The sequence below is a fragment of the Lysinibacillus sp. F12 genome (genome assembly GCF_057773605.1).
On the sequence record NZ_JBYMLP010000003.1, the window covers coordinates 57,672 to 173,014 of the forward strand.

Annotated in this window: 113 protein-coding genes and 1 riboswitch (2 of these 114 cut by a window edge); of the genes, 82 read left to right on the forward strand and 31 right to left on the reverse strand. The window is 38.9% G+C overall.

Features of this window, described 5'->3' with window-relative positions; translation table 11 throughout:
* From AC3CH7_RS14075 to AC3CH7_RS14160, 18 genes are all read left to right on the forward strand, one after another.
* Positions 1 to 904, forward strand: partial view of a hydantoinase/oxoprolinase family protein gene (locus AC3CH7_RS14075; protein WP_036167864.1) — the end only. 1,133 nt of this gene lie to the left of the window's left edge; 904 of the gene's 2,037 nt are visible here — the last part of the coding sequence; its start codon lies beyond the left edge, outside the window; the stop codon is at positions 902 to 904.
* Between the two features lie 3 nt (positions 905 to 907).
* Entirely contained in the window at positions 908 to 2,587 is a 1,680-nt protein-coding gene (locus tag AC3CH7_RS14080; protein WP_012293860.1) for a hydantoinase B/oxoprolinase family protein, read from the forward strand.
* Between the two features lie 12 nt (positions 2,588 to 2,599).
* On the forward strand, positions 2,600 to 3,352 hold the full coding sequence (locus AC3CH7_RS14085) for an IclR family transcriptional regulator (RefSeq protein WP_036167870.1): 753 nt from the start codon (positions 2,600 to 2,602) through the stop codon (positions 3,350 to 3,352).
* A gap of 22 nt (positions 3,353 to 3,374) precedes the next feature.
* Positions 3,375 to 4,949, forward strand: a complete 1,575-nt coding sequence (locus tag AC3CH7_RS14090; protein ID WP_036167873.1) for an OPT/YSL family transporter — start codon at positions 3,375 to 3,377, stop codon at positions 4,947 to 4,949.
* A gap of 15 nt (positions 4,950 to 4,964) precedes the next feature.
* Positions 4,965 to 6,008 carry an S-methyl thiohydantoin desulfurase domain-containing protein gene (locus AC3CH7_RS14095; protein WP_031419545.1) on the forward strand — a complete coding sequence of 348 codons (1,044 nt, stop codon included), beginning with the start codon at positions 4,965 to 4,967 and terminating at the stop codon, positions 6,006 to 6,008.
* A gap of 688 nt (positions 6,009 to 6,696) precedes the next feature.
* Entirely contained in the window at positions 6,697 to 7,311 is a 615-nt protein-coding gene (locus AC3CH7_RS14100) for an HD domain-containing protein (protein WP_031419547.1), read from the forward strand.
* Positions 7,312 to 8,030: 719 nt separating this feature from the next.
* Positions 8,031 to 9,917, forward strand: coding sequence for an ABC-F family ATP-binding cassette domain-containing protein (locus tag AC3CH7_RS14105; protein WP_488381537.1), 1,887 nt, complete (start codon positions 8,031 to 8,033; stop codon positions 9,915 to 9,917).
* A gap of 12 nt (positions 9,918 to 9,929) precedes the next feature.
* A complete protein-coding gene (locus tag AC3CH7_RS14110) occupies positions 9,930 to 11,057 on the forward strand; it encodes a conserved virulence factor C family protein (protein WP_012293866.1) in 1,128 nt (375 codons plus the stop codon).
* A gap of 286 nt (positions 11,058 to 11,343) precedes the next feature.
* On the forward strand, positions 11,344 to 12,576 hold the full coding sequence (locus tag AC3CH7_RS14115; RefSeq protein ID WP_332292667.1) for a M20 family metallopeptidase: 1,233 nt from the start codon (positions 11,344 to 11,346) through the stop codon (positions 12,574 to 12,576).
* The gene (locus tag AC3CH7_RS14120; protein ID WP_036215517.1) at positions 12,573 to 13,661 is read left to right on the forward strand and encodes a tartrate dehydrogenase; all 1,089 of its coding nucleotides are present in this window, start codon (positions 12,573 to 12,575) and stop codon (positions 13,659 to 13,661) included. Before AC3CH7_RS14115 ends, AC3CH7_RS14120 begins: the two co-directional genes overlap by 4 nt.
* Position 13,662: 1 nt before the next feature.
* Positions 13,663 to 14,409, forward strand: coding sequence for an SDR family NAD(P)-dependent oxidoreductase (locus AC3CH7_RS14125; RefSeq protein WP_332292666.1), 747 nt, complete (start codon positions 13,663 to 13,665; stop codon positions 14,407 to 14,409).
* A 10-nt stretch (positions 14,410 to 14,419) separates the two neighbouring features.
* A complete protein-coding gene (locus AC3CH7_RS14130) occupies positions 14,420 to 15,874 on the forward strand; it encodes an aldehyde dehydrogenase family protein (protein WP_036215521.1) in 1,455 nt (484 codons plus the stop codon).
* A gap of 15 nt (positions 15,875 to 15,889) precedes the next feature.
* On the forward strand, positions 15,890 to 16,924 hold the full coding sequence (locus AC3CH7_RS14135) for an ABC transporter ATP-binding protein (protein WP_012293871.1): 1,035 nt from the start codon (positions 15,890 to 15,892) through the stop codon (positions 16,922 to 16,924).
* The gene (locus AC3CH7_RS14140; protein WP_099805978.1) at positions 16,893 to 17,870 is read left to right on the forward strand and encodes an ABC transporter ATP-binding protein; all 978 of its coding nucleotides are present in this window, start codon (positions 16,893 to 16,895) and stop codon (positions 17,868 to 17,870) included. Before AC3CH7_RS14135 ends, AC3CH7_RS14140 begins: the two co-directional genes overlap by 32 nt.
* 37 nt (positions 17,871 to 17,907) lie before the next feature.
* Positions 17,908 to 18,879: a P1 family peptidase gene (locus tag AC3CH7_RS14145; RefSeq protein WP_012293873.1), complete on the forward strand. Its 972-nt coding sequence runs from the start codon at positions 17,908 to 17,910 to the stop codon at positions 18,877 to 18,879.
* A 17-nt stretch (positions 18,880 to 18,896) separates the two neighbouring features.
* Positions 18,897 to 20,453, forward strand: a complete 1,557-nt coding sequence (locus tag AC3CH7_RS14150) for an ABC transporter substrate-binding protein (RefSeq protein ID WP_036161273.1) — start codon at positions 18,897 to 18,899, stop codon at positions 20,451 to 20,453.
* A 16-nt stretch (positions 20,454 to 20,469) separates the two neighbouring features.
* A complete protein-coding gene (locus tag AC3CH7_RS14155; RefSeq protein WP_012293875.1) occupies positions 20,470 to 21,411 on the forward strand; it encodes an ABC transporter permease in 942 nt (313 codons plus the stop codon).
* 12 nt (positions 21,412 to 21,423) lie between these two features.
* Positions 21,424 to 22,251: an ABC transporter permease gene (locus AC3CH7_RS14160; RefSeq protein ID WP_036167890.1), complete on the forward strand. Its 828-nt coding sequence runs from the start codon at positions 21,424 to 21,426 to the stop codon at positions 22,249 to 22,251.
* On the opposite strand, the gene AC3CH7_RS14165 is transcribed toward AC3CH7_RS14160, so the two are convergent.
* Positions 22,240 to 23,877, reverse strand: coding sequence for a PucR family transcriptional regulator (locus AC3CH7_RS14165; protein WP_099805976.1), 1,638 nt, complete (start codon positions 23,875 to 23,877; stop codon positions 22,240 to 22,242). The two genes, AC3CH7_RS14160 and AC3CH7_RS14165, sit on opposite strands and share 12 nt — an antisense overlap.
* A 145-nt stretch (positions 23,878 to 24,022) precedes the next feature.
* Between AC3CH7_RS14165 and AC3CH7_RS14170 the strand changes: the two genes are divergently transcribed.
* Positions 24,023 to 25,384, forward strand: coding sequence for an aspartate aminotransferase family protein (locus tag AC3CH7_RS14170; protein ID WP_200991113.1), 1,362 nt, complete (start codon positions 24,023 to 24,025; stop codon positions 25,382 to 25,384).
* Between the two features lie 40 nt (positions 25,385 to 25,424).
* Here the strand turns inward: AC3CH7_RS14170 and AC3CH7_RS14175 are convergent, their stop codons facing one another.
* Positions 25,425 to 25,877, reverse strand: coding sequence for a MarR family winged helix-turn-helix transcriptional regulator (locus AC3CH7_RS14175; protein WP_012293879.1), 453 nt, complete (start codon positions 25,875 to 25,877; stop codon positions 25,425 to 25,427).
* Between the two features lie 125 nt (positions 25,878 to 26,002).
* On the opposite strand from AC3CH7_RS14175, the gene AC3CH7_RS14180 reads away from it, so the two are divergent.
* The gene (locus AC3CH7_RS14180; RefSeq protein WP_031419559.1) at positions 26,003 to 26,434 is read left to right on the forward strand and encodes a GNAT family N-acetyltransferase; all 432 of its coding nucleotides are present in this window, start codon (positions 26,003 to 26,005) and stop codon (positions 26,432 to 26,434) included.
* Positions 26,435 to 26,678: 244 nt separating this feature from the next.
* Here the strand turns inward: AC3CH7_RS14180 and AC3CH7_RS14185 are convergent, their stop codons facing one another.
* The 6 genes from AC3CH7_RS14185 to AC3CH7_RS14210 all read right to left on the reverse strand — a co-directional run bounded on the left by AC3CH7_RS14185 (position 26,679) and on the right by AC3CH7_RS14210 (position 32,191).
* A complete protein-coding gene (locus AC3CH7_RS14185) occupies positions 26,679 to 27,068 on the reverse strand; it encodes an RDD family protein (protein WP_012293881.1) in 390 nt (129 codons plus the stop codon).
* Positions 27,069 to 27,143: 75 nt separating this feature from the next.
* A complete protein-coding gene (locus tag AC3CH7_RS14190) occupies positions 27,144 to 28,094 on the reverse strand; it encodes a carbohydrate kinase family protein (protein WP_289449207.1) in 951 nt (316 codons plus the stop codon).
* On the reverse strand, positions 28,094 to 28,978 hold the full coding sequence (locus AC3CH7_RS14195) for a DMT family transporter (RefSeq protein WP_012293883.1): 885 nt from the start codon (positions 28,976 to 28,978) through the stop codon (positions 28,094 to 28,096). The genes AC3CH7_RS14190 and AC3CH7_RS14195 overlap by 1 nt, the downstream gene beginning before the upstream one ends.
* Before the next feature lie 84 nt (positions 28,979 to 29,062).
* Positions 29,063 to 30,313: a glutamate-5-semialdehyde dehydrogenase gene (locus AC3CH7_RS14200; protein ID WP_031419562.1), complete on the reverse strand. Its 1,251-nt coding sequence runs from the start codon at positions 30,311 to 30,313 to the stop codon at positions 29,063 to 29,065.
* 12 nt (positions 30,314 to 30,325) lie between these two features.
* Positions 30,326 to 31,420 carry a glutamate 5-kinase gene (proB, locus tag AC3CH7_RS14205; RefSeq protein WP_031419564.1) on the reverse strand — a complete coding sequence of 365 codons (1,095 nt, stop codon included), beginning with the start codon at positions 31,418 to 31,420 and terminating at the stop codon, positions 30,326 to 30,328.
* Positions 31,421 to 31,807: 387 nt separating this feature from the next.
* Complete coding sequence (locus AC3CH7_RS14210) at positions 31,808 to 32,191, reverse strand: hypothetical protein (RefSeq protein WP_012293886.1); 384 nt, start codon at positions 32,189 to 32,191, stop codon at positions 31,808 to 31,810.
* Between the two features lie 558 nt (positions 32,192 to 32,749).
* Between AC3CH7_RS14210 and AC3CH7_RS14215 the strand changes: the two genes are divergently transcribed.
* A complete protein-coding gene (locus tag AC3CH7_RS14215) occupies positions 32,750 to 33,547 on the forward strand; it encodes a DUF1835 domain-containing protein (protein ID WP_197224951.1) in 798 nt (265 codons plus the stop codon).
* 36 nt (positions 33,548 to 33,583) lie between these two features.
* On the opposite strand, the gene AC3CH7_RS14220 is transcribed toward AC3CH7_RS14215, so the two are convergent.
* On the reverse strand, positions 33,584 to 34,489 hold the full coding sequence (locus AC3CH7_RS14220; protein ID WP_031419566.1) for a LysR family transcriptional regulator: 906 nt from the start codon (positions 34,487 to 34,489) through the stop codon (positions 33,584 to 33,586).
* A 284-nt stretch (positions 34,490 to 34,773) separates the two neighbouring features.
* Between AC3CH7_RS14220 and AC3CH7_RS14225 the strand changes: the two genes are divergently transcribed.
* Complete coding sequence (locus AC3CH7_RS14225; RefSeq protein WP_031419567.1) at positions 34,774 to 35,526, forward strand: alpha/beta hydrolase; 753 nt, start codon at positions 34,774 to 34,776, stop codon at positions 35,524 to 35,526.
* Between the two features lie 166 nt (positions 35,527 to 35,692).
* The gene (brnQ, locus tag AC3CH7_RS14230) at positions 35,693 to 37,033 is read left to right on the forward strand and encodes a branched-chain amino acid transport system II carrier protein (RefSeq protein ID WP_488381536.1); all 1,341 of its coding nucleotides are present in this window, start codon (positions 35,693 to 35,695) and stop codon (positions 37,031 to 37,033) included.
* Between the two features lie 52 nt (positions 37,034 to 37,085).
* On the opposite strand, the gene AC3CH7_RS14235 is transcribed toward brnQ, so the two are convergent.
* Positions 37,086 to 37,844, reverse strand: a complete 759-nt coding sequence (locus tag AC3CH7_RS14235) for an SDR family oxidoreductase (RefSeq protein ID WP_031419571.1) — start codon at positions 37,842 to 37,844, stop codon at positions 37,086 to 37,088.
* Positions 37,845 to 37,998: 154 nt separating this feature from the next.
* Between AC3CH7_RS14235 and AC3CH7_RS14240 the strand changes: the two genes are divergently transcribed.
* On the forward strand, positions 37,999 to 38,580 hold the full coding sequence (locus tag AC3CH7_RS14240) for a TetR/AcrR family transcriptional regulator (protein WP_012293893.1): 582 nt from the start codon (positions 37,999 to 38,001) through the stop codon (positions 38,578 to 38,580).
* Positions 38,581 to 38,712: 132 nt separating this feature from the next.
* Here the strand turns inward: AC3CH7_RS14240 and AC3CH7_RS14245 are convergent, their stop codons facing one another.
* Together AC3CH7_RS14245 and AC3CH7_RS14250 are read right to left on the reverse strand one after the other, a co-directional pair.
* Complete coding sequence (locus AC3CH7_RS14245; RefSeq protein WP_099805969.1) at positions 38,713 to 39,894, reverse strand: YhgE/Pip domain-containing protein; 1,182 nt, start codon at positions 39,892 to 39,894, stop codon at positions 38,713 to 38,715.
* Between the two features lie 58 nt (positions 39,895 to 39,952).
* Positions 39,953 to 40,552 carry a TetR/AcrR family transcriptional regulator gene (locus AC3CH7_RS14250; protein WP_012293895.1) on the reverse strand — a complete coding sequence of 200 codons (600 nt, stop codon included), beginning with the start codon at positions 40,550 to 40,552 and terminating at the stop codon, positions 39,953 to 39,955.
* Between the two features lie 166 nt (positions 40,553 to 40,718).
* On the opposite strand from AC3CH7_RS14250, the gene AC3CH7_RS14255 reads away from it, so the two are divergent.
* The 9 genes from AC3CH7_RS14255 (at position 40,719) to AC3CH7_RS14295 (ending at position 49,423) form a co-directional block, all read left to right on the forward strand.
* Positions 40,719 to 41,033 carry a PadR family transcriptional regulator gene (locus AC3CH7_RS14255; RefSeq protein ID WP_031419577.1) on the forward strand — a complete coding sequence of 105 codons (315 nt, stop codon included), beginning with the start codon at positions 40,719 to 40,721 and terminating at the stop codon, positions 41,031 to 41,033.
* 1 nt (position 41,034) lies between these two features.
* Positions 41,035 to 41,157, forward strand: coding sequence for a hypothetical protein (locus AC3CH7_RS14260; protein ID WP_012293897.1), 123 nt, complete (start codon positions 41,035 to 41,037; stop codon positions 41,155 to 41,157).
* A gap of 65 nt (positions 41,158 to 41,222) precedes the next feature.
* Positions 41,223 to 41,753 carry a DUF2812 domain-containing protein gene (locus AC3CH7_RS14265; RefSeq protein WP_099805968.1) on the forward strand — a complete coding sequence of 177 codons (531 nt, stop codon included), beginning with the start codon at positions 41,223 to 41,225 and terminating at the stop codon, positions 41,751 to 41,753.
* Between the two features lie 13 nt (positions 41,754 to 41,766).
* The gene (locus AC3CH7_RS14270) at positions 41,767 to 42,672 is read left to right on the forward strand and encodes an ABC transporter ATP-binding protein (protein WP_036161280.1); all 906 of its coding nucleotides are present in this window, start codon (positions 41,767 to 41,769) and stop codon (positions 42,670 to 42,672) included.
* Positions 42,656 to 43,900, forward strand: coding sequence for an ABC transporter permease (locus AC3CH7_RS14275; RefSeq protein WP_031419581.1), 1,245 nt, complete (start codon positions 42,656 to 42,658; stop codon positions 43,898 to 43,900). Before AC3CH7_RS14270 ends, AC3CH7_RS14275 begins: the two co-directional genes overlap by 17 nt.
* Positions 43,901 to 44,120: 220 nt before the next feature.
* A complete protein-coding gene (locus tag AC3CH7_RS14280) occupies positions 44,121 to 45,290 on the forward strand; it encodes a toxic anion resistance protein (RefSeq protein ID WP_036161284.1) in 1,170 nt (389 codons plus the stop codon).
* Between the two features lie 188 nt (positions 45,291 to 45,478).
* Entirely contained in the window at positions 45,479 to 46,024 is a 546-nt protein-coding gene (locus AC3CH7_RS14285; protein ID WP_012293903.1) for a hypothetical protein, read from the forward strand.
* A 128-nt stretch (positions 46,025 to 46,152) separates the two neighbouring features.
* Entirely contained in the window at positions 46,153 to 47,064 is a 912-nt protein-coding gene (gene rarD / locus AC3CH7_RS14290) for an EamA family transporter RarD (RefSeq protein ID WP_036161285.1), read from the forward strand.
* A gap of 454 nt (positions 47,065 to 47,518) precedes the next feature.
* On the forward strand, positions 47,519 to 49,423 hold the full coding sequence (locus tag AC3CH7_RS14295) for an endonuclease MutS2 (protein WP_036167905.1): 1,905 nt from the start codon (positions 47,519 to 47,521) through the stop codon (positions 49,421 to 49,423).
* Between the two features lie 36 nt (positions 49,424 to 49,459).
* Here the strand turns inward: AC3CH7_RS14295 and AC3CH7_RS14300 are convergent, their stop codons facing one another.
* A complete protein-coding gene (locus AC3CH7_RS14300; RefSeq protein WP_488381535.1) occupies positions 49,460 to 50,713 on the reverse strand; it encodes a helix-turn-helix domain-containing protein in 1,254 nt (417 codons plus the stop codon).
* Positions 50,714 to 50,837: 124 nt separating this feature from the next.
* Between AC3CH7_RS14300 and AC3CH7_RS14305 the strand changes: the two genes are divergently transcribed.
* Complete coding sequence (locus AC3CH7_RS14305) at positions 50,838 to 52,133, forward strand: MFS transporter (protein WP_197224957.1); 1,296 nt, start codon at positions 50,838 to 50,840, stop codon at positions 52,131 to 52,133.
* Positions 52,134 to 52,262: 129 nt separating this feature from the next.
* On the opposite strand, the gene AC3CH7_RS14310 is transcribed toward AC3CH7_RS14305, so the two are convergent.
* The 4 genes from AC3CH7_RS14310 to AC3CH7_RS14325 all read right to left on the reverse strand — a co-directional run bounded on the left by AC3CH7_RS14310 (position 52,263) and on the right by AC3CH7_RS14325 (position 56,011).
* On the reverse strand, positions 52,263 to 52,979 hold the full coding sequence (locus AC3CH7_RS14310) for a LutC/YkgG family protein (RefSeq protein WP_488381534.1): 717 nt from the start codon (positions 52,977 to 52,979) through the stop codon (positions 52,263 to 52,265).
* The gene (locus AC3CH7_RS14315; RefSeq protein ID WP_488381533.1) at positions 52,976 to 54,406 is read right to left on the reverse strand and encodes a LutB/LldF family L-lactate oxidation iron-sulfur protein; all 1,431 of its coding nucleotides are present in this window, start codon (positions 54,404 to 54,406) and stop codon (positions 52,976 to 52,978) included. The genes AC3CH7_RS14310 and AC3CH7_RS14315 overlap by 4 nt, the downstream gene beginning before the upstream one ends.
* Before the next feature lie 14 nt (positions 54,407 to 54,420).
* Positions 54,421 to 55,137, reverse strand: coding sequence for a (Fe-S)-binding protein (locus AC3CH7_RS14320; protein ID WP_031419591.1), 717 nt, complete (start codon positions 55,135 to 55,137; stop codon positions 54,421 to 54,423).
* A gap of 142 nt (positions 55,138 to 55,279) precedes the next feature.
* Positions 55,280 to 56,011, reverse strand: coding sequence for a FadR/GntR family transcriptional regulator (locus tag AC3CH7_RS14325; RefSeq protein ID WP_269816523.1), 732 nt, complete (start codon positions 56,009 to 56,011; stop codon positions 55,280 to 55,282).
* 340 nt (positions 56,012 to 56,351) lie between these two features.
* On the opposite strand from AC3CH7_RS14325, the gene AC3CH7_RS14330 reads away from it, so the two are divergent.
* From AC3CH7_RS14330 to AC3CH7_RS14345, 4 genes are all read left to right on the forward strand, one after another.
* On the forward strand, positions 56,352 to 57,062 hold the full coding sequence (locus AC3CH7_RS14330) for a cytochrome c biogenesis CcdA family protein (RefSeq protein ID WP_031419593.1): 711 nt from the start codon (positions 56,352 to 56,354) through the stop codon (positions 57,060 to 57,062).
* 52 nt (positions 57,063 to 57,114) lie between these two features.
* Entirely contained in the window at positions 57,115 to 57,483 is a 369-nt protein-coding gene (locus tag AC3CH7_RS14335; RefSeq protein WP_257216252.1) for a response regulator, read from the forward strand.
* Positions 57,484 to 57,507: 24 nt separating this feature from the next.
* Positions 57,508 to 58,002, forward strand: a complete 495-nt coding sequence (locus AC3CH7_RS14340; RefSeq protein WP_031419595.1) for a CcdC family protein — start codon at positions 57,508 to 57,510, stop codon at positions 58,000 to 58,002.
* Positions 58,003 to 58,191: 189 nt separating this feature from the next.
* Positions 58,192 to 58,404, forward strand: a complete 213-nt coding sequence (locus AC3CH7_RS14345; RefSeq protein ID WP_488381532.1) for a hypothetical protein — start codon at positions 58,192 to 58,194, stop codon at positions 58,402 to 58,404.
* An 86-nt stretch (positions 58,405 to 58,490) separates the two neighbouring features.
* On the opposite strand, the gene AC3CH7_RS14350 is transcribed toward AC3CH7_RS14345, so the two are convergent.
* Positions 58,491 to 58,919 (reverse strand): DUF2621 domain-containing protein, encoded by a 429-nt coding sequence (locus AC3CH7_RS14350; RefSeq protein ID WP_008175629.1) that lies wholly within the window; start codon positions 58,917 to 58,919, stop codon positions 58,491 to 58,493.
* 121 nt (positions 58,920 to 59,040) lie between these two features.
* Between AC3CH7_RS14350 and AC3CH7_RS14355 the strand changes: the two genes are divergently transcribed.
* From AC3CH7_RS14355 to AC3CH7_RS14385, 7 genes are all read left to right on the forward strand, one after another.
* Complete coding sequence (locus AC3CH7_RS14355; RefSeq protein WP_031419598.1) at positions 59,041 to 59,256, forward strand: DUF1659 domain-containing protein; 216 nt, start codon at positions 59,041 to 59,043, stop codon at positions 59,254 to 59,256.
* 14 nt (positions 59,257 to 59,270) lie between these two features.
* On the forward strand, positions 59,271 to 59,495 hold the full coding sequence (locus AC3CH7_RS14360; protein ID WP_012293919.1) for a DUF2922 domain-containing protein: 225 nt from the start codon (positions 59,271 to 59,273) through the stop codon (positions 59,493 to 59,495).
* A gap of 66 nt (positions 59,496 to 59,561) precedes the next feature.
* A complete protein-coding gene (locus AC3CH7_RS14365; protein WP_012293920.1) occupies positions 59,562 to 59,684 on the forward strand; it encodes a YvrJ family protein in 123 nt (40 codons plus the stop codon).
* Positions 59,685 to 59,788: 104 nt separating this feature from the next.
* Positions 59,789 to 60,397, forward strand: a complete 609-nt coding sequence (locus AC3CH7_RS14370) for an SCO family protein (protein WP_012293921.1) — start codon at positions 59,789 to 59,791, stop codon at positions 60,395 to 60,397.
* Positions 60,398 to 60,508: 111 nt separating this feature from the next.
* Positions 60,509 to 61,021, forward strand: a complete 513-nt coding sequence (locus AC3CH7_RS14375; RefSeq protein ID WP_198694821.1) for an RNA polymerase sigma factor — start codon at positions 60,509 to 60,511, stop codon at positions 61,019 to 61,021.
* Complete coding sequence (locus AC3CH7_RS14380) at positions 61,014 to 61,901, forward strand: hypothetical protein (protein WP_031419603.1); 888 nt, start codon at positions 61,014 to 61,016, stop codon at positions 61,899 to 61,901. Before AC3CH7_RS14375 ends, AC3CH7_RS14380 begins: the two co-directional genes overlap by 8 nt.
* A 59-nt stretch (positions 61,902 to 61,960) precedes the next feature.
* Entirely contained in the window at positions 61,961 to 62,500 is a 540-nt protein-coding gene (locus AC3CH7_RS14385) for a DUF1572 family protein (protein WP_012293922.1), read from the forward strand.
* Positions 62,501 to 62,539: 39 nt separating this feature from the next.
* Here AC3CH7_RS14385 and AC3CH7_RS14390 read toward each other — a convergent pair whose 3' ends face one another.
* Entirely contained in the window at positions 62,540 to 63,094 is a 555-nt protein-coding gene (locus tag AC3CH7_RS14390; protein WP_031419605.1) for a hypothetical protein, read from the reverse strand.
* Between the two features lie 104 nt (positions 63,095 to 63,198).
* On the opposite strand from AC3CH7_RS14390, the gene AC3CH7_RS14395 reads away from it, so the two are divergent.
* From AC3CH7_RS14395 to AC3CH7_RS14405, 3 genes are all read left to right on the forward strand, one after another.
* Positions 63,199 to 64,020 carry a hypothetical protein gene (locus AC3CH7_RS14395; RefSeq protein ID WP_207889821.1) on the forward strand — a complete coding sequence of 274 codons (822 nt, stop codon included), beginning with the start codon at positions 63,199 to 63,201 and terminating at the stop codon, positions 64,018 to 64,020.
* Between the two features lie 156 nt (positions 64,021 to 64,176).
* Entirely contained in the window at positions 64,177 to 65,856 is a 1,680-nt protein-coding gene (locus AC3CH7_RS14400; protein ID WP_332290642.1) for a methyl-accepting chemotaxis protein, read from the forward strand.
* Between the two features lie 363 nt (positions 65,857 to 66,219).
* Entirely contained in the window at positions 66,220 to 68,181 is a 1,962-nt protein-coding gene (locus tag AC3CH7_RS14405) for a methyl-accepting chemotaxis protein (protein WP_012293927.1), read from the forward strand.
* Between the two features lie 43 nt (positions 68,182 to 68,224).
* Here AC3CH7_RS14405 and AC3CH7_RS14410 read toward each other — a convergent pair whose 3' ends face one another.
* Positions 68,225 to 69,619 carry an alanine/glycine:cation symporter family protein gene (locus AC3CH7_RS14410; protein ID WP_012293928.1) on the reverse strand — a complete coding sequence of 465 codons (1,395 nt, stop codon included), beginning with the start codon at positions 69,617 to 69,619 and terminating at the stop codon, positions 68,225 to 68,227.
* A gap of 187 nt (positions 69,620 to 69,806) precedes the next feature.
* On the opposite strand from AC3CH7_RS14410, the gene AC3CH7_RS14415 reads away from it, so the two are divergent.
* From AC3CH7_RS14415 to AC3CH7_RS14470, 12 genes are all read left to right on the forward strand, one after another.
* Positions 69,807 to 70,505, forward strand: a complete 699-nt coding sequence (locus tag AC3CH7_RS14415) for an aspartate/glutamate racemase family protein (protein ID WP_036162679.1) — start codon at positions 69,807 to 69,809, stop codon at positions 70,503 to 70,505.
* Position 70,506: 1 nt separating this feature from the next.
* Positions 70,507 to 71,565 (forward strand): DmpA family aminopeptidase, encoded by a 1,059-nt coding sequence (locus AC3CH7_RS14420; RefSeq protein WP_488381531.1) that lies wholly within the window; start codon positions 70,507 to 70,509, stop codon positions 71,563 to 71,565.
* Positions 71,566 to 72,033: 468 nt separating this feature from the next.
* Positions 72,034 to 72,594: a M15 family metallopeptidase gene (locus AC3CH7_RS14425; protein ID WP_207889824.1), complete on the forward strand. Its 561-nt coding sequence runs from the start codon at positions 72,034 to 72,036 to the stop codon at positions 72,592 to 72,594.
* Positions 72,578 to 73,372, forward strand: coding sequence for a M55 family metallopeptidase (locus tag AC3CH7_RS14430; RefSeq protein ID WP_012293932.1), 795 nt, complete (start codon positions 72,578 to 72,580; stop codon positions 73,370 to 73,372). The genes AC3CH7_RS14425 and AC3CH7_RS14430 overlap by 17 nt, the downstream gene beginning before the upstream one ends.
* 198 nt (positions 73,373 to 73,570) lie before the next feature.
* Positions 73,571 to 75,400 (forward strand): peptide ABC transporter substrate-binding protein, encoded by a 1,830-nt coding sequence (locus tag AC3CH7_RS14435; protein WP_036161304.1) that lies wholly within the window; start codon positions 73,571 to 73,573, stop codon positions 75,398 to 75,400.
* Positions 75,401 to 75,483: 83 nt separating this feature from the next.
* Positions 75,484 to 76,428, forward strand: coding sequence for an ABC transporter permease (locus tag AC3CH7_RS14440; RefSeq protein ID WP_036161306.1), 945 nt, complete (start codon positions 75,484 to 75,486; stop codon positions 76,426 to 76,428).
* A complete protein-coding gene (locus AC3CH7_RS14445; RefSeq protein ID WP_012293935.1) occupies positions 76,428 to 77,402 on the forward strand; it encodes an ABC transporter permease in 975 nt (324 codons plus the stop codon). The genes AC3CH7_RS14440 and AC3CH7_RS14445 overlap by 1 nt, the downstream gene beginning before the upstream one ends.
* Positions 77,395 to 78,468, forward strand: a complete 1,074-nt coding sequence (locus AC3CH7_RS14450; protein ID WP_031419618.1) for an ABC transporter ATP-binding protein — start codon at positions 77,395 to 77,397, stop codon at positions 78,466 to 78,468. The genes AC3CH7_RS14445 and AC3CH7_RS14450 overlap by 8 nt, the downstream gene beginning before the upstream one ends.
* Positions 78,455 to 79,408 carry an ATP-binding cassette domain-containing protein gene (locus tag AC3CH7_RS14455; RefSeq protein ID WP_012293937.1) on the forward strand — a complete coding sequence of 318 codons (954 nt, stop codon included), beginning with the start codon at positions 78,455 to 78,457 and terminating at the stop codon, positions 79,406 to 79,408. Before AC3CH7_RS14450 ends, AC3CH7_RS14455 begins: the two co-directional genes overlap by 14 nt.
* The gene (locus AC3CH7_RS14460; protein ID WP_031419619.1) at positions 79,405 to 80,337 is read left to right on the forward strand and encodes a S66 peptidase family protein; all 933 of its coding nucleotides are present in this window, start codon (positions 79,405 to 79,407) and stop codon (positions 80,335 to 80,337) included. Before AC3CH7_RS14455 ends, AC3CH7_RS14460 begins: the two co-directional genes overlap by 4 nt.
* Before the next feature lie 7 nt (positions 80,338 to 80,344).
* Positions 80,345 to 81,130, forward strand: a complete 786-nt coding sequence (locus AC3CH7_RS14465; RefSeq protein ID WP_031419620.1) for a serine hydrolase — start codon at positions 80,345 to 80,347, stop codon at positions 81,128 to 81,130.
* A complete protein-coding gene (locus AC3CH7_RS14470) occupies positions 81,127 to 81,957 on the forward strand; it encodes a C40 family peptidase (protein ID WP_207889825.1) in 831 nt (276 codons plus the stop codon). Before AC3CH7_RS14465 ends, AC3CH7_RS14470 begins: the two co-directional genes overlap by 4 nt.
* Before the next feature lie 393 nt (positions 81,958 to 82,350).
* On the opposite strand, the gene AC3CH7_RS14475 is transcribed toward AC3CH7_RS14470, so the two are convergent.
* The 3 genes from AC3CH7_RS14475 to AC3CH7_RS14485 all read right to left on the reverse strand — a co-directional run bounded on the left by AC3CH7_RS14475 (position 82,351) and on the right by AC3CH7_RS14485 (position 85,211).
* The gene (locus AC3CH7_RS14475; protein ID WP_230591380.1) at positions 82,351 to 82,794 is read right to left on the reverse strand and encodes a hypothetical protein; all 444 of its coding nucleotides are present in this window, start codon (positions 82,792 to 82,794) and stop codon (positions 82,351 to 82,353) included.
* 107 nt (positions 82,795 to 82,901) lie between these two features.
* The gene (locus AC3CH7_RS14480) at positions 82,902 to 83,687 is read right to left on the reverse strand and encodes a glucosaminidase domain-containing protein (protein ID WP_230584372.1); all 786 of its coding nucleotides are present in this window, start codon (positions 83,685 to 83,687) and stop codon (positions 82,902 to 82,904) included.
* Between the two features lie 129 nt (positions 83,688 to 83,816).
* A complete protein-coding gene (locus tag AC3CH7_RS14485) occupies positions 83,817 to 85,211 on the reverse strand; it encodes a hypothetical protein (protein ID WP_207889827.1) in 1,395 nt (464 codons plus the stop codon).
* A 254-nt stretch (positions 85,212 to 85,465) separates the two neighbouring features.
* On the opposite strand from AC3CH7_RS14485, the gene AC3CH7_RS14490 reads away from it, so the two are divergent.
* From AC3CH7_RS14490 to AC3CH7_RS14530, 9 genes are all read left to right on the forward strand, one after another.
* On the forward strand, positions 85,466 to 86,419 hold the full coding sequence (locus AC3CH7_RS14490; protein ID WP_036167953.1) for an ABC transporter ATP-binding protein: 954 nt from the start codon (positions 85,466 to 85,468) through the stop codon (positions 86,417 to 86,419).
* Positions 86,412 to 87,929, forward strand: a complete 1,518-nt coding sequence (locus AC3CH7_RS14495; protein WP_036167957.1) for an ABC transporter permease/substrate-binding protein — start codon at positions 86,412 to 86,414, stop codon at positions 87,927 to 87,929. The genes AC3CH7_RS14490 and AC3CH7_RS14495 overlap by 8 nt, the downstream gene beginning before the upstream one ends.
* 136 nt (positions 87,930 to 88,065) lie before the next feature.
* Complete coding sequence (locus AC3CH7_RS14500) at positions 88,066 to 88,704, forward strand: DUF2975 domain-containing protein (protein WP_036167960.1); 639 nt, start codon at positions 88,066 to 88,068, stop codon at positions 88,702 to 88,704.
* Between the two features lie 11 nt (positions 88,705 to 88,715).
* Positions 88,716 to 88,928 carry a helix-turn-helix domain-containing protein gene (locus AC3CH7_RS14505; RefSeq protein WP_031419630.1) on the forward strand — a complete coding sequence of 71 codons (213 nt, stop codon included), beginning with the start codon at positions 88,716 to 88,718 and terminating at the stop codon, positions 88,926 to 88,928.
* A 46-nt stretch (positions 88,929 to 88,974) separates the two neighbouring features.
* Positions 88,975 to 89,298, forward strand: coding sequence for a DMT family transporter (locus AC3CH7_RS14510; protein WP_012293949.1), 324 nt, complete (start codon positions 88,975 to 88,977; stop codon positions 89,296 to 89,298).
* 12 nt (positions 89,299 to 89,310) lie between these two features.
* The gene (locus AC3CH7_RS14515; protein WP_012293950.1) at positions 89,311 to 89,682 is read left to right on the forward strand and encodes a DMT family transporter; all 372 of its coding nucleotides are present in this window, start codon (positions 89,311 to 89,313) and stop codon (positions 89,680 to 89,682) included.
* A gap of 60 nt (positions 89,683 to 89,742) precedes the next feature.
* Positions 89,743 to 90,456, forward strand: coding sequence for an HAD family hydrolase (locus AC3CH7_RS14520; RefSeq protein ID WP_012293951.1), 714 nt, complete (start codon positions 89,743 to 89,745; stop codon positions 90,454 to 90,456).
* 158 nt (positions 90,457 to 90,614) lie between these two features.
* A complete protein-coding gene (locus tag AC3CH7_RS14525) occupies positions 90,615 to 91,046 on the forward strand; it encodes a hypothetical protein (protein WP_031419634.1) in 432 nt (143 codons plus the stop codon).
* 97 nt (positions 91,047 to 91,143) lie between these two features.
* Complete coding sequence (locus tag AC3CH7_RS14530) at positions 91,144 to 93,360, forward strand: YheC/YheD family protein (protein WP_488381530.1); 2,217 nt, start codon at positions 91,144 to 91,146, stop codon at positions 93,358 to 93,360.
* Positions 93,361 to 93,441: 81 nt separating this feature from the next.
* On the opposite strand, the gene AC3CH7_RS14535 is transcribed toward AC3CH7_RS14530, so the two are convergent.
* Positions 93,442 to 94,653, reverse strand: coding sequence for an ATP-grasp domain-containing protein (locus tag AC3CH7_RS14535; protein WP_031419637.1), 1,212 nt, complete (start codon positions 94,651 to 94,653; stop codon positions 93,442 to 93,444).
* Positions 94,654 to 94,793: 140 nt separating this feature from the next.
* Between AC3CH7_RS14535 and AC3CH7_RS14540 the strand changes: the two genes are divergently transcribed.
* Together AC3CH7_RS14540 and AC3CH7_RS14545 are read left to right on the forward strand one after the other, a co-directional pair.
* Positions 94,794 to 96,188 (forward strand): Mur ligase family protein, encoded by a 1,395-nt coding sequence (locus AC3CH7_RS14540; protein WP_012293956.1) that lies wholly within the window; start codon positions 94,794 to 94,796, stop codon positions 96,186 to 96,188.
* A 146-nt stretch (positions 96,189 to 96,334) separates the two neighbouring features.
* Complete coding sequence (locus tag AC3CH7_RS14545; protein WP_031419640.1) at positions 96,335 to 97,723, forward strand: UDP-N-acetylmuramoyl-tripeptide--D-alanyl-D-alanine ligase; 1,389 nt, start codon at positions 96,335 to 96,337, stop codon at positions 97,721 to 97,723.
* A 50-nt stretch (positions 97,724 to 97,773) separates the two neighbouring features.
* On the opposite strand, the gene AC3CH7_RS14550 is transcribed toward AC3CH7_RS14545, so the two are convergent.
* On the reverse strand, positions 97,774 to 99,120 hold the full coding sequence (locus AC3CH7_RS14550; protein WP_036167966.1) for a C40 family peptidase: 1,347 nt from the start codon (positions 99,118 to 99,120) through the stop codon (positions 97,774 to 97,776).
* A 243-nt stretch (positions 99,121 to 99,363) separates the two neighbouring features.
* Positions 99,364 to 99,729: a VOC family protein gene (locus tag AC3CH7_RS14555; protein ID WP_289449177.1), complete on the reverse strand. Its 366-nt coding sequence runs from the start codon at positions 99,727 to 99,729 to the stop codon at positions 99,364 to 99,366.
* A 415-nt stretch (positions 99,730 to 100,144) separates the two neighbouring features.
* Positions 100,145 to 100,333, forward strand: a riboswitch (cobalamin riboswitch).
* A gap of 30 nt (positions 100,334 to 100,363) precedes the next feature.
* On the opposite strand from AC3CH7_RS14555, the gene AC3CH7_RS14560 reads away from it, so the two are divergent.
* The 6 genes from AC3CH7_RS14560 (at position 100,364) to AC3CH7_RS14585 (ending at position 105,970) form a co-directional block, all read left to right on the forward strand.
* On the forward strand, positions 100,364 to 100,486 hold the full coding sequence (locus AC3CH7_RS14560; protein WP_258858684.1) for a hypothetical protein: 123 nt from the start codon (positions 100,364 to 100,366) through the stop codon (positions 100,484 to 100,486).
* A gap of 63 nt (positions 100,487 to 100,549) precedes the next feature.
* Positions 100,550 to 100,717, forward strand: coding sequence for a hypothetical protein (locus AC3CH7_RS14565; protein ID WP_012293960.1), 168 nt, complete (start codon positions 100,550 to 100,552; stop codon positions 100,715 to 100,717).
* Positions 100,718 to 101,430: 713 nt separating this feature from the next.
* Positions 101,431 to 102,792 (forward strand): PepSY-associated TM helix domain-containing protein, encoded by a 1,362-nt coding sequence (locus tag AC3CH7_RS14570; protein WP_488381529.1) that lies wholly within the window; start codon positions 101,431 to 101,433, stop codon positions 102,790 to 102,792.
* Positions 102,793 to 102,974: 182 nt separating this feature from the next.
* Positions 102,975 to 104,453, forward strand: a complete 1,479-nt coding sequence (locus AC3CH7_RS14575; RefSeq protein ID WP_036161316.1) for a sensor histidine kinase — start codon at positions 102,975 to 102,977, stop codon at positions 104,451 to 104,453.
* Positions 104,431 to 105,117 (forward strand): response regulator transcription factor, encoded by a 687-nt coding sequence (locus AC3CH7_RS14580; protein WP_012293963.1) that lies wholly within the window; start codon positions 104,431 to 104,433, stop codon positions 105,115 to 105,117. Before AC3CH7_RS14575 ends, AC3CH7_RS14580 begins: the two co-directional genes overlap by 23 nt.
* Before the next feature lie 142 nt (positions 105,118 to 105,259).
* Positions 105,260 to 105,970, forward strand: a complete 711-nt coding sequence (locus tag AC3CH7_RS14585) for an ankyrin repeat domain-containing protein (RefSeq protein ID WP_080720007.1) — start codon at positions 105,260 to 105,262, stop codon at positions 105,968 to 105,970.
* 595 nt (positions 105,971 to 106,565) lie between these two features.
* Here the strand turns inward: AC3CH7_RS14585 and AC3CH7_RS14590 are convergent.
* The 4 genes from AC3CH7_RS14590 to AC3CH7_RS14605 all read right to left on the reverse strand — a co-directional run bounded on the left by AC3CH7_RS14590 (position 106,566) and on the right by AC3CH7_RS14605 (position 110,272).
* The gene (locus AC3CH7_RS14590) at positions 106,566 to 107,171 is read right to left on the reverse strand and encodes a response regulator transcription factor (protein WP_031419650.1); all 606 of its coding nucleotides are present in this window, start codon (positions 107,169 to 107,171) and stop codon (positions 106,566 to 106,568) included.
* Positions 107,168 to 107,794 carry a sensor histidine kinase gene (locus AC3CH7_RS14595; RefSeq protein WP_418936739.1) on the reverse strand — a complete coding sequence of 209 codons (627 nt, stop codon included), beginning with the start codon at positions 107,792 to 107,794 and terminating at the stop codon, positions 107,168 to 107,170. The genes AC3CH7_RS14590 and AC3CH7_RS14595 overlap by 4 nt, the downstream gene beginning before the upstream one ends.
* A 480-nt stretch (positions 107,795 to 108,274) precedes the next feature.
* Positions 108,275 to 109,423 carry a DUF418 domain-containing protein gene (locus AC3CH7_RS14600; RefSeq protein ID WP_031419651.1) on the reverse strand — a complete coding sequence of 383 codons (1,149 nt, stop codon included), beginning with the start codon at positions 109,421 to 109,423 and terminating at the stop codon, positions 108,275 to 108,277.
* A gap of 141 nt (positions 109,424 to 109,564) precedes the next feature.
* The gene (locus AC3CH7_RS14605) at positions 109,565 to 110,272 is read right to left on the reverse strand and encodes a class I SAM-dependent methyltransferase (protein ID WP_281486590.1); all 708 of its coding nucleotides are present in this window, start codon (positions 110,270 to 110,272) and stop codon (positions 109,565 to 109,567) included.
* 171 nt (positions 110,273 to 110,443) lie between these two features.
* On the opposite strand from AC3CH7_RS14605, the gene AC3CH7_RS14610 reads away from it, so the two are divergent.
* Entirely contained in the window at positions 110,444 to 110,686 is a 243-nt protein-coding gene (locus AC3CH7_RS14610) for a hypothetical protein (protein WP_031419654.1), read from the forward strand.
* A gap of 52 nt (positions 110,687 to 110,738) precedes the next feature.
* On the opposite strand, the gene AC3CH7_RS14615 is transcribed toward AC3CH7_RS14610, so the two are convergent.
* A complete protein-coding gene (locus AC3CH7_RS14615; protein ID WP_012293971.1) occupies positions 110,739 to 111,788 on the reverse strand; it encodes an NAD(P)/FAD-dependent oxidoreductase in 1,050 nt (349 codons plus the stop codon).
* Between the two features lie 147 nt (positions 111,789 to 111,935).
* Here AC3CH7_RS14615 and AC3CH7_RS14620 point away from each other — a divergent pair, with 147 nt between their 5' ends.
* The 4 genes in view from AC3CH7_RS14620 to AC3CH7_RS14635 are tightly spaced (at most 23 nt apart) and all read left to right on the forward strand, a layout consistent with a single transcriptional unit that may run on beyond the window.
* A complete protein-coding gene (locus AC3CH7_RS14620) occupies positions 111,936 to 112,724 on the forward strand; it encodes an ABC transporter ATP-binding protein (RefSeq protein WP_012293972.1) in 789 nt (262 codons plus the stop codon).
* Between the two features lie 16 nt (positions 112,725 to 112,740).
* Complete coding sequence (locus AC3CH7_RS14625) at positions 112,741 to 113,667, forward strand: iron-hydroxamate ABC transporter substrate-binding protein (protein WP_031419655.1); 927 nt, start codon at positions 112,741 to 112,743, stop codon at positions 113,665 to 113,667.
* Between the two features lie 23 nt (positions 113,668 to 113,690).
* Complete coding sequence (locus AC3CH7_RS14630; RefSeq protein WP_036166447.1) at positions 113,691 to 114,692, forward strand: FecCD family ABC transporter permease; 1,002 nt, start codon at positions 113,691 to 113,693, stop codon at positions 114,690 to 114,692.
* A protein-coding gene (locus AC3CH7_RS14635; protein ID WP_031419657.1) for a FecCD family ABC transporter permease crosses the window boundary here: on the forward strand, positions 114,685 to 115,343 show its 5' portion. 349 nt of this gene lie beyond the right edge of the window; 659 of the gene's 1,008 nt are visible here — the first part of the coding sequence; the start codon lies at positions 114,685 to 114,687; its stop codon lies off the right edge, out of view. The genes AC3CH7_RS14630 and AC3CH7_RS14635 overlap by 8 nt, the downstream gene beginning before the upstream one ends.

Sequence of the window (115,343 nt, forward strand, 5' to 3'; positions counted from 1 at the left end):
AGCAAACTTCGATAATCCAGTTTCTATTGACAAAGTGGAGGAGGCACTTATTGAAGCGATTGCGAAACCGTTTCATGTCTCAGCCGAGGAAGCAGCGCAAGGTATTTTAGATATTGCGAATTCTAATATGTTAAATGCGTTGAAGCTCATTTCCATTCGTAAAGGCTATGACCCAGAAGATTTTACAATGGTTGCCTTTGGTGGTGGTGGTCCACTACATGCTATTAATTTAGCAGAGGAATTAGGCATGAAAAAGGTCATTATCCCTTATGGCTCTTCTGTCTTTTCTGCATTAGGAATGATGATGACAGAATATCGCCAAGACTATATTCAAACAAGTTTAATGGACTTTGATCACGTGCATCTTGCTGACATTCAAGCGAATATTAATCAAGCTATTGAAAGTGCCTATGCAGACGCACCTTTATCGAAAGAGCATTATTATTTCGAAATTAATTATGACTTACGTTATAAAGGCCAAGAGCATGCAGTTAAATTGAACGCATCGAATATCACAATTGATGATAAAGGGCTTCTCCAATTGGCTGAAGCGTTCCATGTAAAACATAAACAAGAATTTTCATTCGATTTACCAACTACTCCAATAGAATTAGTGAATCTACATCTTACCATCTATGGAAAAGATGAGGCTGTTCAATTTAAAGAATTAGATTTCTCTCATATTGATGTGTCAACTTGTATTAAAACAAAACGCAACTTATATGTAAAAGAAAAGGGGTGGGTTGAGGTCAATGTTTATGATCAACAAAAGCTTGCTCCGGGTTATGTCATTACAGGCCCTGCTATCGTTGAAAATCCAACATCTACAGTCGTGATCAATGAAAAGCAATCCATAGAAATTGATAAATATGGAAATTTGATTGTAGAGATGGAGGGAAAATAAATCATGAAAAAAGACGTTTTTGCTGTAGAGATTATTCAGGATTCATTGCTAGCCATAGGGGATGAAATGTTTGTCGCTCTAGCGCGCTCTTCTATGAGTCCCGTAATCTATGAAGTATTAGACTATGCTTGTGGTTTAACAGATGCACAGGGGAACTTAATTAGCCAAGGAAATGGTGTTACAAGCTTTATTGGTATGCTAAGTCCAATGGTGCAGAGAGTAATTGAAAAATTCGATAATGGTCAAAGGTTGCATGAGGGCGATGTCATTATTATTAATGACCCGTATGTAGGGGGAGGCTCGCATTTATCAGATGTTGGCTTAGTGCTTCCCATCTTTTATCAAGGTGAAATTATTGCTTACTCTGCCAATAAAGCACACTGGACAGAGGTAGGGGGCATGGACCCTGGTTCATTTACAAGTAATTCTAATGAAATTTATCAGGAAGGTCTACAACTGCCTGGTGTCAAACTTTATCATAAAGGCGAATTGAACGAAGCCATTTATGAGATTATTTCTACAAATGTTCGTTTACCAGAGCTATCTATCGGCGATATGTTTGCACAAGTGGCCGCCTTAAAAACAGGCGAAAAGCGAATCACAGAGCTTTGTCAAAAGTTTGGTGCTGAATCGGTGAAATTGTCGATTCAAAAATTATTGGACAAAGGAGAAAAAATTGTAGAGCTAGAGCTGCAGCATTTGCCTAAAGGTAAGTTTTATGCAGAGGACTTTATTGAGGGAGATCCATTAAAGGGTGGACCATACCCGATTAAAGTGAAAGTAACGATTAGTGATGAAGAATTTATTTGTGATTTTAGAGGCTCCCACCCAGCGGTAAATGTGCCAGTAAACTGCTCCAAATTTGGTTTAATGGCAAGTGTGCGTGTGATGTTCCTAGCATTACTAGGTGATATAGATGTCATTAATGAGGGAGTCTTTAAACGCTTAACTATTTTAACGGATGAAAATTCCATTGTCTCGGCTAAGCGCCCACATCCTGTATCCATGAACTTTGAGGCACGTATTGGGGCAGCTGATTTAATTTGGAAAGCACTTGCGCCACATTTACCAGAAAGATTATCTGCTGGACATTTACAATCCGTTTGTACATTTATTCTAACAGGTAAAAATCCTGAAAATGATGAGTCCTTCCTTATCGTTGAACCATCTGTTGGTGGTTGGGGAGCATCAAATGATGAAGATGGTCAAAGCGGGCAATATTGTATGGGAGACGGTGAAACCTATAATTTACCTGTTGAAATTGCAGAAACGAAATATGGCATTCAAATTGATGAATATAGCTTAAACTGTGACGGTGCAGGTACAGGCCAATTTAGAGGTGGCTTAGGTGTACGCCGTGTCTATACAATTAATAATGATGGTCAAAAGGTTTCAGTCAACTTAGGGAGACACCAATTCGCTCCATTCGGTTTAAGTGGAGGAGGCGAAGGCTCTCATAACTATTTAATCGTTCATAAAAAGGATGGCTCTACGATTGGACCAGTTGGCGTACTAGCCAATTATGAATTGCAAAAAGGCGATCGTATTGAGCTTGTTACAGCAACAGGTGGTGGCTATGGAAATCCACTTGAAAGAAGTAAAGAGGCTATTGAGCGTGATGTGTTAAATGAATATATTTCGGTAGAAGTAGCGAAAAAGCATTACGGTTATCAAAACGCTTAAAGGGAGAAATATATGACTGTCAAGACATTAAAAAACTCATTAGATATACTAGAGTGTTTTGCGACGACAGAAAATGCATTAGGTGTTCGTGAAATTTCGCGCATGATGAAAATGCCGACAAGTGTCGTACAAAGAGCCATTAATACATTTACAGAAACGGGTTATTTATTACAGGATGAAGGTACAAAAAAGTATAAATTAGGCTACAAAATGTTCCTTTTTTATGATGTGCTCTCACATACAATGGACCCACACTCGACTATTTATGAATTAATGCAAAATCTTGCAAATGAAATAAACGAATCGGTATTTCTCACTTACATGGACAATGAATATGGTGTCACAACAAAAATTGCCGAAAGTAATAAAAATGTAAAGTATGCGGTGTCTTTAGGAACTAAGACACCCCTTTACATCGGTGCTTCCTGTAAAGTCATGTTCGCCTTTTTAGAAGAGGATAGACAGCTTGAATTAATAGCTTTTTTTCAAAACAAGCAATCGAAAGAGGAGCATATGGAATTTTTTGAGACATTAAGGGAAGATCTACAAAGTATACGCCAACAAAAATGGTGTATAACCGTTGGTGAATACAATGAACATGCTTTTGGCATCAGTGTACCGTTATTCAACTATAAAAAAGAAATTATCGCATCTCTTACAATTTCTGGATTAGTATATGATATAGATGATCAAAGGGAGAAATATATGCTTGACCAGTTAGTAAAAGTAGTTCAACAGATACAATCGCATATTTCAAAACTATAACAGCAATAGGGGAGCTGACAGTATGAATAATAAAGTATTACACCCACGGGCTTTGGAGCCTATGACTCTACTCATGATTGTCTTTACATCTGTAGTTGGGGCTATTATCGGGATACAACTGATTACAACTTTAGGGATTTCTGCTAATACGTCTATCGTAGGGGCAATATTTGCGATGATTCTAGGAAGAATCCCAATTGGCAAGCTCATTGCATTTAAATCTGTGCATAGACAAAATATAATCCAAACGGCCATTTCAGCCGCAACATTTAGTGCAGCGAGTAGCTTAATGCTGCCAATTGGTATTCCCTATGTTTTGGGCTATGAAAATTTAGTATTACCTTTGTTTATCGGTGTTATTTTAGCGATGTTTGTGGATGCTTTATTATTATATAAATTTTTTGATACAAAGATTTTCCCAGCAACAGGTACTTGGCCACCAGGGATTGCAACTGCTGAAGCTATTAAAGCGGGCGATAAAGGTGGTAAAAATGCCAAAGTATTAATCGGTGGTGTGTTAATTGGTATTGTGGGGTCTGTTCTTAAAATTCCAATGTCAGCTTTTGGGGTAGCGTTTATTGGCAATATTTGGGCACTAACAATGTTTGGGGTTGGGCTTCTACTAAGAGGCTATTCTGTTCAATTATTTAATGTCGACTTAAATGCTTATTATATTCCGCATGGGGTTATGATTGGTGCTGGGATTGTGGCACTTTTCCAAGTAGCCTTTGCTTTACTAAATAAAAAATCGATTAAAAAGTCAGAAGAGTTAATCTATTCAAAGGATGCAAAAGAAATTCGCCAAGCCTTTGGTATTGGGTTTATTGCTTATTTAGCCATTGCCTTATTAATCGCTGTTTTAGGCGGTATTATCACACATATGTCATTTGGGATGCTAATAGGATTCATCCTCTTTGCCACAATCGCAGCATTTGTCCATGAGCTTATCGTTGGTATTGCGGCCATGCATGCGGGGTGGTTCCCAGCGTTTGCAGTGGCATTTATTACATTGATTGTTGGTATTTTAATAGGCTTCCCTGCACCAGCTCTTGCTTTGTTAGCAGGTTATAGTGCAGCTACAGGGGTTGCATTTGCGGATATGGGCTATGATTTAAAAACTGGTTTTATTCTGCGTGGAAATGGTAGTGATCCGGCACTAGAAAAAGAAGGGCGCAAACAGCAAATGATCGCTGGTATGTTGGCGTTCTCCATTTCTGCTATTGTTGTTTTACTATCCTACAAATCATATTTTGCACAAGATTTAGTAGCTCCTGTTAACCATGTTTATGCGGCAACTATTCAATCTGGGGTTACAGGGGATGTGGCGAAACAACTAATGATTTGGGCAATTCCAGGGGCATTGATCCAATTGATTGGTGGCTCGAAACGACAAATGGGTATTCTTTTTGCTACAGGTTTATTACTGATCAATCCGATTGCTGGATGGGCAGTATTAGCAGGTATCTTACTTCGTGTAATTTTCACGTATGTAACGAAAGGTAAGAGAGAATCTGAAATGACTGTCTTTGCAGCAGGTGTTATTGCTGGGGATGCTTTATATAGCTTCTTCTCTTCTATTCTAAAAATAGGGAAATAGAAAGGGTCATGCTCGATGACAAAAGTATTAACGTATGAGGATGGGATTGCTGCTGTGTATGGAGGAGCAATCCTTGGCGGAGGCGGAGGTGGCCTCTTAGAGGAAGGACTTAAACTGGTGAAGGAAATCTTTGCAGCCGGAGAACCTCAAATAATCGATATAACAGAATTAGATGATGAGGATTTAGTAGCGTGTGTGGCAATGGTAGGCGCACCTTCAGCAGCCGAACAATATATTTCGAACGAACAGCTTTGCTGGAGTTATCGCCAGATGAATGCACATACCAATCATCGTCTAAAAGGCATCATCACAAATGAAAATGGTGCCATCACAACGATTAATGGTTGGTTGCAGTCTGTGTTATTACATGTGCCCGTCGTGGATGCTCCATGTAATGGGCGGGCACATCCAACAGGTATTATGGGATCTCTAAATCTCCATGAACAACAAGACTATCAATCTGTACAATTTTACGCAGGTGGCAAAGATGATTTTGCGGTTCAAGGGTTTGTGGAGGGGCATCTACAAAATACGGCTAAAACAGCCCGACAAGCGTCTATTTTAGCTGGAGGATTAGTAGGCGTAACGAGGAATCCCGTGACCATAGAGTATTTACAGAAACATGGTGCACCGAATGCTATTACAATGGCTATTGAGCTTGGCTATCATTTCCTCAGGGGACAAACCTTTGATGAAAAAATGTCCAATATTTTACAACTGTTGAATGGGGAGCATATTGTTTCGGGCGAGGTAAAAAATTATGTATTAACGAAGGAAAATGGCTTTGATGTAGGGAAATTATCCGTTGGGGATTACCATTTGACTTTCTGGAATGAATATATGACGTTATCGAAAGAAGGGCAGTTACAATCAAAATTTCCAGATCTTATGATGACATTCGATACGGAAAAGATGTTGCCAGTTCCAAGTGCGAGTATAAAAGAAGGAATGCAAGTAGCGGTCATCCATGTGGATCAATCTCATTTAAAATTAAGTTCAACGATGGAAAATCAAGAGTTGTTAAAAGAAATTGATGAGGTCATCAAGGGTGTGATGTAAGAGTTACTTTTAAATAGTAAAATAAATAATAAAAGCTGCCATCATCTACATGACTGTAAGATGGGCAGCTTTTATTTGTCCTTCAGCGGGAAGGTATTACATGTTATCACAATCGTTCCTACTTCCTTTATAGCTTCTTACAATTTTGGTTTACAGAATCTTCATTGTGTTTGTACGACTCATGTATGTGGTTTCATAAACTGGCAGTCATCATCGTGTACGATTTTCATTAAAGGGAGGAGCTACGTTCATACAACTTGAAGAAGGTAACAACCAATAACGAAAAACAATTACACATGGCGTCCATTTAATGATAACCTTTTGGTCGTAAAAACAACTAACTTGTTGTTCACAATTTTCGGCTGTACATAGTGCTATGCGGGTTAAACAAAGAATTTCTAAGGGAAAGTGTTCACTTTTATTTGTTTGATGATTGGTTTTCTTTACTTATGTCATCTTGCAAACATACTATTCAATTGTAAGCCCGCTGAAGTTGATATTCATACTGTCAAACACATAGCTGTTTGTACAAAGCTGAAAAATATGAGGTACAGAACAAATTGTTTGTTCTGCACGTTTATCTTATAATATTCTGAAAAATTAGTCAATTAAAAAGCTATTGATTTTTTATTTTTCGTGAGTGCTATAAATACAGTATAATCGTGTAGGAAGGGAATGAGTTTGAACTATGGATCATTTAATGAGTAAAGTACGAGAAATTTATGAACAGTTTGACGCCAGCCATGATTTTCAGCATATTGAGCGTGTCTATCAAAATGCGCTAGCGATCTTACATACAGAACCAGCAGCCGATGCCGAGGTTGTTAAAATTGCGGTGCTGTTACATGATGTGAGCGACAAAAAGTATACCGATAGTAAGGAACAGGAGGAACAGCTCATTGCAGAGCTCCCTGTTAGCGAAGAAAAAAAGCAACATATTCGAGATTGTATTGCACAAGTATCGTTTAATGGTGGAAATGAGCTAGTGGCTACATCTTTGGAAGCAAAAATCGTTCGTGATGCAGACCGTTTAGATGCGATTGGAGCAATTGGCATCGCACGAACATTTGCCTATGGTGGTGCGAAAGACCGCAAGCTTTATGATAAGGATGAAGAAGCACGCACACATATGTCAGAATCCGAATATCGTCAAAAAAATACGTCATCTGTCACTCACTTTTACGAAAAGCTATTGCTGCTAAAGGATTTAATGGTAACGGAAAAGGGCAAGCAAATGGCACTTGAACGTCATCAATTTATGGAAAGCTTTTTACAGCAATTGCAACACGAAATAGGTCAATAGCATAAAGCACCGCCCTCAATGGAAGGGAGGTGCTTTTATGTGATGTTCGGGTATTTCTTTCGTAGTATTAAAAATAGGAAGAGAATGTTCAGCCCTATAAAAATTAAAAAATAGTTTCCCCTTCAATCCACTGCGTTTGTTCATATTTTTTTCTTTAATGAATACAAATTTTCGATATATAGAAATAAATTAATTACGACAGCAAATTCCATTTAGTTGCTGATAGTGGGGTGGTTGACATAACCATTTTATTGTGATGGAAAGTTTTTTCGATGAAATCTGCAATACTTGCATATTGGGCGATTTCATAGTCAGTAAATCGTAATGAATCGTCCGAACTCTCTTCTATAATTAGGAATCATAACAATAAACTTGGAAATTTTCATCATGTTACTCCTTTATATTAACTTGGAATAGTATGTTACACTACTGTTTTAGACTTCTCAAATGGTAATTTATACTAATATACTACCGCTTTTGTACAACAAATTCATCAAAAGGGGAAAGCTGCTGAACGAGCAGGTCTAGAACAAAAGATCATCAAATTTCCGTGTGTTTACAGGAGAATGGGAACATCATTAGGACAAATTGTTGATAGTTTGTTGTTCTTTGTTTACCTGTCAATTGATGTTATGATGAATAATGGATATCAATAATCGTCTACATAAAAGTAGTGTGGGCATGAACAATACCTAACATGAAAGAGATGGAATAGTGGAATGAGTCATTTAATCGTACAAAATTTAACAAAAACTGTGGGCGATAAAACGCTTTTTGAAAATATTGAATTTACCATTTATGAGGGTGAGCGAGCTGGCTTAATCGGTATTAATGGTACAGGTAAATCGACCCTGCTGTCGATTTTAGCAGAGGATATCGAAGCGGATACTCTCACTATGGATCGCCCCAACAAATACCGTATCGCCTATTTACCACAGGAACCGTCATTTCAATCAGGAGAAACAGTTTTGCAAGCAGTCTTTGCTGGCGATTCACCGGTTTTACAACTGAATCGTCAATATGAGGAAACGGTGGCTGCACTGGCAGTAAATCCAACATCTGAAAGTTTACAAAAGACTTTATTTGGTTTGCAACAGCGTATGGATGAAGAGCAGGCATGGGATGTCAATGCGCTTGCGAAAACAGCCTTAACAAAGCTAGGCATTGAAACATTTGATAAAGAAGTGCTAACGCTTTCTGGCGGACAGCAAAAACGAGTGGCATTGTCTAAAGTATTAATTGAACCAGCAGATCTCTACTTATTAGATGAGCCGACCAACCATTTAGATGTGGAGGCAACGGAGTGGCTTCAAGAGATGGTGCTACGCTTAAAGGGTGCAGTTATTTTTATTACCCATGATCGTTATTTCTTAGATGAATTATCAACACATATTTACGAGCTAGCCGATCAAACTCTGTATAGACACACCGGAAATTATGGTGATTTTTTAGAGGCCCGTGCCATCCGTGAGGAAATGAAGGCGGCATCTGCTCAGAAGGATCGCAACCGTTATCGTTCAGAGTTGAAATGGATTCGTCGCGGTGCAAAGGCGCGCTCTACTAAACAAAAAGCGCGTATCCAACGCTTTGAAAAGTTGGAGGAGAATTTAGAGCGTAAATCAGAGGATGTTTCATTGGAAATGGGACTCGCTACAACCCGTCTTGGGCGCAAAGTACTCGAGGCTGAAAATATTTCGAAAGCATTTGGACAGCAAAAGATTCTGGATAACTTTTCATTTTTACTCCAGCAAGGTGACCGTATTGGCATAATTGGTGCGAATGGCGTAGGGAAATCTACCTTATTAAAGATGCTAGCAGGAGAGCTTACACCAGACCAAGGTGAAATTCTTGTTGGATCAACAGTGAAGCTCGCCCATTTCAAGCAAACTTTACCGAAAATGAATGAAAATGAGCGTATGATTGAATATATACGTGAGGCTTCGAATGATATTACAGATGCAGAGGGTGTACGCTATTCCGCGGCTCAAATGCTAGAGCGATTTTTATTCCCACTACATGCACACGGTACACCAATTGGTAAATTATCAGGTGGTGAGCGCAAGCGCCTTCATTTATTACGTTTATTAATGGAGCAGCCTAATGTTTTATTATTGGACGAGCCAACCAATGATTTAGATATTGAAACATTAGGTGTGCTTGAGGATTTCATTGAGCATTTCCCTGGCGTAGTCATCACGATTTCCCATGACCGTTTTTTCCTAGACCGTATTGCGAAAAAGCTATGGATCTTAGATGGAAAAGGGCAGGTTGAGGAAACACTGGATCTTTATAGTGAGTATTTGGAGAAGCGTGAGCATACTGCAACTGCTAAAGTTGATGCACCGAAAGCTGAAAAGCCGAAGTCTGAAAAACCAAAATCAGACAAGAAAAAGCTATCATTTAAAGAGCAAAAAGAATGGGAAACGATTGCAGACGATATTGAGAAAGCAGAAGCAGCTATTATGGAGACCGAAGAGGGAATCGCTAATGCTGGTTCAGATTTTACAAAACTACAGGAATTAACAGCTAAGCTTGATGAGCTAAATGCACAGTATGAGCATCTGATTGAAAGATGGTCATATTTAGATGAAATTGCTAACGGATAAGGAGCGATAGACATGAAGATTATTACAATTGAACCGACACCAAGTCCAAATTCTATGAAGATTGTTGTTGATACAGAGCTACCGTTCGGGAAAAGCTATAATTTTACAAAGGATAATAAAGATGAAGCGACTGGCGAAGCAGCAGCTATTTTAGCTATTGAGGGGATAAAGGGCGTTTATCATGTAGCTGATTTCTTTGCGGTGGAGCGTAATGCAAAATATGCTTGGGAGGGTATTTTAGCAAGTATCCGTCAAGTATTAGGTGAAGACGTTGAAACGCAAGATGAACCAATGGTAGCTAACGAGTTTTACGGGGAAGTTTATGTCCATGTACAGTTCTATAAGCAAGTACCCCTACAAGTAAAAGTGTTTGATAACCAACGTGAACATCGTATGAGCTGTGGTGATCGTTTTGTCGAGGCTTTTAACCAAATTATTGAATCAGCAGTAGATGAAAACTATATTTTCCAGCGTAAATGGATTGATTATGGTGTGCGGTATGGTGAACTAGAAGAAATCGCAGAAGCGGTCAAAAGGGAAATTGATGTCACATATTCTGCAGAACGATTAGCAGAAATTGTAGCTGCGATTAATAATGATGATGAAAAAGCAATCGTTCCATCCAATAAGCTGAAAATAACAGTGGAACAGTTCCAACAACCAGAATGGGAGAAACGCTTCCAGTTGTTAGACCAAATGGCTGATCCGGAGCTGGATGATTTACCATTGTTAGATTTAGCTTTACAGGATGAGCAAATGTCTATTCGTCGTCTAGCAACTGTATATTTAGGGATGGTCGAAGATGTTACGGTAGTTCCATATTTAGAGAGAGCCCTTCAAGATAAAAGTGCCGCCGTGCGACGTACAGCAGGTGACTGTATGAGCGACCTTGGCTTTGTAGAATTTGAAGGAGCTATGCAGCAAGCCCTACAAGATAAGAACAAATTGGTACGTTGGCGTGCAGCGATGTATTTATATGAGGTGGGTACAGAACAATCATTACCCGTATTAAAAGCGGCTGAAGATGATAAAGAATTCGAAGTAAAGCTACAAGTGAAAATGGCCATTGCCCGTATCGAGCAAGGTGAAGAAGCAAAAGGCTCGGTTTGGAAGCAAATGACCGAATCCCGCCAACAATAATTATGGAAGAAAAAAACCAGCAATTGCTGGTTTTTTTATTTTGGTGTGAGAGCTTTATGCCAAAGAAATGAAGTTGCTCAATATCCTTGATTTTCAAAGGTGTTTACTTTTTAAATTATAAAAAATAACATTAAGTAGAAAAAATGTTGTTTTTTAGCGATTTATGGCTAAACAAAAAGTTAAGGTCATGCTATGAATTATTAACATATTGTCTAGTTTCATAGAGAAGGGTCAATGTTAAAATAATATAAATTCAGAATATTCTATAAAATAGGAGGTCCTTTGCATGACAGTAACTAGTTTAAAAACAACCAAATCGTATGTGCGAGATCGGCAGGCGGTCATCGCGTTAACACAAAAGCTAGTACGAATTGAAAGCGTTTACCGCGAGAATGATCCAAAGGGTAATGAAGAGGAGGTGGCACACGTAGTTGCGGCATATTTACGGGATATTGGCATTGAGACGCATGTAGAGGAGGTTGTGCCTGGCCGGCCGAATGTTATTGGTATTATTGATTCGGGCAAGCCTGGGAAAACATTACTTTTCGAGGGTCATACAGATGTTGTAACGGAAGGAAATCGAGATGCATGGGCATATGATCCGTTTGGAGCAGAGATTGTTGAGGGGCGTATGTATGGCAGGGGAACAAATGATACGAAGGGGAATCTCGCATGTATGATTACTGCCTGTCAATCACTACTACTAGATCAGGAAGAGTTTACAGGCAAGATTATTTTATGTATTCCTTGTGATGAAGAGGGGCTCATGCTGGGCATTAAACATTTTATTAAAAACGGCTGGGCAGACGGAGTAGATGGGGCTATTATTTGTGAGCCACAGGAAAACAATGTATGCATTGCACAGCGTGGGGCAATTCGTTTACAGGTTGATATTTTCGGTAAGATGGCACATGGAGCAATCTCGTGGAGTGGCATTAATCCGAACTGGCGTATGGCACGATTGATTGTAGAGCTGGAGAAACTAGAAAAAGAGGAGCAGGCTCGGTTAGGACGTGACCCAATGCTGAATTGGCCATCTATAACACCAACGATTTTACGTGCGCCTGTTAAAGGAGATGCACAAATCAATGTCATTCCTGATCACTGCATGACGACACTTGATATTCGTACGGTTCCTGCCCAAGACCATGATGAACTACTAGGAAGAATCGAATCCATTATTGAACGATTACAAGCAGATGATCCGGATTTTAACGTGGAACTAACGATTCTTGATAATCGACCTGCTACAGCAACTGCTAAGGAAGATGCTGTTGTACAGGCCATTTACGAGGCAGTAGCAGAGGTGACAGAGAAGGAGCCAAAATATAATGGTGTTCCTGGTGCTACAGATGGTACGTTTCTTCATGTCCATGGGATTCCAATAGTGACTGTTGGTGCAGGAGATCGTGAAATTCCTCATCAAATCAATGAATATGTAGATATTGAAGAATTGGCAGAAACAACTGCCATTTATCGTTTAGCGGCATTAAAATTTTTGGCTGGTGATGTCCAATGACAACGATAAAAATGGCAGTTATACCAGGCGATGGCATTGGAAAGGAAGTCATGCAGGAAGCATTAAAGGTTATAAAATGTGTGCAAGAACGGGATTCATCCTTACAAATGACAACGACGGTTTTTCCGTGGAGCTCTGAATACTATTTAGCGCACGGCTGTATGATGCCAGAGGATGCACTTGATACACTACAAAAATATGATGCGATATTATTTGGAGCAATTGGTGATGCTCGCGTACCAGATGATGTCACGGTATGGGAGCTCATTATGCCGATTCGTAAAAATTTCCAACAGTATGTGAATTTCCGTCCCATTAAATCTTTGCCTGGGATATCCTCACCTCTAGCTGGCGAGAACGAGATTGACTTTGTCATTTTCCGCGAAAATGCTGAGGGCGAATATTCGGATAGTGGTGGTCGACTGTATCTACAGCAGCCACAAGAAATGACGATTCAAAATACAATTATGACGCGTATTGGAATTGAAAAAATTGTTCGTGCAGCCTGTGAATATGCTCAGCAGCAAGGGAAAACCAAGCTGACAAGTGCGACAAAATCTAATGCAATCATACATTCCATGAAATTTTGGGATGAGCATACAAGAAAAACAGTGACACAAATTGCACCAGAATTACAGCTTGAATCCATTTATATCGATGCATTAGTCGCTTATTTTGTCGAACGACCACAGGAATTTGAAGTTGTTGTGGCTTCCAATTTATTTGGCGATATTTTATCTGATTTAGGCTCTGCCATTGTTGGGGGGCTTGGGCTGTCGCCGTCTGCAAACTTAAATCCAGAGAAGAAATTTCCGTCTATGTTTGAGCCTGTGCATGGTTCCGCGCCAGATATAGCCGGCAAGGGTATTGCCAATCCAATAGCTCAAATATGGTCGCTTGCCTTACTTCTTGGACATCAGGGAAGAAAGGATTTAGAACATTTGATTGTCCAAGCTATTAGTAAAGTACTGGAAGAAGGCGTCGTAAAAACGGCTGATATTGGTGGACAAGCAACGACGGCACAAATGGGCGATGCGATTTGTCAGGAAATCAGTCATATGTCTGTAACAGCGGGAGGTGTATAGTATGGCAACTGAGCCAAAGGTGATTGTTGTGACAGGAGCAGGTGGCGGAATGGGACAAGCCATTATTGAAGAGCAGCTTAAGCAGGGTAATCTGGTCATAGGACTTGATTTATCCATAACGGCGCTGTCAAATTTAACCCATGACTCCCTGCAATGCTTTGAAGTTAATGTATTGCAGGAGGAGCGAGTGAATGCCATCTTCCAGGAAATTTTTAATAAGTATGGGAGAATGGATGGACTTGTCAATGCACTAGGGATTGCACAAGCTGCTACGCCCATTGAGCAAGTAACAATGGATGATTGGAATCGCTTAATGGATGTCAATGTAAAAAGCTTATTTATAACAACAAAAGCAGTTGTCCCCTTTATGAAAAAACAGCAAAAGGGTTCTATTGTGACGATTGCTTCAATTTCAGCAGTACGTCCAAGACCTGGCTTACAGGCCTATATTGCGTCAAAAGGTGCAGCGGAAAGCTTTACGAGAGGGCTAGCGGTTGAGCTAGCACCAGACCAAATTCGTGTTAATACGATTCATCCTGGACCTGCTGATACACAAATGCTTGGGCAATTTGCTGCACAAGGGACAGATGTCGAGCAAACCAAGCAAAGTGTGTTTGTGCAATCTGTCCCACTAGGGCGATTGGTGAAGCCTTCTGATATAGCAGGAGCTGTCAGTTATTTATTGTCTGATGCAGCTAGCATGGTCACTGGGACGACCTTACATGTAGATGGTGGTCGTGGATTATAGGAGGGGTACGATGAAAAATATTCCTATGTTGATTAATGGGGAATGGATTTATGGGGATGCAGAAGTATTGCTAGATGTTGAGAATCCTTCAACCGGAGAAATCATTGCGCAAATTAGTAATGCAAGTCAAGCGCATGTAGAAGAAGCGGTGCGATCAGCACGTAGAGCCTTTGAAAGTGATGAATGGCGACAATGGAAGGCTTTTGAACGAGGTCAGTTATTAATTGACTTCGCTCATTATATTCGTCAGCATGCCGAAGAATGGAGTTTACTAGAATGCCGGGACGTAGGAAAACCTTTAACACAAGCAAGGGCAGATATTGAAGCGGCGGCTCGTTATTTTGAATTTTACGGTGGAGCGGCTGATAAAGTGATGGGGGATACGATTCCAATTGAGGATGGACTATTGAATGCAGTAGTACTGGAACCCGTTGGTATTACGGTACATATCGTGCCATGGAACTATCCGGTTCAAATTACAGCACGAAGTGTCGCTGCGGCGATTGCTACAGGCAATGCAGTTATCGTGAAAAGTGCAGAAGATACACCACTTACTACACATGCCATTACGGAATGGCTTGCAGAGAAACTGCCTACAGGAATCTTTCAACATATTACGGGCCTGGGACGTGATGTGGGTCCATATTTAACCTCACATCCTGATATTAATCATATAACCTTTACGGGCTCTGTTCCTACTGGAATTGCAGTGATGAGAGCGGCAGCAGAAAATGTGGTCCCTGTAACATTAGAGCTTGGCGGAAAATCACCCAATATTGTGTTTGCGGATGCCAATATGGAGCAAGCATTAGAGGGCGTTGTAAGGGCTATTATTCAAAATGCAGGGCAAACATGCTCTGCTGGGGCTCGACTACTCATTGAAGAAAGTATAAAAGATACATTTCTCCCACAATTAGTGCAAAAATTTCAAGCGATACAGGTGGGGCCTGGTGAGGCGGACATGGATATGGGGCCATTATTAAATGAACGTCAGTATACAAAAATCACTACATTATTACAGCAAGCTAAAAAAGACGGCTATGTCATCACTGGCGGGGAGCCATTGACGATTAAAGGGTATGAAAATGGCTTCTATGTGCAGCCAACTATACTAGATGGAGTACAGCCGAATGATCCTTTAGCACAGGAAGAAATTTTTGGGCCTGTGTTGACGGTTTTAACATTTGCTTGCGTGGAGGAAGCCATTACTCTAGCCAATAGCACAGAATATGGCTTAGTTGCGGGTGTGTGGTCACAGAATATTGATACAGCTCATTATGTGGCAAGTCGTGTGCAGGCAGGACAAGTATTTATCAATAATTATGGGGCAGCTGGTGGTATACAAATGCCGTTCGGAGGCTATAAAAAAAGTGGCATTGGTCGAGAGAAGGGCTTTGTTGCTCTGCGGAACTATACGCAAATGAAAAATATTGCCATACGCTATGCACCACCTATTCAACGCTAACAGGGAGGGACGCCTATGGAACATGCAAAAGTTAAAGAAGTGCTCTTAGAGGTCAATCAATTATCCATTCGATTCCATTTGAAGAATGGCAAAGAGGCCAAGGTGGTAGATGATGTGAACTTTACCATTCATAAAGGAGAAACGGTTGCATTGGTGGGAGAATCAGGCAGTGGCAAAAGTATTACATCGTTAGCCATTATGCGTTTACTGCCAATCCCTCCTGGGGAAATTACAGCAGGAAGCATCCACTTAAACAGCAAAAATTTATTAGCCTATAAAAATAAAGAGATGAGCCATATTCGTGGCAATGAAATTAGTATGATTTTTCAAGAGCCCATGACCTCCCTAGACCCAGTATTTACTATCGGTAATCAAATGGTAGAGGGCATTCGAAGACATCAAAAGGTTTCAAAAAAAGATGCTTGGCAAAAAGCACTACAATTATTACAGGAAGTGGGGATTGCTAATGCGGAGAAGGTAATCGCTGAATATCCACACCAATTATCGGGGGGGATGCGGCAACGCGTCATGATTGCCATTGCGATGTCTAATAATCCTCAGCTATTAATTGCGGATGAACCGACTACAGCATTGGATGTAACCGTACAGGCACAAATTTTAAAGCTGATGATGAAAATGAAGGAGGAGCATCAATCAGCCATTTTATTTATTACTCATGATATGAGTGTTGTTGCAGAAACAGCGGACCGTGTCATGGTCATGTATGCAGGGCAAATAGTGGAGGAAGCTCCCGTAAGAGAGCTTTTTTTAAATCCCCAGCACCCTTATACGATAGCACTGTTAAAAACAATGCCGAGTCTTGAAACGGAGGTCACAAGGCTGCCATCGATCCCGGGCACTGTGCCCCCAGCATATGCCTTACCAGAAGGTTGTCGGTTTGCACCGCGCTGCTCGCATGCCATGGCGCAATGCCATCAGGATAGTCCGACCATACACCATATTCAAGAGACACATAAAGTGCGCTGTCATTTATTCACAGAGAAGGAGGAGCTGGCACATGACGGAGAAAGAAGTTTTACTGGAAATTAATCATTTAAAAGCTTACTTTCCTGTGAAGCGCAAGTCTATGAAAGAAGAGAAAAAAATGGTCAAAGCGGTCGATGATATTTCCATTGAAATCTACCGAGGAGAGACGCTAGGTATTGTAGGCGAATCTGGATCAGGAAAATCTACATTTGGACGAACGATTTTAAAGCTCGTTGAACCAACAGCTGGGGAAGTATTGTATAAGGGACAACCAATCCAGCATTTAAAAGGGAATAAGCTTCAATCTTATCGCAATCAAATGCAAATGATTTTTCAAGATCCCTTTGCCTCTCTAAATCCTAGAATGCGCATTGGAGCAATTATTGAGGAACCAATGAAATTACAATTAACATTGACGAAGGAACAGCGCAAAGAGCGCGTGAAAGAATTGTTACAAAAGGTTGGACTTCCTGAAGATGCGATGCATAAATTTCCACATGAATTTTCAGGAGGTCAGCGGCAGAGGATTGGGATTGCAAGGGCTCTTGCGATTCGCCCTGAATTCATTATTGCGGATGAGCCAGTATCGGCATTAGATGTGTCTGTGCAATCACAAGTCCTAAACTTAATGATGGATTTACAGGATGAATTTCAGTTAACTTATTTATTTATTTCCCACGATTTAAGTGTTGTGAAGCATATAAGTGACCGTGTGGCGGTGTTGTACTTAGGGCGGGTTGTAGAAATTGGGACGAAGAAGGAGCTATACGCTCATCCATTGCATCCTTATACACAAGCATTGCTATCTGCCATTCCAGTCGTCCATTTTGATGAGCCAAAACAAGAAATACTTTTACAAGGTGAACTACCTAGTCCAATCAATCCACCTGTTGGCTGTGTGTTTCATACACGTTGTCCATATGTTATGGAAAGATGCCAGCACGAGAGGCCTAAGCTTCAGGAGAACAATGCAAATCAGCGCGTCGCTTGCTTTTTATATGATGAATAATCTGAATATTTAATTTATTTTGAATTGAGGTGTTGGTATGTTTGGTAATATTACCGATGTTCCAGGGATCAAGGTAGGGCATCGTGAAAACGAAGAGGGGATTACAGGCTGTACGGCACTATTAATGGAAGGCGGGGCAGTGTGTGGGGTAGATGTTAGAGGGTCTGCACCAGGTACTCGTGAAACGGATGCTTTAGATCCTATTAATGAAATTGATCGTGTGCATGGTATTTGTCTGTCAGGGGGCAGTGCCTTTGGGTTAGATGCTGCCACAGGAGTCATGCGATTTTTAGAGGAGCAAGGAATTGGGGTTGATGCAGGTGTTGCCAAAATTCCAATTGTACCAAGTGCCGTCCTCTTTGATTTATTTATCGGTGATCCTCAAGCTCGACCTACAGCACAAATGGGCTATGAAGCGGCTCAAGCTGCGCAAGTAGGTTCATTTCAAAATGGCAATATTGGCGCGGGCTATGGGGCAACGGTAGGTAAATTAGCAGGACCAGACTTTGCCATGAAGGGTGGACTTGGCAGTGCATCATTTGCGGGTAAGGATGGGCTTATTGCTGGGGCTATTGTGGCTGTTAATGCAGTGGGAGATGTCAAACATCCTCATACACGGCAAATTTTAGCGGGAGCGAGAAATCCTCAAACAGGACAGTGGCTGGATTGCTGTGCCTATCTCGAACAGCATGCACAATCAGAGGCACTTGCTGGCACAAATACAACCATTGGCGTAATAGCGTTGAATGCAAAATTAACAAAGGCAGAAGCAAAAAAGATTGCCCAGCTTACACAAAATGCACTCGCCCGAACGATTTATCCTGTCCATACGATGCTTGATGGCGACACTATTTTTGTGCTAGGTACAGGAGAGCAGACATTTGCGCTAGATTATTTGGGACATTTAGCAACTAAGGTGATGGAGGAAGCTATTCTTGCTGGTATTCAAGCGGCAGATAAATTGGCAGGGGTGGAAAGCTATACAAGCATTCAAAAGATAAGCACTTAGGAGAAGGGGGAACGGCAATGAATTTGAAAAATAGTGGGGTAATACTCTTCATGTTCGTGATGGCATTCATTATAAGTGCATGTTCAAGTGATGGAGCGAAAGTATCGACGAGCTCTAATAGTTCTGATGGCCAAACTACAGCAGATGTACCGCAGGAAATTGTAGTACGTGTAAATGATGATCCGGATTTTTTAGATCCACATAAGGCAACCGCATCCATTTCGTATCAAATGATTATGAATTTATTTGAAGGATTAATGGCACCAGAAACAAATGGTTCTTTAAAAGAAGGACTTGCAGAGAGCTATGAGGTTTCAGAGGACGGTTTAACATATACATTTAAGATTCGCCAAGGAGTGAAATTCCATAATGGTGATGACTTAACGATAGAAGATATTCAATATTCATTTGACCGTTTAATGGGGAAAAACGGTGGTGAAAAAATGTCCAATAACTTTGATAACGTGGCATCAACTGAGGCACCAGATGCCAGCACATTTGTGATTAAGTTAAAGAATCCTAATTCTAACTTCCTGTATTCATTAACGGCAAGACAATCAGCAATTATTCCTAAAAGTAATGATGGGAAGCATAATGAGAATCCAATCGGAACAGGTCCTTTTGCCTTTGTGAAATACGCGCCAGGGACAAATTTAGAACTTAAGAAAAATGAGAACTACTGGCAGGAAGGCTTACCTTATTTGAATAAAGTTACGTTTACCTTCCAATCGGATGATCAAGCAGCGATTATGAGCTTGATGGCAAATGAGGTTGATTTAACAAGTGTGCCATGGCATCGTGTGAGTGAGGTTGAAGGGAGCTACCATTTAACGCATCAAAATAATAACTCATCCTTAATCATTACATTTAATGAAACAAAGGCTCCATTCGATAACGTAAAAGTGAGACAGGCTATGAACTACGCGATTAGTAAATCCGATATTATTGATTCGGTATTTGCGGGCTATGCTGTCCCACTTGGTTCAAATATGAGTCCAGCGATGGGCGATTTCCAAAAAAAGGGCTTAGAAAGCATGTATGAACGCGATATAGAAAAAGCAAAGGCGTTATTGGCAGAGGCTGGTTATCCGGATGGCTTCAAAACAAAAATTACGGTATCTTCACACAATGATATGTATTCGAATATAGCTCAAATTGCAGTTGCGAATTTACAAGAAATTGGTGTTGATGTGGAAATTGAGGTGGTGGAGTGGGGAATTTGGCTAGACCGTGTTTATTTTGGTCGTGACTATCAAATGACAACGATTGATTTAACAGGTCGTGCATCAGCCTACGAGGTTTTAAATGATTATATTTCTACAAATGATAGTGAAAACTTCTTCCTATTTAAAAATGACGAGTATGACAAAATTATGACTGATGTGCTAAAGGAAACAGATCAAACCAAACAAATTGAGTACTACCATCGAGCACAGGAAATTTTAGCTGAGCAGGCTACTGCGGTTTATATTGCTGATTACCAAATTGTTTGGGGTTCTGACAAACAAGTGACGGGGCTGAAGAGCTATCCATTCTGGTTCCATGATATGTCAGAGGTTCAATTTTCAAACTAGGAGAGGATGAGTGCCCATGATGTATATTCTACGTCGAATCATCCTGTTAATAACAACCATCCTGCTTGTATCCATTATTACATTTGGTGTTTTTCAAATATTACCTGGAGATCCGGTTCGAACAATGCTGGGGACAGAAGCGGATCCCACACAAATTGAAAATTTACGATCTGAACTCGGCTTAGATCGTCCTCTTTATGAACAATATGTGGATTGGATGAAGGGCTTATTGACAGGTCAGCTAGGTGATTCCATTCGTTTTTCAATGCCTGTAAAAGATTTATTATTTGATCGACTTCCTGTCACTATGTCGTTGGCAGGGATTACCCTACTCATTGTTTTAGTCATTTCCTTACCTTTAGGGATGTTTGCGGCAAGAAGACAAAATAAAATAAGTGATGTGTCGTTATCTACTGTGACACAAATTGGGATGGCTGTACCATCCTTTTGGCTAGGAATGATGCTTATTCTTTACGTTGGCTTACAGTTTAGCTTCTTTAAAATTAGTGGTTATATACCATGGACACAAAGTGTTGCTGGGGCGCTTAGTACGCTCCTTCTCCCAGCCTTAACCATTGCGATACCACAAATTGCTGTGAACTTCCGCTATGTGCGTACCGCTATTTTAGAGCAGGTTCAGCTCGACTATGTACGGACAATTCGTAGTAAGGGAATGTCTGAACAAAATGTCATGTATAAGCATGTATTGAAAAATTCAATGATTCCGATTTTAACCGTATTTGGCCTAATTATGGCGGAAGTTGTAGCGGGGACGATTATTGTGGAGCAAGTATTTTCTTTGCCTGGTATTGGACAGCTTCTCATAACGGCTATTAGTAACCGTGATTTTCCACTTGTACAGGGGATCGTTATGTATATTACGGTCGCTGTGGTCATGATAAATTTTATTGTCGATATTTTATATTCTGTATTAGATCCTAGAATCCGATTACATTAAGAGGTGGATACAATGAAACAGCTACAACGTTATACTAAAAAACTGAATTTATCCATTGGTCTCCTCGTCATTGTCGGCTTTTTGCTCGTCATGCTGGTCAGCTTTTTTTATACACCACATGATGTCAACGCCATGAACATACCTGAGAAATTGCGTGGACCAGATGGTGCTTATCTTTTTGGGACAGATGAATTCGGGCGTGATATTTTTAGCCGGATTATGAAGGGGACACAAACAGCTTTCGCCGTTGGGCTACTAACTGTAGGAATTGGGACATTGTTTGGTATTACCATAGGAGGAATTGCAGGCTATGTTGGTGGCTGGGTTGATGAACTATTTATGCGAACAATGGACGCTTTAATGGCGTTTCCTGGCATTATATTAGCATTGATGCTAGTAGCGGTATTTGGCCCTGGGATTGTCAATACGGCCGTAGCCTTAGGCATTATCGCCATCCCTGCTATTGCTAGAATTGCACGGAGCGGATTTGTCCAACAACGTGATTCAGAGTATGTATTGGCAGCCAAATTAATTGGTGTCAAGCCTCATAGCATTATGTTTCGTCATATTTTACCTAATATATCGTCGCAAATTATTGTCGCTGCGACTGTCACATTTGCTACTGCAATGTTAGCAGAGGCAGCACTAAGCTATTTAGGGCTTGGTGTTCAGCCACCAAACCCTAGCTGGGGCAGAATGTTAAAAGATTCACAGGCTTATTTAATCGGTGCCCCTTGGTATACGTATGCGCCTGGAGGAGCCATCACGATTCTTGTTCTTGGCTTATATATGCTTAGTAACGCTTTACGTGATTTTATGGACCCACGTTCAAAATCGTAATAAATCAGGTGCTGTTTTCTGCAAAAGTTCATAGGCCTTGACGGCAATTTCAATGTTTAGTCGATGTGGCGCTTGTAAAAAATCAGCACCGAATATACTTTCTAGTCGTTCAATGCGTTTATAGAGCGTTTGACGGACGATAAATAATTGCTCTGCCGTATCATTTTTAGCTCCATTGCAAGCTAAATAAACAGCTAATGTTTGGAACAAATCATGGCCGTTTTTTTGATCCAGTAATAATAATTCTAGCAAGTAATCTTTCACAAATTGTAATAGGGTGGTTTGCTCTTGCTGTAATAATAACCGGAAAACGCCTAAATCCTTATAATAAATGGAGCTAGTCAATTGATGATGCTGCATTTGGATAGACGATTTAGCCTCCTTATAGCCAAGATGGACACTTTCTATTGTTTGATAAACATTGCTTATCCCACAGGTAAGGGTAAGCTGTTCAAAAAATTGAGATGCCTTTCTAGCAACAATTTGTGATATGGCTTGATTGAAGGAATCTCGATTATCCTTCATATAATCTGCAGCTATATAGAAGGCTAAAATAATAATCTCATGCTGTCGTACTGAAACGGTAGGGAAGAATCCTAGCTTCTTTAAGATGGAGCGAACATACATGGCATTTTGTAATTGTATTTCCTGCCACTCTTCCTCTGGCACTGCTTTGGTTTCGTCATGTAGATTGAACACGACGACACGGTAAAATAAATTCCGACTTTCAATCGGTAAATAGCTTTGGTAGTATGGGACATCCACAGGCTGGCCTTGAATTAATGCAAGAATGAACTCATCCTCACGGCTTTGCTGACGTTCCTGAAGCATGCGATTTCTCATTAAAATTTGGGCAATGGACATCGTAGCACGTTCTAAGTTTAATAAGGTGTAATCACTCGGTTTCGGCAGTTCAGAATGCATACATAGATAGCCCCAAACTTGTCCAAGACCATTTACTGGGATAATGACAAAATGGTCCTTGTCAATTGATAAAAGATGTAAGGGCTCTTGTAGTTCTAACTGCTGACAATGTTCTTCCATCATACGTAAGTGTTTTTTAGCTTCGACTGGATAATAAAAGCTTTTTGTATCTTCGGAGACAAATAAAAATAATGCCTCGGTATCTTGATGAAGGACTTGTAAGATTTTTAAAATCCCATTGGGCATTAACGATAATTCCATAAATGTTTTAGAAAGGGTATCGAGCTGTGTAAGTGCCTGTTGGTGTTGGTTAATTATGTACGTATGTAAATCTTGTGTAATATCGATAAAGCGAACTATTTCTTCAAAGACAATGATTGGAAAATGATGCGCATTCGCCATGGCAATCAGCTCCACAGGGACATGATCAAAATAGTCTCCAATTTCAATACAAAGCCCTGCAGCTTCGTTCCGAATAAGGTTTTGTAAGTAAGCAATTTGCGTTTCACGCTCTAACTGTAAACCGACCCCAGTAGTTAAAATGAGTTCACCACCATTAATTAACGTATCAAAATCTTTAATTTCTAAAATATGTGTCCACAGAACTTGTCGTTCAAGGCCATGGTGTCCTGCTATAAGCTTCGCTGATTCAAAATGTTTGCGCTTAAGGACATCACGTACGAGTAGAGGATGTTTGGACATAATTTAGCACCTGCCCTTCGAATGTACAATGTCTAATTTTTATTATGTTTGAGAAGTCAGAAAATTTCAACACGAATGAGTGTATATAGTAAAAATTGACGAAAGGCAAAAAATACATCTAGGATACACGATTGGAGGTCATGAGATGGAAAAGGAACGAAGTGATCAGTTCACCCATACCTTACAGCACAAAGATCGTGAAAACATTTGGCACCATATGTCCATTTATAACGAGCATACTCCAGTCATTATTGAACAAGGGGAAGGAGCATGGATAAAAGACAGTTTAGGCAATCGATTTTTAGATGGCATGTCAGGCTTATGGGCAGTCAATGTGGGTTATGGACGTGAGCGACTTGCTAAGGTCGCTTACGAGCAATTAAAAAAACTATGCTATGCCCCTTTAACACAGAGCCATGAGCCTGCTATTAGATTAGCTGAAAAAATCAACAGCTTACTAGAGGACGACTATATGATGTTTTATTCGAATAGTGGTTGTGATGCAAATGAAATAGCGTTCAAGTTAATACGACAATTCCATCAACAAAACGGGGAAGGGACACGCTATAAAATGATTGCTAGTTATCGAGCCTATCATGCTAGCTCGCTTGGAGCATTAGCCGCTACAGGCCAGGCATTACGTAAATATAAATATGAACCATTAACACCAGGCTTCCTGCACGTTGCCCCACCCGATCCTTATCGTCGTCCTAAAGGTCAATCAATGGAAGTATATAATTTAGCAAGAGCGCGTGACATCGAAGAAAAAATTATTGGGGAGCAAAATGAAACGATTGCCGCTGTTATTATGGAGCCATTCATAACAGGTGGGGGTGTCTTCATTCCACAACAAACATATGTTCAAGAAGTAGAGCGCATTTGTAGAAAGTACGGGGTGTTACTTATTATCGATGAAGTTATTTGTGGTTTCGGGCGAACGGGTAAGCTGTTTGGCCATCAACATTTCGGTATTCGTCCAGATGTTATTACAATGGCTAAAGGACTTACTAGCGCCTATTTACCACTATCAATTACAGCAGTAAGAAAAGATATTTATGATAAATTTAAAGAGATCGACGGCTATAGTCATTGTCGACATATGAATATGTTCGGTGGTAACCCGGCAGCCTGTGCTGTGGCATTAGAAAATATTAAGATCATTGAAGAAGAGGGACTTGTACAGCGTTCAAAAGATTTAGGAATTCAACTACTCCATGACCTACAAGACTTATTAGAGTTACCCTTTGTTGGAGATATTCAAGGGCTAGGGTTGCTCGTTGGTATAGAGCTTGTTGAAGATAAAGCCTCACAAAGACCTGCAAAGGAAGAAAGGGTGGCAAGCATCATTGCTGAGTGTAAAGGGAATGGCTTAATTGTTGGGAAAAATGGCGGTACAGTGGAGGGCTCCAATACTATCATTACGTTAAGTCCACCGCTTTGCTGTACCGATGAAGATCTTGAATTTATGGTAGCTGTTTTAAAAAGAGTATTTGCCGCCCATGTCTAATACGAGGCGATTCCAGAGCAGGGGAATTCAGGAATCGCCTTTAATAGTGTCGCTTCTGCCCTTTTTTTACAGATTCCCAATCAATTTCAATGTTTTGTAGAACTCGCTTGAGTAAATGGTGGATGCTGTCGACTTCATCGCTAGAAAAACCATCAAGTGCTCGTTTATTAGAATACTCGCCTTCCCGTTTTAAAAATGGATAGATGTCTAAGCTTCTATTGGTTGGAAAAAGTAATTTGTTTTTTTTATTTCCTTGATCACTACGTTTTTCAATAAAGCCTTTTGTTTCTAATTTTTGGATGGCCCTAGAAGCAGTTGTGCGATCCACCTTCAATAGCTCTGCCACCTTTTCTTGAATAATGCCAGGATTTTCGCAAATTCGGATAACATATAAATATTGACCCTTCGTTAAATCCAATTCCTTAAATTCTATATTACTAATCGAGTCTAAAGCCCGTGCGATAGCACCTATTTCACGTAAGATTTCTTTCATTTTCGATCCTCCTGAGATTTTTATTGTATTTGCAATAAAAATCGTTCTATACTAATAGTATCATCTTTGGGTGAAAATTGCACCTGGAGAAGAGGATGATGGTAGTGAAACGAGGAGGAGTATTCATGAGCATAAAAAAAGTAACAACTGATGCAGACTTACAATTAGCATTTGATTTTAGACGAAAAGTTTTTATTGAAGAGCAACAAGTACCAGAGGTAGAAGAGTTTGATGAATTTGATTCACTGCAAGCACCATGTGATCATATTCTTGTGTACTATAAGGAGCAGCCAGTGGGAACGGGTAGACTGCGTGTAGTCGAGGGCTATGGTAAACTGGAGCGCATTTGTATAGTAGAAGAGTTCCGTAAATTTGGACTTGGCAAAGAAATTATTATTGGCTTAGAGCAAATTGCCCGAGACAATGGCCTCACAAAAGCTAAATTAAATGCACAATCATATGCAGAGGGTTTTTATGAAAAATTAGGCTATAAGCGTGAAGGGGAAGAGTTTATGGATTGTGGCATTCCCCATATTTTAATGAAGAAATACTGGTAGATGTGCTAGGGATTGAAAAACAGATAGAATTTCCACCTACACTTTATTGAAGTGAGTATGATGTTCAATCAAATAACGATAACGGATTCAGATGCATCAATACTTTGTCATACAATAATACCTCCTCCTGTTGACCTTGGGAGGAGGTATATTAGTGTTATGAATTTTGGATATGTGTTTCAATGATCCATAAAGCTCCGTACGTCATGGGGTTGCAAATCTACAACTAATTTTAGCAATTCGTTTATTTCTCTTTCACAACCGTACCGGCAAAGCTATCATGAGGAAGGCATTGTCCATGCTGTTGCTCAAATGCCTGGCGATTTTTTAAATAGTCAAATGAACTGATTGTATCCCGATAAGCCATACGTTTTAAAATTTGACAGTCTGATAATTCATGACCATCTGCATTTTCCAGTACTAGTCCCGTAGCTTTATAGCCAATGGTTTGTCCACCTTTACGAAGCTGTGCGTACTCTAATGCCCATAACATGACTGTCGGTGTAACGAGTGCATGAACCACCTCATTTTTCACTTTCTTCCGTAGAAAATACTCCACGCCCAATGTGACAGCCGTTGAAATAGCAGTATCCATTAAAAAAGCAGCAGCTCGTTTTTTTGTAATCGATTCCATGCAGGTCCTCCTCCCATTGATTTCTCACCAGTACATACGGAAAATAAGAATAAAAGGTTTCAAATTATTTTAGATTCATTCTAACGGTAGTTCAGGATAGGAGGGAATCGCCCCGTGCTTCATTGTCGTGATTCCTGCATAGCGATTGGCAAAAGAAAGCAGGGATATCGCATACTGTTCACAATAGGCTACCAAATGATCGGCAGATAATTGATGTTGAAGGAATTGACTTAATATCGCCCCAATAAAAGCGTCCCCAGCACCAGTCGTATCAACTGCTTGTACATTCTCAGCATGGACCTTACGTTGACATTTCTTTGTATATAATGTTGCGCCTTCTGCTCCATGAGTAATGATAATGGTCTCCAGATGCCCCTGAAATAATGTGTGCACAGCCGAAAATTCTTCCTCGATGGCTGTTAAAAATAACAGTTCTTCATTCGAAAGCTTTACAATATGGGCTTTTGGTAAAAAAGCTAGAATCGTTTCTCGACAAGCCGTCTCATCCTGCCATAAAGGCAATCGAACATTCGGATCAAAGGAAACGATGCTGCCTGCTTGATGTGCCTGCTCGATAAAAGCTAAATGGGCTGATTTCATTGGACTGTCAACAAGATTAACTGAACAAAAATGAATGATATCTTTGTTAGTTAATAGTTGTGATGGGAGATACTCTTGTTTGTACAATAAATCTGCAGCATGGCGTCGATAAAATTGAAAATCTCGCTCGCCCGTTTTAGAGAGTGCTACAAAAGCAAGGCTAGTTTCTCCCTCAGTAGTTTGTCGAATATATTGTGTGTCCACACCTGCCTGCTGCAAAGTCTTCTTCAGAAAATCACCAAACGCATCCTGACCTATTTGTGTTAGGAGGGCTGCCTGTTGACCAAGCTTGGCACATACTGCTGCGACATTTGCAGGGGCTCCACCAGCATGTTTCGTGAAATGCTCGACTTGTACTAGGTCACCATGCTGCTGTGTTGGCGTAAAATCTATTAGCAATTCACCAATTGTAAAGAGTTTGCCCATTAGGATACCTCCTGTGGTAGCCGTTTTTTCTTCGGGGTATAGATCGTGTAGAAAATCCCGCCGAAGATGAATAAAATGCCCAATGTTTGCATAAAGTTCGGCATAAAATCAAGCAGCAGCATATCGAGTAAAATGGCCACTACAGGGTCGACGAATACTAAAACGGAAACTAGAATAGTAGTAAGACTGCGAATACTATCGAAAAATAAATAATATACAAATCCAGTATGAATAAATCCTGTGCCTAGTATATAGAACCAATTGGTTGTAGTTAAACCTTCAAAGAGTGAGAAATCGATGAAGGGCAGTAGAATCAAAATGCCAACTGTTGTTTGAATATACGTTAAGGCATAGGAGCTAAGCTTTGTAATGGTCTTGCTTGTCAGCATGGTAAGAGCATAAAACACCGCTGACAATAAAGCCCAAACAAATCCTGATTGCATAAATTCAGAGAAAGATACAAAGTTTTGAAGACCCATGATAAAAATACTACCGATAAAACAAGTAATAGTTGCCACAAGTGCTTGGATGGTCATTTTTTCTTTTAAAAAGATAGCGCCTAAAATTAAGACAAAGATAGGGGCTAAATTATAAATAGAAATGGCAATCGAAATAGACATTTCCTCAAAGGCTTTAAATAAAAATACCCAATTTAGTACTAAGAAAACGCCACAAATAATAGTTTGAATTACTTCTTTCTTCTCCCATTTTTCTGTTTTATGTCCACCAGTGACGAGCCACAATCCTCCTAGAAAGAGGGTTGCACAAATACATCTAACAAAGACGAGCTCTGTTGCAGGAACTCCAGTATGAACAGTAAAAAAGCCGATGGAGCCAAAAAGTGCCATTGATACGGTTAGTTTAATGATGGCTGAAATGTTCATACAAAACCTTCTTTCTGTTTTTTAGTAAATGCGAAAAGGAAAGGGGATAATCCCTATCAGCATACTTTTTGCTATAGCATGACATTATTCGCGAATTTGCCCATTGCCATATATAAAATATTTTGTAGAGGTGAGAGCAGGTAATCCCATGGGGCCCCGCGCATGTAGCTTTTGTGTACTAATACCAATTTCTGCGCCATAGCCAAATTCAAAACCATCCGTGAAGCGGGTCGAGGCGTTATGATAAACTGCAGCCGCATCAACATTAGTTAAAAACGTTTCCGCTACCAATAGATCTTCCGTTATAATGGCTTCAGAATGATTTGTCCCATAATGATGAATATGCTCAATGGCCTCGTAAACATTTTCAACTAATTTAACGCTTATTTTTAAATCAAGGAACTCAGTCGCATAGTCTTCCTCAGTAGCTGGGAGCGCTCCAGAAAATGCCTCGCATACTCGCTCATCACCAATAATAGTAACACCTGCTTTATGGAGCGATGATAAAAGTTGCGTGCCATATGTTTTAAACCATACAGGGTGAATTAGTAAGCTTTCCGCAGCATTACAAACAGAAGGACGCTGTGTTTTGGCATTTAAACAAATTTTTTCTGCTTTTATGTAATCTGCCATTTGGTCCACATATATATGACAATTGCCTGCACCTGTTTCTAATACAGGGACAGAAGCCTCTCGGACGACCAAGTCAATAAGAGCCTTGCCGCCTCGAGGTATTAATACATCCAAGTACTCGTTTAGATGAAATAATTCTTTAGCGGTCTCACGGCTCGTATCCTCGATTAATTGGACAGCTTCTGTTGGTAGAGACGTCTTCGCCAATGCACGATGAATACTTGCTACGAGAGCATTATTTGAAAACTTAGCAGATGAGCTCCCTCGTAAAATGACGGCATTTCCTGTTTTTAGGGCAAGTGTCGCGGCATCAACCGTAACATTTGGTCTTGCCTCATAGATCATTCCAATGACACCAAGTGGGACCATGCGCTTTTCGATGTGTAGGCCATTACCTTTATCTATACGTTCGATAACTGTGCCAACTGGGTCCTTGAGAGAGACAAGTAAATGAATGGCATCAGCCATCGCTACTATGCGTTCTTCATTGAGCATGATGCGATCTAATGTAGAAGAGGGCATCCCCTGTTGCTCTCCATTGATAAGGTCTTTTGCATTTTCTTCTAAGATGTCTTGTTGGTCCATCAATAGCTGTTCAGCAATTTTAGTCAGCGCTTCATTTTTCTCACATGTAGTTTTAATATTTAACATATAGCTAGCGGCTTTGGCACATTTTCCCTTTTCTTGAATTTCACTTACCATGTTCAGACCTCCTTATTTAGTTTGAATTTTCAGCCATTTATCCCTGTGAATGACCTCAATCGGGCATTTCGATAATGTATTTGTCCGTTTGCCCATAGCGGACAAAAGTTCTTGTGATGAATACAGCACCTCACCACGTCCTAGTAAACCTTGTTCACAATACACTTCAACTACATCACCATTGTTAAAATCACCTTCAACCTGAAAAACACCAGCAGGTAACAAGCTTTTGCCATTGACCATTAGTGCTTGTTCAGCACCTCTATCTATAAAAATTTTACCAGATATTTCCGCGAGTGCAATCCACTGTTTATGATTCTTTAACACGGCTAGGTCATCATGTCCGACATAAGTTCCATCACCACGCCCTGCTAAAATATCAACAAGCTTTTGAGCGCCATAACCTGTTCCGATAAAAACTTTAACTCCAGCCTGTAAAGCTGTACGGGCAGCCAGTAGCTTCGATGCCATGCCGCCTGTTCCAACCTTTGACCCTGTGCTGTCTGCAAAGTCTAACAAGTCGTCCGTGATGGACGTTAAATAATCAATTCGCTCTGCCTGAGGGTTTTTGCTAGGGTTGGCGTTATATAAGCCATTAATATCTGTTAATATGATGAGTTGATCTGCATGAACAAGTCCACTAACAAGGGCAGACAGCATATCATTGTCGCCAAAGGTTAGCTCACTTATAGAAACGGTATCATTTTCATTAATGATGGGTAGCATCGAGCGCTCAAGCAATTCCTCGAAAGTAGCATAGGCATTTTTATAGCATTCTTTTTTAGAAAAATCAGTGCGCGTCAGTAAAATCTGAGCAGGCAATATATCATAAATACTAAATAATGCACTATACGATTGAATAAGTAAGCTTTGCCCTACAGCTGCTGCTGCCTGTTTGCCCTTTACCGTAACAGGACGAGCCGGGTAGCCAAGCTGTTTAAAGCCTGCTGCTACTGCACCTGATGACACAAGTAATACATCATGTCCTTGTTTTTTCAACTCCGCGATTGCCTGAACATGATCCATTAAACGAACTTTATCGATTTCGCCTTTTGCATTTGTTAAAGAGCTACTCCCAATCTTGACGACAATTCTCTTTTTTTCCACCACACTACCTCCAATTGTCAAAAATAAAAAACCCTTTTCATCCTAAAAAATTAGGACGAAAAGGGTTGCTTTCCGCGGTACCACCTACATTGAATATCGTGCGACATTCCACTTTCCTCATAACGCTAGAGACTGCGCCTAGTTTAGCTAGGACGATAGACGAAGTAGGTTCATTAGTCTTTTCTTGCACAATGTCTTGCAGCCGATGGACATCGTTCTCTGTTCAAGCAGATACTAATTACTGATCTTCGTTCGTTTTCTCATCATAAAGTTTTTCAACTATTGAGTAAAGAATGCACTACTTCCAAAAGCCTGTCAAGATGATGAGGGAAATTACTTGAAAGTTTTGATAAATTGAGAAAAAAAGATAGAAAGGGCATGAATTTTTTATTTAAACCACCAAATGGCGATGAAAAGAGGGAGCATTGCTAGCAACATTACAAAGAAACTCCATAGTACTTGTTTTCCCGAGGACATGTTTTTTGGCTTTATGCTCATTTGTTCATAAAGCTTGTTAATGGCACGTTGTTCTTTCGCATAAAGCATTGCTTGAAATTCCTCGTAATCTTGAATATAGCTAGATGGAGGACGTGGACTAAAGCGTAAATCTCTAATAGAGTCCGTAATATCTATGTCATTCATCCAATAAGTGATTACAGGAGCTAAGCCTGTATTCTGTGTAGCTTTCACCTCAATGTCATGGGACTTCATTTTATAGTACACCTCACCGTGCTCGTCTTCATACAGTGAAACAATATCACTAACTGCCACTAATAATCACCTCTTATTGAATTCATCTATTGTATCATGAGTTTCTTCTATTATAATGGAATAAAGAAGAAAAGTGTTGTTTAAGCGAGCATTAATGGTGAAACGTATGTTCACGAAAAAAATTTAATAAAGTCATAAACTTACAGCTAAAGGCAAGTACGGCATGTAGTATAATGAAAATAGTTTGCTGAAAGTAGTGAAGGAAGGGCATTATTGGAGATTTCCATGATGCAATGAGTCATTTCGATAAAGGAGACCCATTTACCTCGTAATCTTATTTTATATGATATAGAAAAGGGATAGTTTTTTCTTTGCATTGTTACCACAGTCTTCAATTCATCATTTGAACATATTGGGTTTTAAACGCTGATTTTGGGTATAGTATTTTTAGGTACAAGCATTATTAATATTTTTATTGTTTAGTATGATTGCAGGGAAAGTTAGATCCGTCATGATTGGAACGCCTGTGATGGCTAAGCAATTAATATGGTTCAAGGTATCCTCTTTACATTTATCGGGATACAGATTGCCATTAGCATAACAGTAGGAGGAATTCACATGGCTATTTTACATATAACTTTTAGCTTAGCAACCCAGGGTTCCATGAAGCTTGCTATACGCCAACATCTTTTGCAACGTAATGAATCAGTTTTAAGTGTTCATGATGATTTCTCTTTTGGACCTCTTCACAGCTTAGAAGAGCGCATAGTATGGTTAAACACTCATATTTTGAAGGATAATGAAGAACAGCAATTATACGTAGATATGTATGAAAGCTGGAAGAAAAAAATGGCCGAACTGCCATGTGATGTGGATGTTTGGGTTTGGTATAGTCAAAATACACATGAACAGATTGGTCTACGCTATGTTATGAGTGAGTTTATTCATAAATGTAGCATGGTTTATGGGATTGACGTAACAGATGGACTGAAGCAAATTCAACCTCATCTCGATATTCGTCATACAGGAGAGCTTTCCTCAGAAATGCTGATGAAGCTTCGTCCTTACGCAAAACGATTTTCAGTTCAGGAATGTCAACAGCTTGCCAAGGAATGGGAAGACCTTAAAGAGCATTCAAGTCCACTCCGATTGTGGAAAGAGGGTATTGTACATGTCGAGGAAGATGCACTGGATACGCTCATCATTGCCAGTGTGAAGGATTTGCATGTACAATATAATGAAGAATGGCTTTTACTTATGCCTATAATCAGTACTATTAGTGTTGCCTTGGATGATTATATTAGTGATGAATTCATGATGAAACGAATAATGACTATGATTGAGCAAGGCTTCTTGCAGATAGAAGGAGATTTAACGGATTTTCATTCCTGTAGGGTGAAGTATATAGACGTATAATAAAAAGCGGTAGGCTGCATTGGGCAACCTACCGCTTTAGCTTTCCTGAGAGGGAGGAGCCATTTTCTTTTCATAAAAATCAAAGACAAATTGTTGGAATTGGCGTGCAGATGGGGACAAATAACGATTGTCAATCCAGGCCATGCCAATAATACGTTCACAAACCATATCCTCTACATGGATTTTGACGATTTTTTTCGGATTCAAATCCTCATCATCAGGAAGCAATGATACCCCGAGTCCTGCACCCACAAAACCTGCAATGGTAGAAACCTCATCACCTTCATAAGAGATTTTTGGCTTAATGCCCGCAGCATGTAACAAGCGATCAGCTGAGCGGCGGAGGGCATACCCTTTTTTCATAAGCACAAAGTTCTCATGTTCCAATTCTTTCATTTTTATGCTTTTGCGATGGGCAAGAGGATGGTCAATCGGAACCATAATAAATAACTCATCTCGCCATAGCTCCTTCCAGCTAACGGGAGGCTCTGTATCAATCGCTGCTAGTAAGCATAGGTCTAATTCGCCAGCAAGCAATTGCTTTAACTGAGAATGTGAGTAATTTTGTGTGAAATGAAAACGGATATGGGGGTGCTTCTGACGAAAAGCACGAATTAAGTCTGGTACAATACTAGTCCCAAGAGTGTGTAAAAAACCGAGTGACACATCCCCAAGCTCCGGATTATTAAGCTCTTGTAATTCTAATACTGCTTTCTCGTATTCTTTACGCATTCGTTGTACACGATATAAGAAAAGTTCACCATAGCGATTGAGCATTATGGAACGCCCCTGCCTATCAAAAAGCGGGACACCTAGTTCTTCCTCCAGCTTTGAAATTGAACGGCTTAACGCTGGCTGTGAAATTGCCAATGCCTCGGCAGCACGTGTCATATGTTCTAACTTTGCAACGGTTACAAAATATTCTAATTGTTGCCACTCCATTTTTTCACCTCTATTCTCGTAATTTTTAAGTTAACTGCATTATAACGGGAAACAAAGAGGAAGTATAGGTGGCAAAAACTTTTTAAACAGACGTTGCTTTTAATTAGAAGAATGGAAAAGTTAAGTAGCAGAAAGTGTGATAGTACAGGTGTTAAGTTGACATCATTCATGCATGGTAGACATTGATTTGATAAAAACTATAAATTGTACATTATGAATAAAGGGTGTTAAGATAGACACATAAAATACACAATTAATAATTTCCGTGAAGGGGATATCCTAAAATGAAGTTAACAAAGCCACAACCTCTAACAATTGAGGGAGGCAAAAAAGCCGTACTATTATTGCATGGATTCACAGGTAGCACAAAAGATGTGAAAAAGCTAGGAGAATTTTTATCTCAACGAGGTTATACCGTTCATGCACCGATTTATAGTGGGCACGGAGTAGAACCAGAAGCACTATTAGAAACGAAACCAGAAGACTGGTGGAACGATGTTGTAGAAGGATATAACTTCCTTCAAAGTAAAGGCTATGAAGAGATCGCAGTTGTTGGCATTTCACTTGGTGGTGTTTTCTCACTGAAGGTTGCAGAGACATTTCCAGTAAAAGCATGTGTAGCGATGTGTGCACCGATTACACGAGATAACTCAAAAGGCTTATTTACACGTTTGTACCACTATGCTCGTTTATATAAACATTTCGAAAATAAATCAAAAGATCAAATTATTTCAGAATTACATGAATTACGTATTTCTCCAAAAGATTCATTAGATGGTGTAACACGTTTAACGACTGAAACACGAGATGATTTATCAACGATTAAAGCTCCAACATTAGTACTACAAGGGTCATTGGATGATGAGCTTTATCAGGAAAGTGCACCTTTCATTTTAAATACTGTAGAAACTGATGACAAAGAAATCATTTGGTATGAAAATTCAGGTCATATAATTACGTTGGATAAAGAACGTGATAAAGTATATGAAGATGTTTATAAATTTTTAGATCATATTGAGTGGTCAGTTGCAAATTAAGGAGGGGCTGTCAGAGGACAGCTCTTTTTTTTATACTAAGTTTACTATATTCAAAAAAACTATTGTAATTATAATAAATGCTTGATAACATAATTGAATTGTAATGAAAAATCATTCGATTAAAATAATTTGCTATAGTTAAAAACTTCTAAGGAGCACATCAATTATGCAACAAAAAATACCTTTCTCAACCTATGCAGTCATCGGCACTATGTTATTCGGTCTGTATTTTGGAGCAGGGAACCTTATCTTTCCAATCCAATTAGGTCAACTAGCAGGGACCAATTTTTGGCTTGGGTTAATCGGATTTTTAGTCACGGCTATCGGTCTACCATTTTTAGGAATTTTAGCGATTGGCTTATCAGGTAGTAACGGTTTGCGCGATCTAGCGAGCCGTGTTCACCCCATCTTCGGTATTGTCTTTTCACTAGCCCTTTACTTAACAATTGGCCCGTTTTTTGCCATTCCACGTACTGCGACCGTACCATTTGTAGTGGGCTTTGAGCCTTATATTCAAGCACAGCATGTTACATTATTGCTGGCCGTGTTTAGCTTCATTTTTTTCGCCATCGTTTATTATTTTTCGTTAAATCCAGCGAAAATTATGGATTACATTGGTAAATATTTAACACCAGCCTTTTTAATTGTATTATTCATTTTAATTATTACGAGTATCGTAAAGCCAATGGGGGATTTCCAACAACCAATGGGCGATTATATAGATGCTGCCTTTATGACAGGCTTTAAAGAGGGCTATAATACGATGGATGCTTTAGCTTCCCTTGCTTTCGGGATTGTGGTCATTAATGCAATTAAAAGTGCAGGCATTTCCGATCGAAAGGAAATAGCGAAGGCGACATGGACGTCAGGTATATTTGCAATGGCCCTAATGATGCTTATTTATGGCCTGATTACGTATATGGGCGCTTCCAGTATTTCTGCGGTAGGTACCTTTGAGAATGGGGGATTAATTTTTTCCGCAGTGGCAGATCATTATTTCGGTTCGTTCGGTGCTATTTTATTAGCCGTTATCATTGTGCTCGCTTGTTTAAAGACAAGTATCGGCTTAATCACTTCATGTAGTGAATTCTTCCATGAAGTGTTTCCGAAAGTAAGCTATAAATGGTTTGTCTTTTTATTGTGTCTCGTATCCTTTGTCATTGCCAACTTCGGATTAAACAATATTATACAATTCGCCATCCCAGTGCTGATGTTCCTATATCCACTTGCGATTGTTTTAATTTTACTGGCTCTTAGCTCATCGTACTTTCACAATAAGCAAGCGGTGTATGCCATCGCAATGATTTTCACATTTTTCATTAGCGTAATTGACGGCTATAAAGCTTTAGTGGCAAGTATACCTGAAGCACAATTACGTGTATTGGATGCTGTAGAGAAGGCTTATTCATCAATCTTACCATTTTATGATATTGGGTTAGGGTGGATATTGCCAGCAATCATTGGAGCAATACTTGGAGCTCTAATTCCTTCTAAAAAAGTACTATAATAATAAAGAAGCACGCACAGAAAATGATAGCTGTGCGTGCTGTTTTACTATATTAGTAAGCTGTCCAGCCACCATCTACCGCAATAACTTGCCCGTTCACAAAGCTTGCTTCATCAGAGCCAAGGAAAATAGCTAATTGGGCAATTTCCTCAGGTTGACCAGCACGAGGATTAATCGATAAACCAAGTGATTGGCGTGCTGCACCTGTTTGACTCATATTTGTCATGGAAGAGGCGATATTCGTCATAACTGCCCCTGGTGCAATACCATTACAGCGAATATTTTTATCCGCATACATAAAGGCTGTATTTTTAGTTAATCCAACAACGGCATGTTTAGACGCAGTGTAAGCAGCTCCTGCTCGTGCACCATATAAGCCACCAGCGGAAATATTATTGACAAAGACACCATGTCCTTGGGCGAGGAAAATGTCTGTTGCCATACGCATGGAGCGCATCACGGCTGTTGTATTAACCGCAAATACTTTATCCCAACGTTCATCAGAAATTTCCCCGACTGGCTCCATACCATCCATGATACCGGCGTTATTGACTAAAATATCTAATTGACCAAAGTACCTTTTTGTTTCATCAAATAAACGTTGTAAGTCTTCTGTTGATGCGACATTTGTTTGAATGGCAAAAGCTGTACCCCCAGCCGCTTGAATGCCTTCCACCACAGCTTGGGCACCTTCTATATTTAAATCTGAAACGACAACCTTAGCACCCTCTTTTGCATAACCCTCTGCTATAGCTTTCCCCATACCTGAAGCTGCACCTGTGACTATGGCTACTTTACCTTCTAATCTCATCTCAAAGACCTCCTCATACTATTTTTTATAGATATTGAACATCTGTTCATTAAAATCATATAATAAATATGAAAGCGATTTCAATATGCAAAATATCTGGATGTGTTGAGTAATCAACACTTTTGGAAAAACTGTTTACTTAGGAGCTGAAAAAATGTCTACAACAGATTTACGAGTTATTAAAACAAAGCAAGCCTTACACTCAGCTTTATTGACACTGCTTAGTCAAAAGCCATTGGAGCAGATTTCTATTGCGGAAATATGTAGAGAGGCCAAGGTGAATAGGGGGACATTCTATTTGCATTACGAGCAAAAAGAAGGACTCTTTGAAGAATACTTTCAAGAGATTATGGAGGATTTATACCAGTCCTACGAAGAACCTTACCGTGCCGTGACAACATTGGATACACACCAACTAGATCCAGACACAATTCGTATTTTTCACCATATTGAACGCTTTAAAATGTTTTATCGAATTGTGTTTTCCAAAAACGTTCCATTAACGTATTATTACATGCTGTTTGATGGAATTTACTCATTGCTAAAGAGAGATATCACCCTGCATCACGAACATCAAATGACAGCATCGATTTCAATTGATTATTATAGCGCCTACCAAGCAAACGCGATTATCGGACTCATTATCCAATGGTACCGTGGCGACTTTAGCGACAGCGTGACCGTCTTAAATCAGCAGCTAGCTGCCATACTGAAAAATGTTCGAAATGGTGGGTAGAGCAGAAAGAGGTGAATAAAACGCAGAAAGTGATGGATCGAGCATGAAAAGAGGTGGATAAAATGCTCAAAAGGGATAGCCCCCACTCTGTCCATCACCGAAGGAACAGAGCCTAGGGGCTATAAAATACAACTAACTAGAACTCTTAGCAAGTGCGGGTTTTATTGCTACGGTCACTGTAGCGATTGTCAGAGTGACAAGTATGATGATACCTAAGGAGCTACTATTTTGTAGCAAATTATCGGCACTTCCTCCGAAAATAATAGTGTAATAGCCATCGGCACCGTAAGAAGCGGGTAGCATAGCAGCTATTTGCTTGTAACCTTCAGATAGCATGGTTTTTGGAACGAGCACTCCAGAGGTTACTAGTTGGAGGGATAGGGCACAAATATTGAAGACCATGCCGATATTTCCAAAAAGAATGACGAAAACCTGGGCTAGGCAAAGGAAAGCTAGGAACATCACAGATTGGAAGAGATAGATGGATAGAAAGCTTTCATTGCTCGAAATAGTAAATAGATGCATTAAACCGATTGTAAGGAATGGTAAAGTAAGAGCTACTCCAACATTGAGCAGCTGTCGTGCAAAGAACAATTGCCATTTTGAGAGAATACTTTGTACCTTTTGTGCGGCTTGCTGATGTTGCATAATCATCACCATTGCCCCTACAAAGGAGGATATAATGACCATAAGTGGGATAAAGTTTGCTGCAAACCCCTTCACATCATTCGTTTTAAGAATAGTAGCATCGACGGCGTGATCTTTAATTGACATCATGGTTGTATGGACAGATGCGTTTATTTGCTGGGAGGTATTTTGCTCAAAAGGAAGCTGTGCAAATTGTTGGGAAAAAACCTCGATTGCCTGATTTTGTTGTAATGGGTAGAGCATTCGGTTCATTTCTTCTGTTAATTGCTTAGCGACACTATCCATCATGTTTTTGGCCATACTAGCATTGGCCTGATTAATCGAATAGATGATTTCTGCTTTTTCTCCAGTCTGAAGTTGATTCGTAAAATTTGCGGGAATTTGCATAATCATATTAATTTGGCGTTCATTTAGGGCATGCTCTGCTTGCTTCAACGAGGAATATTTTTTTACCGTAAATGGAATGTTGTCCTCCATATCCTTTACAATTTGTTGTCCCATCCCCGTATCTTCCACAACGAAGCCTATCGATAATTCATCAGCTCGCTCATTGACACCGTCATAGGCTGTCATCCAAATTGTAAAGAAAATTAATTGGAAGGCAATCGCAGCAACAATGCCAATATATGTTTCACGAACGCTCAATAAAGTTTGTAAACCTTTCATTGTTAAACTACCCCTTTATAAAGTAAGTACTTACTTGCATTGGAAGGAAAAATTTTTTCTAGGAAACGAGTCCCCTAGAAAAAATAGCAACACTTGTCTGTAATAGTTCTTCGGTTGGTATGTCAGACACCATAGTACCAAGACGTGCACGTGACATAAAATGGCCAAAGTTAAGCGCAATAAGCGATAATGCGGCAGCTTCAAAATCAACCTCTCTTATCTTCCCTCGCTGTTGCATTTCTTGAAAGTACTGGCAGAGTTCCTTTTTGATCAAAAGAGGGATATTTGCAATTTCCTCACTGATTTCAGGAAACTGAATGGACTCCTTAAAGCCAATCATTACCAAATCTTTAATCGACATTAAGAATTCAAAATGCTTTAAAGAAAAGTTTAATAAATCCTTTTCTAATTCCCACGTAACATTTTGATGGATCTCCTGTTGTAAAAGAGGATAATACGAAAATTGTTCAACTATGGCTTTCAAGAGGCCACGCTTATTGCCAAAATGGCGGAAAAGTGTAACTTCATTGACGCCTGCTAATTCAGCAATCGTTTTCGTTGTTGCGGCAGTATAGCCCTTTTCGCTAATCAATTGTAGAGCAGCTTCGATGATTCGTTCTGCGGTTCCCTTTGTTGTCAAACATAAACTTCCTTTCATGCAAGTAATCACTTACATGCTAACACAGTGCATGCTTCTCTGCAACATAATAATCCATTTCAATGAAATAATCGTCAACAAGAATATTGACAACTATATCGACGACTGATATATTTTATTTGTATCGGCTGACGATATATTGGTGGACGATATAAAGGGGGATTGTATGACACAGGAGCATCCGCCGTTAACTGAAGGCGTATATTATATTTTATTAGCTTTATATGAGCCTAGACATGGTTATGGCATTATGCAATTAGTAGAGGAAATGAGCAGTGGGCGAGTACGCTTAGGCGCTGGTACCATTTATGGGGCCATTAAAACTTTGCTAGAACGAGGCTGGATTGAGGCGCTCGACGATGACGGTCGAAAGAAAGAATATGTAATAACAGAAACTGGAGAAAAGGTAGTTGAATACGAAATTTTAAGATTAAGGGAACTTTTTGACAATGGTATCCGTATAACGAGAGGAGCTGAATAATATGCATACATATCGATTAATGATTAATCCATATGCATTTGTCCTATTATTCTCATTCCCATTATATAGGCTTATACGTGTACGCAATCGATTGAAGAAAGAGCTAAATATATTTTCAGATTAGTGGACGTCCATTATTTTCTGGGAAATCAGAAAATAGTGAAAGAACTTCCTATAAGGGGTGAGAGGATGGAAAAAAGAATTTACCGTTTTTTTGTAGATTATGAAAAGGAAGAACGGTGGGTCAATGAAATGGCAGATCGGGGGTGGAATCTTAAAAAAGCAATTGTAGGTTTTTTTGTTTTTGAAAAAGGAACACCACAACAATATATTTATCGAAATGAATTTGTGAATAGGAAATCGAAGGATTATTTTGAGTTTCTAGAGATGATGAATATAGAATGTGTGTACAAATTCGGTGGTTGGGCATATTACCGAAAACCAAAGGCAGAGGGGCCATTTGAATTATTCTCAGATACTACCTCTAAAATTAGCTATATAAAATCGATGAATCGTATTTTTATCGTACTGTTGCTAGTCAATATAGTGGCTGGTCTTTATAATCTTTCGTTAGGAACGTGGGGGCCATCTTTAAAAGTAGTCAACACCAGTGTAGGGTGTTTAAATTTTATCGTATCCATAATGGTGTGTATCTCTATTTTAAAAAATGCAAACCGTAAAAAAAGATTGAAGGAAAATTTACATATATTCGAAGGGTAAGGAGGATGACAACATGACTTTACAGTTACAGCATGTCACGAAGAAGTATAAGGATTTTACGGCTGTAGATGGATTGGATTTTACAATTGAAAAAGGTGAAATCTTTGGTCTAATTGGCCAAAATGGTGCGGGGAAAACAACCACTTTCCGTATGATCTTAGATTTACAGGAGACAACAGCAGGTACAATTACATGGAATGGTCAGCCAGTTAATGCGATTAACCGAGATGTCCTAGGATATTTACCAGAGGAAAGAGGTATTTTCCCAACGATGAAAGTCGAGGAGCAGTTATACTTTTTTGGTGAGTTACGTGGGATGAAAAAGGCGGAGCTGAAAAAGGAAATTGATTTTTGGATTCAACGTTTTGAGCTGGAGGAAAAACGTAAAGATAAGGCTGAAACGCTATCAAAGGGAAACCAGCAAAAAGTACAGCTTATTGCCAGCTTTATCCATAAACCTGAATTTTTAATTTTAGATGAACCGTTTAGTGGATTGGACCCGGTTAATAAAGACTTATTAAAGGATGCCATTCTCCTTTTAAAGGAACAGGGTACAACCATTTTGTTCTCTAGTCACCAAATGGATAATGTTGAGGAACTTTGTGATCACTTATGCCTATTAAAAAGAGGTGTTTCGTTATTCTCTGGTAGTCTACTAGATTTAAAGAAGCAATATGGCAAAACAAAACTGGCCGTAAGAACAGATTGGTCAACCACACAGCTATTGGCGTTAGAAGGCGTCAAGGAAGTACGTGTAGAGAAGGAACAAACCGTTCTTACATTAGTGGATGAAAGCTATGCCCAAAGTATTTTTGAGCAGCTTTCCAATGGGAAGTATATCGAAAAATTCAGCTTGGATTATTTATCATTAGATGAAATCTTTAAAGATAAGGTAGGTGGCAATGTTGTCGAAGTTTAATTTATTAATGAAACAATTATATAAATCAAAAATAAAATCAAAATCCTTTATTTTAATGACATGTTTATATGTACTTGTAATGTCTGTAGCTGTTTTCTGGTCTGAAATTAAAGAGCTTTTTACAGGTGATGATGAAGCACAGCAAATTGCCATTATCAATGATACGTCCGCTGATTTAAGTGGTATCTTTGTTTCCAATGGGGACATGGCTTTTATCCAAGATGAAAAGGATATACCAGCACTTGAAAAAAAGGTAAAGGATGGCAAGCTAGATGCCATTGTGACAATTAAGGATCAAGGCGGTCAGCTACAAGCAGAAATTGCTACGTTTACACCATTGAAATTAAACGATCAATCGACATTGTCATCCTTATTGCAATATGCTGGTCAGCACTATGCGGTTCAGCAATTATCACTATCACCTGAACAGGCAGCACAAATTATGGCCGCACAAACGACGATTTCCACTAAAAACTTAAATGAGGAATCAACGGGTGGGAAAAGTGAAGAAGAAAAGCAATCAGGCTTAGTTGTTTCCTATGCAGTTGGGATTTTAATTTATTTCTTTATTTCTACATTCCTATCTATGATTACGACTGAAATTGCCTCTGAAAAAGGCTCGCGAGCAATGGAAATGCTTTTAGTAAGTGTCAAGCCAACTACTCATTTTAAAGCAAAAATTGCAGGTGTATTATTACTCGCTTTAACACAGATGGGTATTCTTGCAGCAGTATTCCTCATCTATGCTAAACTCGTAAAAGGCGGAATAGTTTGGGATATGGCGGCTGACATTGTCAAAGAGCTGTCAGTTGGTTACGTTATCTATGCCATTGTATTCTTATTGCTAACGGTTATCCTATATCTTATCATTGGCGCATTATTCGGCTCATTAGTATCGAAAGTTGAAGAAGCAGGTCAAGTATTAATGCCGGCCATGATTATTACGATAATCGGCTTCTATGTCATGCTAACAGGGATGGGTAATCCAGATACAATCATCATTAAAATATTCTCTTATATCCCGTTAACATCAGGAATGATTATGCCAATGAGGATAGGTGCTACTGATATCGGGGGTATAGTGCCATTGCTATCTCTAGGTATTTTAATCGCAACGATTATAGTCGTGTACCTATTTAGTTTATCGTTCTATAAACGCAGTGTACTGACATATAGCTCAGGCGGTGTCATTCAAAAAATAAAAACAGTATTAAAGGTAACAACTTAAGTGTTAAGCAGCTACACGATGATGTAGCTGCTTTTGGTCGTTCCATACCAATGATAGAAAACAATGTAAAGGAATTTGCGTAATCAGTCGAATTTTGTTTAGAAAGAAGCTATAATTTAAAAAAGAGCATGAAATTGGTTTTGTCTTTCTATCGTAATGAAACCTTTTTCCAAGGTAATCGTAAGTAAATTGTAGAGATAAATTGCAGGGGGTAAAACGTATGTCTGAATTCAACAATGATCTTTTAAAATCCAAGGACCCATTCGCTTCTGAAAATCCTTTATTACAGCCTAATCCACTTATGCAACAAGAGCCTGAACAAAAGCCGGTACTTGTTTCTGAGCAAGAGCTATCACAAATTGCGCAAAACCAGCTTATGCTAAAGAAAGATCCAGAGGTTCATGCACTTGCTCAACGCATTGATGTTAAAGATCAAATCGCCATGCTAGAGCTTGGTAAGGAAACAGCAAGTGGCATTTCTACTTTTTCAGATAAAATGCTGGCTACTATGAAGTCCAGCAAACTAGAAGAATCGAGTGTCCTATTAAATAATTTGAATAAAATTATGGATAAATTTGATCCTCAAGATTTTTCAGAGGAGAAAAAGGGTGGCTTCATCTCCAAGCTCTTTAATAAAGGAAAAGAGCAATTGGAAAGATTCCTATCTAAATATGACAGCATGAATAAGGAAGTAGATGTGATTTACCGTGAAATTCAAAAATATGAAGGTGAAATGAAGCGTAATACAATTGATCTTGAAAATCTATATGATCAAAATTTAAATTACTTCCAATCTTTAAGTAAATTTGTTGCTGCAATTGAAGTAAAGATAGAAGATGTTCGTTCAACATTACCAGCCCTTGAGCAAAAGGCTCAAACTGGCGATCAATTAGCAGCAATGGAATATGAAACAATGCTACGTGCAGTGGAATTATTAGAGCAACGTCGCTATGATTTAGAAATGGCGCAGCAAGTATCATTCCAATCCGCACCTCAAATACGTTTAATGCAACAAGGTAATAACCATTTAATTGCGAAAATTAACTCAGCCTTTGTGACGACAATCCCTATTTTCAAACAAGGTTTAATTCATGCAGTTACTTTAAAGCGTCAAAAGCTTATTTCCGATTCTATGAGTGAGCTAGATCGTCGTACGAATGAAATGCTCGTGCGTAATGCTGAAAACATTAGTAAAAACAGCGTGAATATTGCACGTGCTGCAGGCAGCCCAAGCATAAAAATTGAAACAATTGAAACAACATGGCAAACGATTATGACTGGTATTCAAGAAACAAAGCAAATTCAAGCTGAAACAGCCAGAAGTCGTGAAGAGGGTCGTAAACGTATTGAACGTTTGCAATTAGAATATGAAAAATTGAAAAAAATGTAATAATGGAAGCTTCTTGTAGAAAACGTTGCAAGAAGCTTTTTTATTTGTATGTGTTATATGTTCTTTGACAAAAAGTAAAATACTGATTATGATAAAATTAAATGAGAATGATTATCAAATAAAAAAGGAAGCGAACAGATGTTATACAAAGCTTTACGATTACATGAAATAATTCGTGGAGGAGTGAAATGATGACCAATAAAATAAGTTCCTCTACATTGTCGTATGAGCCTTTTGAAGATGGAACGCTTGCTCTTAGCGCAGCTGAAACTTTAATGCTTATTCCACAAAGCCGTTATTTAGAGTTATTGCAAAAAGAAAAAGTGTACAGTGCTAGACATACCGATTTAGATAAAAAGCAAAATGGAATAGAACAAGAATGCAAAATATTAAAAAAACAAAATGCAGCACTTACAGAGGACTTGCAAAAATCAAAGCAGCAAAACATAGTCCTTCAAAAAAAAGTAACGGAATATAATTGCGTGGTAGAGGAAATGCAGGTGCTACGACAACAAAATACGGAGCTACTAATTGAATTAAGTAAATATACGTCTTTGTCGAGGGAGTCACTAACAGGACCACTTAAGTCAATGATAAAAAATATGCGAGAGCAGGGGGTTGGCATAAAGGAAATTCATATACGCATCAAACGCCAAATCAATCCAGATATTAGCTATAGTACAGTGCGCAAATATATCTCCGAGCTAGAATCAGAGCAGAAGGATGGACGGTGATAGAAGTAGTTAAGAAATTTGGCATTTACAGTTGCCACTCAAAGCCCTATAATGAGTCTATTCTTTAACTAGTTTAACATTATGTGAGGTCGCTATTGATTTCACTAAGAGTAGGAGCGTTAGTGGCAATGTCAAATGAGAAAAAAGGGGTTTTGGCGGCATTTTTTGCCTATGCCTTTTGGGGTGCCTTTCCTCTCTATTGGAAACTACTTGAACATGTACCAAGTATGGAGATTTTATTATCCCGAGTGATTTGGTCGTTTGTCTTTACTGTACTGGCTGTCATCGTATTTCGAATGCGTAAAGACCTTATAGCGGACTTAAAATATTTATGGTCACATCAAAAGCATTTCTGGCAGCTTGCGGGTGCTTCCTTCGTCATTTCAATGAACTGGTACTTGTATATTTGGGCAGTTACCCATAACCATTTAATTGAAACAAGCTTAGGCTATTATATAAATCCGCTCTTGTCTGTTATTTTTGGAGTGATTTTCTTTAAAGAATCGCTAAGTCGCGCACAATGGGTAGCGACAGGAATTGCCTTTCTGGCCGTTATTATTTTAACGATTAATTATGGCTCTGTGCCATGGGTAGCACTGTTAATTGCGCTATCTTTTGCTATATACGGCGTATTGAAGAAGAAAATTACACTGGATGCTACAAGAGGATTAGCTATTGAAACATTATTGATCCTACCATTTGCCTTAGGCTATTATGTTTATCTATTTTCAACCCATCAAGCTTCGTTTTTACATGTTGACGTAAAAACAGATATTTTGATGATTTTCAGTGGTTTAGTAACAGCTGTACCACTCATCCTATTTGCAAAAGGTGCACAAAATATTCCATTATATTTATTGGGCTTTATCCAATACGTTTCACCAACCATTGTTTTGATTTTGGGTATTGTACTGTACAAAGAGCCATTTAGTCAGACAGAGCTTTTAGCATTTAGCATCATTTGGGCAGCATTATTACTATTCTCAGGTTCCAAGATTATAGAAACGAGAAAAGCCCATCATAAATCAGTAGACTTGTAGAATTTTCTACAAGTCTTTTTTCTTATTTGCACAATATTGAGCCGCACCTTTACAATTTAGTCAGCATATAGTAAGATGATGTCAATAATTAGATAACAATGATATAAAATGAGAGGTGCTTTTTGTGAGTGCGGTAGGTTCTAACTAGGTAAAAAATAAATGAAATAAATGATATGGCGACAGGGGATATATGTCATGAACAGACCCCTTATTTGGTCATGGATTTATTTCAAAACCTATGTAGATACCTACAATACTTTATCAAGCGGTGCATATATGGATGAAACTTCAGAAAATGAGGTTTTATTTGTAGTGCTATGAACACTCGCCTTTTGAAGATAGAGCTGTGGGGATTCCTCACAGCTTTTTTTATTTTGTTTAACACTTCATTGCTATCTAATATTGGGTAGGTATCTTCATGAATGATAAAAATCAGAATGAGGAGCATAAATAAATGAATTTTACTACTCTTGAGAAGTTACAATACCAAGAATTAAAAGATATCGTTAAATCCTATTGTGTAAGTGGGTTGGGGAAACAGTTATTAGATAAATTAATGCCCAGCTCAAACTTAGCAATTGTAAAAACTCGCTTGAATGAAACAACTGAGGCCCGTGTAATCGTAGATGCGGAGGGTCATGTACCATTTTTAGGTGTATCCAATATTGAGCATATCATGACCAAACTGGCAAAAGGGATGATCTTGGACCCCAGTGAGCTCATCAGCATGTCGGACTTTTTAAGAGGCTGTCGTAACATTAAAAAATTCATGTTAGATAAAGAATTTTTTGCGCCAGTTCTTTCATCTTACGCGAATTCAATGGCCGAATTTAAAAATGTGGAGGAAGAAATAAACTTTGCTATAAAAGCTAATCGTGTCGATTCAGCTGCTAGTCGAGAATTAAAGCGGATTCGTCATCATATCGAAACGACAGAGGAAAAAATAAAAGAACGCTTAACAAAATTCCTCAACAACAGTGCCAACAAAACGTATATACAGGAGTTCTTTATTAGTCAAAAGGATGATCGCTATACGATTCCAATTAAGGCTTCCTATAAAAATCATGTACAGGGGACGATAGTGGAAATCTCCTCAAAAGGGGCAACCGTTTTTATGGAGCCAAGTATTGTGGCTAAATTAAATGGAGAATTAGCTACTTTAAAGGCTGAAGAAGCGGTGGAGGAGTATCAGATATTAGCATCTTTATCAGGGCTTTTAATGGATCATCTTCACGCCCTCCATATAAATATGGAGTTGATTAGCCAATATGATATGGTCTTTGCTAAAGCAAAATTTAGTAAACAAATTGGTGGCATGGAGCCACGCTTAAATGATTATGGCTACATTCAAGTAATCAATGGCAGACATCCTTTATTACCAGGAAACGCTGTACCACTTCAATTTACGATAGGGAAAGATTACAGGAGCTTAATTATTACTGGACCAAATGCTGGTGGCAAGACGGTCGTGTTGAAAACAATTGGCTTATTAACATTGGCGACAATGTCAGGCTTTCATATTGTGGCAGATGAGGGTACTGAATTGGCTATATTCGATCATATCTTTGTTGATATAGGTGACAATCAAAGTATGGAAAATGCGTTAAGTACGTTTTCATCCCATATGAAAAATCTCTCCGACATTATGAGAGCATCCAACAATCATACACTATTAATATTGGATGAGATCGGCAGTGGTACTGAGCCGAATGAGGGTGCAGCACTGGCTATTGCGATTTTAGAAGAGTTCTATCAAATGGGCTGTATCACAGTAGCGACAACACATTACGGAGAAATTAAACGATTTTCAGAGATGCACCCAGACTTTATGAATGCGGCTATGCGATTTAATAGTGAAACATTAGAGCCTTTGTATCAGTTAATGATTGGCACGTCTGGAGAGAGTAATGCACTTTGGATTTCTAAAAAAATGAATGTCCGTGCAGAGGTTTTACAACGAGCGCAAGATTATATGAATCATAAGGATTATCAGCTGACTCGTGTGCAGGATAGTAAAATTCGAAAGCCGAAAGTAGAGAAAGCTGGCAGGGCAGCCATCATTGAATTTGCCAAGGGGGACCGAGTGAAATTATTGGATCATGATGATGTCGGGCTTGTTTATCAAGAAATGAATCAGTTCTATAATGTCACTGTGTACTATAAGGGTGAGATGCTAGAAGTTCATGTGAAACGACTTGCATTAGAGCTACCGGCAACCGAACTATACCCTGAAGGATATGATCTTGAGACTTTATTTGTCGACTATCAAGAACGTAAGCTTCAGCATGATATAGAGCGTGGTTCCAAAAAAGCATTGCGCAAAATTCATAAGCAAATAAAAGAAGATCATCAGCAGTAAGAACAAGGGATTGCACGAAGTAGTGCAATCCCTTTACTAGTAGGAATTAGAATCAATTTGTGCCCTAATTGTCATATAGACTTCTTCAATTTTGCGTTTATAAGGTAAATCAACTAAATCCAGTGAATCAGTGTAAGCCATTTTCGCAATGTCGTAGGCGGTTGTAAGTTCCCCGAAATGTGCATAGCAAAGGGCCTTATAGGAAAAGCATTCATTTAAGCCTAAAATATCATATGGATGGCTGACAAAATTAGGTGCTTTTTGAAAATGCTCAAATACAGCTCTAGCCTCCTCATAACGACCGAGTAAATATAGGGACTTTCCTTTTTCCGCATAATAATAGTTTGAATCCAAAATATCTAAATCCACATGCTTCAACTTATTAAAGCTCTCAATTTCGATTAATGCCTGCTCATAATTAAACATGTAATTATTATTATAATGTGCTCGTAAAATAAAGATGAAAGCATCTACTAGTGCGCGCTCAGCAAAAGCCCGATATTGCTCCAGCTTCATAAACATATGCTCTGCTTGTTCAAAGTCATGGTCAATCATCGCGCAATACGCTCCTATACGATACATATCATCAATTTTATAAAACAGCTGATTTTTATGAGCATTCGTAATCGTCTCGTTTATTAATTTTTTCCCTTCTTCATGTTCTCCGATGGCAAGCTGTAAAATGCTTGTATAATACGCCATTAATAAAGCGTCACGAGAATCAAGCTGATAATCCTCTTGTTTGATAATTTCTTGTGCCTGTAAAATACAGGCATAGGCGAGGTCATATTGACGTTTTCCCGCTAATATGGACATTTGCAGGATGAATGTTTTGAACCAATGGCTAAGTAAATTAATTTCTTTAAAGATAGTGCGCGCTTGTAGGAGGGATGTTTCCCATGAAGTTAATCCTGCTTCATACTGTGTGACAGCGTATATATACAATAAACGGCCTGCTTCATAACTATGAGGAAGTCCCTCGACTGATGGCTTGATTAAATCAACAATTTCTTGATAGCGAACTATGTCTCCCCATTTTACCTCTGCAAATAAAATTTCCACCTGCTCTAAAAGTGAACGAATGGATGAGGGTGCTACTTCTTCGAGTAATTCACTAGCCTTGACACCTAACCGTTCAGCAATATAGTCCAGGCTTTCCATAGAGGGCTTGGCCTTTTCATTTTCTATTTGACTTAGCATTCCTTTTGTTAGACGATCACCGGCAAGCGCCTCTAATGTTAATTTTTTTTCTTTCCTTAATTTGCGAATTCGTGCGCCTAGAGAGTTCACTGCCTCGCCTCCTTTTGTTTAATTATATTAAACTTTTTCTTGCGTGAAAAGAGGAAGCTATGGTATATTTTGTTTAATAAAATTAAACTTTTTAATTCAACTAAAAAATGGAGGGGTTTTTAAGATGAATGAAACGGAGAAATTAAGAAAGGCGACCTATCATTTATGGACTTTTACAGCGAGTAAAATGATTGCCATGTTAGGGGCAAATGTCATGGCGTTTGGTTTTAGCCTGTATATATTAGCCATGACAGGGTCAGCCATGAGCTTTGCGACCAATATGATTTGTTCAGTGTTACCTCGTGCTCTCGTAGCACCCTTGGCAGGTTATGTAGCGGATAATTTTTCAAAAAAACGAACGATTTTATTAGCACAGGCAGGAACCATTTTGACCGTAGGGGGATTACTGATTTATACAGAAACGGTAGGGATGTCGGTTTATGCTATTTACATAGCTACAGTCTTTAATACAATATGTTCCGCATTTTCTGGGGTCACGTTTTCATCTGCAATTGCTACACTTGTAAATCCAGAACGTTTACAGCGCGCGATGTCATTTAATCAATTATCAATGTCGGTGGCTGCCATTGGGGGACCAGTCATTGGCGGCATGATGTATGGATTTTTCAATATTGATATATTTTTAATGGTAAATATCGTAGCGTATATCATGGCGTTTTGCTTAGAGGCAACAATGGATTTTAAACTCTATAGTACTAGAGGGGAAGATGTGAAGAAGGAGAAGGTGTGGGAAGGGCTTAAAGGTGGCTTCCATTATATTAAACAACGAAAAGTTATAAAAACAATCATGTGGGTGGCATTATGGATTAATCTATTTTTTTCTGCGATTGCCGTTGGAGGAACATATATTATTATTGAATTGCTGAAAGTAAAATCAACACATTTTGGTTTTATAGAGGCATCAGGAGCAGCAGGTATGCTGATAGCCTCTCTTTATTTTGCAACAAGACCAGAAGTCAAAGCGCCATTACGTTTCTCAAAAATAAGCTTATTACTGTTAGCAGGTAGTCTCGCCTTAGCAATCATTCCGTTAGTCACGAATTTTTCCTATATCGCGATTGTAAGTTTCTACCTAATCATTTACTTTATTTTTGCCATTTTTGAAATGGGGATAAATATGCCAATAGGGGTGTATATGCAAAAAATCATCTCAGAAGAATTCCGCGGACGCGTTTTCGGTCTAATGGAAACAATGGCAATGTCTATGATGCCAATAGGTATGGTTGTTTATGGCGTATTATATGATGCAATACCGGCCACAATCATTTTACCTGTTACGAGTGTCATTATCATTACCATTTCACTTGTGATGCTACGCACTTCCATTTTAAAAGAAGCACATCCAGAGTATTATGAAAAAGAAGGCATAACAAAAAGTGTCCCTCATTCAACAACATAAATGCATGTCTGACTATAGACAAAAGGTATCGTGACGTAAATGCTCGATACCTTTTGTCATTTTTTACTATAGGAGAATTATTAAGTACCTGCCATAGTTGAGATCAAAGGCTTTACTTTATTAATGGGCTTAACGATCCTCAATGACGATATAGGTAGCTTGAATCGGGCCATGTACACCAACGATTAAAATCATTTCGATATCTGCTGAGTTACTAGGACCTGTAATGAAATTAATACAGGAAGGAATTTTCTCTCCGTTGTTGATTTTTTCACGAATCCACCGTGCTGCTTGTGTCATACGAGGCACCATTGTACTTTTTGGGATTAAAATGATCGATTTTTCTGGTAAGAAGCTAATACTTCTTCCTTGATCTCTACTGCTAAAAAGTACAGCCGTCCCAGATTCAGCAAGTGTCATCTCGCTAATAGTAATGCCTATATTGGCTTTTTCAGCATGTAGGATATTTTCCTGTGGTTGCTGTGAATTCCATTCATAGTACTGAATATTAGACTGCGGCCATTTTTCTGTCATTAATTCAGATAGTCCGAATTCTTGAAATCGCTCGTCCCTAGAACTAATGATGGATTGTCCGCCATATTGGTCCACAACAGATTGCAAATCTTGAGAAAGCTTGGCACAATTGGAAATCACAATATTCGTATGAATATTGGCGCATTGTTTCATGAAAATCTCTAGTAATTCGTCTCTCGTGGCATCTTTTAATGTACGATTTTGTGGTTGATACTGCCACGTGGGGCGTGGAAGCGTTGTAATAGGGGAACGCCCTAACTGCTGTGCAATGTTTGCTAAAAAATTCTCTCGATGCTGCATGGTACCAGTCATGATTCCTCATCTCCTTTTGTGCGGTGCTTCATCCAATTTCGGAAACTGTTTTTATTCGGTGCAGGGAAATCCCGTGCTTCAGTCCATGCTTTTAAAGGACCTGGACCTTTAGTAATCGTATGGTCATTCGTGAAGGGAGCCATTGCAGGAGCGGCCATTTTTGTAGCCATCTTATACAAGGTAGGGGAGGATGCTCCTAAGCCAAATGCCTTCATTAGTAGCTTTTCGGAAACGGGTGCTTTGCCTTCATTTTCAACAATGACCTGACGATGTCTATGAATAAGCTGATGTAAAGGTATTTTTACAGGGCAAGCATCCGTACAGGCACCACATAGCGTTGAGGCATAGGGGAGCTCTTTAAAATCATCATAGCCTCCTAATAACGGAGAGAGTACTACACCAACCGGACCCGAGTAGATAGAGCCATACGTATGCCCACCGACATGACGATAAACAGGGCAAGCATTGACACAGGCGGCACAGCGAATGCATTGTAAGATAGGCTGAAATTCGCCACCAAGAATGGCTGAGCGACCATTATCCACTATGACTAAATGGAATTCCTCAGGCCCATCTGTCTCACCCTCTTCTTTAATTCCTGTAAGCGTGGTAATATAGCTTGTCAGCTTTTGCCCTACAGCACTACGTGTTAATAAGCTAACAAGAACCTCCATTTCTTCAAAGGTAGGAACAATTCTTTCCATTCCCATTACAGTGACTTGAGTTTTTGGCAGAGCCGTAACTAAATCAGCATTGCCTTCATTGGTGACTAGCGTAATCGATCCACTTTCAGCAATGGCAAAATTACAGCCTGTTATACCGATATCGGCAGTTAAATATTCATCGCGTAGTTTTTCACGCACATAAAGAGCAAGCTCCTCGGGCTTTTCCGATTGAGTGTAGCTCTGTTTTGCTTTAAACACATCTCGAATTTGCTCTTTGTTTTTATGCAGAGCAGGAGCCACAATATGAGATGGGGGCTCGTGATCGGCAACTTGCAAAATGTATTCACCTAAGTCCGTTTCGATCACTTCACAGCCTAGTTCCTCTAATGCAGCATTAAGGTTTATTTCCTCGGTTACCATCGATTTTGACTTCACAATTTTAGCAGCATTTTTCTGTTTCGCAATATCTTGAATATAGGCTGTTGCTTCTTGTGCAGTTTGAGCAAAGAAAACATGTCCACCTCTTTTGGCAACATTGTCACTTAATTGGTATAGATAATAATCAAGATTTTCTAAAACATGTTTCCGTATTTCCTCTCCATGTGAACGCCATTCCTCCCAATCTCCAAGTTCCTGAGTTTGTTGTAGACGACGTGTTTGAAAGCGGTCCTGAGCTCTGGAAACAGCGCTACGCATAAATTGATTTTCAAGCTCTTTTGTGACACGGTCCTGAAAGCGATTATTACTAGTTTTCATGGCCATGAATGTTCCTCCTTTTATCGGCAATTTAAAACCTCTGCAATGTGCATTACTTTAATTGGCTTTCCTTGGCGATGAATACGACCACCCATATTGATTAAACAGCCAGCATCTGCTCCGATTAAATAATCCGCCCCTGTCTCCTCTACATGGTGGACCTTTTCTTGAACCATTTCGCCAGATATATTGCCCATTTTGACAGAGAATGTGCCACCAAACCCACAGCACCTATCTTTTCCTGGGAGCTCCACATACTGTAAACCATCGACGTTTTGTAATAACTTTATAGGAGCCTCATTCACTCCAAGGAGGCGAGTCATATGGCAGGAAGTATGGTAAGTAGCTTTGCCCTCTAAATGGGCTCCAACATCCTCTATCTTTAATACATGGACAATAAATTCAGTAAACTCATACGTTTTGGCTGCCAATGCCTTTGCTTTTGATGCCCATAGAGGGTCTCCCTTAAAAATCTCTGGATATTCCTTAAACATATAAACACAAGAACCAGAGGGGGAGACGACGTAATCAGCATGCTCGAAGGCAGAAATCATTCTTTTCATCGCATTTTTGGATTCTTTCACATAGCCACTATTATAGGCGGGCTGTCCACAGCAAATTTGTTGCTCAGGAAAATCAATTTCACAGCCAAGTCTTTCTAACACTTCCACAACAGATTTCCCTATATCTCCCTGAAACATATCCACTAGGCAAGTAGCAAAGAGAGTTACTTTCATATGCATCGCTCCTTTTTATAAACAACAGGTCATCAGATGACTTTTGGTTATATGTATCATACTACAAACTTTTCAAAGAAAGAAGATGTTTTGATGGAATTTTCAGAAAAAATAAAACAACCTAGTCGAGAGCTAGGCTGTTTTAAAGCAGGTTGGATTCCGTTGTTTCAAAATATTGTAATAGAACCTTTTCAACATTGCTTAAATGAGAGGTCATCGCCTGTTTGGCCAATTCTTCATTTTGCTGTTGAATAGCAAGGAAGATTTTCATATGTTCCTCATATAGTTGCTCGCTTGTTGTTTTTTTAGAGTACAACCAAATGCGGCGTGTTTCTTTCATTGTATCAATCATCAGCCCAGAAATTTGATCTAGAATGGTAGCAAGTAGGGGGTTTTGGGAGGCAGTTGCAATTGCCACATGAAATTGATAATCCACTTTTTCACCAAGTTCACCATCCCCATGGGCTTGCTTCATATTATCTAAGATTTGAACCATTACTTGAATATCCTGTTCTGTACGGTTGTTTGCGGCACTCGCAGCTGCGCCTACCTCAATGATTTTGCGAACTTCTAATAAACGGGCAATATCAAGTTTATTCGATAACATGGCTGTAGATAATGGAAAATCGAGTCTGTTTGGAGGCACACTCTTTACAAAAGTCCCTGAGCCTTGTTTGATTTCAATCAATCCCATTGCCTTTAAGGCAGAAAGCGCCTCTCGCACAGCGGAACGGCTAACTTGCAATTGTTCAGCAAGCTGTTCAACCGAGTCCAGTCGATCACCCGGCTTTAAAACACCACCTCTTATTTTTTCATGCAAAATTTCGGACACTTCTTCATAGATTTTTTTAGGTTTTATTTTTTTTAATTCCAAGGAGCTACACCTCTTTTTTCAATCAAATGCGCGTTTGTTATGAATATTATACATGAAGATCAGATAATTACTCCTGAATAGTGTATAAAAAACGGTGCATTGGCTAAAAAAATGAGATAGGTAAGCTTATTTAAAAATGTAGAATAATGGCGAATTTTGTTGACAGAAAATCAACAGCGGCGCATAATGCAGAAGTAGCTTATTAAGCTTTTTATATGTTTGGGAGGACTTTTCAGAAATCTCATCATTTTGCCATGAAACGTTCACAATCAGGAAGGGCGCAATTTATCAGTTTTTTTGGTACGATGGTTGCAGTAACTGTAAGGAGCGATCGAAAAATATGGGAACAGATATTAACGTATTTTTAGCTTTTGGTGCAGGGTTTCTAAGTTTTATTTCACCATGTACCCTCCCATTGTATCCAGCATTTTTATCGTACATAACTGGTATGACATTAGATGAGCTAAAATCAGAAAAAGGGATGCTACAAAAGCGTGCCATTTTCCACACACTATTCTTTTTACTAGGATTTTCAATTATTTTTATTATTATCGGACTAAGTGCCTCCTATGCGGCAGAGTTTTTCCTGAATTATCAAACTTTACTACGTCAGGTTGGTGCCATTTTAATCGTAGTATTTGGTTTAATGATTGTTGGATTGCTACAAATTGATTTCCTTATGAAGGATCGGAAGTTTCAATTTAAAAATCGACCATCTGGCTATTTGGGATCTGTTTTAATTGGTATTGCCTTTGCGGCAGGATGGACACCATGTACAGGACCAATTTTAGCTTCTATTATAATGTTGGCTAGTACAAACCCAGGCGCGGGCTTTAGCTATATGTTCGCCTATTATTTAGGGTTCGCAATCCCATTCTTTGTGTTATCGTTCTTTATTTCACGAATGACTTGGATTCGCACACATAGCCAAAAAATCGTGAAAATCGGTGGTTATATCATGATTGCCGTGGGTATCTTGTTATTCTTTGATGGATTAACGTATATTACTCGTATATTACAGCCTATTTTCGGTGGATTTACAGGCTTTTAATTTGTTAAACTAAAGAGGCATACCGTACTTTAACGTGGAGGGAGATGAACATGTGCCTACAGTTTTAGTAGTGGATGATACGCTATTTATGCGTGTTGCAATCAGTAATATGTTTTCAGAATGGGGTTATGACGTAGTAGGTAAGGCAGCAAATGGTAAAGAAGCTGTGGCTATGTATCGAGAGTTACAACCAGATTTAGTAACAATGGATGTAACGATGCCCGTTATGACTGGTATTGCGGCGGTAAAAAAAATTATCCCAGAATTTCCAAATGCAAAAATAATTATGGTAACAGCATTAGGCCAACAAAAGTTAATTGTAGAAGCGATTGAAAGTGGGGCGAAAGATTTTATTACCAAGCCCTTTGAGCCAGAAAGATTAAGAGCCGTCGCTGACCAATTACTTGGTCAAAATTGCTAATTTGACATTAGAGGAGGATCTTTTATGTTGAGCAATATCCCTTCTCACTATTATGTTATTGGGTCGACCATTATGGCCATTCTAATGGGTAGCTTTGTCATGGTTATACGTATGAGAGCTTCCAAAATGCCAACAAATGAGAAGAAAATTATTATTCCGCCCATCGCGATGTCTTCTGGTGCACTCATGTTTTTATTTGAACAATTCCGAGTACCACCGATGCAAATATTAGAAGCAGCCGCTGTAGGAATGGTGTTCTCGACAATTTTAATTGCCACTTCCAAATTTGAAGTGAAAGGTCGAGATATTTATTTAAAACGTTCAAAAGCATTCGTTTTTATATTATTTGGTTTATTAATATTCCGAGTAGTGGCTAAAATGGTTCTAAGCAGCTCCATCGATGTTGGTGAATTAGCAGGCATGTTCTGGATCCTAGCCTTCGCCATGTTAGTACCTTGGCGAATTGCCATGTTAATCCAGTTTAAAAAAATCAAAAAAACGATTCCCCAGCTACACTAGTGCTCAAACTAGTGTAGTTTTTTTATGCTTTAGATTCGGGAGGTGGGGCGAATTTGTTATGCATCGTGGAGGGTGAAACGCTCGAATTGACGGATAGGATTGCAGAAGTGGCGGATAGAACGCTCGAATTGACGGATAGGTTGCAAAAGTGGTGGATAGAACGCTCGAATTGACGGATAGGTTGCAAAAGTGGCGGATAGAACGCCCAAAGTGACGGATAGAACTGCAAAAGAGGTGGATAGAACGCCCAAAGTGACGGATAGAACTGCAAAAGTGGTGGATAGAACGCCCAAAGTGACGGATAGAACTGCAAAAGAGGTGGATAGAACGCTCAAAGTGACGGATAGAACTGCAAAAGTGGTGGATAGAACGCCCAAAGTGACGGATAGAACGCTCGAATAGACGGATAGAACGCCAAATGAGGATGGTCCGCTCAAAGCAGTACCCCTAAAAAACGCAGCACAAGCTTGTGTGCTGCGTAGTTTTCTTTATTCAAATAAATGTTCGTAGGGGGCGATGTCAATTTGCATTTGCTCTAATTTTTTGCGTAAAAATTTGTGATCGCGTTTAGGTGTTGCTTGGATGTAGCCACGAATAATGAGGTCATTGTTAATGGCAGGTGCTTTTTCCTCTAAAGCAAGCTCGCCAATTTTCCCTGCAATCTTCTCCTTTGCTACTTGTCTAAAGAGCTCAGGGACAGGGCTTACAAGCTCATAGAGTAACTCTTTTTCAGCTTGTCCCCATAAATGGATTGTTTTATCTAAATAAAATTCCTGCCAATCTAAATCAGACTTTCCATCCTGCTTTGGGAGTGCTTTTAAAAACTTGCGGAACATGAAAAAGCCGCCAATCGCCATCAATGAAATGAGGACAACCACCCAAAATAAAATAAACCATAAAAACCAACCTTGTAACAAATCGTTCACCTCTTTGCCTTCTCTGACTCTATTATAAAAGCTTCTGAAAAAAAATTCATCCTATAATGTCCCTTTTTTAGCAATTCGTCTTTATATAGTGTATGAAGGGAGGTGACGATGGATGGCGAACGTGAATTTTTTACAAGCTACACTGCGTCTGAAATATGTGGAAGGCTACAATGAGCAAAACGAGCCAACATACACTACTAAATCGTATCGTAATATCGCTAAGACACATAGCGTAGAAGATTTAGTAGCTGTCGCCCAAGCGATGGCCAGTCTCTCATCACAAGCATTAGCCGGTATTGAAAAGCAAGAGACAAGCGAATTATCTTAAGGGGGGATGACAAAATGACACAAGTTTTAGAGTTACAATTTGTTACAGCGGATGGTAAAACATCCATGCTTACGATTGATGCTCCAAAGCCAACAGTAACAGCAGCTGACATTCAACAAGTCATGAAAACTATTATGGCTAAAAATGTATTTTCTGGACAAGCTGGAGCATTGACAGCTATCAAAGGTGCACGCATTGTAGAACGAAAGGTAATAGAATTCGATGTAGCAACAGAATAATGAAAAAATGGTCTTTGCTAAGAGAACTGCAAAGGCCATTTTTACCTAGTGAGAGGGGGCATAGCAATGGAACAGTGGTTAAACATGATATCGGATATTGGTTTTCCGATTTTAGTGTCCTTTTATTTATTACACCGTGTCGAGGTAAAGCTAGATGCGATTCATGAGGCACTTGTTTCCTTAAAATGAAATTAATTTCACAAATATGTACGAAAGCTGTCACCTAGAGGTTCTTGTCAACGCTTACAGCCTAAGTTAGGATGAGGATAGTGTAGGTTAGGGAGAGTGTTAACATGAAACATAAACGAATGGGGCTAGTATTGCTTTTAGCCTGTGTGACTGTGCTAGGTGCCTGCGGGAATTCTAAATTTAAAGCAGATTATAGTTTAGAGATACCTGATTTTGAACATGTCAATCAGCGTGGAGAGACGGTTTCACTTGAAAGTTTAAAAGGCAAGCCATGGATCGGTATGTATATTTTCACGAATTGTGTATCGATTTGCCCACCAATGTCCTTGAATATGGCACAAGTCCAAGAAAAGCTTCAGAAAAAAGGGGTAGAGGATTATAATATCGTCGCCTTTTCTGTAGATCCAGATGTTGATACGCCAGAAGTATTAGCCAACTATATTAGTAAATATAATGTGCCAGATGATTCTAAGTGGAATCTTCTTACAGGGTATTCACAAAAGTATATTGAACAGTTTGCGGTTAAAAATACGAAAATTTTAGTGAAAAATGATCCTAATAGTGATCAAGTTATCCATGGTAATCAATTTTTCCTAGTTGATAAAGAGGGAACAATCGTTAAAATGTATAATGGCTTCGCTGAAAATATTGAAGATGTACCAATTGATACAATAGCTTCTGATATTGAAACATATATTGATGAAAATTTATAAATAGAAAACCGTCTCAAATTTTTGAGACGGTTTTTTTATGTCCTTTAAAATCTGGAAAAATAATCTTTTTCTGGTTGGGAATCGTTTATAGTGTAGAAGGAGGGAATGTATATGTCTAATATAGAAAAATTGGAGCAGCTGATGGCTATACATACGGAGAGTTTGTTTCGTATTGCTTATTACTATACGAAGGATTTACAAATAGCAGAGGATATTGTGCAGGATGTTTTTATTAAATTTTATCATCAAAAACATTATGAGGAACGAGGAGAACTGAAGGCATACCTTGCTCGCATGACGATCAATAAATGCAAGGATTATTTAAAAAGCTGGGCCTATCGAAAAATTAAATTTCAACATAAATTTTTAAAGCAAAAATCCAATTTTGAGGATGCACTTATTCTTCAAGATGAACATGCTTTATTAGATGAAGCTATTTTACGCTTACCCATCAAACCGCGAGAAGCGATAGTTTATTACTACTTAGAAGAAATGACGATTAAAGAAATTGCTGAACTACTGACAATTCCTGAGGGTACGGTAAAGTCTCGTTTGAAGAAGGGGAAGGAGCTACTAAGAGTAGATTTACAACATATTGAATGGGAGGTACTTTACCATGGATAAACATACCATGCAGGTGTTACAGGATGTCACAGCACATAAAGAGGTGATTATTCAAAAGGTTCGACAACATGTTCAGCAAGAGTCGTATCCATCCAAGTCAAAATGGACATATCGTGCATTCACCGTTATGATCACATGTTCTATTTTATTTTTCATTGCTTGGCAAGCAACACAGCCAATGGATCAGGTGACGACAGAGGTAAAAGATGAAGGAAAAAAACTTCTATTCACAGATTTATTTCATACAGAAGTAGAAGGAAAAGATACAACGTACAGTCAGTTTTTTCCGATATCACTTTATTTAAGTCAGGCAAAAAATATTAAATATTATGCACCACTTCAAGGCTTCGAGGCTATGCAATCAGTAGGTACTTTGTTGGGAAATGCAGTCCATCTCACTAAATCCGAAAATCTACCATTTAAACCGAATATTCAGGAAGTATATGCGGTAACATCAAAAATGGATGATGGTAGTCAGCAAACGCAATTCCAATTTAGTTTTAAAGAAAAATCTTACACTGGCGTGGATTTACAATATATTAATTTTACAGTGACAAATGTCGATCGAAATCCCTTAGCAGACTATGTAAAATCTCAAAATATTGAAGATACTGCAGATATTAAGATTTCAAATGTAGCATTAAATTTCATGAATCCTGTGTTATTTCGGGAGATGACACCAAATCAAGGTTTTCCTTATATTTACTATAATTACGACGCAGCTGATAAGAGAATCTATCAAATGACTACAAGAGCCAACGAATACTATTCGTACTACAACGGCTATGTCTATCACATTGGTTACCAACTAAATGGAGATCCACAAGAAATGCAGGAAGAAATGGCAACTATCGTCAAGGAATTTATTCTTGGTAAATAGCTGGTAAAAAGTAAGATTTTCTACTTATAATAATAAAAAAGAGGGGATGGGGATCGACTATGACGATTGCGGAAACGTATTTACAGGTTGTTCAAAAGAGATTTAAAAGTGTGAAAGAGTTAGGCGATAAGGCACTGGATCAATTGGAGGGGGCAGAACTGCACTGGGCGTATAATGAAGAATCCAATAGTATCGCGGTCATTGTTAAACATGTTAGTGGTAATATGATTTCGCGCTGGACTGATTTTTTAACGACAGATGGTGAGAAAACTACACGAAATCGGGATGATGAGTTTATCAATAGTCTTTATACAAAAGAAGCAATTCTCGCGGTCTGGGAAGAGGGCTGGCAAGTATTTTTAGATGCTTTGGCAAGTATTACAGAATCCGATTTGCAGGGACATGTCACAATCAGAGGGGAAAAGCTAGCGGTAATCGATGCGATAGAAAGACAAATGGCTCATTATTCACAGCATATTGGTCAAATTATATATATCGCGAAGCAAGTAAAGGGATCTGACTGGCAAACGTTAAGTATAGCGAGAGGACAGTCGCAAACGTTTAACAAGGCTATGCTTGAAAACATCCACGAAAAATAAGAGAGATCGTAGCAATCTTTTAGTTGCTACGATCTTTTTTTATGATACATAAAGCTTGTACATTGCCGTCTCCGAATCAATGGCTTGAGCTAGTTCATATGCTTCCTGCTGATTTTTATGATGAGAGATGATCTCATAGAAAAAGCGAATAAGAAACATAAGATTTGCGTTACCATCGATATAATCATCTGGTGCTAAATAGGAGTGACAGCCACTTTCTAAAAATGCTGTTGCGAGCTGTTTCCACCCTAATGTACAGCCTGCGGCAATAACCTTTACACCCTGTAGGCGGCTATAAGTTTGTATATCCAATGGACCAAAGTACAAACTCTTTGGTTCATCGTCTTCATACACATCCTCCCCTAACTCAGGCAGACAAAAGCGTCCTTCATCTCCGTGAAAATTCAAAATGAGATAATCCATTTTGCCATGAAGATCAATGCCCGATAAGACATCAATCAAATCATTTGGTCTACCAATCAAATGAAGCGTTACCCTTGCACCAAAGGATTCAAGTGCGGCTCGGATGGCCATTGATTCGAAATCACAATCAGGTCCTACTACTAAATTAACATATAATTCTGGCTTGCTCATTTCCCGTTCCACCTCCATCCTTTAGTATAGATGAAACTTATTGGATGGGTAAACCGTATATTACAATAATTACTATATATGTAAAGAGTAAAGGAGTATAAGCAATGAATCGGGTTGGACATTTACTTACACTAATTCTTGGCATTACGCTTAGCCTCATCACCCTCCTGCTGTTTTTGAACAATGAAAGGCAAAGAGACGAACTAGTAACCCTTCCGCATAGTCATTTTCAAACGATTGAGCAGGCATGGTATATGTCTGGAAATGATGGCAAGGAGCAATATTTATATCCATTAAAGCAAGTGTTCTACCTTAATCGTTATGAGGTGAAAGATACAGAACACCTGCAACAAGCTTTACAGACCAAAAAAGTCCCGACCAGTCGACCAACCGAACCTACCCCAACGAGTGATTTATATATTCGTTTCGATAATGGAAAGGAAATGGCTGTTAAGGTGATGGTGGACGACGAACAATTATTCTTCATGGATCAGAAAACGATGCAGTATTATAAACTACAAACTAAAGAAGTGGTAGATTATTTTCTTTTATTGAATGAAGAAAGCCGAACGCCATGGTTATTATTTATTATGTATACAATTTTATTTTTTAGTCTAGCATATATGCTGGCAAAGCAATTAATAGGAGGTACATCGAAAACTGATCAGAAAAACTTGATGAAAGAAAAGGAGAAGAGACTCGCTTCTGATTTTATTCTTCCTGTCCTCCTACCATTAACGATCACATTTACGATGCAAATATATGGGGCTCAGCATAGCTTATTATTACTAAGTGTCCTGATGCTTACTTCAGGTATTCGTGAATATGTGGAAAAAAGGGGGCTTTTCATGAAAATGGTATTACTTCTCCCACTTTTTTGGTTATATCTACATGGCTTTCAATGGATTAATTCCTATTTAAACTAGCGTAATAGTGGATATTATTGTCAATAGTTTTCAGGTGGAGTTTTCATTATTGTTAAATTTTAGCGATATTTTGTGAGAAAAGGTACATATTTTATAGGATAATAGATTTAGGTAGGATATACTCAATGGTGATTACAGTAGAATTGAGGGAATCATATGAGATTAACTGTGGAACGTAAACTACAAATTGCTTTTGGTATCGTGCTAGCCTTCTTATTAATGATTACAGCCATTGCGATGTATTTCTTAACTAATAATAATAGGACACTAGCTGAAATCGAAGACAATACGGAATTAATCCATCTATATCAAGATATCTCGTTCCAAACTGTGCGTGCAAACGCAGCTATTCGAGGATATATATTATATGGTAAGGAAGAAATGTTAAACAATCATCATGAAATTCGGAATACCTTACATACATCCATTAATCGCCTTCAAGAAATAGGCGCTCGCAATCAAGATTTTGAACAATTTTTACAACAGCTTGATGATTGGGAAAAGGCGATAGATGGACAGATTATTCCGCTTTATAAACGTGGCGAAATAGAACAGGCTCAGCAAGTAGCCTTGCCGATTTTAGGGGAGGGCTCTTTGAAACTTGTAGTCTTTGGAAAGACAATGGCCACTGCACAGCAGGAAGACATGCTAGCACATATAGAGGCGACCAAGCAAAAAGGGGAAAGAAGTGGTATTGAAATATTGATATTGGCGGCAATTTCTCTCCTCATTAGCATCATTATTGCCACTGTATTTGGTAGAAGGATTGCTAAAAATATCCAACAAACGGTCAGTGAAATGGATACATTCTCAGAGGGGAATTTAAACACCCATCTTCAATTCAAAACAAATGATGAATTTGCTCACCTAGCCCAGTCATTCAATACAATGTCAGAAAAGCTTCGTCAGATGATGAAGCAAGTAGGAAATTCCTCTGAACAAGTGGCAGCGACCTCTGAGCAGCTAACGGCAAGTAGTATGGAGGTCACACAGGCAACGGAGGTTGTCACAGAGTCGATTCAAGATATTGCACATGGAATTGAAGAGCAGGATACTTTAACAGGTGATGTACGGAATTTATCGGCCCATATTTTGAAGAAAATGAATGATATTTCCACTAGCATTCAAAATGTTAATGATGCAACCGTCGAAACGAAAAATATGGCGAGTTTAGGTCGTTCTTCTGTCCACGATGCAACGGTACAAATGGATGAAATTTCAGCCAATACGAGTGAATTAAATACGCGTGTCCAGGATTTAGATGATAATTCAGCAGCTATTGTAGCAGCTGTAAATGTCATTAAAAGTATTGCGACGCAGACCAATTTACTTGCTATCAATGCCTCTATTGAAGCGGCACGAAGCGGTGAACATGGGAAAGGGTTTGCCGTTGTCGCTGAGGAAGTACGCAAGCTGGCAGATGAGTCTAATTTTGCAGCAGTGGAAATTGAAAAAGTAGTAGCTCAAATTACTGACAGTACAAGAATAATTGAAGAAGATATGGTCAATAGCAATGATTCGGTGCATGTAGGTCGGGATAAGGTTAATGTGGCAAGAGATAATTTTATACAAATTGATGATGCTATTAATGATGTTCAAGCACAGACGGAGTTAGTTACCGCAGCTATTCGTACCATCCATCAAGATATTGAACAGCTTGTCCAAGAAATTGACTACATAGGTGAGGTATCTATGAAATCAAGCCGTCATGTGCAAAGCGTTGCCGCTTCTTCCCAAGAGCAAAATGCGGCAATGGAGGAAGTAGCGGCGGCTTCCACACATTTAGCGAAAATGGCGATAGATTTACAGGAATCGATACAAACATTTAAATATTAAGCTCAGGATAAAAGAGGGGTCTACTGGTTAAATAAATCATTGGACAACCTCTTTTTATTACCTTTTTATCAGTTCAGCAGTTCCAATTTCTATAAAGTCTAGACCAATAGAAGCCATTTCAGCGTGTAGCTATTGATTAGTAAGTTGTGGGCTAATAGGAAGTTATTCCTGACAATTACAGGGATTTAGAGTATCTGTAAAGACTGAATAATAAAAAAATCATAATTATGTTTGAAAAATAATATTTCATCCGATAAAAGCTATGGGAGAGATGTAAAACAGATACAGAGTGGGAACGGTTGTAGCAAATATCAGGCTGACAAGTGATATTTTTCACTTCAAGAAACAAAAGGAGAATAATATATGAAGAAAATATTTAGCAGTTTTAAGGGCAAGCTTTATACGCTATTTGCGCTAGTATTACTAATTCCTGTTATATCTGTAGGTAGTTTATCTTATTTATCAGCTAAGGATTCCATTGAAGAGGAAATCTTATTTAGCGCCAATGAAAGTGTAGGAATTCTAAATAAGCTAATTGATCAAACGATTACTGATAAGATGAATGACATTCAAGTGTTTAGTAGTGAAATAGATGCACAGCAATTTAAGCAATCTCAAACGTCTATTGAATCAAAGTTTAAACAATATGGACAGCTTAATCCAGACGTTTTAAGTATTTATGTTGGAACAAATGATGGTTCGTTTTCTCAAGTACCCAGATTGAATGATGCGGATTATAATCCATTAGATCGAGATTGGTATAAACAAGCGACGGCTTTAAAAGGTGAAACTTTAATTACTAACCCGTATAAGGATGCGGGAACAGGTGATATGGTTGTCACGGTGGCTAAACAGATTAAGGACCAGTCAGGGGTTGTCGCTATTGATATTAAATTAACAAACCTTCAAAAAATTGCAGATTCCATTCGAATTGGGAAAAATGGTTATCCCTCTATTTTTGGGGAAGACAATCTGGTCATTTCCCATCCTACCCTCGAAGCGGGTGGCAAGATAAAAGAAAGTTTCCTCGATAAAATGTACGAAAGTCCCTCTGGCACCTATGAATACGTCTTTAACGGCGATGATCGTATTTTATTCTATACGACGAATGAAGTAACCAATTGGAAAATCACAGGTACCATCTTTTCCAAGGAAATTGATGAATCGGCTTCATCGATTTTAACTCACACCATTATAGTGCTACTTGCAGCTGTCGTTATTAGTTCTATAATCTTCTACTTCGTGATGAAGGCTGTCATTAAACCAATTAAAGCATTAAAAGATAGCGCCGTTACGATTAGTAAAGGTGATCTGACAGAAACTGTTACGATAACTTCGAATGATGAAATTGGGCAATTAGGAATGGCCTTTAATGATATGCAGGAAAGTTTACGGACGCTTATTCAAAAAATTGAACAAAATGCAGAGGAAGTGGCATCGTCTGCTGAAGAGCTAACAGCTAATGCGAATCAAACAAGTATAGCAACCGAAAAAGTCGCAATTTCGATTCAAGATGTTGCATCAAGTGCAGATGGTCAAACTGTTAGTGCCAATAAAAATGCAGAATCATTACATGAGCTTTCAACAGCTATTCTTCATATTGCTGAAATTTCATCTGCTGTGACGGACCTTTCACAGCATGCGACATTACAGGCAGATGAGGGCGGACAAGCTGTTCAAAATACAAAGGATCAAATGCAGTCTATTCATTTATCTGTTGCTGATTCTAATGCTAAAATTCAAACCTTACATGAACGTTCACAGCAAATTACATCCATTTTAGACGTCATTACAAGCATTGCGGATCAAACTAATTTACTGGCTTTAAATGCCGCTATTGAAGCAGCAAGAGCAGGCGAGCATGGAAAAGGATTTGCAGTTGTAGCAGATGAAGTCCGTAAGCTTGCCGAGCAATCACAGGATTCGGCTAAACAAATTTTTGAATTGATTCGCGGAATTCAACAAGAAACAGAGCAATCTGTAAGTATTATGGCTAAGGTAACGGAGGATGTTCAAAGTGGTTTACATATTTCTGATGAAGCCATTACGAAATTCCAAGTCATTATGACAAGTATGAATGAAATTACGCCAAAAATGGAAGAGGTTTCTTCTGCCTCAGAGCAAATGTCTGCTGGTGTGCAAGAGGTAGCAGCAGTGACGGAAGATTTAGCCTTCTCAGCCAAAGGGAATGCAGCCGCTTCTGAAGATGTTGCAGCCTCAACTGAGGAACAGTTAGCATCAATGGAAGAAATCAATGCCTCGGCACAAGCACTTGCGCATATGGCCGATGAATTAAAACAACTGATTAGTCAGTTCAAATATTAAAAAAACGCCCCTCCATTCATTGCAATGGAGGGGCATTCCTATTTTATCGATCTTCTTCCCAACAATCAGTATTTTTTAATGTCGGAATTGATTTGGCATAAAAGACAGGGTTTTTACCTGCTTTGCGTTGGCCTGTAAAATCATCTAATACAAGGAAGGCAATTTTACCAAGAATCATGATGATAGCAATATTGATGAAAGCCATGAGCCCCATAAATAAATCTGCTAAATTCCATACAAGTTGAACTTGTGCTACAGAGCCGAACATAACCATGACTAGTACTAGAACGCGATACATAACCATCCAACCCTTATGGGCATTTATAAATTCGATATTAGATTCACCATAGTAATAGTTACCGATAATCGAACTGAAAGCAAAGAAGATAATGGAAATGGCAATAAAATAAGGAGCCCAATCCCCAACGTGTACAGCTAGGGAATTTTGCGTCAAAATAATACCATTACTTTCACCTTTATCATATAAGCCAGCTAAAATAATGATAAAGGCTGTTGCTGTACAAATCATAATCGTATCGAAAAAGACACCTAAGCTTTGTACAAGTCCTTGCTTAGCAGGATGTGAGGTATTAGCAGTCGCCGCAGCATTTGGCACACTACCCATCCCAGCTTCATTTGAAAATAAACCACGACGTACCCCTTGCATAATAGCGACTCCAATTGCTCCACCAGCAGCTTCTTGTAGACCAAATGCATGTGTGAAAATTAATTTAAAGACATTCGGTATTTCTGATAAATTTGTCACCACAACAAAAAGCGCTACAAGTAAATAGAAGACGGCCATAACAGGTACAAGGACTTGCGTTACCTTTACAATTCTTTGTACACCACCAAAAATAATTAATGCTGTTAGTGCTACAAGTAAGCCTCCAATGAGCTTTGGACTTATATCAAATGCTTCCCCAACCGAAGTAGCAATTGTGTTAGACTGCACTGCATTAAATATAAATCCAAAACTTAGTGTTAATAGAATACTAAAAATGATACCTAGTTTTCTTTGACCTAACGCTTTTTCCATGTAATAGGCAGGTCCACCTCGGAAAGTATCGCCATCCTTTACTTTATAGACCTGTGCTAAAGTACTTTCAATGAAGGCTGTTGCCATTCCTAAAATAGCAATAATCCACATCCAAAATACTGCACCTGGTCCACCGACACCAATGGCTAAGGCAACACCTGTAATGTTCCCAGTGCCTACACGTGAAGCGGCACTAATCGTAAAGGCTTGGAATGGCGAAACCCCTGAATCTCCCTCCCTTTTTTCGACAATCAGACGAAACATTTCAGGAAAAAGACGAATTTGTACAAATTTTGTACCAAATGAAAAATATAGTCCAGCAGCTAATAATAAGATAATCAGGATATATGTCCATAAAATATTATTTCCACTATCAACAATATTTGAAATCCATTCCATAAGTTATTCCTCCTTTCACAGTACGCTTTAGTCTACACTGTTTTTTTATGAAAAATCAACCTTTCTAATATAATAAATTATAATAAAGTTTTGAGTTTTCCTATAAGAGTGGTAAATTCCGAAAATTCTCTCATTTTTATTCGGCTAATATGTATAATAAATAGAATAAAAGGAGGGAGTTTTGATGATGAAAACAATTGGCTTGATTGGCGGTATGAGCTGGGAATCCTCTGCTGAATATTATAGGTTAGTAAATGAACAGGTCAAACTACAGCTAGGGGGCCTTCATTCTGCTACATGTATTTTGTATAGTGTTGATTTCCAGCAAATTGAGCATTTTCAAGCGAGGGGACAATGGGACAAAGCTGGCATTGTGCTTGCGCAAGCTGCACTGTCACTTGAACGAGCAGGTGCAGATTTTATCGTTATATGTACCAATACGATGCATAAGGTCGTAGAGGTTATGGAGGAGGCCATCACTATCCCCATATTACATATTGCTGATGCCACGGCTCAACAAATAAAAAAGGCTGGACTACAAAAAGTAGCTCTCCTCGGCACTATGTACACAATGGAACAGGAATTTTATAGGTCGAGAGTAGAGGGCTATGGAATAGCGGTTATTGTGCCAGAACGTCATTCACGTATGGAAGTTAACCGGATCATTTATGAGGAATTATGTTTGGGGAGTATCATCCCAAATTCCAAGTCCTATTACATTCAAGTAATTAATGAGCTTGTGGAGGCAGGAGCGCAAGGAGTAATTCTTGGCTGTACCGAAATTGGCCTGCTCATTCAGCAGCAGGATATCCGTGTTCCAGTCTTTGATACAACGATGATTCATGCCCAGGCGGCGGTGTCAATGGCAATTCAGGAGGAAACGTAATATGCAGGGAAAGGTAAGGCAATTCGGCATTGAAGTGGGTGTGTTACCAGCTGGGCAGAAAAACTGTATTACTGATGTTGAAGGGGTACGAGTAGGACATGTCACATTGGATGAGTCGATAGATCATGAAGGAGCTTACGCCTGTACAGGTGTCACAGCTATTTTACCGCACGGGGGGAATTTATTTCAGCACAAAGTTACAGCAGCTAGCCATGTGTTAAATGGTTTTGGCAAAACAACTGGGCTTGTGCAGGTGAATGAGCTAGGTGTGATTGAATCACCAATTATGCTCACAAATACTTTTGGTGTACCAGCCGTTATGCAGGGAGCACTACGTTATATGCTCTACATGAATGAGGATATAGGTCAAACGACTGGCACCATCAATATTGTTGTAGGTGAATGCAATGATAGCTATTTAAATTCCATCCGAGCATGTCCCGTAACACCTGAGCATGCCGTAGAAGCCATTCGTAATGCCTCTCCGAATACAGCACAGGAAGGGGCAATTGGCGCTGGAAAAGGAATGATGTGTTTTGGCTATAAAGGGGGAATTGGCTCCTCTTCTCGAATTGTCAAAGTTGATAAAGAAGAAATTAGCTATACGGTGGGCTGCATGGTGCTCAGTAATTTTGGGCACAGCTCAGAATTTTTAGCTGAACGTTATGCTGCTTCCTCCATCCAATGTGCATCGACCCTAGCGCCAACAGATGGTTCGATTATTATAGTCCTTGCCACCGATGCTCCACTAAGTAGTCGTCAGTTGAAGAGAGTCATTAAACGCTGTGGGATAGGTTTAGGTCGAACAGGCAGTCATTACTCACATGGCAGTGGAGACATTGTGATAGGCTTTACAACTGCACACAACATCCCACATATTTCTGAACAGCTTGTAGAAACAAGAACTCAACTCCGTGAGGATCATCCCGTGATGAATCAGTTATTTGCGGCTGCGGCAGAGGTAACTGAGGAAGCCATTCTCAATTCACTAGCTCAGGCACAAACCACAATTGGTCGCAACGGACATCAAGTAGAAGCCTACTCATTTCAAAAAGCATAGCGAAAAGGTTATTGAGACATAGACAGTGTTTCAATAACCTTTTTTTGCGTAAGTACACTAGATTCAACATTTTTTTAGCATGTGAGGGCCATGAGATGAATAAAATCCTTAAATAGAGGATAAAAGATATTTTTCGACGACATTTTGCTGGATTAGGAATCTTTTTAAGAGAATACCCACTAATTTGTAATAATTGTATTTTTATCTAGTCAATGCTAGAGAGATATGATAACATTCATTTTAAAAAACTGAATAATCTAATAATTAAGGAGGTGTTCTAGTATTGTAAACCTCTTTCAACCAATTGGAACGACTTCAAATGAAAATTCACCTGAGAGGCCATCTGTTATCGAAAGCCAAGAGCCTCTTATCGAGATTACAGGTTTTCATAGAAGAATTTTTGTTGAACCTATTTACTATCAGCAAAAGATTCCTAATAGTTTACGAAGCATTTATGTACGTGAAGGTTTGTTTGAACGCTTGCAGCATGCTTTGACCCTATTACCGGAGGATTTTAGCCTGCTAATCTATGATGGCTATCGCCCATTCCAAGTTCAACAGTATTTATTTAGTTATTTTTTAAAGCAATTGGCCCACATTCTGCCACATGCTACAGAACAAGAATTACTGCAGGCAACTAAAAAGTATGTCGCCTTACCAAGCGCAGAGGCTGCTCATTTAGCACCCCATTTAACAGGAGGTGCTATTGATATAACGCTTGCTGATAGACAAGGGAAAGCTTTGAATCTCGGTACAGCCTTTGATGAAATGAATGAAAAATCAGCTACACGCTATTTTGAACATAACTCAAATGAAAATCCAGAGGCTTGTCAACATCGACGTTTATTATACAACTGTATGACACAAGTAGGCTTTAGTAATTATGCAGAGGAATGGTGGCATTACGATTTTCATAACGTGGCGTGGGCAAGACGAGTTCAAGCTAAAACGGCCTGTTACGGAGCCATTCAGGTAACGATTCAAAATCATGAAATAAAGGAGATTCGATTCAATGAAGGTTTATATTAGCGCCGATATAGAAGGCATTACGGGTACAACTACCTGGAGTGAAACAGAGTTAAATGCACCTGACTATCAATTTTTTCAAAAACAAATGACACAAGAAGTAGAGGCTGCCATTGAAGGGGCGATAGCGGGGGGAGCAACAGAAATACTATTGAAGGATGCACACGATTCAGCACGCAATCTCGATATTTCTAATTTACCTATCAACTGTAAGGTAATCCGTGGCTGGACTTACGATCCGATGTGTATGGTTGCGGGTCTCGATCAAAGCTTTGACCGTGCGATTTTTATTGGCTATCACAGTAAAGGGGGAAGTGCGCGTAATCCGCTTGCCCATACACTTTGCACGTATGCAGATGTCAAAATAAATGGTGAGTATGCGAGTGAATTTTTAATTAATACGTATGCAGCGGCACTACATGGTGTTCCTGTTTCGTTTGTCAGTGGGGATGTTGGCTTGACTGAAGAAATTCAGACCGTCAATGAAAACATTGTGACCTTCGCGACAAAAGAAGGAATCGGGAATGCAACTATTAGTGTCAGCCCGAAGCTAACGCTTATGGAAACCAAAAGACTGGTAGAGTCCTCGATGAAGGTGCCACGTGAGCATATTCAGGTACCATTGCCAGAGCGCTTTATGATAGAAATCATATATCGAGATCATACACGGGCTTATCGTAATTCCTTTTATCCAAATGCCACATTTAAACCACATAATTCTGTAGAATTCAACACGGATGATTTTTATGAAGTACTACGTATTTTGCAATTTTTAACTTGACTGTGAGGATGGGCTTTAACTAAGGAACGTGTGAGCCAATAGGACACGCTGTTGTCATGTTGAATAAGTAGTTTTGGTTGGCATCTATAGAGAGAGGGTCAATAGAGACTGACCTAGCGAATGTTTGAAAAATCCTATTGAGGGTCATGTCATCAGTCCTTCCAATAGGATTTTCATTATAAAAAGAGGACTAGGGGGATGCATGTGAGAAAATATGGGTGGCTTTTCGTTTGTCTGGTCGTATTGTTTTGTGTAGCCTGTAATGATGAATCATCGAGTGAAAAAGCATCAGAATATCGCGTGGTGTATTCAGGGGAAATTAAAACATTAAATTATTTAAAAACGTCTGAAACGAATGAATTTGCGGTGGCGGCGAATATGGTGGATGGTCTCATTGAATATGATAAGTACGGGGTAGTCCAGCCAGGATTAGCGAAGGAATGGTCGGCAAATGAAGATGCCACTGTATGGACCTTTAAATTGCGTGATGACGCCAAATGGGTGACACATGAAGGGAAAGAATATGCGAATGTACTTGCACAGGATTTTGTGGACGGTTTACAATATGTTCTTGATGCCAAAAATGAATCCTCGACAGCCTGGATTGCGACAGTTGTAAAAAATGGAGAGGCATTCTATAACGGTGACATAACGGATTTCAAGCAGGTAGGCATAAAGGCGTTGGATGAACATACAGTAGAATATACTTTAGAAGCATCAACACCTTATTTTCTTTCTATGTTAAACTACGTTTGTTTCTTCCCAGTGAATGGTAAGTTCATTGCAGAAAAAGGGGTGGACTTTGGAACAACACGGGAAAATTTCCTTTATAATGGCGCTTATATTTTAGATAAATTTGAGCCACAAAATGAGCGTGTTCTAGTAAAAAATAATACGTATTGGGATAAAGACAAAGTACTGATTGACCGTATCCGCTACAAATATAATAAAGAAGCAGCAACGGTAGCACCTGAACTGTTTTTACGTGGAGAAATTGATTCCGCAAGTATTCCTACTTCCATTATTGATGAATGGTTTAAGGATGATAAGAAAAAATCTCAAGTTCGTCAAACACAAAATAACTTCTATACCTACTTCTACGCTCTCAACTTTAACCCACAATTTGACGCAGAATATGAACCAGATAACTGGAAGGTCGCCGTCAACAACAAAAATTTCCGAAAATCAATATTTCATGCCCTGGACCGTGTTTCCGCCATGCTAACGATGGAGCCTTATAATCCAGCCGATTTGCTGAGCAACACGATTACCCCAAAAAACTTTGTAGATGTTGAAGGGGTAGATTACACACAATTAACGCCGCTTGCAGCTATTTCCAATGAAGATTCCTTTCATAAAGAACTAGCACTTGAGTTCAAAGAAAAAGCCAAAGCGGCATTAGCGGGAAAAGCTACATTCCCTGTAAAAGTGTTATTGCCATATAATGCTGGTAGTCCAGACTGGGCTAATCGTTCCCAAGTAGTGGAGCAGCAAATTGAAAAATTACTCGGGACAGATTATGTCGACATTATTGTTGAGGCAGGTCCAGCGACAGGCTTTTTATCTGAGGTGCGTCGTCCTGGTAAATTTGCGCTTTTAGAAGCGAACTGGGGTCCAGATTATGCGGATCCATCCACGTATACGGATCCATTTACAGTGGATGGTACTTATAATAAACCTGAATTAGCTGAGGGGTATACAGAAGCCAATGGAAAAACGACGTATCAAAACCTTGTGGATGAAGCAAAAGTAACGATTGATGTGGCAAAACGTTATGAGCTATTTGCAAAGGCAGAGGCCTTTTTAATTGAAGAAGCTTTTGTAATTCCCTATTCCGTTGGTGGTAGTGGCTATGTTGCATCTAAATTAAATCCTTTTGAGGCACAGTATTCACCATTTGGTGTGACTGCTGAGAAATTTAAAGGCCAGCAAGTTTTGGAAAAACCAATGAGTAATGAAGACTTTAAGAAAGCGCTTGCTCAGTGGGAACAAGAGCGTGCTGACGCTTTGGCTAATGCTAAAAAGTAGTAGGGGATCGTAGATGAAAAAGGAGATACCGAAAGGAACAGTCGGCATCTCCTTTAGTCTTTTTGACATAGGAGGATGGCGCGATGTTGCACTATATAGGAAAACGACTCTTACAATCTGTGTTCACCCTTTTTATTATTATTACTATTGTTTTTTCGTTATTACGATTAATGCCAGAGGAAGGATATTTAGGTGCGGCAGCCGATAAAATGTCTCCTGCTCAGCAAGAAATCTATTTAACGAATCTAGGATTACGGGATCCATTGCTTATCCAGCTAGGAAACTTTTACACGAAATTATTACAAGGGGATCTCGGGAAATCGGTGACCTATCGAACGGATGTACCTGTTACAACGATTATTGGGGACAAAATTATATATTCACTACTTTTTGGTTTAGGAGCTGTTGCCCTTTCACTCTTAATTGGTGTGCCGCTAGGTATTATGATGGCTTATCGTAAGGGGCGTTGGCTCGATCGACTTGGGACAGGCTATATTGTTTTTGTCGTAGCTGTACCTGCAGCTGTTTATTATTTAGTGATACAAATGTATATTACAGATCTTTTTCAATTGCCGATGCTCTTTGATGAATATAGACCGATTACATGGATTCTTCCATTAACCTCCATGGCGTTGGCTCCTACAGCCTCCTATGCGATGTGGATGAGACGTTATATGGTGGATGAATTGAACAAGGACTATATTAAACTTGCGAGAGCTAAGGGAGTAAAGGAACGAACATTAATGTTCAAGCATGTTTTACGAAATGCCTTTATCCCAATGGCGCAATATTTACCTGCCACTATTTTGTTCACCATTACGGGCTCTATTTATATAGAATCTTTGTATTCCATCCCAGGGATGGGGGGCTTACTCGTTGATGCGATTCAACGACAGGATAATACGATTGTCCAAGGCTTAGTGCTGGTGTTCTCCTCCCTTGGTATCATCGGACTTATTTTAGGGGATATTGCCATGGCGCTTGTTGATCCTCGGATTAAACTAGGCAAGGGAGGCGGAGTACGCTAATGGGCATGTATACGAATGAAATTCATAATATTTCTAATAAATCACGGGAAACATTGTTTGAATTTGTGGAAGTCGATGCGCGACAAGCAGAAGAAACAGGTCATTCTAATTACTCATATTGGCGTTCCACATGGCAATCCTTTTTGAAAAATCGACTAGCTGTGTTTTTATTAGTTGGCGTGCTTATAATTGTTGGGTTTACGATCCTACAGCCGTATTTACCAGCACAAAAATCACCAACGGAAATTTACCTAGATGAGCAAACTGGGATGCAGGCACGTAATATTTCCCCTAATGCTGAGTTTTGGTTTGGTACAAACTCAATTGGGCAGGATTTATGGTCACGAATTTGGGCGGGGACAAGGACATCCTTATTTATCGGCTGTGTAGTCGCTTTAGTAGAAGCCGTGGTTGGGATTACAGTTGGAACACTATGGGGCTTTTCGCGAAAGCTAGAGGTGCCTATTACACAACTGTATAACGTTGTTGATAATATCCCAACAACCATTGTCCTGATTTTAATGTCTTATATTTTACGACCAAGTATATCAACGATTATTATCGCCATGTGTATAACGGGGTGGGTGGAAATGGCTAGATTTATTCGCAATCAAATTGTTATTTTACGCGACCGTGAATACAACTTAGCCTCTAAATGCTTAGGGACACCGGATTACCGTATCATTTTTAAAAATCTACTACCCTATTTAATTTCTGTCATTATGTTACGGTTGAGTCTAGCTATTCCCTTTGCCATAGGGGCAGAGGTATTTTTAACGTATATTGGCTTAGGGCTGCCAATTAGTGAACCGTCCTTAGGTAATTTAATCAATGAAGGGCGTGTGCTCATGATGTCGCCAGACTTACGATATCAGCTAATTTTTCCGAGTATTGTATTAAGTGTCATTACTATTGCGTTTTATATTATTGGTAATTCCTTTGCAGATGCAGCAGATCCGAAAAACCATGTATAAGGAGATGAAATTAGTGACATCTAAAAAATCACGCCTATTAGTTATCCAAAATTTAGTCATTCAATTCACATTACGTGGTCGTGTATTAACAGCAATTCGAGATATTTCTCTGGATATTTATAAAGGGGAAAGCTTAGCTATTGTTGGTGAATCTGGTTCTGGCAAATCCGTGCTCATGAAGTCCATTATGGGCTTGCTCGACAAAAACGGCAGCATTAAAAAGGGCAGAATCATTTATCGAGCACAGGATCTAGGCCAATTTACGACAGAGCAAGAATGGCTTCGGATACGAGGAAAGGAAATAGCGATGGTGACGCAGGACCCGATGACATCTTTAAATCCGTTAAAAACGATCGGGAAGCAAATTGAGGAATGTGTAGTGTTACATCAAGGCTTGAAGGGGAAGGAGGCTTATGAAGAAACATTAAAATTACTCACAGATGTTGGAATCCATGATGTGAAAAAACGCTATAAGCAATATCCACATGAATTTTCTGGTGGGATGCGTCAACGTATTGTCATTGCGATTGCGATCGCCTGTAAGCCAAATATTTTACTATGTGATGAACCAACAACCGCTTTAGATGTAACCATTCAAGCACAAATTTTGCAGCTATTAAAAAATCTCCAACAGAAGTATGGCTTAACGATTGTCTATATTACGCATGATTTAGGCGTCGTCGCCAAGGTGGCAGACCGTATCGCGGTGATGTATGCGGGTGATGTGATTGAGGTGGGGGAAACCCATGAAATTTTCTTTAATAGTAAGCACCCTTATACATGGGCCCTTATTTCCTCCTTACCGCAGCTCGGCTCCAAGGGAGAAGCGTTGTATTCGATCAAAGGGACGCCGCCCAATCTTTTTCAGGAAATAAAGGGTGATGCCTTTGCGCCGCGCAACGAATATGCGCTGAAAATTGATTTTATCGAGCGCCCACCTTTTTTTCAGGTTAGTGATACGCATTATGCACGAACATGGTTATTAGATCCACTTGCCCCAAAGGTAGAACCTCCTGCTGCCTTACAAGCCTTTTTTGCAGAGGGGAGGCAGTATGCTAGTGAGTGATAAAGAAGTGTTACTAGAAGTGAAAAATTTAACCGTCAATTTTGGCAAGGGGAAAGATACATTTACGGTCATTGATGATGTTAGTTTTCATATTTTTAAAGGCGAAACATTTGGTTTAGTAGGTGAATCAGGTTCAGGGAAAACAACGATTGGGCGGTCTATTATGCGCATCAACGAGGTTACAGAGGGACAAATTTTATATCATGGCAAAACTATTCATGGGAAAATTCCGAAAGATTGGGATTTGGAAATTACCCAGAAAATCCAAATGATTTTTCAGGACCCGATGGCGTCGCTCAATGAACGTGCAAAAGTTGATTATATCGTGTCGGAAGGATTATATCCTTTCAAAAAATATAAAGATGAGGCAGAACGTCAGGAAAAGGTTCGCAAGGCACTATTAAACGTAGGTCTACTTCCAGAATTTTCGAATCGATTTCCTCACGAATTTTCTGGTGGTCAACGCCAACGTATTGGCATTGCTCGTGCATTAGTGATGGAACCAGAATTTATTATCGCTGATGAGCCAATATCTGCCTTAGACGTATCTATTCGGGCACAGGTATTGAATTTATTAGCAAATCTTCAACGGCAAAATCATTTAACCTTTTTATTTATTGCTCATGATCTATCCGTTGTCCGTTTTATCACGGATCGTACGGCCGTCATTTATAAAGGAAAAATTGTCGAGCTAGCCGAAACTGAGCGGCTTTTCATCCATCCACTTCATCCGTATACGAGAGCTTTACTATCAGCTGTACCGGAGCCAAACCCTTATAGGGAACGAGAGAAAGTGGTAGAGATTTATGATCCAACACAACATCGTTATGATGACAGTCCTCCTTCATTTGTGGAAATTGAGGATGGCCATTTTATTTTAGCTAATGAAGAAGAATTAACAGTTTATCGTACTTTATTGAAACGGGAGGTAAATGAATGATTCGTCCAAAGGCTTTGAAAAAAGGTGACACAATTGGTCTACTAAGTGCTTCAGGTGCTACTCCACCGGAAAGATTACAGCCGGCTATAGCGAGTATTGAAAAGCTTGGGTTGAAGGTGGTCGTTGGAGAGACGTGTCACGCGCGACATGGTTATTTAGCGGGCACTGATCATCAGCGGGCGGCGGATGTTCATCGAATGTTTCAGGATCCAACGATTGACGGCATATTTTGTGTTCGTGGTGGCTATGGGGCAACGAAAATTTTACCACTTTTAGATTTTGAGGTAATGAGGGCGAATCCTAAAGTCTTTGCAGGCTATAGTGATGTGACGGCTTTACATATAGCCTTCAACCAGCTAAGTGGCTTTGTTACGTACCATACACCCATGCCTTCGACTGAGTTTATTAGGCAGGAAATGGACGATTATACTTGGCAATCCTTTTGTCAGCACATAATGGCAGAAGAGATGGAGGAGTATGACTTAAAAAATCCTGTAGATCAACCAATGTCTAAACTCGTAGCTGGAAGTGCTACAGGAACACTTATTGGGGGCAATTTAACATTAGTGACAGCATCACTTGGGACACCCTATGAAATTGATACAAAAGGGAAAATTCTATTTTTAGAAGATATTGATGAAAGTGAACAACGAGTTGACCGAATGTTAACGCAATTAAAGCTAGCGGGGAAATTAGATGACGTAGCAGGTATCTTATTAGGAGCATGGACCAATTGCGGACCTGAAAATCCACAAAAGCCAGAACAAAGTTTATCGCTACAAACGATTTTTGAGGAAATTCTAGTGCCTTTTAACAAACCCATTATTTCAGGAATAGCGTGTGGACACTGTTTACCAACGCTGTCACTGCCTTTAGGAAGAACTATTACGATGGATGCAGACAATCATCAGATTCGTGTTGTTAGGTAGGTGTCATATGGAGAAAATAATCCAAGACCTCCTCCATGAAACTCCCTACAAAGTGCACCTCTTTGTAAAAAATCCAAAGAATGAGCAATTCCTATTTAGCCATCAAATAGGGGAGGCATTTTCGAGTGCTAGTATTATTAAAGTGCCGATTCTTCTAGCTGCTTTAGCGTATTTTGAGAAATACAGCATATCCCTTCATTCGTCCTTACCCATATCTCCTGCTGATTGGGTAGATTTTAGTGTAATAAGCGAGCAACGTCTGACGCAAAGCACCGTTTATGAGCTACTAGTATGGATGATTATAACAAGTGACAATACAGCAACAAACGTCCTAATTGATGTAGTAGGAATGGAATTTTTAAATGATTATTTCCGTCAAATAGGCTTACAGGAAACGTTGCTACAGCGAAAAATGATGGATGTCGAGCGCCTTGCAATGGGTTTAGACAACTTTACGTCTGCATGGGACATGGCTCACCTTTTTACACGTATTTATCAACAGGATTTACTAGCACCACCTTACAATAGGCTTGTCATCGATATTTTAAATAGACAACGCGCACATGAAGGCTTAAAGCGCTACCTCGTAGATGATGTAAAGCTAGCCCATAAAACAGGAGGGCTTGACACAGTCGATCATGATGTAGGTATTGTCTACAGTAACTCAATTGATTATCTGATTGGTGTTTTCATAACAAACGTAACGGAAAATGAGTTGGCTCGCCAACTTATTGGTCGTTTTTCAAAAGTGGTTTATGACCATATGATGGAGCAGAGGGAGGAACAGCAATGAAGTCTATCATTAAAGCTATGATTGCCAATTTGCATGTCAAGCCTGATGAAACTTCTGAATTAATAGATGAAGTTTTTTATGGCATGACAGTAGATATTCTGACAGACTGTCATGAGGATTGGGTATATGTCCAAACTGCCTATCGTTATAAAGGATATTGTCAGAAGGCTGATTTGCTGCTGGATGAAGATAAGGTATCGTTATGGCATAGAGAAGCACAGCATATCATTATTCAAAGTTTTGCAGATGTTTTACAGCAGCCTCGTATCCAAAGCACAAAGCTGATGACTCTTGTGAAAGGTTCTAGTATAGGCGTTGTTACGCAAGAGGACGTACCAGAAGAATGGTCTGCTGTACAATTAGTGTCGGGAAAAATAGGCTATGTTCGCACTAAGTGGCTACAGGCAAAGCGATCTCAAACGCAAATAACCGAGCATTCTTTTCGAGAAAACGTGATCGAAACAGCGTTAGGCTATCTAGCTACACCTTATCGCTGGGGTGGCAAATCACCATTAGGAATCGATTGCTCCGGCTTATGTTCAATTGCTTATATGTTAAATGGGGTTACTATTTTTAGGGATGCTAAAATGGTGGAGGGCTTTCCTATTGTGAAAATAGAGAAAGAAAGTAGACAAAAAGGTGATTTGCTCTATTTTCCAGGTCATATAGCTTTATACATGGGCGATAATTTGTATGTTCATTCTTCCCTTGGTGGGAACGAAGTGACCATCAATAGCCTAGATAAACAGCATGCACTCTATCGTCACGATTTAGCGACAACCCTAACAGAAGTAGGTACTTTATTTCCGGAGAAGCCCAAGCTATAGGCTTCTCTTTTTAACTGCCATTAAGCAGCTAGCCAATGGCCAGTATGCTATATTAGAAAAAAATTGAAGGGTAGAAGGGGAGTAGTTGGATTAAGGTTTACACGTCGTCAATCATCGCTAGATATAATTGGACAGATATGAGTTTAAAAGGAAGATGGATGTCCATGTAGAAGGACGGGTTCCAAGAGCGAAAGTAAGAAATCTGTATGTTAAGGAGGAGGGTTCAAGAAATAAAGACAGATGTCCATGGGTTAACGAATGAAGTCCATAACTTAAAGAGAGGGGTTTATACACTTCAGAAGGATACTCAATAGCTAAAGCATCATAGGGGCGTTACATAATAGAATCCGTTATTCACCGACAAATCAATATAGAATGTCTTGCTTTATTAGGTCAAAGCCTATAAAGCTTTTTTTGATGGTCATTATTTCGGAGGGTTTGCCAAAATAAATAAAGGACAAACGCCAAAATATTGATGACAAATAATGCGACTAGCTGCCATAAACCAATTAAAAAAGTGACCATGTATAGATCAAAGGCCGCTTCACCGACAGGCATATGTGGGAAGGGTGTTAATTGACTATAATGCCACACGAAATAACAGGCTAGTGCAGTACCTTGTCCCACATAAATAAAGATCCAATGGATATAAAATGATATTTTTAGTCGCCAGCAACAAAGGAACAGATTCAATACAATTATCAACATTGGGAACAGGACTATTTGAAAAAAGCTTTCAGCTATTTGAGTCATAAATAATAAGTTGTAGCTAAGTTGAATGATTGGCAAAAGTACTAGGTTGATGATGATGAGGCTGAGTAGTTGTGTACGAGTCACTATAGTCCTATCCTTTCCTTGCCGCATTTTTACATAAGGACGTTTGAGAAAAAGATTGGTTTCGCAAAAAAACTCCATGCCCATTTTCTGAGCATGGAGATTATCGTCTAATAGTGATAAATATTTAATTGCATACCAGCTTCGAGTCGATCTGACCTTAGCTGATTCCATTGCTTAATAGAGGTCACGTTGACATTATAGACCTCTGCGATATCTACTATAGAGTCACCATCCGTGACTGTGATCGTTTTTTTATCCTTTACCGGGCTGTCATATTGCTGTAGGTCATATTGAGCGATAAGTGAATTCAATTTTTCATTATATTTTGAATCAGTGGCATAGGAGCCTGTTAAAAACTTCGTCGCATCAGTATAGGATTTGGTGTTACTTTTGAAAACACCTGCATAATATTCCTTGTTCCACGAAACTCCATTTCGCATTAGCTTTACATAGTCCTGCATAGAAGCCTCATAGGAAGGGTATTTACGGAAATCAGCCATAATGGTAGACAGATTACCTGATCCATCATCCTCAGACGTTTCGAGTTTCACGGAATTATTTTGATAGCTGCCTTTCATGCCAAACAGATTATAATTGGGGGCAGAGCCAAGACCACTTTGTCCGCTCTCGCTTTCGAGAATGGCTTGTGCAATCATCACAGAGGCATATAAGTCATTATTGGCACCGAGATTTCGTGCAGTTTCAGCGATTTTGCCGATAAATTCTTCTGCACTTGGGCGATCATCAATGACGACAGGCTCTTCTCTTTCTGTCGTATGAAACAATTGGGTCACCATAAAAAATGAAATACAAATAACCACGACAGCAATCAGAAGTCCTTTAAAAAAATTAACTACGTATTTCATGATAGGCTTGATGTTGGTAGTGACCACATCTCCCTCCCTTCTATTAAAAGTTTAGCTATCTCTTATTATGACAAAGAGTGAAAGAGAAATAAAGAAGTGTGTAAATAAATAGCTTATATCATTAATAGAACGTTGCGAACGTTAAATAGTTCCATGTCATTCCGCTGAATTGTCTATCTTAAAAGTTTGAGACATATATTGTTTAAATCTCTCAAAATATTGTTCGGAAGCCTCCCAGCGTCTAGTATTTAAAAAAGCTATCTCGTGGCGACCAAAATGGTTAGGTGGTTGGTAGTGTCGAGAAACATAGGATGGATTTTCTAATGAATAAAAATAATACGCTTCATCAGGCGTCTTAATTTCAATACGAGCATGAATAAAATCACCATCTTCATCCGTATAGGCCTGACGAAAACTATAATATTTAGAACCGTCCCAGAAACCATCGTCATCCTCGTCAAGCCCTTGAATTTCTGGATGTTGTAAAATTCGTTCTACATATTGTACCTCGATTTTAGGCACATAAAGGGTAGCGACATTTACACAAGTTAATAACATAATCCAGTGATCCTGAATATCCACTAAATTGTCCTGAGGTAAATCCGTAATGTCCCACCATTCATCTCCTTCATCGAATGATTTTCTCAATAGGGAGACGGTTTGATCTTCATTGAGCCAAATAAAATAATGATACTGGGAGGTTTTCATATAAATGCTATCATTCGTCTTGTCTCCGTCATCATCGATATGCGCTCGCTGAACAGTGAAATGCACACCATGTTCCTCAAGGTCAAAATAAGGCTTGTCTCCAGTCATCAAAATACACTTTGTTAGCTTTAGTATATTTTCCACATCGATGTGATGGTCCGTAAAATTTACATGAGTTGCCTTCTTGATGTGGGGGATTTCCTGTAAATTAGTCAGTGCGGAGCGTCCTTCTTTAAGGATACTCACCAATGTGACGAATGAAAATTCAATCTCTTCTTCATCGTCATCCATATCATAAAAAACCTCGTCAATTAACACATCTTGTATACGGATAGGGAGTTCCTGAAAAACGCCATCTCCGTGCCAAATGTTGACGATACATTGCAGTGACTTCTGTCCATGAACGTTAAAGCGATACTCATCGTCTTGAACTAATACGTTTGCCTGAAGATGACCATTGACAATCGTTTCCCCATGATTATAGGAGCCACACAAAATATCCTCTACTGTCAGATGTCCGTGAACATAGATTTCCTGACCACCTACAGCTATATTTTTAGCTGTCAAATTGCCCATTACCATCAGTCCTATTGCACCATCCGTTTCTGCATTGTATAAATGATCTACCGTCAAATGACCATCAATAACAATAATGATCACATTGTCTTGCTGTGGGAAAGGAATGTCCCAATCCAAATCAAGAAAAGGAAGCTTCAAATCTCCCTCATAGTACGCAACAAGGTCGTTCTCACTAAAATCCGTGTAATGGCTTGCCCACCAAGAGTTTTCGGGAAACTTATCAGCCAGTTTGTTAATAGGTATAAATTGAAAGACATTCTTCATAGTTCACTACCTCCCAATTGCCGTTTTTTTTATCTTCTCATAAGACGGAATTAACAGTCAATTTAGTAGATTTATGTGTAATTAGGGATAAAATGCTATGATAAATAGTAAAGAGGTTTTACTACCATTGAGGAGTTGGGAGTGTAGTAAATCAACTAGCCTTCGTACAAATGTTTGGAAGGGCTATTATTTGTGAAATATATAGACGAAATACAAATTTACTATTTTATTCGCGAAATATAAGGAGCTGGCAAATGATAATATTTGATAATGTTTCAAAAATGTATAGTAACGACCATGTGGCTGTCAAAGCCCTCAACGTGGAGATTAAAAAAGGTGAATTCTTCGTTATTATCGGTCCAAGTGGATGTGGTAAAACTACTTTATTGAAGATGATCAACCGATTAATTCCATTGACTGAAGGAACTATTTGGATCAATGGAAAAAGAGTAAGTGATTATAATATTCACGAGTTACGCTGGAGTATCGGCTATGTGTTACAACAAATTGCTCTTTTTCCGCATATGACCATTGAAGAAAATATTGCGATTGTCCCAGAATTAAAAAAATGGAGTAAAACTAAAATTCAAAAGCGTGTGGATGAACTATTGGAATTGGTAGGCCTTGAGCCTGAAAAATATCGTCAGCGCAAGCCAAAGGAGTTATCTGGAGGGGAACAGCAAAGAGTGGGCGTAATTCGTGCATTAGCAGCGGATCCAGAAATTATTTTGATGGACGAACCTTTCAGTGCTTTAGATCCCATCAGTCGTACAAAGTTACAGGATGACCTATTAGATATGCAGCGAAAAATTCAAAAAACCATCGTCTTTGTCTCGCATGATATGCAGGAGGCGCTGAAGCTAGGGGATCGACTATGTGTCATGAAAGATGGAGAAATTGTTCAAATTGGATCTCCTCAGGAAATGGTAGAAAATCCAGTGAATGATTTTGTCCAACAATTTATAGGGGTAAATTCAGTTCACAATAGGTTTGATATTCGGACGGTTATGCAACCAATCGTAAGTGTTAGTGAGCTAGGAGATACGATTACTATCAATGAGTCGATCACAACGATTCTTGAAAAACTGACAGAGCATAACGTTCTTGGCGTGGAAGAAAATGGGGAGATTATGGGTATGGTGACTCGAACAGCTATACTGCAATATGTCGCAAATGATTTCAAGGAAAGAGGTCGAGCACATGACTAATTTCGTGGACATGTTTGAGGAACGAAAGGAACAGCTTCTGGCAGCATTACTCGAGCATATACAAATCTCCTTTATAGCCCTATTTTTTGCCATCATTATTGCCATTCCGCTAGGTATCTATTTAACCAATAAAAAGAAAATAGCAGAAACTATAATTGGTATTAGTGCCGTGCTACAAACGATTCCATCTCTAGCGTTACTTGGGTTATTAATTCCTCTGTTCGGAATTGGCAAAGTTCCAGCCATCATTGCCTTAGTGGTCTATGCACTTTTACCGATTCTACGGAATACTTATACAGGCATCAAGGAAGTGGACCCTTCATTGAAGGAGGCCGCATTGGCAATGGGGATGAACACACCTAAACGTTTATTGAAGGTCGAATTGCCTCTTGCTCTGCCTGTCATCATGGCTGGTATTCGAACCGCTATGGTGTTAATTGTTGGTACAGCCACATTAGCTGCTTTAATTGGAGCCGGTGGTTTAGGGGATATTATTTTACTAGGCATTGATCGTAATAATACCGCACTCATTATTTTAGGGGCTGTGCCTGCAGCAATATTAGCATTAATCTTCGATATTTTACTGAAAAGGCTTGAGTCGCTGTCATTTAGAAAAACAGTAATAGCTGTCAGTCTTGTGAGTATGGTTGCATGGATGATGGTCTTCATGCCGCTTCTAAATGGTAAAGACCAAGATGAAATTGTCATCGCTGGAAAGCTAGGAGCGGAGCCTGAAATTCTCATTAATATGTATAAGTTATTAATAGAGCAGGATACAGACTTAACAGTGCAATTAAAACCAGGACTGGGTAAAACCTCATTTGTATTTAATGCGTTGAAATCTGGCAGCATTGATATATACCCAGAATTTACAGGCACAGCCATCTCAGAATTTTTAAAACAAGAAGCCATCAATAATAATGAGGCAGATGTCTATCGGCAGGCGAAAGATGGAATGCTAAAGCAATTTGATATGGTGATGCTGAGCCCAATGAACTATAACAATACGTATGCGTTAGCAGTATCGGAGGACTTGGCAGAAAGATATCAGCTACAAACTATTTCGGACCTTAAATCGATAGAACAAGCTGTTAAAGCAGGGTTTACATTGGAATTTAATGATCGTGAGGATGGATATGTCGGGATTCAAAAACGCTATGATATTGCGTTTCCCTCCCTTGCAACAATGGAGCCTAAGCTTCGCTACCAAGCGATTGAATCGGGAGATATCAACCTACTCGATGCTTATTCAACGGATAGTGAAATTCGTCAATACAAGCTCCGTGTATTAGAGGATGACCAAGCGCTGTTTCCGCCTTATCAAGGAGCCCCATTATTACGAAAAGAGACGCTGAACCAATATCCAGAGATTGAACAATCCTTAGATAAACTCGCTGATCAAATTACAGACGATGATATGCGGGAAATGAATTATCAAGTGAATGTAGAAGGAAAACTAGCGGCAGAAGTAGCTAATCAGTATCTAGTCAATGCCGGCTTACTGAAATAAACCATCATGACCCTCTAGTAGAAATGTGCTAGAGGGTTTTATTAATATCAATAATAATTTAATGATAAACATTAATTTATTATTGATAGAGATAAAAGGAACAGTATAATAAAATAGAAGAAAGGGGATGCTAAAAATGGAGAAAACAATTCAAAGCAAAGAATTTCAATTGTTGACAAAGGGGCTTCGGATCATCTTTACGGTCATCATGGCTCTCATGATTTTAGGCATGGCGTGCATGGCAGTTATTTTTGTAGGAGCAATGATTGTGTCAGAGGATGCTGTGAATCATTGGTTAGTCAAGACAAGTGTGACAGCTTCCATTCATTTTGAGGGATTGGAAATGCTGTTGTCCAAGCAGACAGTTCAAGATATGTACTACAGGAAAATGGATATCGTGAAATTATTAGTAACTGCTACCATATACATAACTATTCTGTTTTTAATCGTTGTTCAAGTAAGAAATATTTTAAGTAATATAGCAAAAGGGATTATATTTTCACTAGATAATAGTATAAAAATAGAAAGAATTGCGTATTGTGTGATAATCTTGAGCTTGACTGTAAGTGCATTCCGTACATATATCGTCTATCTAATGATGCAACCGTTTAAGCTTGAATCCTTATTGGAAAAGACAGATTTTATTACAGGGATCAGCTATCATTACACAGGCATTAATTGGACATTATTACTATGTGGTTTGGTGATTTGGACCATTGCGCGTATTTTCCGTTATGGTACATTTCTCCAAGATGAATATGATGCAACAGCTTAGGAAGTGAAAATATGACTATAATTATTCGTTTAGATCGGATGCTAGCGGATCGTAAAATGCAACTGAGTGAGCTTGCAGAAAGGGTTGATGTGTCAATTGTCAATCTTTCTAATTTAAAAACAGGTAAGGTAAGAGCTGTTCGTTTCTCTACTTTAAATGCTATCTGTAAGGCTCTGGGCTGTCAGCCGGGAGATATATTAGAATATGTCGAGGATGAAGATTAATCATTGTAGCATTTAAACATAGCAGCAAGAAAGGATTTTCATAAAAATGATGGTTTTCAGTTTTTTATTTATCGCCATTGTAGCAGAAGTTTTTGCAAGCTCTATGCTCAAGCGTACGGAAGGCTTCTCTCGTATTTGGCCATCTCTCGGAGTAGTGGTCGGCTATGGCACGGCCTTTTATTGTTTAGCCTTAACCCTAAAAACAATACCCATTGGCACAGCCTATGCAATATGGGCAGGATTAGGCACAGCACTAACAGCCATCGTGGGTGTTGTACTGTATAAGGAATTATTTAATCGTAAGAAGGTACTAGGGATTCTTTGTATTATTTTAGGTGTCGTGGTACTTAATCTTGCGGGTAGTCATTAGGAGGCTAACGAGATGAAAGGCTATTTATTTTTAACACTCTCGATTATCAGTGAGGTTTTTGCAACAACTATGCTGAAGCTTTCAGATGGATTTACAGTTCTAGGCCCATCTGTGGCGGTGGCACTTGGCTATGGAATATCATTCTACAGCCTATCCCTATGCTTGAAAACTTTGCCACTAAGCCTGGCCTATGCCATTTGGTCAGGTGTCGGCACCGCCTTGACGGTTATTGTAGGTATTGTCATTTGGGACGATATGTTTAACCTCTACTCTGCGCTTGGGATTGCACTCATAATAGGCGGAGTTATTTTGCTAAATGAAGGAAATCGAAATGATAGAGGGGCGGATAGCAAAGTGGAAGTGACGGATAGCATGCCAGAATAGACGGATAGCAGTAGGAAAGTGACGGATAGCATGTGGAAATAGACGGATAGAGTCAGAAAAATGGCGGATAGCAATGCAGGAATTGCAAATGACCGTTTAGGGGAGGAGGATGGGCTAGTGAAGGCGATTATTTTTGATTTTGATGGGACGATTATTGATACAGAAACAGCTTGGTACACAGTTTTTAAGGATGCTTATGCATCTTATGGTGTGGCATTATCGTTAGAGACGTATGCAAAATGCCTTGGTACAAATCTTCAGGATTTTAATCCTTATACCTATCTAGTTACACATCATCAAATGGATTTAGATGAGGAGGCATTTCGAACATCCATTCAAGGAAGGCATGCGGAACTGATGGAGTTGGAAGTGATAAGGCCTGGTATTTTAAATCTTTTGCAGCAAGCAAAGGAAGCGGGTTTAAAAATTGGTCTTGCAAGTAGTTCAAGCCGTTCATGGATTGATCGATTTGTAGATGCATTGGGTATACGAGAGTTTTTTGATTGTTATTGTACCGCTGATACGGTGACAAATGTTAAGCCTGATCCTGAGCTGTATGTGCAGGCACTTGAACAATTAGGTGTAAGTGCTAATGAAGCGATAGCTATGGAGGATTCACCGAATGGAGCACGTGCAGCTTTGGCAGCGGGTCTTCACACGGTAGTGGTTCCCAATACCATCACCAAGCAATTACCGTTTTCTACAGGTCATCATACAATAGATGATTTGGAACAATATGATTTAGAACAGCTACTGGCAAGCCTTGTCAAATAATGATTTGCTTCGAACCTCTAACCACTCATTTCGTTTGGTAGAGGTTTTTTTAGTTTCTTTGTGAAAAAGTCGTCATATTATGTATCGCTACATATTATAACGAGAGGGCAACTTACGGAGACTAGGATACTTATTCAGACTAGGGAGGGGGCTACAATTTGAATAGTGAGAAAAGAAGAAATCATTTTTTATGCGAAGCTTTGTGCGATTTGAAGGATCTTCAGGATATTATGATGGATTTTCATTCTAAATATTTCGGTCAGCTGCTTGTAAAAATAGTTGGGAGTGATACGATTCCGTTTTTTTTAATTACCAATAGTGGCGCACATTTAAGACTAATGGATACGGTAAAGGACTTTGAAACGGAGTTTTTCCGAATAGAGGACGTCGATAAAGATCGATATCGTGGCACGGTGTCTTTGCTACGTGCCTTTGATTATGAGGGGAACGATACCAATTCCCTTGCGGATGTAGTGAGGCTAGAAAAGACAAGTACAGAAAAATCCATTGAGCTTAGTAGTATTTCTGCGATTCAGCTATTAAAGCCAGATATGCTAAAAGGGAAATTTATCATTGAACCTAAATGGTAGCATCCTATTAAACGACTAGAGCTAGAGCATCTGTCTATATGAAAAGGATTAAGAGTGAATGTAATAGAGATAGAATCTAATGAAAGGAAGTTTAGCTATGACGATTATTGGTATGCTGCATCATCGACTTGATCCGACGACAGTTCTCAAGTCATATGCATATGCGGCAGTTGCAAAGGCAGAAGGGGCACAGTTTTTTTACTTTACACCTAAAAGTGTTGATTTTGAAAAACGTAGCATTCGCGCTAAGGTATATGAGAATGGGCAATGGCAGGAAAAAACAATGCCCTTTCCAGATGTTATTTATAATGCGGGAAGTCCAGAGAAGTTATCTGTGTCTAAAGAGATTATTGAGCGCTTAAAAGAAGAAATTCCCTTTACGACCTATTCGATAGGGAATAAATGGAATGTTATGAAACGATTAAAAGAAGCCAAGGAATTTGAACAGTATTTGATTCCTTCTGAAATTGTCAAGAATGCTGATGTATTTCATAACTTCATCCATTATTATAAAAGAGTTGTGTTTAAGCCAATTGATGGACGTAAAGGAAAGGGTATTTATTTTATTACGAAGGCCGGACCCAAGAATTTTGAGGTGAGAAAAGATAGTACGAATACAATCTATTCGAAGCCACAATTAGATGCCTTATTAAAAGAGCAACTTGCGTCTGGTACTTTTATTATGCAGCCTTATATTCAATCCATTACAAAGGCAGGCCAGGTATATGATTTCCGTCTGCATGTACAAAAAAATGGTGAAGGTAAATGGGTGGTGACGACTGTCTACCCTCGGATTGCTCCAAATGGCTCTATCATCCCAAATATAAATAATGGTGGATTCACCAATTATTTAGACCCATTTTTAGAGCAAGAGTTCAAGGAAGAAGCTTACAATATTCGACGAATGCTTGAGCATTTCTCTTTAGCACTGGCGCATCATCTAGATGACATACAAATGGAAAAGTTCGGGGAAGTCATTGATGAAATAGGCATTGACGTCGGTTTAGATCAACAACAAAAAATTTGGATGTATGAGGTAAATTGGCGCCCAGGCTGTCCTCCTGCTTTTTATTTAGAATTAGACGTCGTCATTAATTCTATCCGCTATGCGATGTATCTCGCAAAAAACCATAAACCTGTAAAAAAGAAAATGGTTCAACAGAAAAACAATCAAACGGACGTCAAAAAAGATATTGTTCAACCAAAAAGCAATCAAGTGGAGGCTAAAAAGGACTTACCTATTATTGCCATTACAGGAAGTGCAGGAAAAACAACAACCAAGGCATTTGTCGGTTCGATTTTATCAAAAAAATGGAATGTGTTTGAATCGAAGGATTATTGGAATACGACAGAGCATACAAAAAAGCATAAGGAAGAAATCAATGACTCTCATCAGGCTGTCGTATTAGAATACGGCATGGCGTACCCAGGTATTATTACGAATCACTGTAGCATTATACAGCCGAATATTAGTATTGTGACGAATATTGGTTTGGCCCATGTAGGTAACTTTGATGGGGATGTAAGAGGGGTTGCGAAGGCAAAGTCGGAACTGATTCATGGGATGGACCAACAAGGGCTACTGATATTGAATAAGGATGATGATAATTCAAGATATTTAGAGACACAGCAATTTAAAGGGAAAATGTTAACGGTGGGCATAAAAAGTGATGCAGATTACCGAGCATATGACCTTCAGTATAAGGATATCGGCATGTCCTTTAAAATGAAGCTACATGGTCAAGAAATAGAATTGTATATTCCTATTTTAGGGGAGCATCATGTTTATAATGCCCTTAATGCTGTAGCTGTAGCTGATTATTTAGGGTTTAGTCCATTGGATATCCAGGCAGGGCTCAACTTTAAAAAGCCACCAAGACGATTAACGATTTATAACTTGCGTGATGATATAACGGTCATAGATGATACGGTTCACTCCCATCCACAAGGAGTCCGAGCTGCCATTGATGTATTGACCAATATTGCCAAAAAAAGAAAAGTAGCGATTATTGGACAAATGCGGGAGCTTGGGGTGTTGAGGGAAGAAGAATATCGGAAGGTTGGCGAGTATATTTATAAGGTAGGTATTGATGAATTCATCACTTATGGATTTAGGACTGATGAAATGAGTAATGCCGCAATTGAGATGGGGATGGACCCATCCAAGGTCCACCACTTTATTAATAAAGATGCCTTGCATGCACTGCTAGATAAACTCATACAACCTCATGATACGATTCTCGTAAAGGGAGCTAGTAAAACGAATATGTTTGAGACGGTGAAATATTTGGACCAAACATTGAAAGAAGAATAATCATTACATCACGATAACGGAATGCATATAAAAACCCGAGTAACTGTCCACTGGCAAGCGGCAATTATTCGGGGTTTTTTTTCATACTCTTAAAATAAATTTGATTTCTTTGGCGGCATTTGTTGCATGATTCCGAGCTTCCGATAAGGTTGACCCTTGTGCTATGACATAGGCATAGCGGTGACCCATTGATAAAGGAGGGGTTAAGAATGTACCTTTCCTTGGTTTAACATAAACCTCGACCACTCCCGTTGAATTTGTCGCTCTTGTTCTACCAATTACTTTTTCTAAAATTCCTTTGCTTTCTACAATGACATATTTTGTGTAAACAAATTTTTTATGTCTAGGCTGAAAGTTAGGCTCTTCGCCAAGCAGAAGCTTCAATGTTTCTTCTACTAAACTAAATCCGAGTGCCGCTTGAAGCATGTTGTTCATGGCACCTCCAGAAATCCTTGGGTTAATCTCAATGAGTTTCCAGCCGTTTTTTGTCAATCGGAGTTCCAAATGGAGAGCGCCATTTTCTATATCAAATGCTTTGACAATGGACTGAAGAACTTCCTCAATGCCTGCCTGAATATCTAAAGGGGCTTTCACTAATACGCCATAGCCTGTTATGATAAACCGTTTCCCTTGGGTAATTTCCTGTTCAATAATGCCAATTATATGTGATTGCCGTTGATATACGACCGCCTCTACTAAATATTGAGGGCCTTCCAAATATTCTTCAATCATAATCGTTTCATAGGGATTTTTACTACGCAATGCTTTGAGGTGGTTTTGAAGCTGGTCGACATCCGTTGCTAATAGTACATCTTTGGAACCTGTTGACTTTGGTGATTTCACGATTAATGGAAATGTTAAATTTTTTGCAATAGGCTCATTAGGTTTCATGAGCGAAAATTTTGGTGAGTATGGTTGGTCTTTCAAATGATTTCTAGTCTTTTCTTTATCCTCCATGATTTCAATTGCGGAAGAGGATGTGTAGTTATGACAAAATTCATCACATAACATGGAAGCAATATGAACAAATGGATCAACAAAACTAACGATACTTTTTATCTCTAATCCGGTTTTCCCTAGTTTATCAATTTCCTCTTTCATTCTTTCGATATTCAAAGTATCAATGAGAATCATTCTATGAATATCGGGGTAAGATCGGCGCTGCTGAAGTTGTTTTTCATTATTGGTGAAAAGTATTGTGAAATAGCCTAATCTTTCTGCTGCTCTTGTTGCTTCACGACTAGACCCGGATTTGTTTGTACCGATAAATACAATCGCTTTCAGGTATATCACTCCTTCTATTGGTACTTAGATACTTAATCACCTTTATATATATGCAAAGAAATAGTTTTCTTCTAGTTGTGTATCTTGTCTACATCCAAGCAACTTTTAAGAGGTTACATATACTAGAAAAGAAAGGAGGGAGAAAAAATATGAAGCCTCTTTCGGTGAAAAATTTAGCAGTGATTACGGCGGGCTATATAGTGCAAGGGTCTGAGGACATACTGATACAGCATGGTGCTTATCGATTAAAACAAGTGAAAAAGCCCAATACGGCCCTTTTTACAAGTAAACGTATTGTTAATTGGAAAAGTCTTGAGCCACTTTCTCCTCTTGTAATAGTGACCGACAGAGCATATCGGCCCACAGAGATTCCAACCAAGATTATTATCATACAGGTTGCGAATGTAGATGAGGCCTATTGGAAGTTTGTTCACTTTTATCGCAATCAATTTCATATCCCCATTGTTGCTATTACTGGTACTTCAGGCAAAACAACGACGAAAGAGATGATTAAACATATTCTTTCTGCTGATCGACAAGTGACAGCAACGACATTAAGTAGTAATTCAAGAACGGCATCATTGCAATATTTACTGAATATTGAAGATGACACAGAGGCGGCTGTATTTGAAACAGCTGTTGGCTCACCTGGAGATGTCACGAATGCAGGGAAGTATTTCAAGCCGACCATTGGGATTATTACGAATATCGGTGCCCATCATTTGAATTATTGTAAGACGCTTGAAGGCTATATTCAGGCAAAGGGAGAAATGCTAGATATCATTCAACCTAAAGGAACCCTCATCATAAACGCCGAAGATATGAATACTAAAAAACTAGATATATCTAAGTTTAATGGGCGCTTAGTGAAGGTGGGTATCCATGATTCTTGTCATTTTCGTGCAAGTCATATCCAATATTATCAAAAGGGTATGAACTTTAAGCTGCACCATAATAGAAAAACTTATGATATTTTTGTACCGGGATTTGGTCAACATCAAGTGTACAACGCCCTTGCTGCCATTGCAGCGGCCTATGAAATAGGGGTACCTATTCCAGTTGCAGCCAATCAACTCCAATCTTTCCGTCAATTGAAAAAACAACTACAGCTCTTTGAAGGCATTAATCATTCTATGCTTTTAGATGATACCTGGAGTATTACGACAACTTCCTTAGAGGCGGCTTTAAAAGTGTTGAATGAGCTAGGAGATGGAAAGAAAAAAATTGCTGTTATTGGCACGATTACCGATTTGGGCTCATGGGGCTATATTATACATGAGCAAGCGGGTGAATTAATCCAACGTATTGGTGTGGATGTGCTAATTACTATTGGCGAGCATGCACGGATTATGGCTGATCATGCGGTGAAATTAGGCTTTAACGCTCCAGTTTATACCTATAAAAATAGCACGCTTGTTTATCCATTGTTGCAGAAGATTATAGATGAAAATACGATTGTCCTCATAAAGGGTGATATGTATAGTGAACAGGTTTCGAAATTAGCAACTGAGCTTAAATATAAACCTCCGCCTCCCACAGTTTAGCTCACTTCTTCATGGTTAGGATATTAACTGTGTCACATAGAATACCACTCTAATAAGGTATAGTAATTGATCAGAAAAGTAGCACTCGTGATCAAGAGAATGAATAGGTATGTACAAGATTGATAAAGAAAGGAGGCGTAGTACACTTGCAATCCATTAGTGTGCAAAAAATTAGAGGCGTCTTGCAGGGGAAAATTATCCATGGATCAGATCAATGGTCTGTAAAGCATGCAATTTACTATAATCGACATGATTTAACTCAAAGTCATACACTTATGTTTGTGAGTCGAAGTGATAAAATCAACTGGCAAGAGATTGATAGGAAGGGACCATCCCTTGTCATATCTGATAAACCAGCTACTGAGTTAAAAAATGCGTTAGATAATACAACGGTTTTACACGTCAAAAGCGTGGCGCAGGCCTATTGGACATTTATCGAATATTATCGTGGTCTTTTTCATATTCCGGTTGTGGCATTGACTGGAACCTGTGGTAAAACGACAACAAAAGAGATGCTAAAACATATCGCTAGTAAGCATTGGCAAGTGCAAGCATCTGTAAGTAGTAAAAATGAGCCAAGGCAATCATTACCCTATTTGACGGGCGTGGATGATAAAACACAGGCAGCCATTTTTGAACTAGGCTTGGGGAATACAGGGAACATAAAACACCAATGCATGATTTATCAGCCGACGATCGGCATTATTACGAATATTGGTGTTCACCATCTAGATGGCTGTCTCAATCTTGAAGGTTATATTAAAGCGAAAGCAGAGATTGTAGAGGGTATTCGAGCAGATGGTACACTAATCATTAATGCAGATGATGCTAACATCGAAAAAATATCTTACCAAAAATTTAAAGGGAAAATTATTAAATTTGGTTTACAAGATTCGGCTGATTACAAAGCTTCTGCTATCCAATTTGCTCATACAGGCATGAAATTTGTGCTGGAAGTAGCAGACACTAAATACAATGTATTTGTGCCGGGTTACGGTGAGCATCAAGTATATAATGCGTTAGCCGCCATTGCTGCCTGTAGCGAAATGGGACTTTCTATACGCCAAGCTATTGCAGGTTTAAGATCCTTTAAACAAATGGCGAGGCATTTAGAATTTACGACAGGTCTAGGTGACAGTACCATTATTGATGATACGTGGACCAATAATCCAACTTCTGTCGAGGCAGCCCTGAAAGTGTTAGATACAGTAGGAAAAGAGAAAAAAGTTATTCTTGTGCTAGGGGATATAAAGCGATTAGGAAATTTTGAAGAAAAATATCATCGGGAAATTGGCTCCAAAGTAGCTGAAAGACAGATAGATACATTAATTACGATTGGCAAAAGGGCAGAGGCAATTGCCGACCAAGCGAAAAAAGATGGAACTAAAGCAGAGGTTCATACGTTTAAAGATGTAATAGGTGTTTTAGAAATATTGAAACCAAAGCTTGACGCGGACACCATTGTTCTCATAAAAGGACCGATGTCAAGTAAATCTATGATTGAATTTGCCAACAATCTTAAAAATTTATCTTAAATAAAAAGGGTGTCTCTAATAGTTGAGACACCCTACCATTTAAAGCTTTGTTATTTTAACACACGTCGAGCTGTAACATAGTTCTTTTGCGCCCAAGTGGAGCTTAAATTTTGTTTAACAACATTGTTAGTAGTCATACTAATAAATTGATTATTTCCTAAATAGATGCCTGTTTGCGTGATAGTTGCTCCTCCATCATTCGTTGAGAAGAACAATAAATCACCTTTTTGAAGCTGAGATTTGAGCACTTTTGTACCGACTAAAGCTTGTTTACTCGCTAGTTTATCCTTTAAATCAATGCCATTCTTGTTATATACATAGTACGTAAATCCCGCACTTGTGAAAGTTAGTGCACTCTCATTATACGTATAACCAAATTTTGCTTTGCTAGTTAAACCTGAAGCTGTAGCAATAATCTTATCGGCAGACGTATTCGCTGAAGGTGCACTTACAGAGGGGGTGTTAGAGAAAACCCGCTTAGCTGTAATATAGTGTTCTTTATAGTAATCAACTAATAAAACTCTCGTCATCACACCATCGGAATTTGGGATGATAATACGGTGATCACCGGCATAAATCCCAACAATAGAAGGATTTTTTGAGCCTGCTACACTATTAAAGAATACTAAATCACCCTTTTTCAAGTTTGCACGAGCTACCGTTGATCCTTGGTTCATTAAATCAGTTAACGTTTTTGCACCAAGTGTCACACCGCTTTTACGATAGACGAAATCGACAAATGCTGGGGCTGTAAAGCGTAGGCTCGATTCATTTGTTGAAGAACTAATCGTTGCTTTATTTTTATACGTTAGCGCATTCTCTACAATTTTATCGCCTTTTGTTGCAGGGTTGGCAGATAGAAGGGTAGGTAAAACGCGTCGTGCTGATACATAGTTTTCAGTATAATAAGGTTTACTATTTAAATCTGAGATCACAATATTTTGCTTGGAATCAGCCATGTGAATCATTTTATTGTCACCTATATACATACCTACATGGTCGGGGTCAGTTCCTGTTTTTTTACTCTTAAAGAATAGTAAATCTCCCTTTTGTAATTGGTTACGTGCTACATACGTACCTTGTTGAATCATATAGTTTTCATTATACGTCCCAAGATCTACACCATTTTTCTCGAAGATATACATTAAAAATGAAGCACAAGAAAATTTATAAGGATATGTAGGCTTGTAAACCGTATTGCTATATGTCGCTTGACCCATTAAGCTTTTACCAGTTTGAATCAATTGATTGGCTTTAGCGGCAACTGCCTGAGCGTTGTTTTGTGCATTTGTTGTAGCTGCCTCTACTTGAATTGGCTGCGTCGCTGTTTGGACTAATCCGAATGAGCTAAATCCAATGGTTAATGCAAGTGTTGTAGATAAAAATCGTTTATTCATGTTGTAAATAACCTCCTGAAGCGTTTAGTAGGATTTCTCCTGTATCGTCTTGCCTTGGAAATAATCGTAGCATGAAAATATAGGGCTTCTTGGCGGTAAATGTTGCCAGGGAGGTGTGGGGGAGTGCCTCAACGCCTGCTATAAATGGCTTTATCGAAGGAATTTACAGTTATATTACAAATGTTTCAGTAAACTGTAATATGGGAGGATTTCATCTAAAAAAACTGCCCAAAATAGGGTAGTTTAGGCAATTGCCTGTATGATTTCTACTCGATTACCAAAGGGATCTCGGAATTCAAAACGCTCATAATAGGGGATAGGTACAGAGTCTTCTATTTCGATTTGAAGTTCGGCTAGTTTCTTCTTCCAGTAATCAATATCTTCAACTTGATACGCAATATGAGCCTTGGTCGACAATCGATCAAAGCCATCCTCTGTTCCTACATGTATCTCTTGGTGACCAAGCTGTAACCAAAACCCGCCTCTGCCTTTAAGAGAATCGGGTTTTTCTATTTCTTTCAGACCTAAGACACCGCAATAAAAATCTTTCCCTTGATTCTCTGACCCTTTTGGAATAGTAATTTGCACATGATGTAAAGCAATAATCATAGTTAGACCTCCTGTTTCAAATACTTATAGCTAATTATAGATTAATTTCAAAATAGTTGAAATGAAAGGTCGTGTCTACTCTCAGACTGTAGACAAACGCAAAAAATTTGAGAGTTTGCCAACAGTCTTTTTTCTTTTACAATGAAATAAAGTAAAGCCGTTGATTTCCACTACGGGCGGACGCTTTCTGCGGGCGGGGTCGAGCTGCTTCTCTCGCTTCGCTCAGTCCAGGATCTCGACTTTCCCGCTTTTCCCGCAGGAGTCGCCGCCCTTCGTTCCCATCAACTTCTACATAAAGTCTTACTTATTGCAAGTGAAACCATGAAGAATTCTATAGAAATAGCTGAATGAGTGAATAAACTATAGTTTTTTGAATCTATTAAGATCGTACAAACCTTATGGTATAATAATAAAAACGGAATAATAGGATAGAGGTACAAACCAAATTGGGTTTGTTTAAAAGGGAAGATCGGTGGAAATCCGACGCTGTCCCGCAACTGTAAATGGGAGCACATTTCAAGAGACCACTGTTACGCCTTGTAATGGGAAGGTGAAAGGTGTGAAGAACATAAGCCAGGAGACCTGCCTTTATCTAGTACAGCCAAGAAACCTACGCGGATAGGGGGTGTTGAGTGTGACTAGAGAAATTCTCCTGCATGCTCATAGTACGATGATTGCTAAAAAGATAGCTTCTATGAAGAATAGAAAGCTTATTTCCATATGGCAAACATCGTATTATGTCGTGTATTTGTCATAAAAGACATCTTTCTAATGAGGGAAAGATGTCTTTTTTATGTAAATTATTAAAGGAGTGGTCCACATGAATCCACAAGTTGTTGAGTATTATGAAAGTTTATTTAAATTAGAAATTATGCAAGAGCCAAAGCCTTTAAAGGAGCTTGTTGAACAATATGTTGGGCATGATACAGCACATGAGCAATCTATTTTAGCAGCGTACGCGAATGTGATGAAGGAATTAATTGGATAATCAACGTTTGAGGGCTACTTCTTGATGGGGTAGCCTTTTTGATTGTGCATTTGTTGACAACATTTTTGTGGAAGGCGTAAAATTCAATGGCTTATTAATTTTGCAAGCTATGAAAGCAGCGAGAGCAGTGAATTCGCTTACGTGAATATTTTCCCAGAGGTCATTCGAATACTGGCACGTGGGGTAATGGATGGGCAGGCAGTTATGACAAGCAAAATTGCTTTAGAAAATATCGTAGAAAGGCTTTAAAGCATTAATGAAAAATCGAAGTCCGTGTAAAATTCTTGTGAATTTGAGTTTATAAATCTTTCCTAAATCGTAGCTAAACTTGTGTCCACATTTGTTTGGCTATGATTGTTTCATCTTTAAATAGCATAATACCACTAGGAATACATTTGTTTGTCATAAAACCGCCTTTAGGACTTCATTCATATTTCACTTTTACTTTATATAATAAATTTGATATTTATCTTCATTCAGCAACTGTTTGTACTGAAAGTAGTATCAAATACAGATGGTTCCTCCTTCAAAGGGAGTGATGAATGCTTATTAAGTGTTCAAACGCCTACTGAATCAAGATAATGCCTCAATCGGATATCACAGATTTTGAAGAGGAACTTTCCAGCCAAGCTCCTCTTCAAAATCTGGCCGTAGCCTAACGTCAGCGGCCATTACGGTGAGGCGTATTTGATTAAATAGATTGGAGATTAAAAATGAAAAATCTGCTTTATTCAAGGTTTTGGCGTTTGCATTTTTTCGCAGCCCTTTGTATTACGCCATTACTGCTATCTCTCACATTAAGTGGGATTGGTTATTTGTTTTTTACAGATGTAGAAAATCGTTTATATGATGATTATTTTTTTGGCGATAGCCATAAAGAAGAGGTCTTAACAATTGATGAAGCAGTGGAAAAAGCAGAGGCAGCATTTGCAGGTTACACCACTACAAAAGTGATTATGTTGGAAGAGCCTTATAATACGCGTTTAACTTTATCAAATGGGAATGAACAGAAGTATGTATTTTTAGATGATCATTATCAAATGGTTGGTAGTCAGGATGCCAATTATACATTCTCTAATATTATGAGAAATACCCATAGTTCATTATTTATTGGTGGTACATTTGTCAATTATTTAGTAGAACTAGCGGCATGCTGGACAATCTTTTTACTACTATCCGGACTTTATATGACGTTTAAAGGGGATTTATTGAAAAAGCGCAAATCGGAAAATAAACGACAAAAAAGTAAGAGATACCATGCGCTTGTTGGGACAATCATTACTATTCCCATGGTGATGTTCATTGCTACAGGGCTTTTATGGTCTGCTTTTCAAGGTTCCATATTGGCAAATATAGCGTCAGAAAGTCCAACTTTCGGCTACCCATTATTACAGCAAAAGCCACCAACATCCGATGTGTCTGAAATTCCATGGGCAACGCGTCAATTAGAGGCGCCATCATCTGAGGGAGAACATGCACAGCATCACGGTGGGGGGGCTGTCCGTTATACAAACGACAACCAAATGACCATTGCTAATCTTGAAAAAGAAATAACTACCATGAATATTGCCAAACCTTATTCGATTATTTATCCATCAAACGAAGAAGGCGTATTTACAGTGGCAAAGGCCAGTAATTCAGGTATAACAGGACTTGATGTCAAGCCTACAGACGAGGCAACGATGTATTTTGATCAATATAGCGGCAAGTTTATTGATCAGGTTAACTACGAGGATTATGGTATGCTGGCGAAATTCTTTACATGGGGCATTCCTTTACATGAAGGCCATTTGTTTGGCTGGCCAAATAAGCTGTTAAACTTACTGGTATGTTTAGCCTTTTTAGCAGTAATTGTATGGGGGATTCGCACTTGGATTTTACGTAGGAAAAAAGGTGAGCTATCTGCACCACCACAAATTTCACATAAAATCTCACTTCCTTTCGTAATTTTCCTTATTATTTTAGGAATTATTATGCCATTGTTTGGTGCCTCATTGATTGCGGTAGTGTTGATTGAATATTTCATTTTAGGATGGCAAACCAAAAAGAAACTAAGAGCAGAAGAAACTAAATAAAGATAATGGATACGGCACAACCCAAATGTGTCGTATCTTTTTTTGTTGTTTATTTCATTTGGAGTAAGCCGAATACTATGTTGATGCAGAAAATTATTTATAGATTTTTCAGCGCGATTTTATAAAGTTTTAAGATTTGTATGGTACATTGCTATTAGTTTCAGCTTATTGGGGGAATTTAGATGTCGATTAAAACGAGGTTTTTGCTATCTTATGTAGGCGTTATTATGATTGCCATCACGCTTTTACTTGCAGCGGTTTTTCTTTTTTCCTTTGCCATTACAGGTGATGTTAAAGCAATTGAGCATTTTTACAAAAAGTCTTATGTCCAAAAGCCTTTAACAACGGTAGAGGAAAATGCTTTTTTAGATTTGAAATTATTGGCAAAAAAAAATCCCCAGCAGCTTTTAGATATTGAACAGCTACAAACCATAAATGCTCCTTCCATTGAGATTGTTGTGCGGAAAGACCATCAAATTGTTTATGCAACACAACAAGAGCATCAACAACTATTGCTTCAAAGTTTACCAGGTTTTGAAGCGACCAATATTAATTCACGTGACACAATTATGATTAATCAAGCCTTTTATACGTATGTGAAGTTCGATTTTTATTTCCCAGACAAAACAGAAGGGAGTATCTTTGTATTAAGAGAGGTTAGTTCACATGCGGAGGTAACGCGAGAACTGTTACCCATTCTGTTAGGTATCTTATTTGTCTTATTTATGATGATTATCGGTTTACTCAATTATTTAGTGTCTAGAAGTATCATTAACCCAATCACAGCCTTAAAGGAAGGGGCAGAACGGATTAAATCGGGTGATTTAGATTTTGAAATTACATCCCGTTCTAATGATGAAATTGGTCAGCTTAATCGATCGTTTGAGGAAATGAGAGTTAAACTGAAGGAATCTGTACTAATTCAGCTTCAATATGAAGAAAATCGGAAAGAACTGTTATCGAATATCTCCCACGATTTAAAAACGCCAATGACCTCTATTATTGGCTATGTGGAGGGCATTAAAGATGGTGTAGCGAATACTGAACAGAAAATGGATAAATATTTAACAACTATCTATACGAAAGCCAAGGATATGGACGTGTTAATTGATGAATTATTCTTATTCTCGAAATTAGATTTGAAAAAGGTTCCGTTCCAAATGGAAAGTGTCAATCTTCAACAATATATGCATGATTATGTGGAGGATGCTAGCTTTGACTTTATTGCCAGAGATATTCATTTACAATATATATCAGCAGGCTCTTCGCTTTTTGCTATGGTGGACAGGGATAAGCTAAGACGTGTCTTATCCAACTTATTGAGCAACAGTGAAAAATATATGGATAAACCTTATAAGCAAATTATTATTTCCCTACATGAGCGAGTAGATGATGCCATCATTCAAGTTACAGATAATGGTGCGGGAATTGACCCTACTGCATTACCACATATATTTGATCGTTTTTATCGTGCGGAACCTTCTCGAAATTCTCAAACAGGTGGAAGTGGTCTTGGGTTAGCAATTGCCAAACAAATTGTCCTTGAAATGGGTGGCGATATTTGGGCAAAGAGCGAATTAACAAAGGGAACGAGCATTTTCATTTCATTGAAAAAGGATGAGGAAATGGGGGGAAATCATGAAAAAAATATTATTAATTGAAGATGAAGTGAGCATAGCAGAGCTCCAACGAGATTATTTAGAAATTAATGATTATGTGGTAGATATTCAGCATCATGGCGATGAGGGGCTGAAGCAGGCGCTTCATGGCGATTATGATTTAATTATTTTAGATATTATGCTTCCTGGAATGAATGGCTTTGAAATTTGTAAACAAATTCGAGCAGTGAACAATATCCCCATCTTATTTGTGTCGGCTAAAAAAGAGGATATTGATAAAATTCGAGGTCTCGGGTTAGGGGCAGATGATTATATTACTAAGCCTTTTAGTCCTAGTGAGCTTGTGGCAAGGGTCAAGGCGCATATATCTAGATATGAGCGTTTAGCCTCAAACCAACCAACGAACAATATGATGTCTATACATGGCCTTACGATCGATACATCAGCTCGAAAGGTTTTTGTGAATGGTGAAGAAGTGGCCTTTACGACCAAGGAATTTGATTTGCTTGTGTTTTTTGTTAAACATCCAAATCAAGTATTAAGTAAAGAACAATTATATGAGCGGAACTGGGGCTATGAATCCGCTGCGGATGTTTCCACAGTTACCGTGCATATACGAAAGCTTCGTGAAAAAATTGAACGTGATCCAGCACAGCCAAAGTTTTTAGAAACCGTATGGGGTGCAGGTTACCGCTTAAATGTGTAAGACACCGCCTCGTCGTCTTGACGAGGTTTTTTTAATTGAAAATTTTAGACTTTTTTAAGAAATGGTTAATAGGCAATTTAGCAATGAATTATAAACTATACATAGACTGCTAAAATTAAATAGTGAGGGCGGTGAATAGCCAATGAAAAAAATGCAAGCAGCTATGATCGCTTTATCATTTTTATTGCAGGGATGTGCCTCAAATGATACGGAGACCATAAGGCGTGATAAAGGAGGAAATGAGGAAATGGCAACAGATTTGACGAGTCAATTGTTTCAAGCGGTAGAAAAAAGCGATGTAGAATCGCTAAAAAAAGTTATACATGAAAAAGTGAATATCAATGCACAAGACGCAAGCAATCGAACGGCTTTGATGATGGCTACCTACAATCAGGATGTGGAAGCAGTGAAATTACTCATCGATGCAGGTGCGGATGTGAACATCCAGGATGATATGAAAAACACGCCTTTCTTATATGCGGGTGCGGAAGGCTATTTGGATATATTAAAGCTAACGATTCAAGCAGGTGCCGATTCTACGATTGTAAATCGTTATGGTGGAACGGCATTAATTCCAGCATCTGAGCACGGCTACATTCATGTCATTGAGGAATTATTAACTACCACAAACATCGATGTGAATCATGTCAATAATCTGGGATGGACAGCATTAATGGAAGCGATTGTATTAAATAACGGCAACCCTACACAGCAAACGGCCATTCAAATGTTGATTGATCATGGAGCTGATGTCAATATTCCAGATAAAAATAATATGTCACCTTTACAGCACGCAAAACAGAAAGGATTTAAGGAGATTGAAGAAATCCTTGTTGCAGCAGGAGCAAAATAAACGACTAGACTTTAGCCATCGAGAAGCTTCACTCTTGATGGCTTTTATCTCCTCAAAATCGTGATGCAAGTGGCCAACGCTTTGATATTATTACTTCATTGCGTAATCGCTATGTGACTGTGATAACAAGTGAAGGGGAAGAGTTTGTAGCTAATTATGTGCCTTTCCACAAGCAGCTGTTGGAAAATAAGCTCCTCAATTTAGATTACCTGCAGGTCAAACCTTCCCTTCAAACAAGGTGTTACATACCAAGTGTACTCACATTGGGCAGAAATTGATGTAAAGAGCTTTGTTGCAAAAAAATAGCACCATTTACACTGCAATCTGCTAAGGCTATTAATAGTAATTCATTGGAATTGTAATTAACTAATAATCCTAAAACGGATTTATTAGCTGGCAGAAGTGTGGAACTTCGTGGTAATGGTGGCACATTAAAAGCAGATGTAAATTATACGGTGACACCATTAAATAATTGGGCGATAGCGACAAATGTAGTTCTCCAAGGTAAATAAACAGGTGAATTTGTAATTGAACTATGTAGTATACGTTCTCCTATCAAAAAATCTCGTCACAGAGGTGGCGAGATTTTTCTGATTTATAGCCAGCCTTTATCACTAGCAATTTGAGCGGCCTGCTGTCTTGATTCTACTTGTAGCTTTTGAATAGAGGTTGATAAATAATTACGAATGGTGCCTTTTGTTAAAAATAATTGTTTACTGATTTCGTGAGTGGTTAAGCCTTCTTTCACCAGTTGTAGCACGGCAACTTCTCGCTCATTTAAAGGATTTTGCTCTTTCATAAATAAGGTAGCAGCTAAATCTTTACTGACCACCTTTTCACCTTGCATGATTTTGCGAATAGTAGCAATTAAATAATCAATCGGTTCATCTTTCAGTAAGTAGCCATGTACCTCACAATCCATGGCCTTTTGTAAATAGCCTGGGCGTGCAAATGTAGTGACAATCATCACTTTACAGGGCAAGTTGGCCTCTTTAATTTTTTCTGCAAGCTCTAATCCTGACAGATGGGGCATTTCAATATCTACCAGGCAAACATCGGGTAATTCCTGCTGAATGTAGTCCCATGCTTTTTGACCATCTGAAACTTCAGCTATTACTTCAATATCTGGTTCGAAGGACAAAAGGGATGTTAAGGCACCACGTAACATTTGTTGGTCCTCTGCTAGTAAAACTCGTATCATGTTGAGGGCTCCTTTCCATCTTGAATTGGTATGCTGAATATTACGAGAGTGCCTGTCCTTGTACCCCCTTCAAAAAGGGCATAACCTTGCAGAACACGCATTCTTTCTTTCATCGAGTTCATGCCATTACCCAGCCCCTTCTGTTCCAAACCAATCCCATCATCTTGAATGGCAATGGTAAATTGTCTATTTCGACATTCAATCTCTATGTTGCAGTTTTGAGCCTGACTATGCTTCAGCATATTAGTTGTAGCCTCACGTACACATAAAGCTAACATGGTTTCCTCAACACTTGAAAGAACAATTTTTGGACAATGATTGTTAATAGTGGTCGTAATATTCGCACTTTGTAAGAGCTGCTGGCAGTGTAGTAGCTCTGTTTGTAGAGACACAAAATTCATATCCGAAACGAGCTCTCGTACTTGCTTTAAGGCTATACGTGTTGTAGCTAATATGTCATTTAATTCTTGTTTGACACTGGAAGGATCTCGGTCGATAAGTTTAGTGGTCAATTCCGTTTTGATTTTAATCATCGTCAGGGTGTGACCAATCGTGTCATGAAGATCTCTAGCAATGCGCTGTCTTTCCTCTTGTTGAACAAGCTGGGTATTGACATCTGCCAATTCAATTTGTAGGTTTTTCGACTTTTCTACAAAATAAATGAGAACAGGGAATACTAATTGAATGATCATTAAGGGTATTAGTACTTGTGTGTCAACAAGTGCTAGGGAATTTGCGGTCGCCCACAAAATGATTAAAAACATAGCAGCTATACCAAGAATTCCGCTAGCAATATACCATTTTGATTTTGCCCTCCCTAATAAATCGGCAAAGGTAAATCCGAAGATAAGCATGAAGATATCCTCGTAAATAGCAAGGATGGTAATGAGAAGGAAGCCTACAAGTGAGGCAATTAGTAGCTTCCAATCTCGATTCCATAAAGCCATATAGAAGGCGACTAAGTACAAGGCTAAAATAACGATTTTAGCTGTGAAAGGGAGTACAGAATGCGACCATAATACCATGGCAATTAAAACAATTATGGATACAACATCGATGATTAAATAGTGTTTAACTTGTTCTCTGGGATATATTTTTATGGCTTACACCATCCTCTGTTGCTTATTCTTTGTCAGAGCTTGAATCGTTTTTTTACGAACCCATTCCATCGGGCCAATACGGAACTGGTGCTGCCAAAATGTTGCTAGTACTAGCTGTAGACAAGATAGGGCAACCCACATACTTATAATAAAAAGGCTATTTACATGCCCGCCTAAGCCAAGCCCCCAGCCGTAAAAAATAATAGACGCCAGCACGTTTTGCAGGACATAACAGCTCAATGACATTTTGCCGACATTGGCAAACCGTTGCCAAAGCCAATCTAGCTTCTTATATTCTACCAGTTTACCTAAAATTCCAATATAGCCAATGGATAGAATAGGTGCACATAAATAGCGAACAGGTAAATCAAAAAGTCCCCCAGGTATAAAAATTAGCAGATTCAATGGAATACCAATGAATACACCGATTGTAAAAAGCTTTTGTCGAGCTTGATAACCTTTACTTGTTGGTGAAAAAACCTCGTTGCGCATGAATTTGACCCCAAGGATAAATAAAAAAACATTCATCGGGATAATAAATATAGCTTCCGTTCGATAAAATAAAAAGTTTGTCAGGCGATGCTGTACTTGCGCCAGCCATGTACCATTTTCATAGATGGCTGTGACAGTTTCCATCCCATTTAGGGAAACGCTAGCCCCAAGCAATGTAACGACAAAAATAAAAAGAATGAGGAAGACATGAAAACTACCCAAAAGATAGAAAGCCCATGTCATGACTTTGTCGCCTAATCTAATGAGAATAGCCACGATAAATGCCGTAACGGCGTAGCTCATTAAAATATCATATTCCATGACCAGTGTGTAATGAAGTAGTCCTTCCACCCCTAAGAAGACAATGGTCCAAAGATACACGCCAGGCCAAGTATTTCCTCTACGAAGTGCCTGCTGGTATTTTAACTGTAAACCTACCCCAAACATAATCGTTAATAATCCTAGTAACTTGCCGTTTACAAAAAATAGTACTAACATTCGTAAAAAATCATTGAATGACCACCAACCAGAATAATTACTCGTTGTAATATACGATAAATCACCCAGATAAGCAAAAATCCAAATATTGGTTCCGAGGGTCCCTAAGACAGCGAATCCTCTTAGCATATCGATAAAGGGAAGCCTTTGTTGTGTTTGCATAGTTCCATCACTCTTTCTTTGTTTTTCTTATATTCATGATAAGAAAACAGGAGGATAAAACCTATTCACACGAGTCAAAGAATCGTTATGACAGGTGTCATAACAAAAAAACCAGCAACGCTTTGGATGCTGGCTAGATGGTTATTTTGTACAGATATAGATGCGATAATCTAAAATATTATCGTATTTTTCATTCATCATAATATGCTGATTCAAGACATCATACAATGTGGATTCAATCTCCTTGGAAATGTGGAATTCTGGCTTAGAGGAAATATCCTTATTTTTTTGTATGCGAATATCTTGAAACCCTATCTCTTGAAATAATGCAACCCAATCCTTTTTCGTAAAGAGAGCATCAAACCCGTAAAATTGTTGAATATCGTCTGCCAGCTGTGAGGAAAGAAGCGTAGGGATTGTAAATTCAATAGCAATCAAGCGCCCACCTTGTTTTAATAAACGAAAAATCTCTTGCAATGCACGTTGTTTATGAACAAAGGAAAGAACAGATTCAGCAAGCACAAAGTCAAATGCTCCATTGGGGAGTGATGTTTCCTCAATCGAGCCTTGAATGATATTGACTGGTAAACGTGCTTTTTTCATGCGGTGACGTGCCTTTTCTATCATAATGGGATTAATATCGATACCCGTTACATTTGTTGTATAGTAGGAAGCCAAAAAGGCAGCTGTTTGCCCTGTACCACAGCCAACATCTAAAATATGAGAGGTTGGCAGAATACTCTCATTCTTTAGGATTTCCTTTGATAGATTGATGCCACCAGGATGGGCACCACCAACACCAAATTTTGCTAGGAATTGGAGATAATTAGAGTCTTGAATGAAAACCACCTTCTTTTTCATATAGTATGAAAAGAAAACTAGTATGGTTCCCTTACATATGATGAAAAGCTAGAAATCCTATTTTTAAATAGATAATTTTTGATACTTCTTCATACGTCTAATTCCTTCATAGATGATGCACATATACTAGGGGAGAGCTTTTAGATAGGAGGTGTATAAATGCCACATTTTCAGCCGAATTATAGAAGAGGAGTCTATCCTTCAAACAATATGGGAACTTTTGGTCCTCCATTTCGAGGTAGAGCGATGCAACCTAACTATCCACCCAATCGGCAATTTCAAGGTCCTGGTTTAGGAAGATTGCCAGATCATTTACATGCAATCATGGGGCATGCTGGAACGATTACGAATGGCGTAAATATGTTAAGACAGATGGGGGCACTATTAAGTTTATTCAAATAAAAGAAAGAAGCCCTCTTAAGAATGCTTTCTTTAAGAGGGTTTCTATTGCGAACTAATGGGATGGGACAAGTTCTTTTTCGATAATGGAGCGATTTTTCTCTTTAAATAGTTCATTATGAGAGGACACCATTCCATGGCGATAAGCAGTTGGCTCTAAATAAGTTTTAATAGAGTTGACCGCGTTGGCTGCATCTTGGAATGTCCCAAGCAGCAAATTGATTTTTCCTTCAAATGATAAAATATCTCCTGCCGCAAAAATACCAGGCTGTGCTGTTTCACCAGTTGCTTTGCCTTCAAAATAATAATCATCCTTTTTAGGAATAGAAATGGCTTCATCAAACGTGAGGGACGCTTCACAATTATAGCCATGACTAATGATAACCTCGTCAATTTGACGAGTGTAACTTTCCTTCGTTTTCGAATTTTCACATCTCACTAATTGAATAGCGGTTTTATCATCATTCGCTAAAAGCTTTGTAATCGTCGTATTACATTCAATTAGGACCCCTGCATCAATGGCTTCTTTTACAGTTGCTTCATGCGCTGATAATGTATCTTTACGGTAAACCACTGTCACACTTTTAGCAAGGGGGCTCAGTTCTACAGCCCAATCAATGGCCGCATTGCCACCACCAGAAATAAGGATATCCCTATTCACAAAACGTTTATAGGATTGAACGGTATAGTGTAAATTGGACATTTCATATTTCTCAGCACCTTCCAGTGTTAGTTTCTGAGGGTTTATAATACCGCCACCAACCGCTAATAGAACAGTTTTTGAATAATGCCTTTCTCCAGTTGCCGTATGTACAATAAATAGATGTTCTTGTCGTTCAATAAAATCTACTTTTGTGTTTGTTAGAATAGTAGGGTCAAATGTTTTAGCTTGCTGGATCAATTGTTTAACAAATTTCTCGCCTAAAATAGGGGGCTGGCCTCCTATATCCCAAATAAGCTTTTCAGGATAAAGTAATACTTTTCCACCAAGTTGAGATTGGCTCTCTATTAATTTTGTTTTTAATCCTCGTAAACCACTATAAAAGGCGCTATATAAGCCAGCAGGGCCTCCGCCAATAATTGTCACATCATACACATGTTGCATTTTTATTGCCACATCCTTAATTGATAGTAAAAAAGTAATTGACAAAATCTTATCATAAAACTAGACTAATTTTAGTGATAATGATTATCATTTTTAACAGTGCCTATCATAGCATGGAATGAAGTAAAATGAAAGAGAGGGTCCGAATTGCGTTTAGAAGTTGAATCGATTCGTGTTGGTTATGAGAATAAAACGATTGTGCATGACTTATCGCTACAAATTCCAGATGGCAAAATCACAACCATCATTGGTTCAAATGGCTGCGGAAAGTCTACCTTATTAAAGGCCATTACACGAATTTTAAAGCATGAGAGTGGACAGGTCATTCTGGATGGTCAAAATATTTCCAAGATGAACACGAAGGAATTGGCGAAAGAACTTGCGATTTTACCGCAAAGCCCAGAAAGTGCACATGGTTTAACAGTGGAAGAGCTTGTATCCTACGGTCGATTTCCCTATCAAAAGGGCTTTGGCAATTTATCACAGAAAGATAAAGAGGTCATTGACTGGGCTTTACAAGTGACAAAAACAGAAGAATTCCGCTTGCAATCTGTAGACGCTTTATCAGGTGGACAGCGTCAACGAGTGTGGATTGCCATGTCTTTAGCTCAAGAAACCGACATTATATTTTTAGATGAGCCAACAACCTATTTAGACATGGCACATCAATTAGAGGTTTTAGAGTTACTTTACAAGCTAAATGAAGAACAAGGGCGCACGATTGTTATGGTACTCCATGATTTAAATCAAGCGGCACGTTTTTCTGATTATATTGTGGCGCTGTCACAAGGAGAGCTTGTTAAATTTGGAACTGCGGAGGAAGTCATGGTTCCAGAAGTATTAAAAAAAGTGTTTAATATTGATGCTGTAATTGGCAAAGATCCACGAACGAACAAACCAATGTGCATTACATATAACTTATTACAAACCGTTTAAAGGAGAATGAAAGACAATGAAGAAGTGGTTATTACCAATGTTTATGATGCTCGTACTAGTACTTGCAGCGTGCGGCAATAAAGAAGAGAAAATAGAAAAGGCTGATGAAGGCTCGAAAGAAGCGACTTCTGCAGAAACAATTACTTATCAATCTGAAGCAGGACCTATTGAAGTACCAGCAAACCCTAAACGTGTAGTCGTGTTATCTTCATTTGTAGGGGATTTATTACAGCTTGATGTTGATGTTGTCGGTGTAGATGCATGGGCAGCGAAAAATCCGAACTTTGAAGATGCTATTAAAGATGCAGTAGTTGTAGAAAATACAGATATCGAAAAAATTCTTGAGCTAGAGCCAGACTTAATCATTGGTTTAAATGGTATTGAAAATGCTGATAAATTATCAGAAATCGCTCCAACTGTATTATTTACGTATGGGAAAGTAGACTATTTACAGCAATTTATTGAAATCGGTAAAGTGGTCAATAAAGAAAAAGAAGCAACGGCATGGGTAGAAGATTTTAAAGTACGTGCAGCGGAATCTGGTAAAAAAATTAAAGAAAAAATCGGGGAAGATGCAACTGTAACAGTCGCAGAAAACTTTAATAAACAATTTTATATTTATGGCGATAACTGGGGACGCGGAACAGAGATTTTATATCAAGAAATGGGCTTAAAAATGCCTGAGAAAGTTAAAGAAACAGCTTTAGAGCCAGGCTACTATGCTATTTCTCAAGAAGTTTTAGGGGATTATGCAGGGGACTATGTGATCTTCAGTATGTTCCAAGACCAAGATAATTCATTTACAGACGCAGCATGGTTTAAAGACTTAGAAGCAGTGAAAAATGGTCATTTATTTGAAGTGAATGCAAATGCCTTTTATTTCAATGACCCGATTACATTAGAACATCAACTGAAGTTCTTTGAAGAGAAATTTTTACAATAATTAGTAGAGAGTAGCGAAGGCAAATGACAAAGTTTCGACAGTTACCATTTTGGCTTCAGGTATTGCTTGCATTGCTCGTATTAATCGGCACAGCTTGTATCTCGCTGTGCTTAGGTGCAGCGAATACGAGCATTCAAGATGTCTATCAAGCAATTGTCGGACAAAGTGGTGGTAAGCATTACACGATTTTACGTGAAATTCGATTTCCTCGTATCATTGCTGCTATTTTTGTTGGCAGTGCACTCGCAGTTGCGGGAGCGATTATGCAGGGGGTTACACGCAATCCATTAGCGGATCCAGGGCTACTTGGTTTAACAGCAGGGGCAAATGCGGCCCTTGCTTTAACGATGGCATTTATCCCGAAATTCTCTTATTATACGTTAATTTTAGCCTGCTTTATTGGAGCTGGAATTGGTATGATAATCGTTTATGGGATCGGTGCTTCTACTAAGAAAGGTTTCTCACCATTGAGACTTGTTTTAGCTGGTGCAGCAGTTACTGCATTATTACAGGCGATTGCTGAAGGCACAGGCATTTTATTTCAAATTTCCAAGGATGTTTCGATGTGGACGAGTGGCGGATTCATTGGCACGACATGGCAGGCGTTATTGATTGTTCCTGTCATTGTCATAGGTCTCCTATTGTCATTTGCTTTTAGTCGACAATTAACGATTTTAAGTTTAAATGAAGAAGTTGCGGTAGGAGTTGGACAAAACACAACATTGATTAAAGGTATTATGATGTTTGCTGTCGTTATTTTAGCAGGCTCTGCCGTAGCTCTTGTTGGGAATCTAGCATTTGTTGGCTTAATGGTACCTCATATTGTTCGCGCATTTGTAGGAACGGATTATCGTTTTGTCTTACCGATGAGCGCAATTATTGGCGGCTGGTTTATGGTGACGGCTGATTTTGCAGGTCGCATGATTAATGCACCATTTGAAACGCCAGTTGTAGCGATTGTTTCGATTCTTGGTCTACCATTCTTCCTACTATTAGTAAGGAAGGGAGGACGCCAATTTGTTTAAAGAAGGTCGCAAAAAACAACGAAAATGGCTTTTTACTTGGCTTGTCGTCACGTTATTCATTTTTGTTCTAGGCATTTCTTTAGGACCAGCCTCAGTTTCGTTTGATCGCATTCTACCAACCTTGTTAGGCAACGGTAGTTTTAAAGAATCCTTCGTATTATTCTCAGTTCGCTTACCAAGAATGTTGGTATTAGCAGCGGCAGGGATGGCGTTAGCTTTAGCAGGTGCGGTCCTACAAGGGGTTACACGCAATGATTTAGCAGATCCAGGGATCATTGGTATTAATGCGGGAGCAGGTGTCGGGATTACAGTCTTTTACTTACTTGTAAATGGCGATCTCCCACATTTTGCTTATATATTGCCAGTTGTAGGGTTTTGTAGTGCTCTTTTTACTGCCCTTTGCATTTACTTTTTCTCTTATCAACGCCATAAAGGGGTGCAACCTGTTCAATTGATTTTAATTGGGGTAGGGGTAGCCTCTGCTTTATCTGGGGTTATGATGGTATTAATCTCCTCAGCAGAGCGTAGTGATGTGCAATTCATTGCCCAATGGCTTGCAGGTAGCGTTTGGGGTACGGATTGGCCATTTTTCTGGGCTTTAGTGCCCTGGCTTGTGCTTGGGATTCCGTACATTTTCTATAAATCCAATGT

What these genes read in the sequence shown, in the direction of transcription:
- AC3CH7_RS14510 (WP_012293949.1), top strand. Translation starts at nt 88,975, where the DNA reads ATGATGGTTTTCAGTTTTTTATTTATCGCCATTGTAGCAGAAGTTTTT.
- AC3CH7_RS14485 (WP_207889827.1), bottom strand. Translation starts at nt 85,211, where the DNA reads ATGAAGAATGTCTTTCAATTTATACCTATTAACAAACTGGCTGATAAG.
- AC3CH7_RS14555 (WP_289449177.1), bottom strand. Translation starts at nt 99,729, where the DNA reads ATGATTATTGCTTTACATCATGTGCAAATTACTATTCCAAAAGGGTCA.
- AC3CH7_RS14565 (WP_012293960.1), top strand. Translation starts at nt 100,550, where the DNA reads ATGAATCCACAAGTTGTTGAGTATTATGAAAGTTTATTTAAATTAGAA.
- AC3CH7_RS14590 (WP_031419650.1), bottom strand. Translation starts at nt 107,171, where the DNA reads ATGATACGAGTTTTACTAGCAGAGGACCAACAAATGTTACGTGGTGCC.
- AC3CH7_RS14445 (WP_012293935.1), top strand. Translation starts at nt 76,428, where the DNA reads ATGGGCATGTATACGAATGAAATTCATAATATTTCTAATAAATCACGG.
- AC3CH7_RS14500 (WP_036167960.1), top strand. Translation starts at nt 88,066, where the DNA reads ATGGAGAAAACAATTCAAAGCAAAGAATTTCAATTGTTGACAAAGGGG.
- AC3CH7_RS14395 (WP_207889821.1), top strand. Translation starts at nt 63,199, where the DNA reads ATGAATCGGGTTGGACATTTACTTACACTAATTCTTGGCATTACGCTT.
- AC3CH7_RS14095 (WP_031419545.1), top strand. Translation starts at nt 4,965, where the DNA reads ATGACAAAAGTATTAACGTATGAGGATGGGATTGCTGCTGTGTATGGA.
- AC3CH7_RS14390 (WP_031419605.1), bottom strand. Translation starts at nt 63,094, where the DNA reads ATGAGCAAGCCAGAATTATATGTTAATTTAGTAGTAGGACCTGATTGT.
- AC3CH7_RS14415 (WP_036162679.1), top strand. Translation starts at nt 69,807, where the DNA reads ATGAAAACAATTGGCTTGATTGGCGGTATGAGCTGGGAATCCTCTGCT.
- AC3CH7_RS14155 (WP_012293875.1), top strand. Translation starts at nt 20,470, where the DNA reads ATGATGTATATTCTACGTCGAATCATCCTGTTAATAACAACCATCCTG.
- AC3CH7_RS14240 (WP_012293893.1), top strand. Translation starts at nt 37,999, where the DNA reads ATGTCTACAACAGATTTACGAGTTATTAAAACAAAGCAAGCCTTACAC.
- AC3CH7_RS14575 (WP_036161316.1), top strand. Translation starts at nt 102,975, where the DNA reads ATGTCGATTAAAACGAGGTTTTTGCTATCTTATGTAGGCGTTATTATG.
- AC3CH7_RS14370 (WP_012293921.1), top strand. Translation starts at nt 59,789, where the DNA reads ATGAAACATAAACGAATGGGGCTAGTATTGCTTTTAGCCTGTGTGACT.
- AC3CH7_RS14630 (WP_036166447.1), top strand. Translation starts at nt 113,691, where the DNA reads ATGACAAAGTTTCGACAGTTACCATTTTGGCTTCAGGTATTGCTTGCA.
- AC3CH7_RS14285 (WP_012293903.1), top strand. Translation starts at nt 45,479, where the DNA reads ATGATGACCAATAAAATAAGTTCCTCTACATTGTCGTATGAGCCTTTT.
- AC3CH7_RS14580 (WP_012293963.1), top strand. Translation starts at nt 104,431, where the DNA reads ATGAAAAAAATATTATTAATTGAAGATGAAGTGAGCATAGCAGAGCTC.
- AC3CH7_RS14625 (WP_031419655.1), top strand. Translation starts at nt 112,741, where the DNA reads ATGAAGAAGTGGTTATTACCAATGTTTATGATGCTCGTACTAGTACTT.
- AC3CH7_RS14200 (WP_031419562.1), bottom strand. Translation starts at nt 30,313, where the DNA reads ATGGTAAGTGAAATTCAAGAAAAGGGAAAATGTGCCAAAGCCGCTAGC.
- AC3CH7_RS14410 (WP_012293928.1), bottom strand. Translation starts at nt 69,619, where the DNA reads ATGGAATGGATTTCAAATATTGTTGATAGTGGAAATAATATTTTATGG.
- AC3CH7_RS14220 (WP_031419566.1), bottom strand. Translation starts at nt 34,489, where the DNA reads ATGGAGTGGCAACAATTAGAATATTTTGTAACCGTTGCAAAGTTAGAA.
- AC3CH7_RS14105 (WP_488381537.1), top strand. Translation starts at nt 8,031, where the DNA reads ATGAGTCATTTAATCGTACAAAATTTAACAAAAACTGTGGGCGATAAA.
- AC3CH7_RS14085 (WP_036167870.1), top strand. Translation starts at nt 2,600, where the DNA reads ATGACTGTCAAGACATTAAAAAACTCATTAGATATACTAGAGTGTTTT.
- AC3CH7_RS14490 (WP_036167953.1), top strand. Translation starts at nt 85,466, where the DNA reads ATGATAATATTTGATAATGTTTCAAAAATGTATAGTAACGACCATGTG.
- AC3CH7_RS14440 (WP_036161306.1), top strand. Translation starts at nt 75,484, where the DNA reads ATGTTGCACTATATAGGAAAACGACTCTTACAATCTGTGTTCACCCTT.
- AC3CH7_RS14280 (WP_036161284.1), top strand. Translation starts at nt 44,121, where the DNA reads ATGTCTGAATTCAACAATGATCTTTTAAAATCCAAGGACCCATTCGCT.
- AC3CH7_RS14115 (WP_332292667.1), top strand. Translation starts at nt 11,344, where the DNA reads ATGACAGTAACTAGTTTAAAAACAACCAAATCGTATGTGCGAGATCGG.
- AC3CH7_RS14385 (WP_012293922.1), top strand. Translation starts at nt 61,961, where the DNA reads ATGACGATTGCGGAAACGTATTTACAGGTTGTTCAAAAGAGATTTAAA.
- AC3CH7_RS14245 (WP_099805969.1), bottom strand. Translation starts at nt 39,894, where the DNA reads ATGAAAGGTTTACAAACTTTATTGAGCGTTCGTGAAACATATATTGGC.
- AC3CH7_RS14570 (WP_488381529.1), top strand. Translation starts at nt 101,431, where the DNA reads ATGAAAAATCTGCTTTATTCAAGGTTTTGGCGTTTGCATTTTTTCGCA.
- AC3CH7_RS14550 (WP_036167966.1), bottom strand. Translation starts at nt 99,120, where the DNA reads ATGAATAAACGATTTTTATCTACAACACTTGCATTAACCATTGGATTT.
- AC3CH7_RS14465 (WP_031419620.1), top strand. Translation starts at nt 80,345, where the DNA reads ATGGAGAAAATAATCCAAGACCTCCTCCATGAAACTCCCTACAAAGTG.
- AC3CH7_RS14170 (WP_200991113.1), top strand. Translation starts at nt 24,023, where the DNA reads ATGGAAAAGGAACGAAGTGATCAGTTCACCCATACCTTACAGCACAAA.
- AC3CH7_RS14435 (WP_036161304.1), top strand. Translation starts at nt 73,571, where the DNA reads ATGCATGTGAGAAAATATGGGTGGCTTTTCGTTTGTCTGGTCGTATTG.
- AC3CH7_RS14450 (WP_031419618.1), top strand. Translation starts at nt 77,395, where the DNA reads ATGTATAAGGAGATGAAATTAGTGACATCTAAAAAATCACGCCTATTA.
- AC3CH7_RS14190 (WP_289449207.1), bottom strand. Translation starts at nt 28,094, where the DNA reads ATGGGCAAACTCTTTACAATTGGTGAATTGCTAATAGATTTTACGCCA.
- AC3CH7_RS14235 (WP_031419571.1), bottom strand. Translation starts at nt 37,844, where the DNA reads ATGAGATTAGAAGGTAAAGTAGCCATAGTCACAGGTGCAGCTTCAGGT.
- AC3CH7_RS14600 (WP_031419651.1), bottom strand. Translation starts at nt 109,423, where the DNA reads ATGCAAACACAACAAAGGCTTCCCTTTATCGATATGCTAAGAGGATTC.
- AC3CH7_RS14275 (WP_031419581.1), top strand. Translation starts at nt 42,656, where the DNA reads ATGTTGTCGAAGTTTAATTTATTAATGAAACAATTATATAAATCAAAA.
- AC3CH7_RS14405 (WP_012293927.1), top strand. Translation starts at nt 66,220, where the DNA reads ATGAAGAAAATATTTAGCAGTTTTAAGGGCAAGCTTTATACGCTATTT.
- AC3CH7_RS14515 (WP_012293950.1), top strand. Translation starts at nt 89,311, where the DNA reads ATGAAAGGCTATTTATTTTTAACACTCTCGATTATCAGTGAGGTTTTT.
- AC3CH7_RS14250 (WP_012293895.1), bottom strand. Translation starts at nt 40,552, where the DNA reads ATGAAAGGAAGTTTATGTTTGACAACAAAGGGAACCGCAGAACGAATC.
- AC3CH7_RS14125 (WP_332292666.1), top strand. Translation starts at nt 13,663, where the DNA reads ATGGCAACTGAGCCAAAGGTGATTGTTGTGACAGGAGCAGGTGGCGGA.
- AC3CH7_RS14140 (WP_099805978.1), top strand. Translation starts at nt 16,893, where the DNA reads ATGACGGAGAAAGAAGTTTTACTGGAAATTAATCATTTAAAAGCTTAC.
- AC3CH7_RS14340 (WP_031419595.1), top strand. Translation starts at nt 57,508, where the DNA reads ATGTTGAGCAATATCCCTTCTCACTATTATGTTATTGGGTCGACCATT.
- AC3CH7_RS14615 (WP_012293971.1), bottom strand. Translation starts at nt 111,788, where the DNA reads ATGCAACATGTGTATGATGTGACAATTATTGGCGGAGGCCCTGCTGGC.
- AC3CH7_RS14305 (WP_197224957.1), top strand. Translation starts at nt 50,838, where the DNA reads ATGAATGAAACGGAGAAATTAAGAAAGGCGACCTATCATTTATGGACT.
- AC3CH7_RS14120 (WP_036215517.1), top strand. Translation starts at nt 12,573, where the DNA reads ATGACAACGATAAAAATGGCAGTTATACCAGGCGATGGCATTGGAAAG.
- AC3CH7_RS14160 (WP_036167890.1), top strand. Translation starts at nt 21,424, where the DNA reads ATGAAACAGCTACAACGTTATACTAAAAAACTGAATTTATCCATTGGT.
- AC3CH7_RS14365 (WP_012293920.1), top strand. Translation starts at nt 59,562, where the DNA reads ATGGAACAGTGGTTAAACATGATATCGGATATTGGTTTTCCGATTTTA.
- AC3CH7_RS14520 (WP_012293951.1), top strand. Translation starts at nt 89,743, where the DNA reads ATGGCGGATAGCAATGCAGGAATTGCAAATGACCGTTTAGGGGAGGAG.
- AC3CH7_RS14495 (WP_036167957.1), top strand. Translation starts at nt 86,412, where the DNA reads ATGACTAATTTCGTGGACATGTTTGAGGAACGAAAGGAACAGCTTCTG.
- AC3CH7_RS14375 (WP_198694821.1), top strand. Translation starts at nt 60,509, where the DNA reads ATGTCTAATATAGAAAAATTGGAGCAGCTGATGGCTATACATACGGAG.
- AC3CH7_RS14505 (WP_031419630.1), top strand. Translation starts at nt 88,716, where the DNA reads ATGACTATAATTATTCGTTTAGATCGGATGCTAGCGGATCGTAAAATG.
- AC3CH7_RS14310 (WP_488381534.1), bottom strand. Translation starts at nt 52,979, where the DNA reads ATGACTGGTACCATGCAGCATCGAGAGAATTTTTTAGCAAACATTGCA.
- AC3CH7_RS14195 (WP_012293883.1), bottom strand. Translation starts at nt 28,978, where the DNA reads ATGAACATTTCAGCCATCATTAAACTAACCGTATCAATGGCACTTTTT.
- AC3CH7_RS14430 (WP_012293932.1), top strand. Translation starts at nt 72,578, where the DNA reads ATGAAGGTTTATATTAGCGCCGATATAGAAGGCATTACGGGTACAACT.
- AC3CH7_RS14420 (WP_488381531.1), top strand. Translation starts at nt 70,507, where the DNA reads ATGCAGGGAAAGGTAAGGCAATTCGGCATTGAAGTGGGTGTGTTACCA.
- AC3CH7_RS14400 (WP_332290642.1), top strand. Translation starts at nt 64,177, where the DNA reads ATGAGATTAACTGTGGAACGTAAACTACAAATTGCTTTTGGTATCGTG.
- AC3CH7_RS14090 (WP_036167873.1), top strand. Translation starts at nt 3,375, where the DNA reads ATGAATAATAAAGTATTACACCCACGGGCTTTGGAGCCTATGACTCTA.
- AC3CH7_RS14585 (WP_080720007.1), top strand. Translation starts at nt 105,260, where the DNA reads ATGAAAAAAATGCAAGCAGCTATGATCGCTTTATCATTTTTATTGCAG.
- AC3CH7_RS14355 (WP_031419598.1), top strand. Translation starts at nt 59,041, where the DNA reads ATGGCGAACGTGAATTTTTTACAAGCTACACTGCGTCTGAAATATGTG.
- AC3CH7_RS14225 (WP_031419567.1), top strand. Translation starts at nt 34,774, where the DNA reads ATGAAGTTAACAAAGCCACAACCTCTAACAATTGAGGGAGGCAAAAAA.
- AC3CH7_RS14295 (WP_036167905.1), top strand. Translation starts at nt 47,519, where the DNA reads ATGAATTTTACTACTCTTGAGAAGTTACAATACCAAGAATTAAAAGAT.
- AC3CH7_RS14175 (WP_012293879.1), bottom strand. Translation starts at nt 25,877, where the DNA reads ATGAAAGAAATCTTACGTGAAATAGGTGCTATCGCACGGGCTTTAGAC.
- brnQ (WP_488381536.1), top strand. Translation starts at nt 35,693, where the DNA reads ATGCAACAAAAAATACCTTTCTCAACCTATGCAGTCATCGGCACTATG.
- AC3CH7_RS14215 (WP_197224951.1), top strand. Translation starts at nt 32,750, where the DNA reads ATGGCTATTTTACATATAACTTTTAGCTTAGCAACCCAGGGTTCCATG.
- AC3CH7_RS14460 (WP_031419619.1), top strand. Translation starts at nt 79,405, where the DNA reads ATGATTCGTCCAAAGGCTTTGAAAAAAGGTGACACAATTGGTCTACTA.
- AC3CH7_RS14320 (WP_031419591.1), bottom strand. Translation starts at nt 55,137, where the DNA reads ATGAAAGTAACTCTCTTTGCTACTTGCCTAGTGGATATGTTTCAGGGA.
- AC3CH7_RS14180 (WP_031419559.1), top strand. Translation starts at nt 26,003, where the DNA reads ATGAGCATAAAAAAAGTAACAACTGATGCAGACTTACAATTAGCATTT.
- AC3CH7_RS14135 (WP_012293871.1), top strand. Translation starts at nt 15,890, where the DNA reads ATGGAACATGCAAAAGTTAAAGAAGTGCTCTTAGAGGTCAATCAATTA.
- AC3CH7_RS14110 (WP_012293866.1), top strand. Translation starts at nt 9,930, where the DNA reads ATGAAGATTATTACAATTGAACCGACACCAAGTCCAAATTCTATGAAG.
- AC3CH7_RS14315 (WP_488381533.1), bottom strand. Translation starts at nt 54,406, where the DNA reads ATGGCCATGAAAACTAGTAATAATCGCTTTCAGGACCGTGTCACAAAA.
- AC3CH7_RS14530 (WP_488381530.1), top strand. Translation starts at nt 91,144, where the DNA reads ATGACGATTATTGGTATGCTGCATCATCGACTTGATCCGACGACAGTT.
- AC3CH7_RS14360 (WP_012293919.1), top strand. Translation starts at nt 59,271, where the DNA reads ATGACACAAGTTTTAGAGTTACAATTTGTTACAGCGGATGGTAAAACA.
- rarD (WP_036161285.1), top strand. Translation starts at nt 46,153, where the DNA reads ATGTCAAATGAGAAAAAAGGGGTTTTGGCGGCATTTTTTGCCTATGCC.
- AC3CH7_RS14265 (WP_099805968.1), top strand. Translation starts at nt 41,223, where the DNA reads ATGGAAAAAAGAATTTACCGTTTTTTTGTAGATTATGAAAAGGAAGAA.
- AC3CH7_RS14540 (WP_012293956.1), top strand. Translation starts at nt 94,794, where the DNA reads ATGAAGCCTCTTTCGGTGAAAAATTTAGCAGTGATTACGGCGGGCTAT.
- AC3CH7_RS14150 (WP_036161273.1), top strand. Translation starts at nt 18,897, where the DNA reads ATGAATTTGAAAAATAGTGGGGTAATACTCTTCATGTTCGTGATGGCA.
- AC3CH7_RS14145 (WP_012293873.1), top strand. Translation starts at nt 17,908, where the DNA reads ATGTTTGGTAATATTACCGATGTTCCAGGGATCAAGGTAGGGCATCGT.
- AC3CH7_RS14270 (WP_036161280.1), top strand. Translation starts at nt 41,767, where the DNA reads ATGACTTTACAGTTACAGCATGTCACGAAGAAGTATAAGGATTTTACG.
- AC3CH7_RS14080 (WP_012293860.1), top strand. Translation starts at nt 908, where the DNA reads ATGAAAAAAGACGTTTTTGCTGTAGAGATTATTCAGGATTCATTGCTA.
- AC3CH7_RS14455 (WP_012293937.1), top strand. Translation starts at nt 78,455, where the DNA reads ATGCTAGTGAGTGATAAAGAAGTGTTACTAGAAGTGAAAAATTTAACC.
- AC3CH7_RS14255 (WP_031419577.1), top strand. Translation starts at nt 40,719, where the DNA reads ATGACACAGGAGCATCCGCCGTTAACTGAAGGCGTATATTATATTTTA.
- AC3CH7_RS14470 (WP_207889825.1), top strand. Translation starts at nt 81,127, where the DNA reads ATGAAGTCTATCATTAAAGCTATGATTGCCAATTTGCATGTCAAGCCT.
- AC3CH7_RS14380 (WP_031419603.1), top strand. Translation starts at nt 61,014, where the DNA reads ATGGATAAACATACCATGCAGGTGTTACAGGATGTCACAGCACATAAA.
- AC3CH7_RS14260 (WP_012293897.1), top strand. Translation starts at nt 41,035, where the DNA reads ATGCATACATATCGATTAATGATTAATCCATATGCATTTGTCCTATTA.
- AC3CH7_RS14610 (WP_031419654.1), top strand. Translation starts at nt 110,444, where the DNA reads ATGCCACATTTTCAGCCGAATTATAGAAGAGGAGTCTATCCTTCAAAC.
- AC3CH7_RS14165 (WP_099805976.1), bottom strand. Translation starts at nt 23,877, where the DNA reads ATGTCCAAACATCCTCTACTCGTACGTGATGTCCTTAAGCGCAAACAT.
- AC3CH7_RS14100 (WP_031419547.1), top strand. Translation starts at nt 6,697, where the DNA reads ATGGATCATTTAATGAGTAAAGTACGAGAAATTTATGAACAGTTTGAC.
- AC3CH7_RS14330 (WP_031419593.1), top strand. Translation starts at nt 56,352, where the DNA reads ATGGGAACAGATATTAACGTATTTTTAGCTTTTGGTGCAGGGTTTCTA.
- AC3CH7_RS14130 (WP_036215521.1), top strand. Translation starts at nt 14,420, where the DNA reads ATGAAAAATATTCCTATGTTGATTAATGGGGAATGGATTTATGGGGAT.
- AC3CH7_RS14185 (WP_012293881.1), bottom strand. Translation starts at nt 27,068, where the DNA reads ATGGAATCGATTACAAAAAAACGAGCTGCTGCTTTTTTAATGGATACT.